This is a genomic window from Nostoc sp. UHCC 0870, from assembly GCF_022063185.1.
Lineage (GTDB): Bacteria > Cyanobacteriota > Cyanobacteriia > Cyanobacteriales > Nostocaceae > Trichormus.
Genome location: NZ_CP091913.1, coordinates 490,858 through 606,200 on the forward strand (window position 1 = coordinate 490,858; position 115,343 = coordinate 606,200).

The 115,343-nt window shown below is 41.3% G+C and carries 109 protein-coding genes and 2 pseudogenes (2 of these 111 only partly in view); 75 read left to right on the top strand and 36 right to left on the bottom strand.

Annotated elements, in window-relative coordinates; all coding sequences use genetic code 11:
- Positions 1–438, top strand: the 3' end of a protein-coding gene (locus tag L6494_RS02110) for a class I SAM-dependent methyltransferase (RefSeq protein ID WP_237991222.1). It extends 483 nt beyond the left edge of the window; 438 of the gene's 921 nt are visible here — the last part of the coding sequence; the start codon falls outside the window, past its left edge; its stop codon occupies positions 436–438.
- The gene (locus L6494_RS02115; protein WP_237991223.1) at positions 431–1,390 is read left to right on the top strand and encodes a PrsW family intramembrane metalloprotease; all 960 of its coding nucleotides are present in this window, start codon (positions 431–433) and stop codon (positions 1,388–1,390) included. Before L6494_RS02110 ends, L6494_RS02115 begins: the two co-directional genes overlap by 8 nt.
- 66 nt (positions 1,391–1,456) lie before the next feature.
- On the opposite strand, the gene aroF is transcribed toward L6494_RS02115, so the two are convergent.
- Positions 1,457–2,515 (bottom strand): 3-deoxy-7-phosphoheptulonate synthase, encoded by a 1,059-nt coding sequence (aroF, locus tag L6494_RS02120; RefSeq protein ID WP_237991224.1) that lies wholly within the window; start codon positions 2,513–2,515, stop codon positions 1,457–1,459.
- Between the two features lie 298 nt (positions 2,516–2,813).
- Between aroF and L6494_RS02125 the strand changes: the two genes are divergently transcribed.
- Together L6494_RS02125 and L6494_RS30820 are read left to right on the top strand one after the other, a co-directional pair.
- A complete protein-coding gene (locus L6494_RS02125) occupies positions 2,814–3,941 on the top strand; it encodes an acyltransferase family protein (protein WP_237991225.1) in 1,128 nt (375 codons plus the stop codon).
- 49 nt (positions 3,942–3,990) lie between these two features.
- The gene (locus L6494_RS30820) at positions 3,991–4,116 is read left to right on the top strand and encodes a hypothetical protein (protein ID WP_269139278.1); all 126 of its coding nucleotides are present in this window, start codon (positions 3,991–3,993) and stop codon (positions 4,114–4,116) included.
- Positions 4,117–4,492: 376 nt separating this feature from the next.
- On the opposite strand, the gene L6494_RS02130 is transcribed toward L6494_RS30820, so the two are convergent.
- The 4 genes from L6494_RS02130 to L6494_RS02145 all read right to left on the bottom strand — a co-directional run bounded on the left by L6494_RS02130 (position 4,493) and on the right by L6494_RS02145 (position 8,664).
- Positions 4,493–5,185: a manganese catalase family protein gene (locus tag L6494_RS02130; RefSeq protein ID WP_237991226.1), complete on the bottom strand. Its 693-nt coding sequence runs from the start codon at positions 5,183–5,185 to the stop codon at positions 4,493–4,495.
- Positions 5,186–5,459: 274 nt separating this feature from the next.
- The gene (locus L6494_RS02135; protein WP_237991227.1) at positions 5,460–5,732 is read right to left on the bottom strand and encodes a GlsB/YeaQ/YmgE family stress response membrane protein; all 273 of its coding nucleotides are present in this window, start codon (positions 5,730–5,732) and stop codon (positions 5,460–5,462) included.
- 269 nt (positions 5,733–6,001) lie between these two features.
- Complete coding sequence (gene hemN / locus L6494_RS02140; protein ID WP_237991228.1) at positions 6,002–7,384, bottom strand: oxygen-independent coproporphyrinogen III oxidase; 1,383 nt, start codon at positions 7,382–7,384, stop codon at positions 6,002–6,004.
- A 566-nt stretch (positions 7,385–7,950) separates the two neighbouring features.
- Positions 7,951–8,664, bottom strand: coding sequence for a biliverdin-producing heme oxygenase (locus tag L6494_RS02145; protein ID WP_237995756.1), 714 nt, complete (start codon positions 8,662–8,664; stop codon positions 7,951–7,953).
- A gap of 691 nt (positions 8,665–9,355) precedes the next feature.
- Between L6494_RS02145 and acsF the strand changes: the two genes are divergently transcribed.
- A complete protein-coding gene (gene acsF / locus L6494_RS02150) occupies positions 9,356–10,432 on the top strand; it encodes a magnesium-protoporphyrin IX monomethyl ester (oxidative) cyclase (RefSeq protein WP_237991229.1) in 1,077 nt (358 codons plus the stop codon).
- Between the two features lie 104 nt (positions 10,433–10,536).
- Here acsF and L6494_RS02155 read toward each other — a convergent pair whose 3' ends face one another.
- Both L6494_RS02155 and L6494_RS02160 read right to left on the bottom strand, forming a co-directional pair.
- The gene (locus L6494_RS02155) at positions 10,537–10,923 is read right to left on the bottom strand and encodes a response regulator (protein ID WP_237991230.1); all 387 of its coding nucleotides are present in this window, start codon (positions 10,921–10,923) and stop codon (positions 10,537–10,539) included.
- Positions 10,895–16,162 (bottom strand): response regulator, encoded by a 5,268-nt coding sequence (locus L6494_RS02160; protein ID WP_237991231.1) that lies wholly within the window; start codon positions 16,160–16,162, stop codon positions 10,895–10,897. Before L6494_RS02160 ends, L6494_RS02155 begins: the two co-directional genes overlap by 29 nt.
- Before the next feature lie 591 nt (positions 16,163–16,753).
- Here L6494_RS02160 and L6494_RS02165 point away from each other — a divergent pair.
- The 9 genes from L6494_RS02165 (at position 16,754) to L6494_RS02205 (ending at position 24,548) form a co-directional block, all read left to right on the top strand.
- On the top strand, positions 16,754–17,290 hold the full coding sequence (locus tag L6494_RS02165) for a universal stress protein (RefSeq protein WP_237991232.1): 537 nt from the start codon (positions 16,754–16,756) through the stop codon (positions 17,288–17,290).
- 104 nt (positions 17,291–17,394) lie between these two features.
- Entirely contained in the window at positions 17,395–17,907 is a 513-nt protein-coding gene (hoxE, locus tag L6494_RS02170) for a bidirectional hydrogenase complex protein HoxE (RefSeq protein WP_237991233.1), read from the top strand.
- A 116-nt stretch (positions 17,908–18,023) separates the two neighbouring features.
- Complete coding sequence (locus tag L6494_RS02175) at positions 18,024–19,646, top strand: NuoF family protein (protein WP_237991234.1); 1,623 nt, start codon at positions 18,024–18,026, stop codon at positions 19,644–19,646.
- Between the two features lie 89 nt (positions 19,647–19,735).
- Positions 19,736–20,452, top strand: coding sequence for a bidirectional hydrogenase complex protein HoxU (gene hoxU / locus L6494_RS02180; protein ID WP_237991235.1), 717 nt, complete (start codon positions 19,736–19,738; stop codon positions 20,450–20,452).
- Positions 20,440–20,607 carry a hypothetical protein gene (locus L6494_RS02185; protein ID WP_237991236.1) on the top strand — a complete coding sequence of 56 codons (168 nt, stop codon included), beginning with the start codon at positions 20,440–20,442 and terminating at the stop codon, positions 20,605–20,607. Before hoxU ends, L6494_RS02185 begins: the two co-directional genes overlap by 13 nt.
- A gap of 252 nt (positions 20,608–20,859) precedes the next feature.
- Complete coding sequence (locus tag L6494_RS02190; RefSeq protein ID WP_237991237.1) at positions 20,860–21,456, top strand: DUF3122 domain-containing protein; 597 nt, start codon at positions 20,860–20,862, stop codon at positions 21,454–21,456.
- Positions 21,457–21,566: 110 nt separating this feature from the next.
- On the top strand, positions 21,567–22,112 hold the full coding sequence (locus L6494_RS02195) for an oxidoreductase (RefSeq protein WP_237995758.1): 546 nt from the start codon (positions 21,567–21,569) through the stop codon (positions 22,110–22,112).
- A 121-nt stretch (positions 22,113–22,233) separates the two neighbouring features.
- Positions 22,234–22,848 (top strand): CP12 domain-containing protein, encoded by a 615-nt coding sequence (locus L6494_RS02200; RefSeq protein WP_237991238.1) that lies wholly within the window; start codon positions 22,234–22,236, stop codon positions 22,846–22,848.
- Positions 22,849–23,096: 248 nt separating this feature from the next.
- The gene (locus tag L6494_RS02205) at positions 23,097–24,548 is read left to right on the top strand and encodes a Ni/Fe hydrogenase subunit alpha (RefSeq protein WP_237991239.1); all 1,452 of its coding nucleotides are present in this window, start codon (positions 23,097–23,099) and stop codon (positions 24,546–24,548) included.
- A 206-nt stretch (positions 24,549–24,754) separates the two neighbouring features.
- Here L6494_RS02205 and L6494_RS02210 read toward each other — a convergent pair whose 3' ends face one another.
- The 3 genes from L6494_RS02210 to L6494_RS02215 form a co-directional block, all read right to left on the bottom strand.
- On the bottom strand, positions 24,755–25,669 hold the full coding sequence (locus L6494_RS02210) for a hypothetical protein (RefSeq protein WP_237991240.1): 915 nt from the start codon (positions 25,667–25,669) through the stop codon (positions 24,755–24,757).
- A gap of 243 nt (positions 25,670–25,912) precedes the next feature.
- The gene (locus L6494_RS31100; RefSeq protein ID WP_442947002.1) at positions 25,913–26,026 is read right to left on the bottom strand and encodes a PEP-CTERM sorting domain-containing protein; all 114 of its coding nucleotides are present in this window, start codon (positions 26,024–26,026) and stop codon (positions 25,913–25,915) included.
- Positions 26,027–26,316: 290 nt separating this feature from the next.
- Positions 26,317–27,588 carry a tetratricopeptide repeat protein gene (locus L6494_RS02215; protein ID WP_237991241.1) on the bottom strand — a complete coding sequence of 424 codons (1,272 nt, stop codon included), beginning with the start codon at positions 27,586–27,588 and terminating at the stop codon, positions 26,317–26,319.
- 95 nt (positions 27,589–27,683) lie between these two features.
- On the opposite strand from L6494_RS02215, the gene L6494_RS02220 reads away from it, so the two are divergent.
- A complete protein-coding gene (locus L6494_RS02220; protein ID WP_237991242.1) occupies positions 27,684–28,817 on the top strand; it encodes a DUF711 family protein in 1,134 nt (377 codons plus the stop codon).
- Positions 28,818–28,922: 105 nt separating this feature from the next.
- Here L6494_RS02220 and L6494_RS02225 read toward each other — a convergent pair whose 3' ends face one another.
- Complete coding sequence (locus L6494_RS02225; protein WP_237991243.1) at positions 28,923–29,591, bottom strand: 2OG-Fe dioxygenase family protein; 669 nt, start codon at positions 29,589–29,591, stop codon at positions 28,923–28,925.
- 256 nt (positions 29,592–29,847) lie between these two features.
- Between L6494_RS02225 and sfsA the strand changes: the two genes are divergently transcribed.
- Positions 29,848–30,573: a DNA/RNA nuclease SfsA gene (gene sfsA / locus L6494_RS02230; RefSeq protein ID WP_237991244.1), complete on the top strand. Its 726-nt coding sequence runs from the start codon at positions 29,848–29,850 to the stop codon at positions 30,571–30,573.
- A gap of 26 nt (positions 30,574–30,599) precedes the next feature.
- Positions 30,600–31,082, top strand: a complete 483-nt coding sequence (locus L6494_RS02235; protein ID WP_237991245.1) for a gluconokinase — start codon at positions 30,600–30,602, stop codon at positions 31,080–31,082.
- Between the two features lie 55 nt (positions 31,083–31,137).
- Here L6494_RS02235 and L6494_RS02240 read toward each other — a convergent pair whose 3' ends face one another.
- A complete protein-coding gene (locus L6494_RS02240) occupies positions 31,138–31,341 on the bottom strand; it encodes a chlorophyll a/b-binding protein (protein ID WP_237991246.1) in 204 nt (67 codons plus the stop codon).
- A 142-nt stretch (positions 31,342–31,483) separates the two neighbouring features.
- A complete protein-coding gene (locus tag L6494_RS02245) occupies positions 31,484–31,690 on the bottom strand; it encodes a chlorophyll a/b-binding protein (protein WP_237991247.1) in 207 nt (68 codons plus the stop codon).
- Positions 31,691–32,457: 767 nt separating this feature from the next.
- Here L6494_RS02245 and L6494_RS02250 point away from each other — a divergent pair.
- The 3 genes from L6494_RS02250 to L6494_RS02260 all read left to right on the top strand — a co-directional run bounded on the left by L6494_RS02250 (position 32,458) and on the right by L6494_RS02260 (position 36,412).
- Entirely contained in the window at positions 32,458–35,568 is a 3,111-nt protein-coding gene (locus L6494_RS02250) for an MFS transporter (RefSeq protein WP_237991248.1), read from the top strand.
- 83 nt (positions 35,569–35,651) lie between these two features.
- Positions 35,652–36,119, top strand: a complete 468-nt coding sequence (locus tag L6494_RS02255; protein WP_237991249.1) for a XisH family protein — start codon at positions 35,652–35,654, stop codon at positions 36,117–36,119.
- Positions 36,086–36,412 carry a XisI protein gene (locus L6494_RS02260; RefSeq protein WP_237991250.1) on the top strand — a complete coding sequence of 109 codons (327 nt, stop codon included), beginning with the start codon at positions 36,086–36,088 and terminating at the stop codon, positions 36,410–36,412. The genes L6494_RS02255 and L6494_RS02260 overlap by 34 nt, the downstream gene beginning before the upstream one ends.
- 30 nt (positions 36,413–36,442) lie before the next feature.
- Here L6494_RS02260 and L6494_RS02265 read toward each other — a convergent pair whose 3' ends face one another.
- Positions 36,443–39,016, bottom strand: a complete 2,574-nt coding sequence (locus tag L6494_RS02265; RefSeq protein ID WP_237991251.1) for a PAS domain-containing hybrid sensor histidine kinase/response regulator — start codon at positions 39,014–39,016, stop codon at positions 36,443–36,445.
- Between the two features lie 577 nt (positions 39,017–39,593).
- On the opposite strand from L6494_RS02265, the gene L6494_RS02270 reads away from it, so the two are divergent.
- The 4 genes from L6494_RS02270 (at position 39,594) to L6494_RS02285 (ending at position 43,523) form a co-directional block, all read left to right on the top strand.
- A complete protein-coding gene (locus L6494_RS02270; protein WP_237991252.1) occupies positions 39,594–39,806 on the top strand; it encodes a hypothetical protein in 213 nt (70 codons plus the stop codon).
- 373 nt (positions 39,807–40,179) lie between these two features.
- Entirely contained in the window at positions 40,180–40,812 is a 633-nt protein-coding gene (locus tag L6494_RS02275) for a ParA family protein (protein WP_237991253.1), read from the top strand.
- Positions 40,812–41,435, top strand: coding sequence for a hypothetical protein (locus L6494_RS02280; protein WP_237991254.1), 624 nt, complete (start codon positions 40,812–40,814; stop codon positions 41,433–41,435). The genes L6494_RS02275 and L6494_RS02280 overlap by 1 nt, the downstream gene beginning before the upstream one ends.
- Before the next feature lie 387 nt (positions 41,436–41,822).
- Positions 41,823–43,523: a hypothetical protein gene (locus L6494_RS02285; RefSeq protein WP_237991255.1), complete on the top strand. Its 1,701-nt coding sequence runs from the start codon at positions 41,823–41,825 to the stop codon at positions 43,521–43,523.
- Between the two features lie 351 nt (positions 43,524–43,874).
- Here L6494_RS02285 and L6494_RS02290 read toward each other — a convergent pair whose 3' ends face one another.
- The gene (locus L6494_RS02290; protein ID WP_237991256.1) at positions 43,875–44,777 is read right to left on the bottom strand and encodes an alpha/beta fold hydrolase; all 903 of its coding nucleotides are present in this window, start codon (positions 44,775–44,777) and stop codon (positions 43,875–43,877) included.
- Between the two features lie 195 nt (positions 44,778–44,972).
- Here L6494_RS02290 and L6494_RS02295 point away from each other — a divergent pair, with 195 nt between their 5' ends.
- The 6 genes from L6494_RS02295 to L6494_RS02320 all read left to right on the top strand — a co-directional run bounded on the left by L6494_RS02295 (position 44,973) and on the right by L6494_RS02320 (position 51,898).
- Positions 44,973–45,284, top strand: a complete 312-nt coding sequence (locus L6494_RS02295) for a carbon dioxide-concentrating mechanism protein CcmK (RefSeq protein WP_237991257.1) — start codon at positions 44,973–44,975, stop codon at positions 45,282–45,284.
- 91 nt (positions 45,285–45,375) lie between these two features.
- Entirely contained in the window at positions 45,376–45,726 is a 351-nt protein-coding gene (locus L6494_RS02300) for a carbon dioxide-concentrating mechanism protein CcmK (protein WP_190699202.1), read from the top strand.
- 592 nt (positions 45,727–46,318) lie between these two features.
- A complete protein-coding gene (locus L6494_RS02305; RefSeq protein ID WP_237991258.1) occupies positions 46,319–47,494 on the top strand; it encodes a HetZ-related protein 2 in 1,176 nt (391 codons plus the stop codon).
- A 193-nt stretch (positions 47,495–47,687) separates the two neighbouring features.
- Entirely contained in the window at positions 47,688–48,872 is a 1,185-nt protein-coding gene (locus L6494_RS02310) for a pilus assembly protein PilB (RefSeq protein WP_237991259.1), read from the top strand.
- A 210-nt stretch (positions 48,873–49,082) separates the two neighbouring features.
- On the top strand, positions 49,083–49,766 hold the full coding sequence (locus L6494_RS02315; RefSeq protein ID WP_237991260.1) for a Crp/Fnr family transcriptional regulator: 684 nt from the start codon (positions 49,083–49,085) through the stop codon (positions 49,764–49,766).
- Between the two features lie 347 nt (positions 49,767–50,113).
- Positions 50,114–51,898, top strand: coding sequence for a M61 family metallopeptidase (locus tag L6494_RS02320; RefSeq protein ID WP_237991261.1), 1,785 nt, complete (start codon positions 50,114–50,116; stop codon positions 51,896–51,898).
- 226 nt (positions 51,899–52,124) lie between these two features.
- On the opposite strand, the gene L6494_RS02325 is transcribed toward L6494_RS02320, so the two are convergent.
- Positions 52,125–52,910 (bottom strand): phosphate ABC transporter ATP-binding protein, encoded by a 786-nt coding sequence (locus L6494_RS02325; protein ID WP_237991262.1) that lies wholly within the window; start codon positions 52,908–52,910, stop codon positions 52,125–52,127.
- 1,407 nt (positions 52,911–54,317) lie between these two features.
- On the opposite strand from L6494_RS02325, the gene L6494_RS02330 reads away from it, so the two are divergent.
- The 6 genes from L6494_RS02330 (at position 54,318) to L6494_RS02355 (ending at position 60,758) form a co-directional block, all read left to right on the top strand.
- Complete coding sequence (locus tag L6494_RS02330; RefSeq protein ID WP_237991263.1) at positions 54,318–55,328, top strand: PstS family phosphate ABC transporter substrate-binding protein; 1,011 nt, start codon at positions 54,318–54,320, stop codon at positions 55,326–55,328.
- Between the two features lie 121 nt (positions 55,329–55,449).
- Entirely contained in the window at positions 55,450–56,364 is a 915-nt protein-coding gene (gene pstC, locus L6494_RS02335) for a phosphate ABC transporter permease subunit PstC (RefSeq protein ID WP_237991264.1), read from the top strand.
- A gap of 1 nt (position 56,365) precedes the next feature.
- On the top strand, positions 56,366–57,289 hold the full coding sequence (pstA, locus tag L6494_RS02340) for a phosphate ABC transporter permease PstA (protein WP_237991265.1): 924 nt from the start codon (positions 56,366–56,368) through the stop codon (positions 57,287–57,289).
- A complete protein-coding gene (gene pstB, locus L6494_RS02345; RefSeq protein WP_237991266.1) occupies positions 57,283–58,077 on the top strand; it encodes a phosphate ABC transporter ATP-binding protein PstB in 795 nt (264 codons plus the stop codon). The genes pstA (L6494_RS02340) and pstB overlap by 7 nt, the downstream gene beginning before the upstream one ends.
- Before the next feature lie 293 nt (positions 58,078–58,370).
- The gene (locus L6494_RS02350) at positions 58,371–59,879 is read left to right on the top strand and encodes a UbiD family decarboxylase (protein WP_237991267.1); all 1,509 of its coding nucleotides are present in this window, start codon (positions 58,371–58,373) and stop codon (positions 59,877–59,879) included.
- A gap of 93 nt (positions 59,880–59,972) precedes the next feature.
- Positions 59,973–60,758: a DUF4058 family protein gene (locus tag L6494_RS02355; protein ID WP_237991268.1), complete on the top strand. Its 786-nt coding sequence runs from the start codon at positions 59,973–59,975 to the stop codon at positions 60,756–60,758.
- Between the two features lie 167 nt (positions 60,759–60,925).
- On the opposite strand, the gene L6494_RS02360 is transcribed toward L6494_RS02355, so the two are convergent.
- Both L6494_RS02360 and L6494_RS02365 read right to left on the bottom strand, forming a co-directional pair.
- Positions 60,926–61,699, bottom strand: coding sequence for an SDR family oxidoreductase (locus L6494_RS02360; RefSeq protein ID WP_237991269.1), 774 nt, complete (start codon positions 61,697–61,699; stop codon positions 60,926–60,928).
- A 220-nt stretch (positions 61,700–61,919) separates the two neighbouring features.
- The gene (locus L6494_RS02365) at positions 61,920–62,750 is read right to left on the bottom strand and encodes a nuclear transport factor 2 family protein (RefSeq protein WP_237991270.1); all 831 of its coding nucleotides are present in this window, start codon (positions 62,748–62,750) and stop codon (positions 61,920–61,922) included.
- Positions 62,751–62,834: 84 nt separating this feature from the next.
- On the opposite strand from L6494_RS02365, the gene murG reads away from it, so the two are divergent.
- Positions 62,835–63,905: an undecaprenyldiphospho-muramoylpentapeptide beta-N-acetylglucosaminyltransferase gene (gene murG / locus L6494_RS02370; RefSeq protein ID WP_237991271.1), complete on the top strand. Its 1,071-nt coding sequence runs from the start codon at positions 62,835–62,837 to the stop codon at positions 63,903–63,905.
- 12 nt (positions 63,906–63,917) lie between these two features.
- Here murG and L6494_RS02375 read toward each other — a convergent pair whose 3' ends face one another.
- The 3 genes from L6494_RS02375 to L6494_RS02385 all read right to left on the bottom strand — a co-directional run bounded on the left by L6494_RS02375 (position 63,918) and on the right by L6494_RS02385 (position 68,072).
- The gene (locus L6494_RS02375; protein ID WP_237991272.1) at positions 63,918–64,742 is read right to left on the bottom strand and encodes a Uma2 family endonuclease; all 825 of its coding nucleotides are present in this window, start codon (positions 64,740–64,742) and stop codon (positions 63,918–63,920) included.
- A 191-nt stretch (positions 64,743–64,933) separates the two neighbouring features.
- A complete protein-coding gene (locus L6494_RS02380) occupies positions 64,934–66,301 on the bottom strand; it encodes an NAD(P)/FAD-dependent oxidoreductase (protein ID WP_237991273.1) in 1,368 nt (455 codons plus the stop codon).
- Positions 66,302–66,710: 409 nt separating this feature from the next.
- A complete protein-coding gene (locus L6494_RS02385; RefSeq protein ID WP_237991274.1) occupies positions 66,711–68,072 on the bottom strand; it encodes an NAD(P)/FAD-dependent oxidoreductase in 1,362 nt (453 codons plus the stop codon).
- A 445-nt stretch (positions 68,073–68,517) separates the two neighbouring features.
- Here L6494_RS02385 and L6494_RS02390 point away from each other — a divergent pair, with 445 nt between their 5' ends.
- The 11 genes from L6494_RS02390 to L6494_RS02440 all read left to right on the top strand — a co-directional run bounded on the left by L6494_RS02390 (position 68,518) and on the right by L6494_RS02440 (position 80,431).
- Positions 68,518–69,102 carry a TetR/AcrR family transcriptional regulator gene (locus L6494_RS02390; RefSeq protein WP_237991275.1) on the top strand — a complete coding sequence of 195 codons (585 nt, stop codon included), beginning with the start codon at positions 68,518–68,520 and terminating at the stop codon, positions 69,100–69,102.
- Positions 69,103–69,313: 211 nt separating this feature from the next.
- Entirely contained in the window at positions 69,314–70,606 is a 1,293-nt protein-coding gene (locus L6494_RS02395) for an ABC exporter membrane fusion protein (RefSeq protein ID WP_237991276.1), read from the top strand.
- Between the two features lie 111 nt (positions 70,607–70,717).
- A complete protein-coding gene (gene devC, locus L6494_RS02400) occupies positions 70,718–71,884 on the top strand; it encodes an ABC transporter permease DevC (RefSeq protein ID WP_237991277.1) in 1,167 nt (388 codons plus the stop codon).
- A 103-nt stretch (positions 71,885–71,987) separates the two neighbouring features.
- Entirely contained in the window at positions 71,988–72,731 is a 744-nt protein-coding gene (locus L6494_RS02405; protein WP_237991278.1) for a DevA family ABC transporter ATP-binding protein, read from the top strand.
- Between the two features lie 144 nt (positions 72,732–72,875).
- On the top strand, positions 72,876–73,745 hold the full coding sequence (locus L6494_RS02410) for a substrate-binding domain-containing protein (protein ID WP_237991279.1): 870 nt from the start codon (positions 72,876–72,878) through the stop codon (positions 73,743–73,745).
- A gap of 93 nt (positions 73,746–73,838) precedes the next feature.
- Positions 73,839–75,746, top strand: coding sequence for a sensor histidine kinase (locus L6494_RS02415; RefSeq protein ID WP_237991280.1), 1,908 nt, complete (start codon positions 73,839–73,841; stop codon positions 75,744–75,746).
- Positions 75,747–75,844: 98 nt separating this feature from the next.
- A complete protein-coding gene (locus L6494_RS02420; RefSeq protein WP_237991281.1) occupies positions 75,845–76,486 on the top strand; it encodes a MotA/TolQ/ExbB proton channel family protein in 642 nt (213 codons plus the stop codon).
- A 71-nt stretch (positions 76,487–76,557) separates the two neighbouring features.
- Positions 76,558–76,764, top strand: a complete 207-nt coding sequence (locus tag L6494_RS02425) for a glycogen debranching protein (RefSeq protein ID WP_237991282.1) — start codon at positions 76,558–76,560, stop codon at positions 76,762–76,764.
- Positions 76,765–77,122: 358 nt separating this feature from the next.
- Positions 77,123–77,689: a methylmalonic aciduria and homocystinuria type D protein gene (locus L6494_RS02430; RefSeq protein WP_237991283.1), complete on the top strand. Its 567-nt coding sequence runs from the start codon at positions 77,123–77,125 to the stop codon at positions 77,687–77,689.
- Between the two features lie 82 nt (positions 77,690–77,771).
- Positions 77,772–78,848: an RNA-guided endonuclease InsQ/TnpB family protein gene (locus tag L6494_RS02435; RefSeq protein ID WP_237991284.1), complete on the top strand. Its 1,077-nt coding sequence runs from the start codon at positions 77,772–77,774 to the stop codon at positions 78,846–78,848.
- Positions 78,849–79,399: 551 nt separating this feature from the next.
- Positions 79,400–80,431 (top strand): L-histidine N(alpha)-methyltransferase, encoded by a 1,032-nt coding sequence (locus tag L6494_RS02440; RefSeq protein ID WP_237991285.1) that lies wholly within the window; start codon positions 79,400–79,402, stop codon positions 80,429–80,431.
- A 15-nt stretch (positions 80,432–80,446) separates the two neighbouring features.
- Here the strand turns inward: L6494_RS02440 and L6494_RS02445 are convergent, their stop codons facing one another.
- Complete coding sequence (locus L6494_RS02445) at positions 80,447–81,511, bottom strand: potassium channel family protein (protein ID WP_330911063.1); 1,065 nt, start codon at positions 81,509–81,511, stop codon at positions 80,447–80,449.
- Positions 81,512–81,660: 149 nt separating this feature from the next.
- On the opposite strand from L6494_RS02445, the gene L6494_RS02450 reads away from it, so the two are divergent.
- On the top strand, positions 81,661–82,944 hold the full coding sequence (locus L6494_RS02450) for an aspartate aminotransferase family protein (RefSeq protein WP_237991286.1): 1,284 nt from the start codon (positions 81,661–81,663) through the stop codon (positions 82,942–82,944).
- Positions 82,945–83,006: 62 nt separating this feature from the next.
- Here the strand turns inward: L6494_RS02450 and L6494_RS02455 are convergent, their stop codons facing one another.
- Positions 83,007–83,699 (bottom strand): Uma2 family endonuclease, encoded by a 693-nt coding sequence (locus tag L6494_RS02455; RefSeq protein ID WP_237991287.1) that lies wholly within the window; start codon positions 83,697–83,699, stop codon positions 83,007–83,009.
- Positions 83,700–84,255: 556 nt separating this feature from the next.
- Complete coding sequence (gene tsaB, locus L6494_RS02460) at positions 84,256–84,909, bottom strand: tRNA (adenosine(37)-N6)-threonylcarbamoyltransferase complex dimerization subunit type 1 TsaB (protein ID WP_237995762.1); 654 nt, start codon at positions 84,907–84,909, stop codon at positions 84,256–84,258.
- A gap of 641 nt (positions 84,910–85,550) precedes the next feature.
- Between tsaB and L6494_RS02465 the strand changes: the two genes are divergently transcribed.
- From L6494_RS02465 to L6494_RS02475, 3 genes are all read left to right on the top strand, one after another.
- Positions 85,551–87,551 (top strand): ATP-binding response regulator, encoded by a 2,001-nt coding sequence (locus L6494_RS02465; protein ID WP_237991288.1) that lies wholly within the window; start codon positions 85,551–85,553, stop codon positions 87,549–87,551.
- Between the two features lie 71 nt (positions 87,552–87,622).
- A complete protein-coding gene (locus tag L6494_RS02470; RefSeq protein WP_237991289.1) occupies positions 87,623–87,919 on the top strand; it encodes a hypothetical protein in 297 nt (98 codons plus the stop codon).
- Positions 87,920–87,929: 10 nt separating this feature from the next.
- Complete coding sequence (locus tag L6494_RS02475) at positions 87,930–88,103, top strand: hypothetical protein (protein ID WP_237991290.1); 174 nt, start codon at positions 87,930–87,932, stop codon at positions 88,101–88,103.
- 122 nt (positions 88,104–88,225) lie between these two features.
- Here L6494_RS02475 and L6494_RS02480 read toward each other — a convergent pair whose 3' ends face one another.
- The gene (locus L6494_RS02480) at positions 88,226–88,759 is read right to left on the bottom strand and encodes a Uma2 family endonuclease (RefSeq protein ID WP_237991291.1); all 534 of its coding nucleotides are present in this window, start codon (positions 88,757–88,759) and stop codon (positions 88,226–88,228) included.
- A 38-nt stretch (positions 88,760–88,797) separates the two neighbouring features.
- Here L6494_RS02480 and L6494_RS02485 point away from each other — a divergent pair, with 38 nt between their 5' ends.
- Positions 88,798–88,956: a hypothetical protein gene (locus L6494_RS02485; RefSeq protein WP_237991292.1), complete on the top strand. Its 159-nt coding sequence runs from the start codon at positions 88,798–88,800 to the stop codon at positions 88,954–88,956.
- A gap of 5 nt (positions 88,957–88,961) precedes the next feature.
- Here the strand turns inward: L6494_RS02485 and L6494_RS02490 are convergent, their stop codons facing one another.
- Together L6494_RS02490 and L6494_RS02495 are read right to left on the bottom strand one after the other, a co-directional pair.
- Positions 88,962–89,369, bottom strand: a complete 408-nt coding sequence (locus L6494_RS02490; protein WP_237991293.1) for a type II toxin-antitoxin system VapC family toxin — start codon at positions 89,367–89,369, stop codon at positions 88,962–88,964.
- Entirely contained in the window at positions 89,366–89,596 is a 231-nt protein-coding gene (locus L6494_RS02495; RefSeq protein WP_237991294.1) for a hypothetical protein, read from the bottom strand. Before L6494_RS02495 ends, L6494_RS02490 begins: the two co-directional genes overlap by 4 nt.
- Before the next feature lie 41 nt (positions 89,597–89,637).
- On the opposite strand from L6494_RS02495, the gene L6494_RS30825 reads away from it, so the two are divergent.
- Positions 89,638–89,772: a hypothetical protein gene (locus L6494_RS30825; protein ID WP_269139279.1), complete on the top strand. Its 135-nt coding sequence runs from the start codon at positions 89,638–89,640 to the stop codon at positions 89,770–89,772.
- 373 nt (positions 89,773–90,145) lie between these two features.
- Here L6494_RS30825 and L6494_RS02500 read toward each other — a convergent pair whose 3' ends face one another.
- Together L6494_RS02500 and L6494_RS02505 are read right to left on the bottom strand one after the other, a co-directional pair.
- Positions 90,146–90,598, bottom strand: coding sequence for a hypothetical protein (locus L6494_RS02500; protein WP_237991295.1), 453 nt, complete (start codon positions 90,596–90,598; stop codon positions 90,146–90,148).
- Positions 90,599–90,710: 112 nt separating this feature from the next.
- The gene (locus L6494_RS02505; protein WP_237991296.1) at positions 90,711–91,631 is read right to left on the bottom strand and encodes a hypothetical protein; all 921 of its coding nucleotides are present in this window, start codon (positions 91,629–91,631) and stop codon (positions 90,711–90,713) included.
- Positions 91,632–92,111: 480 nt separating this feature from the next.
- Between L6494_RS02505 and L6494_RS02510 the strand changes: the two genes are divergently transcribed.
- On the top strand, positions 92,112–93,533 hold the full coding sequence (locus L6494_RS02510) for an NB-ARC domain-containing protein (RefSeq protein ID WP_237991297.1): 1,422 nt from the start codon (positions 92,112–92,114) through the stop codon (positions 93,531–93,533).
- Here the strand turns inward: L6494_RS02510 and L6494_RS30830 are convergent.
- Positions 93,526–93,660 (bottom strand): hypothetical protein, encoded by a 135-nt coding sequence (locus L6494_RS30830; RefSeq protein ID WP_269139280.1) that lies wholly within the window; start codon positions 93,658–93,660, stop codon positions 93,526–93,528. The genes L6494_RS02510 and L6494_RS30830 overlap by 8 nt on opposite strands.
- Positions 93,661–93,713: 53 nt before the next feature.
- Here L6494_RS30830 and L6494_RS02515 point away from each other — a divergent pair, with 53 nt between their 5' ends.
- The 3 genes from L6494_RS02515 (at position 93,714) to L6494_RS02525 (ending at position 96,518) form a co-directional block, all read left to right on the top strand.
- Positions 93,714–94,724 (top strand): S66 peptidase family protein, encoded by a 1,011-nt coding sequence (locus tag L6494_RS02515; RefSeq protein ID WP_442947003.1) that lies wholly within the window; start codon positions 93,714–93,716, stop codon positions 94,722–94,724.
- A gap of 188 nt (positions 94,725–94,912) precedes the next feature.
- Complete coding sequence (locus L6494_RS02520) at positions 94,913–95,851, top strand: M23 family metallopeptidase (protein ID WP_237991299.1); 939 nt, start codon at positions 94,913–94,915, stop codon at positions 95,849–95,851.
- A 124-nt stretch (positions 95,852–95,975) separates the two neighbouring features.
- Positions 95,976–96,518, top strand: a complete 543-nt coding sequence (locus L6494_RS02525; protein WP_237991300.1) for a late competence development ComFB family protein — start codon at positions 95,976–95,978, stop codon at positions 96,516–96,518.
- A 206-nt stretch (positions 96,519–96,724) separates the two neighbouring features.
- On the opposite strand, the gene L6494_RS02530 is transcribed toward L6494_RS02525, so the two are convergent.
- Positions 96,725–97,540, bottom strand: coding sequence for a L,D-transpeptidase (locus L6494_RS02530; RefSeq protein WP_237991301.1), 816 nt, complete (start codon positions 97,538–97,540; stop codon positions 96,725–96,727).
- A gap of 273 nt (positions 97,541–97,813) precedes the next feature.
- Between L6494_RS02530 and L6494_RS02535 the strand changes: the two genes are divergently transcribed.
- From L6494_RS02535 to L6494_RS02550, 4 genes are all read left to right on the top strand, one after another.
- Positions 97,814–97,966 carry a hypothetical protein gene (locus tag L6494_RS02535; RefSeq protein ID WP_237991302.1) on the top strand — a complete coding sequence of 51 codons (153 nt, stop codon included), beginning with the start codon at positions 97,814–97,816 and terminating at the stop codon, positions 97,964–97,966.
- 564 nt (positions 97,967–98,530) lie between these two features.
- Positions 98,531–99,187, top strand: coding sequence for a sigma-70 family RNA polymerase sigma factor (locus tag L6494_RS02540; RefSeq protein WP_237991303.1), 657 nt, complete (start codon positions 98,531–98,533; stop codon positions 99,185–99,187).
- Between the two features lie 158 nt (positions 99,188–99,345).
- Positions 99,346–99,951, top strand: a complete 606-nt coding sequence (locus L6494_RS02545; protein WP_237991304.1) for an anti-sigma factor family protein — start codon at positions 99,346–99,348, stop codon at positions 99,949–99,951.
- Between the two features lie 438 nt (positions 99,952–100,389).
- Positions 100,390–101,688 (top strand): IS4 family transposase, encoded by a 1,299-nt coding sequence (locus L6494_RS02550; protein WP_237995764.1) that lies wholly within the window; start codon positions 100,390–100,392, stop codon positions 101,686–101,688.
- Positions 101,689–101,736: 48 nt separating this feature from the next.
- Here L6494_RS02550 and L6494_RS02555 read toward each other — a convergent pair whose 3' ends face one another.
- The gene (locus L6494_RS02555) at positions 101,737–101,925 is read right to left on the bottom strand and encodes an anti-sigma factor (RefSeq protein ID WP_237991305.1); all 189 of its coding nucleotides are present in this window, start codon (positions 101,923–101,925) and stop codon (positions 101,737–101,739) included.
- 232 nt (positions 101,926–102,157) lie between these two features.
- Between L6494_RS02555 and L6494_RS02560 the strand changes: the two genes are divergently transcribed.
- The 4 genes and pseudogenes from L6494_RS02560 to iscB all read left to right on the top strand — a co-directional run bounded on the left by L6494_RS02560 (position 102,158) and on the right by iscB (position 105,493).
- Complete coding sequence (locus L6494_RS02560) at positions 102,158–102,451, top strand: hypothetical protein (RefSeq protein WP_237991306.1); 294 nt, start codon at positions 102,158–102,160, stop codon at positions 102,449–102,451.
- Between the two features lie 36 nt (positions 102,452–102,487).
- Positions 102,488–103,411 carry a transposase gene (locus L6494_RS02565; protein ID WP_237988802.1) on the top strand — a complete coding sequence of 308 codons (924 nt, stop codon included), beginning with the start codon at positions 102,488–102,490 and terminating at the stop codon, positions 103,409–103,411.
- Between the two features lie 153 nt (positions 103,412–103,564).
- Positions 103,565–103,909 (top strand): annotated as a pseudogene (locus tag L6494_RS02570) (cupin); the annotation flags it as partial.
- A gap of 275 nt (positions 103,910–104,184) precedes the next feature.
- A pseudogene (gene iscB / locus L6494_RS02575) lies at positions 104,185–105,493 on the top strand (RNA-guided endonuclease IscB).
- A 105-nt stretch (positions 105,494–105,598) separates the two neighbouring features.
- On the opposite strand, the gene L6494_RS02580 reads toward iscB, so the two are convergent.
- Positions 105,599–105,781 (bottom strand): hypothetical protein, encoded by a 183-nt coding sequence (locus tag L6494_RS02580; protein WP_237991307.1) that lies wholly within the window; start codon positions 105,779–105,781, stop codon positions 105,599–105,601.
- A 390-nt stretch (positions 105,782–106,171) separates the two neighbouring features.
- Here L6494_RS02580 and L6494_RS02585 point away from each other — a divergent pair, with 390 nt between their 5' ends.
- The 5 genes from L6494_RS02585 to L6494_RS02605 are packed head-to-tail and all read left to right on the top strand — an operon-like array spanning position 106,172 to position 109,794.
- Positions 106,172–106,480: an ArsR/SmtB family transcription factor gene (locus tag L6494_RS02585; RefSeq protein WP_237991308.1), complete on the top strand. Its 309-nt coding sequence runs from the start codon at positions 106,172–106,174 to the stop codon at positions 106,478–106,480.
- A gap of 1 nt (position 106,481) precedes the next feature.
- Positions 106,482–107,336, top strand: coding sequence for a phosphate ABC transporter substrate-binding protein (locus L6494_RS02590; RefSeq protein WP_237991309.1), 855 nt, complete (start codon positions 106,482–106,484; stop codon positions 107,334–107,336).
- The gene (gene pstC, locus L6494_RS02595) at positions 107,293–108,171 is read left to right on the top strand and encodes a phosphate ABC transporter permease subunit PstC (protein ID WP_237991310.1); all 879 of its coding nucleotides are present in this window, start codon (positions 107,293–107,295) and stop codon (positions 108,169–108,171) included. The genes L6494_RS02590 and pstC (L6494_RS02595) overlap by 44 nt, the downstream gene beginning before the upstream one ends.
- Complete coding sequence (gene pstA, locus L6494_RS02600; RefSeq protein ID WP_237991311.1) at positions 108,164–108,994, top strand: phosphate ABC transporter permease PstA; 831 nt, start codon at positions 108,164–108,166, stop codon at positions 108,992–108,994. Before pstC (L6494_RS02595) ends, pstA (L6494_RS02600) begins: the two co-directional genes overlap by 8 nt.
- Positions 108,991–109,794, top strand: a complete 804-nt coding sequence (locus L6494_RS02605; RefSeq protein ID WP_237991312.1) for a phosphate ABC transporter ATP-binding protein — start codon at positions 108,991–108,993, stop codon at positions 109,792–109,794. The genes pstA (L6494_RS02600) and L6494_RS02605 overlap by 4 nt, the downstream gene beginning before the upstream one ends.
- Positions 109,795–110,112: 318 nt before the next feature.
- Here L6494_RS02605 and L6494_RS02610 read toward each other — a convergent pair whose 3' ends face one another.
- From L6494_RS02610 to L6494_RS02620, 3 genes are all read right to left on the bottom strand, one after another.
- On the bottom strand, positions 110,113–110,895 hold the full coding sequence (locus tag L6494_RS02610; protein ID WP_237991313.1) for an anti-sigma factor: 783 nt from the start codon (positions 110,893–110,895) through the stop codon (positions 110,113–110,115).
- Positions 110,888–111,493 (bottom strand): sigma-70 family RNA polymerase sigma factor, encoded by a 606-nt coding sequence (locus tag L6494_RS02615; RefSeq protein ID WP_237991314.1) that lies wholly within the window; start codon positions 111,491–111,493, stop codon positions 110,888–110,890. The genes L6494_RS02610 and L6494_RS02615 overlap by 8 nt, the downstream gene beginning before the upstream one ends.
- A gap of 187 nt (positions 111,494–111,680) precedes the next feature.
- Positions 111,681–112,376, bottom strand: coding sequence for an SDR family NAD(P)-dependent oxidoreductase (locus L6494_RS02620; RefSeq protein ID WP_237991315.1), 696 nt, complete (start codon positions 112,374–112,376; stop codon positions 111,681–111,683).
- Positions 112,377–112,578: 202 nt separating this feature from the next.
- Between L6494_RS02620 and L6494_RS02625 the strand changes: the two genes are divergently transcribed.
- The 4 genes from L6494_RS02625 to trxB form a co-directional block, all read left to right on the top strand.
- A complete protein-coding gene (locus tag L6494_RS02625; protein ID WP_237991316.1) occupies positions 112,579–113,112 on the top strand; it encodes a TlpA family protein disulfide reductase in 534 nt (177 codons plus the stop codon).
- A 206-nt stretch (positions 113,113–113,318) separates the two neighbouring features.
- Complete coding sequence (locus L6494_RS02630) at positions 113,319–113,864, top strand: TlpA family protein disulfide reductase (RefSeq protein ID WP_237991317.1); 546 nt, start codon at positions 113,319–113,321, stop codon at positions 113,862–113,864.
- A 32-nt stretch (positions 113,865–113,896) separates the two neighbouring features.
- Positions 113,897–114,748 carry a cytochrome c biogenesis CcdA family protein gene (locus L6494_RS02635; protein ID WP_237991318.1) on the top strand — a complete coding sequence of 284 codons (852 nt, stop codon included), beginning with the start codon at positions 113,897–113,899 and terminating at the stop codon, positions 114,746–114,748.
- Between the two features lie 3 nt (positions 114,749–114,751).
- On the top strand, positions 114,752–115,343 hold the 5' portion of the coding sequence (gene trxB / locus L6494_RS02640; RefSeq protein WP_237991319.1) for a thioredoxin-disulfide reductase. It continues 395 nt past the right edge of the window; the window shows 592 of its 987 coding nt (coding positions 1–592); its start codon is at positions 114,752–114,754; the stop codon falls past the right edge of the window.

A 115,343-nucleotide genomic window follows, 5' to 3' on the forward strand; every position in this document is an offset into this window, starting at 1 on the left:
CAAGTCACAGGCTTAGATTTGTCTCCCTATTTTTTAGCAGTTGCCAATTATCGCTCTCAACAGCGTCAAGCTAATATTAAATGGGTTCACGCTACAGCCGAATCTACTGGTTTACCAGATGCTAGCTTTGATTTAGTCTCGATTTTTCTGATGTGTCATGAACTACCCCAGTCAGCAACCCGCAAGATTTTTGCTGAGGTGCGGCGTGTATTGCGTCCGGGTGGTCACATTGCCATTATGGATATGAATCCTCAATCGGAAGCTCACCAGAAAATGCCGCCTTACATTTTGACACTGCTCAAAAGTACAGAGCCGTATTTGGATCAATATTTTGCTTTGGATATTGAGCAAGCTTTAATAGAGGCTGGTTTTCAAACACCAAGCATCACCCAAAATAGCCCTCGTCATCGTACCGTTATTGCTCAGGTGAGTGGTTGATTTTGTTTTGCTGCTGTGGGCAGTTATACCACCACTGCTATTTTTGGGATATTACTATTATCGTGTCAGCATTGCCCCACCTTTTCAATTCCTATTGTGGTTATTTTTGGTGGGGGCAATATCGGGTTTCGTTGCTCTCGGTTTACAATTAGTTTTTGAAACTGTAGCTAATTGGGTTTTCAATTGGCAGCAAATCCAGCGTGGGATTTTTGGTGCTACTCTGAGACAACTGATAGCGATCGCACCGATTGAAGAAGGTTGCAAGTTAATTGCAGTTATTATCCCCATCTCCTATTTACAACGTCGGTATCAATTACGCTCTACCAGTGTTTTCTTATTTACTATTGCGGCTGCTTTAGGATTCACTGCCGAAGAAAATTGGATTTATTTATATCACGGCACAGCTAGCATTTTTGATCGTGTTATCGGTACACCAGTCCACGCGATGTTCTCTGCACCTTGGGGATATGCTCTGGGAATATATTTATCTGCTACTTATAAAGTAAATCGCTACAAAAATTTATTTTTTCTAGCATGGATTAATTCTCTAATCTTTCATGCTTTAGTTAATATCTGTTCTATTACTTGGCGTTATTCTCCACCCTTACAATTACTTGCTTATGGTTTATTTCCTTTGCTGTTGTGGATGTTTTGGCGCATGGAACAGCTACTACGCAGAGTCCAAAATCAACAACCAATTATTTTAATCTCTGGTCGTACACCCCAACATCGTTACTGGCAAAGAGGGTTATTATTATTTGCTGTTATGCTGGGTGGTAATGCAATTTTTGGGATATTTCTCTTAGTAAGAATTCTCAGCCCTTTACGTCCAGCAAAGCTTTTTTATCCTGATATTTTGCGGTTTACAGTCAGTAGATTTTTACTAAATTTGGTTTTTGGAATTTTGGCGGGGTTAATTTATTGGTATTTAAGATATACAGCAAGACATTAGACTGCATCAACAAGTATGCTCCGGCTACACCATACAAGCGATGTAGTCGGAGAGGAGCTAAAGCTTTTATGCTAAAGCGGCTGTGGGCTGTGGCCAACGTCCAACAGCTTTACCAATGACAGCTAATTCTTGCATGAGATGGTCAAAAGCTTCTGGTGTTAAGGATTGAGGCCCGTCTGATAAAGCTTTTTTGGGGTTGGGGTGAACCTCAATCATGAGAGAATCACAACCAGCTGCGATCGCTGCCATCGCCATAGATGGGACAAACTCAGCCCAACCTGTACCATGACTGGGGTCAATCATAATGGGCAGGTGAGTTAATTTCCGCAATACCGGCACTACAGATAAATCTAAGGTGTTGCGAGTATATTGGCGGTCAAAGGTACGAATACCCCGCTCACATAAAATTACATTGGGGTTGCCAGCTGCTAGCACATACTCAGCCGCCATTAACCAATCTTCAATAGTAGCAGCCATTCCCCGTTTTAATAGCACTGGTTTGGGTTGCGCTCCTACTTTCTTCAGCAGGGAAAAGTTCTGCATATTCCTTGCGCCTACCTGAATTACATCAGCAACTTCGGCGATGATATCTAGTTCCGCCGCATCCATGACTTCTGTAATAATGCCAAGTCCACTAACTTCCCTCGCCTTGGCTAATAATTCTAAAGCACTCTCCCCATGTCCTTGGAAGGCGTAAGGTGAAGTCCGGGGTTTGTATGCACCACCGCGTAAAAACTTCGCTCCGGCTGCTTTAACCCGTTGCGCCGTTTCGATAATCATTTCCTCATTTTCAACGGAACAGGGGCCAGCAACCACTACTAAGGGTTGGTGTTCACCAAACACAACTACGCCATCGGGGGTATTAACTACAACGTCCGAAGCTTCTCCGTGTCGGTATTGGCGGCTAGCTCGTTTATAGGGCAGTTCTACCCGTAATACTTGCTCAATCCAAGGGCTGACTTCTTGAATTTGTAGTGGGTCTAAGTCGGCAGTCTCACCTACTAAACCAATTACTACCTTGTGTTTACCGATAATTTTTTCTGGTGTCAAACCCCAATTACTTAGTTCTTCATTAATGCGGTTAATCTCCACTTCTGGAGAACCAACTTTCATGACTACAATCATAATAAATTCCTTGTTTAATTACGTTAAAGCTCAAGCAAGTAGGTGGTTCATCTCAGTTTCTATGTATTCAGTGTAGTATTGACCAAAAAAAAGAAGCATACAAGCCCCTAAATTTATTTATAGGATTTTAATTTTTAATTTTTAATTTTGACCCTTCACTTCGTTCGAGGGCAAGATTTTGAATTTTGAATTCCCCCACAGGGGGTTGACCTAGCCTCAACAATGTGATGTAAATCTTAATTGAACAGCAGCAGCAAGCGCGGTAGGTTAGATACTCATCAAGCATAAAATTTTCTCCATGCGTCTGACCTCTCTCGATGTTTTTCGTGGCATTACCATTGCGGGGATGATTCTCGTTAATATGGCTGGAGTTGTAGATAATGTCTACCCTCCCTTAACCCATGCTGATTGGCATGGTTGCACACCGACTGATTTAGTTTTTCCCTTCTTTCTGTTCATTGTCGGTGTGGCAATGACTTTTTCTTTAGCCAAATACACCCAAGATAACAAACCCACCTCGGCGGTTTACTGGCGGATATTTCGCCGTGCAGCGATACTGTTTATTTTGGGTTTGCTACTCAATGGCTTTTGGAATCAAGGCATTTGGACTTTTGACTTCAGCAGCATTCGCATTATGGGAGTGTTGCAGCGTATTAGTCTGACTTATTTGTTGGCTTCCTTAGTAGTCCTCAAATTACCGCGCCCAGGACAATGGATATTGGCTGGTGTATTACTAATTGGCTACTGGCTAGCAATGATGTACATTCCCGTACCTGATTATGGTGCTGCTGTCCTAACACGAGAAGGCAACTTTGGTGCTTATATTGACCGCCTGATTATCCCCAAAGCGCATCTTTATAAAGGCGATGGCTTCAACTTCATGGGCGATCCTGAAGGGCTTTTTAGTACGATTCCAGCTATTGTGAGTGTTTTGGCTGGTTACTTTACTGGTGATTGGATACGCAAACAACCAGTACAAACACGCACGAGTGTAGGATTAGCTTTATTTGGGATTGGTTGCTTAATCATTGGTTGGGCGTGGGGTTGGGTATTCCCCATCAATAAAAAACTGTGGACAAGTTCCTATGTTGTGTTGACTAGCGGTTGGGCATTATTGTTACTGGCTGGTTGTTATGAACTAATTGAAGTGAGGTTAATTCGACGCTGGAGTAAACCTTTGGAAATTATGGGCTTAAATGCGATCGCTCTTTTCGTCGCATCAGTTTTACTAATTAAAGTCTTAGTCAGAACCAAAATCGGCACAGGCGAAACCGCTATCAGCACATATAACTGGATCTATCAAAACATCTTTGCATCTTGGGCAGGGAATTTCAACGGTTCACTATTATTCGCCCTAGTCACCGTTTTTTTATGGTGGGCTGTCGCTGTGATTATGTATCGCCAAAACTGGTTTATCAAAGTTTGATGCTATTAGTTCGCCACAGGTATTGTACTGTCCTGATGGAACTTGGAAGATGTGGTATTACGGTCGGGATGCCTCCTTTGATCGGCAAATCAATTTACCGACTGGTCGCTGTGGTTTAGCAATGTCTGCTGATGGAACTAATTTTCGTCAGTGGCATCGCTGGGGTGAAGCTTAGAAAATTTCGCCTTGCGGTACTAAATGAAATCTAAAGATTTGAGCTTGAGTAATATTAAGACTATATGAAGAGTTAAATAAGATACTTGCTATTTTCCCAAACAAGTGATATGTTCTAGTTGTGTGTGAGGAGCAAGTTAAAATTAAAAAACGCTTGGGGTGGAAACACGGTAACACTCCCAAGCGTTTTTTATTGGAATCTGAAAATGGTATCGTTTGTGCAACTTGAAAAAGTGTCACACAATAGATTTACTTAATTACAAGTAGATAGTATCGTCTAGTTGTGTGTGAGGAGCAAGTTGAAATTAAAAAGCGTCTGGGGTGGAAACACGGTAACACTCCCAGACGCTTTTTGATTATTTGCAATTATTTGAGTTTTAAGAGCGTCTTTCCAATGGGTTAGCAACGTATTGGAATGTTGGTTCTGAATTCCAAGGGCCACGTTCATCGTGTCCATTACCATTAGTAGACAGATTGTAATACAGAGCCACAGTTTCATCAGGCTGAATATTACCAAATAATGGATCTGTCAACTTACCAAGTGAATCTAGAGCCTTCATGAACATCTGGGTATGAGAAACTTCTCTGGTGAGCAGATGTACTAAAGTTTCTTTTGTGCCTTGATCTGGACATAGCTTAATTAGCTCTTCGTAAGTTTGGCGTGCGCCAGCTTCAGCCGCAATATTAGCTCTCAAATCTCTTACGACGTCTCCACCTTCATTGAGGTAACTTGCAGTCCAAGCATTACCTTGACTATCTAAAAAGTGAGGACCCATTCCCCTGACAGCAAAGAGAGTGCTTTTATAAGCCTCTGTTTGATCTACATTTTTGGTATGAGCTTCGATGAGTTTACCAACCATCTCTAAATGCCCAAATTCCTCAATGGCAATGTCTTGCAGCATATCTCGAATTCCAGCATTCTCAACATGGAATGATTGTACCCAGTATTGCAAAGCTGCTGATAATTCTCCAGTTGCTCCTCCAAATTGCTCTAGAAGTAACTGAGCAAAGCGAGGATTAGCATCATTGATTTTTACTGAATGAATCGGCTCTTTTTTGTGGAAAAACATGAACTGCCTCTGCAAATATTTTCAACTGAGATTAAGACAATGTTTAAAAAGTCTGTTTCTTTGTCATGTTGAATGCAGCGTAGCGGAATGAAACATCTGGTGTATGTGCCGCAAAGCCTAGATTCTTCCTTGCGCTCCGCTCCAGTCAGAATGATATTTTTATACCCCTTCCGACTTTTCAAACGTCCTCTAAGACTGATCAAGCATTGAGATATTGAATGCTTGATTTCCCTAAATCTTATTTTTTAATTTCGCCTGTTTACCTTTGACTTATTTAGGCACTGCGACTTCTGCTAAGTAGTCCCCATATGTAGATAGCAATCATTGCTCCGACGATAGCTATTAAAAGACCAGGAATACTTAAACTAGTAGCAGTCAATTGTAAAGTTCCCGTGGAAAATAGACTATACAAACTACCACCTATGAAAGCACCTATGATACCTAAAATCATTGTGGAAAGGATTCCACCACCTTGAGATCCAGGATAAATTGCTTTAGCGATCGCACCAGCTAATAGTCCTAATATTACCCAAGCAATAATATTCATATAATGTCCTCAAAAATTTCATCTATACTCAGATTAGCAATCTGAATTAGTTAGCGTTTCCACCAGATGAAATAACTTTTGAAGTCAAAAGATAGATATAACAGAATTCATAATTCCCAATTAAAGATACAAATTATCTTAATTACTACCAGTAGACTACAGTCGGTAATTGGTCATAGGTAATAAGTGAGGGGAATTACCAGCTACCAATTACCAATACTTTCCATGAAGAATTCCAATTGAGCAACCTGATAGTTGCAGATTTGGTGTTAAATGGCGCGAGAAAAGTGTTTTTCTTGAGTTTGATTATGGATATCAAAAATTACAGCAATATTCCTCACCAATAACCTACCAATATCGGTAATTTGGATGTGGTCGTTTGATAAATTGACCAGTCCATCAGCTGCTAATGGCTCTAATAACTCTAGTTCATGGGCAAAATATTGATCAAAATTGATCTCATGTTTTTCTGCGATTTCTTGCTTATACAGTTGAAAATTTGACATGATGCACATAATTACATCGCGTCTCAAAATATCATCTTCAGTGAGTTTAATTCCTTTACTGATTGGTAAACTATCACTAGCAACTGCTTGATAATATTCTTTTAACTGCTTATGATTCTGCACATAAGCATCATGTAGCATACTGATTGATGTCGCACCAAAGCCAAACAGTTCTGTCCCCGCGTGGGTGGTGTAGCCTTGAAAGTTTCGCTGGAGGGTGCGGTTACGTTGTGCTGTTGCTAGTTCGTCGTTAGGTTTGGCAAAATGATCCATACCAATAAATAGATATTGGCTTTTTGTCAATTCCTCAATGGTCATTTGCAGGATTTCTAACTTTTCTTGGGGTTGCGGTAATGCTTCCACAGGAATATTCTTTTGTGCTGGCTTTAACCACGGTACATAAGCAAAGTTAAACACAACAATGCGATCGGGGTCTAATGCAACTGTCTTCTGCAACGTTTCTCGAAAGGTTTGTAAAGTTTGATAAGGTAAACCATAAATCAGGTCTACATTCACACTTTCAAATTTAGCCGCTTTAATCCAACTCATGACATCAAGTAACAACTCTTCAGGTTGGACACGGTTGACAGCTACCTGTACTCGGTCATTAAAATCTTGGATACCAAAACTAATGCGATTAAACCCAATTTCTCTAAGAAAGAAAATGTATTCTTTGTCAACATAACGGGGGTTAATCTCAATAGAGACTTCTGCTTGTGAATCTAGGTTGAAGTTGCGAGTAATATTTTTCCACAAGAATTCTACTTGATCGCAATCTAAGTAATTGGGTGTACCTCCACCCCAATGAATTTGTAGCACTTTTCTATCTTGGTCAATCAAGGATGCTGTATGCTTGATTTCTCTTGCTAAATTTTCTAGGTATGGTTTAGCAATATTCGTGTTATTAGAAATTACAGTATTGCAGCCACAAAAGTAACAAGCACTTTGACAAAAAGGAATATGGAAATACAAAGATAGCGGTGATTTTCTTTGATTTGAGGCGGCGATCGCAGCACGAAAATCTTTCTGTGTAAATCCTTCCGTTAACTGTGTAGCGGGTGGGTAACTAGTATATCTAGGTGCAGGGGTATCATACTTTTGAATCAATTCTAGATCAAATTTGACTCCAGATGAAAGAAAAACCATCAAATCCTCCAAGGTAATGCGACCATCCAAGAAGTCAAAATGTAAAAGTTAAAAAGCAAAAGATAGCAACCTAGATTTTATGATTTTTACCAAATTTAAATGTTACTTTTACTACAGCTATCTGTAATATTAAGATGCTGTAGTAATAAAGCTACATCTGAAATTAGGAAAAATCTTACTAGATCAATTTTGCTGATTTTGACTTTTTAGTTTCGCCTTGTTGTACGGTTGGTCTTATGGGTATATAGGGTCTGCAATTTGTTTTTTGATGTGCTACAAATCGCCAATACAAGGTCTATGCTCTAGCTGCTTTCTAGTTTAAATATTTATTGCTAGAGCATGATGTGTTGATTAAAGCAAATGTAGGAATTGGGGATCAACAGTTACCAGTTATAGCGGTTCTCGCTTTAGTGAGGTACAAGAACCCCACCCCCAACCCCCTCCTCCGAAGTTCTGTTCGGCGGAAACCGCCGCTCAGACTTCTCTCCGCCGCAAAGAGGGGGCTATGATATACCTCATGTGATTAGGAAGTCACTTGATAACTGTTCACTGTCCCCTTCCCTCCCTTACATTGCTGCTGCTTCGGTACTACCGGGGTTATTGGTGTGAGTCAAGCTATTAAATACTACTTGACCAATAGCTTTAATTAAGCTTCCCTCTAAGTCTTTGGCCATTTGCATATTGAATTGGAAAGCACTATTTGCTTCTACAACAATGCGATCGCCTGTGGCATCATCAATGGATAATGAATCCATCGCCTGACGATACGTGTTTTTAAATGCTTGCTTGTCGGGAATTTGCTCAAAATTATAGAATGATGTGCCTTCGTAGCCAGACAGTTTGAGCGTTGATTGAGCGATTTTTTGCAGCATCTGACCCCCGGAAAGGTCGCCCATGTAGCGAGTATAGGTATGACCAATCAATAACACAGGATCACGAGCAGAAAGTTCTCTGATGTGGTTAATATATGCCTGGGTGCTGCTTGAAGGTGTAATGAGACTTCGCCACTCACTACCATAGTAAAACACCATGTCTTTCTCTAAGGAGGCGCGGCGATTCAGTTCGGGGAAGTAAACCGCCGCAATTACGGGATTGTTGACATGGCTTGTAATTGCAGCTTCTAGTTCACTGTAGACAAAATATAAGTTACTTAAAAATTTAGCGAAATTCTGTCTATCTACAACCCCCTTCAAAAAACATTTCATGAAACCCACATTTTCTGCTGAGGTGTGAGCTTTTTGAGTCCCGGAACGCAGTTTGACGGCTAAATTGCTACTCATGATTGCTTCCTTCATACTTAAGTTTTCAGACAGACAGATTGATTCATTAGGGGTGTAGGGGTTTAAGGGTGTAAGGGTGTAGGGGTTGAAGGTAGGGTGTTGACTTTGTTGGTTTTTAGTAAATATGTACCATGTACTTTGTATTTCGTTAAAAGCCCAGTCATTACAAGGTTTCAGCCATAGTGGAGATGTGCAAAAAACTGCATGAACCACACCCCAAAAAAGCCACAGAGTCAACAGCCTAGGTTGAAGGTGTTGGACGAGGATTGAAAAAGAGCCAACACGGTTCATCTTCCCCCTACACCCCTACACCCCCACACCCCTACACCCCTACGAAGATTGTTATTCTGGGTTTAGAGAGGATTTGCATCGCTCTATCTAGCAACTACTACTGCTGATGCAAATCCAGGCTATTTTCATATCTCCCAAAATCATTTAACTATTAATAGCTGTATAACTATACAAGCATTAATATTTTTTTATATTTGTCTTAATTTCGCTATAAAAACTTGCTGAGTAAGAAATGGTTTATGGGCTAAGGCGTTTCACTGAAACAAGTTAAAAGTCATATCGTTTCTTTTGACTTTTTTATGCCAAATTCCCAGTCTCCAGTTCAATAATTTAACTGATGTATATAAATATCTTTTTATGTTTATATAACTATAAAACCATTAATATATAAAGGAGTCTCATGGTTAATACCCTTACAACCCCAGAGCCTCAAACGCTAAAGCCTGGAGTGAAAGCACCTGTTCAAGAAACTTTATTAACACCCCGGTTTTACACTACCGACTTTGAGGCGGTGGCAAATATGGATATTTCAGCTAATGAGACTGAAATTCAGTCGATTGTCGATGAACTGCGTGCTGACTACAACCGCCATCATTTTGTCCGTGATGAAGAGTTTAAGCAAAACTGGGATCATATTACTGGGGAAAAACGCCGCGCCTTTATTGACTTTTTGGAACGTTCTTGTACTTCCGAGTTTTCTGGGTTTTTGTTGTTTAAAGAGTTATCACGCCGCATTAAAGACCGGAATCCTCTATTGGCAGAGGCCTTTAATTATATGGCACGGGATGAGGCACGGCACGCGGGATTTTTGAATAAGTCGATGGCGGATTTGAATCTATCTTTAGACTTAAACTATTTAACCAAGAATCGCACATATACCTTTTTCCCGGCGGAGTGGGTGATTTACACCGTCTACCTATCGGAAAAAATTGGTTACTGGCGTTATATTTTGGTGCATCAGCATATGCAGGAGCATCCAGAGTACCAGTTTTATCCACTATTCCGTAAGTTTGAGAGTTGGTGTCAAGATGAGAATCGCCACGGGGATTTCTTTAAAGCCGTATTGCGATCGCAGCCCAAATTATGGAAAACTTGGAAGGCTCGTTTATGGGTGCGTTTCTTTTTATTAACTGTGTTTGCTACCCATACAATGACCGTATTTGAACGGGCTAGCTTTTATGAAGCTATCGGTATCCATCCCCGCAAATACAACAACCGAGTTATTCAAGAAACAAATAATACCTCCGCGCGAGCATTTCCTATCATCTTGAATACTAATCACCCGGAATTTTTCTGGCGATTAGAACAGTGTTCGGAAAATAATTTGAAACTATCGGCAATTAACAGCAGTGAATGGCCTAATTTTGTGAAATTCTTTCAACGGATTCCTCCCGCTATTGCTATCTTTTGGAATATGTTGAAGTTGTACTTAATTAAGCCAATTGATACTGAAGTTACACGCGGTACAGTTATGTAATTTTGCTCAGTAGTTTTCGCTTCAATATAAATTTGTAAATCTCTGCGTAAATTGCCAATTTTTATCAATACATCCGTCTGTAGACCCTACACTGTATAGGCTGATTATTTATCCAAATTCCAACCTAGTGCTGTAGCTACCTGACCGGCTAATTCTAGGGGATTGAAAGGTTTTGCGATCGCTGTTATCATTCCCAATTGAGAGTAGCGGCGACGGTCAGAGGCTTGTATTTTGGCGGTTAATAAAATTACGGGGATTGCCTTGGTGGCTGGATTGGCTTGCAGTTTCTCAAAGGTAGCGATTCCATCCATATCAGGCATCATCACATCTAAGAGAATAGCATCTGGTTGGAAAGTCTCAGCTTGGTTAATACCCTCTTGACCAGAACTGGCTGTCACCACCTCCCAACCTGCTACTGTTTCTAAGCAGACTTTGGCGACTTCTTGAATATACTGCTCGTTATCAACCACTAGAATTCGCTTGGTTTTCATGATGGCTGTCCTCTTTTTGTTTGTGAGTAATTCGTTGCAGTAGTTCTATGACTCGTTGTTCAAATTCTTGGGTGGTGACACGTCCTTTAGTTAAAAACTCTGTATCTCCTAGTTTAAGTCTTTTACGCTCTGATTCGTCCAAATCTTGGGCTGAATATACTACTAAGGGAATATTACACAGATGATTATGTTTTTGTAACCAATCGACTACTGTAAACCCATCAGTTTCTGGTAAAATCAAATCCAGGATTAACAAATCAGGGTTAACTTCTTGACTGAGGTGAATTGCTTCTTTCCCGGTTTTGGCATAGAAGGTTTCAATCCCATGACGTTCAAATACAGTAATCAGTAGTTCCACTAAATCAGGATCATCCTCAACAATCAGAATGCGAACTCGATGGGAGAATTTAGCAATGACTTGTCTGAGGGAGTGTAACAAATGGCTTTCTTGGACTGGTTTACTCACCCAATCGACAAAATCTGCATTTGATTGGCTATTGGTGTTTTGCTTGTAGACACTGCAAATCACAATGGGAATATCTTGAGTTTCAGTTTGTTCCTTTAATCGTGCCATTGTTTCCCAACCATTCATCCCTGGCATGAGTAAATCTAGTACAATAACATCGGGGTGTTGGCTAGTTGCTATGGCGATCGCTTCTTCTCCATTACCTACAGTTACCACTCGGTATCCCCCTTTTTCTAGGAGAGTTTGCAGTTCTAGGCGAATAACAGCATCATCATCACAAACTAAGACTAGAGGGGACTGGGGACTGGGGATTAGGGAATGGGGAGTAGATGAGTCTAATAATTCTACGTTTTGAGGAATTGGTAAAATTGGCAGTGTGAAGTAAAAAGTGCTACCATCCCCTACAACACTTTCTACCCAAATCCGTCCTCCATGCTGTTGGACGATACTCTGGGAAATAGCCAAGCCTAAACCTGTACCCTCATGGTTGCGTGAATCTGAGGAATCTACCTGTTGAAACCGCTCAAAGATACTATGGATTTTGTCAGAGGGAATACCGCGTCCGGTGTCTTTGACTGTCAGTAAGACTTCATCACCGTATTGTTTAGCTACTAACCAGACGGTGTTTTCCGGTGTAGAAAATTTTATGGCATTACTCAGCAGATTAGTGATAGTTTGCACAATCCGATCCGGATCTACCCATAATTCTACTGATGAGCTATCAATCGATAGTTTAACTCCGGCTTTATTCGCCAAGGGCTGCATAATACTTACAGATGACTCAATCAAGTCTGTTAGGTTGCAGGTTTCTCGTTCCATTTTCACCCTACCTGACTCAATTCTTTCGATGTCGAGGATGTCATTAATTAGACGGACTAGGCGTTCTGTGCTATCGGTGGCAATTTGTAGCAAGCGTTTACCTTGGTCTGAGTCTGCCTGTAACAAACCACTGGTGAGCATTCCTAATGAGCCGTGAATTGAGGTCAGGGGTGTACGCAGTTCATGGCTGACTACAGACACAAACTCATCTTTCATCCGCTCGATTTGTTTGCGTTCTGTAACATCACGTAAGATTACTGTATAGAATACCTCGCTATCCATGTGCAGCTTTGATATCGAAGCCTCTGCGGGAAATTCCGTCCCATCCTTGCGACAACCATATATTTCCCGCCGTTCCCCCATGCGTCGCGCCAAGCTGGGAGATTGTCCAAAGCCAGAAACGTGTTGACGATGTGCCTCAGCAAAACGCTGGGGTAAGAGGACATTCAGGTGCTGTCCGATAATTTCTTCGGCAGAGTAGCCAAAAATTTTCTCTGCACCCTGGTTAAAGATGGTAATCTTTTGGCTAGCGTCAATGGAAATAATGGCATCGTCAGCAATATCTAAAATGCGTGCCAATCTGATTTGGGAAATCCGCAGTGCTTCTTCTATGCGTTGGCGTTCGTCGAGTTGTGATTGTAGCTGGCGATTGACATTCACTAGTTCCACAGTACGTTCTGCTACTCTTAACTCTAGTTCGTTATTAGCGGCTTGTAGGGCAGCATCGATTTGCTTGCGATTACTGATATCTCTGACTGTACCCAGCATTCGTACAGCTTCCCCTACTTCGTTGTAGTAAAGTTTACCTGTTCCCTCAATCCAGTGAATGCTACCATCAGGCCAGACGACGCGGAATTCATGATTATAATCAGTTTTTTGGTGCTGGGCATCCTGAAATGCTTGCTCTAAACCAGGCCAATCTGCTGGCAAAACACAGTTTTTAAAGGTTTCATAAGAACCATTGAAGGTACTAGGTTTCATGCCAAATAACCGAGCATGACCATCAGACCAAGTAATTTGGTTGGTGGTGAGATTCCAGTCCCAAATCCCTAAGTTAACTGCTTCTATGGCTAAGGCTAGACTTTCTTCACTGTCTTTGAGGGCTGCTTCGGCTCGTTGGCGATCGCGCTGATTGCGTAATGCTAAAATGCCATAAGCTAAATCTGCTGTCAGTTCTTGTAAGAGTTTCACCTCATTCACATCGAAAGCATCTGCTTCAGCCGCATAAATATTTAATGCCCCAAAGGCTTGACCATTAGCTATTAACGGTAAAGCAATTGAAGAAGCATAACCCTGACTCATAGCTTGACAACGCCAAATCTCATACCGAGAATCAGCCAAAATATTTTGAATAATTGTAGTTTTGCCTGTACGGATGGCTGTTCCCGTGGGACTTTGACCGCGAATTGTGTCTGCCCAAGTTAAATGGAGAGATTGCAGATATCCATCTTCGTAGCCTGCTTGAGCAACTGGATAAATATCTTTTTGAGTGTTATGTTCAGCGTAGGCTACCCAAGCGAGGCGATAACCACCAACTTTGATGAAAATGTCGCAAACTTGATGCAGGAAATCGTCTTCATTGTTAGCACGAACTAATGCTTGATTGCAGCCACTCAAGGTTTGCAATGTGCGATTGACGCGCTGAACTTCTGCCTGGACTTGTTTGTAATTGGTAATATCCCGCGTAATTGCCAACTGTACCCAGCTACCATCTGCGGCGTTACGTAAAGGGACAGAGTGAGTTTCCATCCAGCGACGATGACCCCGACAAGTGATTATCTCAAATTCCAGACTACCTTTTTGACCTTGACAAACACTCTCATTGAGTTGACGAAATGCCTGTTGGTATTCGGGGATAATCAGATCATACACAGATTTACCCACCACGGCGGCGGCGTTATCTGCCTCTAATGTTGCCAAACACGCCGGGTTAATTTCCAACACCCTACCATCAGCCCCCACAATTGTGACGCACTCTGGTTCAGCATCAAATATGGCGCGTCCGTCGGTGAAGAAGGGATTGGGGGCAGGGGGCAGGGGGCTGGGGGCAGGGGGCAGGGGGCAGGGGGCAGGGGGCAGGGGTAGAAATTCTACCCTACCTCCTACTTCCTTTTGACTTACCCGCCTTAATAGTTTCACCCTTTCTAGGCGGTTAATAATGCGCGTTACTAATTCCGGCCCGACGATGGGTTTGCTGACAAAATCGTCAGCACCTACGCTATAGACTTGATTGACGATTTCGGCATCGCTGTGGACTGTGAGAAATAGTATCGGTAACTCACTCCACTGGGCATCGTTACGGACTACTTGACAGAGTTCTATCCCATTGGTATGTGGCATTTCCACATCCAGAATTAACAAGTCTGGAGTTTCGGCTTTTAATGTTTCCCAAAAACGGCGGGAATCATCTAGGGTAATGACTTTTAGCCCCCAAGGATGGAGGAGAGTTTGCAATAAGGCGAGAATTTTGGGGTCATCGTCTACAGCTAATACTTTGGCTGCGCCATTGGGAACTTGTTGTATGATTTTAGCGATCGCTTCTAAAACTTCGGTTGTAGCTTGAGGTTTTTGTAAAAAGGTATGTTCACCTTGACGCGCTAGTTGCAAGCGGTGCTGAAAATCTGTCTGTTCTGTAAAAACTACCACTGGTACAGGTGGTTTCCGTTGGGCGAGTTCGGCTAAAAAATGTAAGCTATCTTCTTGATGGGCAGTAACATTAGGGTCAAGCAGAACTACACTAGGATGCTCTTGGTACAGTATATTTCTAGCTCGCTCTAGACTGGTAGCAGTAGTGAATTGTAATTGCCCTCCAGCCGATGCTTGCGTTAACTGTTCAGCTAAAGCAGCATCACTATCAACTACCAACACTAAGGGAAGTGAACTAGTCGTAGATGTTGAAGAATCTCCGGCTGGTTTTTGCGCTGCAATTTCTTGGCGCAATAACTTCACCCACTTCTGCACTTTGCTAATTTCTGTTGGTGTCAAGGTTGTGTCTAATTTCAACACCTGCTCAATTTTGCGTGCTAACTTTGAGCCTTCCGGTAAACCAAACGTACCGAGAGAACCCGCTAATGTATGAGCTTCTTGTCTTGCTTGTAACCGCAATTCTGAGTTTAAAGCCTCTTGACTCAGTGCTGTTGCAGCTTGCTCTAGAACTCTAACTTGTTCATCCACCCGGCCATAAAATTTCTCCCAAATTGCCGCTATTCCTGTCAGCGTTGATTCAGACTGAGACTTACCATAAGATTTTTTCTTTTCCCCTGCTCCCCTGCTCCCCTGCTCCTGTGATGTGAGTCGATAACCAATTCCGTAAACCGTTTCAATTAAATCCCCAGACACTCCCGCATTTCTCAACTTCATTCGCAATCCTTTAATATGGGTGCGGACTGCTTCTTCACCGGGAGTATCTTCATAAGACCAGAGATGTTCTAGAATCATGCTACAGCTAAACACCCGGCGACGGTTTCGCAAAAATAACTCCAACAGAGCATATTCTTTGGGTGTTAGTGATAGCAAATTTTGTTTATAAGTGACTTCACAACTGCTAGGATCAAGCTGTAAATCGCCACATTCTAAGATTGGTTGTGATATTGTCCCACTGCGTCGTAATAGCGCACGTATCCGGGCTACTAATTCTTCTTGATCAAATGGTTTGACTACATAATCATCAGCACCCGCATCTAAGCCAATAGCTTTTTCGTGACCGCTATCACAACCTGTCAACAACAGAATTGGCATTTGTCTGCCACTAGAGCGAATTTGCCGACAAAGACTTATTCCATCTAGCTTGGGCAGCATTACATCTAAGAGAATTAAATCATAGTCATAAGTTTCAATTAAATCCCAACCAGCATTACCATCAGCAGCAACTTCCACCACATAGTTTTGATTTGTGAGAACGGCACTCAGTGCATAGGCATTTAATTCGTCATCCTCTACAATTAAAATTTTCATATTAAATTAAGATTTAATAAATAATTAACCTGAAATATTTTTCTAGCTGTGAAAAATTAAAGTATTAATATTGGCGATTCAAAAATATTTTAGATGATATATCTCCTGATAATTAATATTATTTAATAAATATCAACATTTATCAATCTTTAGAAATAGATGATGTGGGTATAGAAATATATCACTGGAGAGAAGTTTTTGTCAAAAAAAACGGCACTCACACTTAACTTAATTAAGGTTATGAAAATTGCGAGACTTCAGAACCCCGGTTTCTTGGTTCTCACGAATGAATAGAAACCACAAAACCCAGATGGATTAAAGAAATTTGGGATATTGTTCCTTACAAAACTCCGATACGAGTTATGGCTTTCTTCACAAGTTCCTCAAATTGTTGTCGTATAAACAATGATGAGAGGCAAAGGAGTGAGTGGTGAGTGGTGAGTCCTGAGTCCTGAGTCCTGAGTCCTGAATGCTGTGTGGGCATTAGGCATTAGTTACTTTCTTCCTTACCACCTGTCACCTATCACCTGTCACTAAAACTAACTACTAAAAGAACTCACTTTTAAAACTAAAAACCTCACAGAGGTGTATATGTTGAAAAACATTTTAGTCGCATTGGATCGCTCGGAAATGGGAGAACAGGTTTTTGAGCAAGCATTAGCTTTAGCAAAAGCCACCCAAGGTAACTTGCTGTTAGTACACATCTTGTCACCAGAAGAAGATGGAAGTCCTAACATCCCGATGGTGTCTAATTATGACTACTATCCAGGACTAAGCGGTCAAAGCTTTGAGGTATATCAAAAAGAATGGGATCGCTTTAAAGATGAAGGTGTGAGAATATTGCAATCCTACAGTGCTAAAGCCAACACAGCAGGAGTCACCACACAATTTCAACAAATCTTGGGTAGTCCTGGACGCACAATTTGTAAATTAGCCACAAATTGGGATGCTGATTTAATCGTCATGGGACACAGGGGTCTAGGCGGGTTGAAAGAATTCTTTCTGGGTAGTGTAAGTAACTATGTCCTGCACCATGCGCCTTGTTCAGTTCACATAGTCCATTGTCCATTGAAGGAACAAGCAACTATTCCAGAAGACTCGCAAAAACCCCAAGCAATATCAGCGTAGAGGGTGTAGGGGAGCAGAGCAAGCAGAGGAGACAAAAAATAGTTTTTTAACTTTTGACTTCTTCATTTGACTTTTGATTTTTGACTTTTTTTGCCTCATTCCCAATGAAAACTATATCACCACCAAATCAGACTCATCCTAGTGGAGATAAACGATTGAAGATGCTAGACGCAACTCTCAAGCGTCATCAGTATCAACAAGATGCACTGATTGAAATTCTCCATAAGGCTCAAGAACTCTTTGGCTACTTAGAAAATGATTTACTGCTGTATATCGCCCATAGCCTGAAGTTACCGCCTAGTCGAGTCTATGGGGTAGCAACGTTCTATCATTTGTTTACCTTAGCACCACACGGCACTCATAGCTGTGTCGTGTGTACAGGTACGGCTTGTTATGTCAAAGGCTCTCAAGCAATTTTGGCAAATATAGAACAATTAACTCACATCCACGCTGGGCAAACTACTGCTGATGGTCAATTATCACTACTCACAGCACGCTGTTTGGGTGCTTGTGGTATTGCGCCGGCGGTAGTGTTTGATGGGACAGTTTTAGGACATCAAACTCCCGAATCAGTGGCTGAACGTGTACAAGGGTGGCTGAAAATAGGTGACAGGTGACAGGTGACAGGTGACAGGGGACAGGGGACAGGGGACAGGGGACAGGGAATTGTTAACTTTGAATTTTGAATTGGTAGAGAGGTGAGGTGTCTTCTTTTGGAGAGTTGGGAGGAAACATGGAACTGACTGAATTATTAGGTATCTCTCGACAAGAACGTTCTCAAGCCAAACCAGTACAAATTCGTTGCTGTACGGCGGCTGGTTGTCTGTCGGCTAACTCCCAAGCTGTTAAACAACAATTAGAAGCATCTGTAAAAGCAGAAGGTTTGGAGACAGAAGTACAAGTTTCTGGCGTGGGTTGTATGCGCTTGTGTTGTCAGGGGCCTTTGGTGGAAGTTGAGAGAGTAGGAACTGGGAACGACGAGTCCAAATCTTTAACAGATAACCTTTATGAAAAAGTTACTCCTGAAGATGCACCTGCGATTATTGAGACGCTGAAAGGAAAAGAGTCACATCTGTCGGTAGTGGATTTAGAACAGCCTTTTTTTACACACCAGATGCCAATTGTTTTAGAGAATAGTGGCAAAATTGACCCAGAACGGATTCAATCTTACATTGCTACTGGCGGTTATCAGGCTCTCTATTATGTCCTGCGGGATATGACCTCAGTTGAGGTTGTGGATACTATTAGCCGCAGTGGTTTGCGGGGAAGGGGTGGTGCAGGTTATCCTACGGGTTTGAAATGGGCGACGGTGGCTAAGGCCAAAGGAGAGCGCAAATTTGTTATTTGTAACGCCGATGAGGGAGATCCTGGGGCGTTTATGGATAGGAGTGTACTAGAGAGCGATCCCCATCGAGTATTAGAGGGAATGGCGATCGCAGGTTATGCTGTTGGTGCAAGTCAAGGTTATATATATGTAAGGGCAGAATATCCCATCGCGATCAAACGCTTACAAACTGCCATTAATCAAGCTCAACGCCTCGGTATTTTAGGTAGTAAAATCTTTGACTCTCCCTTTGATTTTAAAATTGATATCCGCATCGGTGCAGGGGCTTATGTTTGCGGTGAAGAAACTGCTCTCATGGCTTCTATCGAAGGTAAGCGCGGTCTTCCTAGCCCACGTCCCCCCTATCCGGCTGAATCTGGTTTATGGGGACATCCTACTTTAATTAATAACGTCGAAACCTTTGCTAATATTGCACCTATTATCCGTAAAGGTGCTGATTGGTTTGCTAGTATCGGTACTGCTAAAAGCAAAGGTACAAAAGTATTTGCACTCGCTGGGAGAATTCGCAACACAGGTTTAATTGAAGTGCCAATGGGTACTTCCTTACGAGAAATAGTTGAACAAATGGGGGGTGGTATTCCCGATGGTGGTATGGCGAAAGCAGTACAAACAGGTGGCCCTTCTGGGGGATGTATTCCCGCCGCCGCTTTTGATACTCCTGTAGACTATGAATCCTTGACCAGTCTAGGTTCAATGATGGGTTCTGGTGGGATGATCGTCATGGATCAAACTACTAACATGGTAGATGTCGCCCGCTTCTTCATGGAATTTTGCATGGATGAATCCTGCGGTAAGTGCATTCCTTGCCGAGTTGGAACTGTCCAGTTACATAAATTATTAACCAAAATTAGCGAAGGTAAAGCATCACACTCTGATTTACAACTCCTAGAAGAACTATGCGACATGGTAAAACACACCAGCCTATGCGGTTTAGGCCAGTCTGCACCCAACCCCGTATTCAGCACCCTACGCTACTTCCAGGAGGAGTATTTGGAGTTGATTGGGGAGTAGGGAGTAGTGGAAGAGAAGAGACAAGGGAAAATTTTTCCAAATCTCTAGGATTTTTCTAATTTTGAATTTTGAATTCGGAGCGAAGTGACGTGTCTGTAAAAACCCTAACTATAGATGGACAATTAGTCAGCGCACGAGAGGAAGAAACGGTATTACAGGCGGCGCAAGAAGCGGGTGTTCATATTCCCACACTGTGCCATTTAGAGGGTGTGGGAGATGTGGGTGCTTGTCGGCTGTGTTTGGTGCAAATTGCTGGGATGAATAAGTTGCTTCCTGCTTGTGTAACGAAAGTTTCTGAAGGTATGGAAGTGATGACTAATAGCGATCGCCTACAAAGTTATCGTCGTACAATTATCGAAATGTTATTCGCCGAAGGTAATCACATCTGCTCGGTGTGTGTAGCTAACGGTAATTGTGAATTACAAGACCTAGCCATTGAGATGGGGATGGATCATGTGCGTTTAGCCTATCATTTCGCCGATCGCAAAGTTGATGTCTCTCACGATCGCTTCGGTCTTGATCATAACCGTTGTGTTCTTTGTACTCGTTGCATCCGTGTATGTGATGAGATAGAAGGCGCACATACCTGGGATATGGCAGGAAGGGGGACAAACTCCCACGTGATTACCGACTTGAGCCAACCTTGGGGAACTTCCCAAACTTGTACCTCCTGCGGTAAATGCGTAAATGCTTGTCCCACAGGTGCGCTATTCTACCAAGGCTCTAGCGTCGGCGAAATGAAACGCGATCGCGCCAAACTCGATTTTTTAGTTACCGCACGGGAAAAACAGCAATGGAATCTTTGAACTTTCTTGGCTTTGAAAAACCAGGATTCCGAACTGATATTGCTACGCCTGCTATAAGCAGACTACGCAATGTTTGTTCTGCCCTTCCAGGCTTTGACTGGCTCAAACAGTCCTACCCGCCTCGACCAATTACTTGGCTGTGCGGCTACTTTTAATTAAATCATGATGTTTTTTTGTTATGGGTTTTTCACCAACATCATGAGTGAGATTTTACCAGAAATCTAGTAAAACTAAAATGCTTGGATATTTCAGACGGATAGCTTTCATCCCCCGGCTAAAAGCCGGAGGTTCTCAGCATAGGTACGATAGGGAATGGGCAATGGGGACAAGGAAGACAAGAAGAAATTTCTACCTTTTTTCCCCCTCTCCTCATTCTTCATTCTCACCAATACTAGGAGGTGAATCTGATGTCGAAAATCAGCCGAAAAACGAACAAGCACAACCGGAACAAGAAAATTCAGTCGATTTCACCTATGTGTCTGTCACCGACTTCTTTCAAAAGTATTTTCTGGTGGCTGCTACTTTTGGGGATACTGACGATTTTTATGTTCCTGGGTTTAGGAAGCTTCTATACAGAAACAGTAATTGCAGCTGTCGATCAACAAGAAACAGCAACAGCAGAAATTCTCTATCGCTCACAAACAAAATTAGCTGATGAGTCAGGAAAAGTTTGGCAAGTTGTCCTGTTTAAACAAGTTTATCCCGGTCAAGCTCAAACTTTAAATCTGCGCCTAGTAGGGTTTCCTGGTTCTGCGGAACTAATTCATCCCCAACCCTTAAAAATCTCCACAGCCACAGGTAAAGTCTTAAATGCTGCCGATGTTTTCTTAGATGAAGCACCAGCCCCAACTATTGGCCAGTATGACTTTCAGGATATCTTGCCCCAACTACCACAAGAACCCCTAACCTTGAGCATACCTTTACCTGGCGATCGCTCCATCAACATCAACGTCCCCCAACGCGTCGTCCAAGAATGGCACAGAGTTATGAGTGCTGAGTCTTGAGTGCTGAGTGCTGAGTCTTGAGTGCTGAGTGCTGAGTGGGCATTAGTTACCGTCCCGTCCAGTCCCCAAATTACGAATTACGAATTACGAATTACGAATTACGAATTATTATGTCTCGCTTGAAATTAGCAACAGTATGGTTAGGCGGGTGTTCTGGCTGTCATATGTCGTTTCTGGATTTAGACGAATGGCTGATTGATTTAGCCGCCCAAGCAGATATAGTGTTTAGTCCCTTTGCAGATATTAAAGAATATCCAGAGGGTGTAGACGTGGTATTGGTAGAAGGTGCGATCGCTAATGAAGAACACTTAGAAACCATCCAGATAGTCAGGGAACGTTCTCAAGTATTAATTTCCTTTGGTGACTGTGCTGTAACTGGTAATGTCACAAGTTTACGTAATCCGTTGGGTAGTGCTGAACTAGTTCTAGAACGTTCTTACATCCAAACAGCTGATCTTTATCCTCAAATTCCCCACGAACCCGGTATTGTTCCCCAATTACTAGATCAAGTAACACCCGTACATACCGTAGTCCCCGTTGACATTTATTTACCCGGTTGTCCACCCTCAGCCACACGCATTCGCGCCGCCTTAGAACCACTATTGCGCGGAGAAATGCCACATTTAGCTGGACGCGAGTTTATTAAGTTTGGGTAATTGGCATATCAATTAAAAATTCAAAATTGAATAATTTCTACCTCCTTGCTCCTCTATTTCCACCTGTTATCACCTGTCACCTGTCACCTGTCACCTATCACCTTTCCAACCCAGGGTAATTATGTTAAAAGCAGCCGATGTAATGACAAAAGATGTGGCAACTATTCGCAGTTCCGCCACTGTAGCCGAAGCAGTAAAATTAATGCGTGCTAGAGACTGGCGAGCCTTAATTGTAGATCGTCGCCATGAACAAGATGCTTACGGCATTATTAGCGAGAGCGATATTGTGTATAAAGTCATTGCTTATGGTAAAGACCCTGGTAAAGTCAGAGTCTACGAAGTGATGACCAAACCTTGCATCGCCATTAATCCAGACCTTGGTTTAGAGTATGTAGCTCGACTATTCGCCGATTATCATTTACACAGAGCGCCCGTTATCCAAGGCGAGTTATTGGGTATCATTTCCCTGACTGACATTCTAGCTCACAGTAAGTTTCTCGAACTACCCCGAACAATTGTTCTAGAGCAACAGTTACAAGAAGAAATTCAACAAGCCCGCACTATTTGTAGTCAAAAAGGTATCCGTTCCGAAGAATGCGCCGCCGCGTGGGATGTTGTCGAGGAACTGCAATCAGAAATCGCCCACCAAAGAGCAGAAAAAATTGATAAAACCGCCTTTGAAGATTACTGTGACGAATACCCAGAAGCACTAGAAGCCAGACTTTATGATCTTTAAGTGCTGAGTAGTGAGTGCTGAGTAGTGAGTGCTGAGTGCTGAGTGCTGAGTGCTGAGTGTTGAGTGCTGAGTAGTGAGTGTTGAGTAGTGAGTGCTGAGTAGTGAGTGTTGAGTAGTGAGTGTTGAGTAGTGAGTGTTGAGTAGTGAGTGCTGAGTAGTGAGTGCTGAGTGATAAAAAATTATCTCTTGCACCTCTGCTCTCTTATACTCTCTGTCACCTATCACCTGTCCCCTGTCACCTATCACCTATGTCTAAAAGAATTGTCATCGACCCCGTTACCCGGATTGAAGGCCACGCGAAAATTAGTATTTTCTTAGACGATACCGGACAAGTTAGTAATGCGCGGTTTCATGTCACCGAATTTCGTGGCTTTGAAAAGTTTTGTGAAGGTCGCCCAATGTGGGAAATGCCTGGAATTACAGCCCGTGTCTGTGGTATTTGTCCAGTCAGTCACTTATTAGCTTCAGCAAAAGCAGGCGATCGCATTTTAGCAGTTACCATCCCCCCAGTTGCAGCTAAACTCCGTCGTCTGATGAATTGGGGGCAAATTATCCAATCCCATGCTCTGAGTTTCTTTCACCTCACCGCACCAGATTTATTACTGGGTATGGATAGTGACCCCGCAAAACGCAATGTGTTTGGCTTAATCGCCGCCGAACCAGAATTAGCTCGTGGTGGGATTCGTCTGCGTCAATTTGGACAAGAAATTATTGAATTATTGGGAGGGGCAAAAATTCACCCAGCTTGGGCTGTTCCTGGGGGTGTCAGAGAACCCCTAAAACCCGAAGCACGCACCCACATTCAGCAGCGCATCCCGGAAGCAAAAGCTACTACTTTCAATGCTTTGGAGAAATTCAAGGGATTACTGAAAGACTATCAAAAAGAAGTACAAACCTTTGGTAACTTCCCTAGCTTGTTTATGGGTTTAGTTACCTCTGACGGTTTATGGGAAACCTACGACGGACATATCCGATTTGTTGATAGTGGCGGTAATATTATTGCTGATAAACTTGACCCCACCCGCTATCAAGAATTTATTGGGGAAGCAGTCCAACCAGATTCCTATTTAAAATCACCTTATTATCGCCCCTTGGGTTATCCAGACGATAACGGTCATTGCCGTTTAGATAGTGGAATGTATCGGGTAGGGCCGCTAGCACGTTTAAATATTTGTAGTTCTATTGGTACGCCTCTAGCAGATAAAGAATTGCGGGAATTTCGCCAACACGCTCAAGGTACAGTCACATCCTCATTTTTCTATCACTATGCCCGCTTAATTGAAATTCTCGCCTGTATTGAATACATCGAAATTTTTCTTGATCACCCAGATATACTATCAAATCGATTGCGTGCAGAAGCTGGCGTGAATCAATTAGAAGGCGTTGGTGTGAGTGAAGCACCACGAGGTACATTATTTCATCATTATCAAGTAGATGAAAATGGCTTGTTGCAAAAAGTTAATTTAATTATTGCTACTGGTCAAAATAATCTGGCGATGAATCGTACAGTTGCTCAAATTGCCAGACATTTTATTCAAGGTACAGAAATTCCTGAAGGGATGCTCAACCGTGTCGAGGCAGGGATTCGGGCTTTTGACCCATGTTTAAGTTGTTCCACCCACGCCGCCGGACAAATGCCATTACAAATTCAATTAGTCGCCGCCGATGGTAGTGTTGTTGATCAACTTTCCCGCATCTAAAGCAGTGCCGAATGTGGGTTGGCACTGCTAAAAAAATACTAGATTAAAATCTTTTAACAGTGACCAGTGACCAGTGACCAGTGACCAGTTTCTTTTACACCCTGGGTTGAAGTCCCCCACCCATTGGTGGAGTGCGTTGGTGGCGGGTTTAAACCTACGCCGATACGCCTGGTAACTGATAACTGATAACTGATAACTGATTTAAGTCATCTATTACTGCTAGACTTAATCTGCAACAATTGTTTGTATGCCTCTATCCGGCTCTGATGACTGTAAGATACAGCTGTAAATTCATCCCGTTTGCGTGTAGTTGGCACTGAGATTTGAGCAACAACTGCAAATGGTGCTACACCGGGGTAATCATCCATCCGCACTACTAGTTGTGCATTACTTCCTAAATCAGAAATAGAATATCTGCTACCTCTGGTGGTGACACATTCTTCGTCAGTTTGACCTACTTTGATATTGCGTTCGTAGGTGTCTGGCTCAGTATCCACGATCGCACCTTTTTTATCCAATAGTACCAGATCCCACTCTGTAGCTAAGTTACCGTCGTTACGGACTTTGACACATACCTTAAGTTCATCATCACTCCAGCGATCATAAATGCGATTAGCCCTAACACTAACAACTTTCACGCTGTGAATAGCTTGATCGCCCAAGGCCTTTTCACCAAATTGACTCACCGCCCAATAAGCATAATCCGCCTGACGCTTACAAGGCCCAGTCATGCCAACCCCACCCCATAGCTTGGGATTTGTGACATAACCAAACAAATCCTGACTAACTTTTTGAGAGAGAGAGCGATCTTCACAAATCTTATAGAGGTTCTTCCGAAATTCCTCTTCACACTTTTCCTTAGTTTTACCTGATTGCCTCAACGTGGCATAACAAATATCATGCTGCTTACACGCAGGATCAAAGGTTTTGTTATAAGGAAATAGGAAAAACTTCGCCGCAGCCCGTGCTGCCTGACTGTTATTTGGGCCACAGTAGTCGCTGGCAGCCTGAGCCGATTTCATTGTAATCGCTTGCTGAGTGATTGACAAATTAGAAATATAGCTAAAGGTCAAAACGCCTAAAGCCAACGTAGCAATTTTAGTTACTTTTGAACGGAACATTTGATTTTGCTGAAATAGTAGAAGCAGGACGATTCCAGTTATACTCCAAATAATCAAGCAGACAAGATATAATTACGCAAACTTTTTCTAAAGTTAACTAACAGATACAAACTTGAAAACCAAACTACAATTGTTGATTTTTTGGCTTAATTTATTAACTTATAGCCCACACAAATGAAGAAACCCGGTTTGTATCGGCTCATTTCTTCAATTAGAACTACTAGTACAACGCATGGCTGGTTATTAGCGTGAATGACGACGGCGAGAAATGACCATTCCACCGACAGCTAAACCTAAGCCAAGTAGGGTAGCTGGTTCTGGAACAGCTTGAGGATCATCGATACTAATAAATGTAATTTACTTGTAAATAAGTTATTCGATATATCGTGTAAATTACTTAGACTTTACATAAAAACTATGATTGTATTATAAAAAGATAACTAGATTAGCCTTTGCCCACACTACTAAATTACTGATAAATTTCAACCCTATAAATAAATTTTAGGTTTCTACATTTTTCATTATTAGACCTATTGCAAAAGTCCGAAAATGAGATGTTTCGCTTCGCTCAACATGACAGCTTAAGTATTTATGCAAGAGGTCTATTACAAATTATGGTGGCGTAGCGGGGGGAGCATTGTTAGGAATTAAGAATTACGAATATCGCGTTCTAAATCATCAATTACTTTTTGCATATACCATTCTTCTGTCATCCCTGGATAATAATCTTTCTTCTGTTCAATTAATCTTTGTGCAAGTTCCCAATATCCTCCAACGAGGCGTAAAAGTCGCTGACGTAGGATGTTAAATTTTTGCTGTTTGGCTTCGGGAACAGATTTCTGAATTTGTTTGAGGCTATCTAAGACTTGTTGATGATTTTCCCAATCTTCTTGTTCACAAAAAATACTGATTGCTTTTTGATAGTCTTCTACAGCATTTTGCATTTCTTCTAAAAAAGTATAAGTAATGCCGCGATTGTAGTAAGCTTGGGCATCATTGGGGTTAATTTGCAAGGCGTGGGCGTAGTCAGCAATTGCACCGATATAATTACCCATTGCTCGATAGGTGTTACCTCTGGCAACATAAGCTAAGGCATCTTGGGGTTGTATTTGGATGGCTTGATTAAAATCCGCGATCGCACCTTGATGATCTCCCAATAAAGAACGAGCTTTACCTCGGTTACGATAGACGATCGCATCTTGAAAGTTTAATTGTAAGGCTTGGTTAAAATCGGCGATCGCTTCTCGATAATTCCCCATTTTGCACCGCACCACTCCCCGACAGCAATAAGCCTGTGCATCTTGAGAATCAGCCTGTAATATCCAATTTAAATCAGCAATGGCTTGGCGGGTGTCTCCCTTTTCGGCTTTGGCGAGTAGCTGAGTAAAATAGTCGTTAACGGATGGAATCGGCGCACTTTTAGTAATGACTGACTGTGTAACGGGTTTTTGCGCGGGTTGTAGCTGTTTAATTCGTTCTAAGCACAGACGACAATTTTCTGTATCTTTTTGTTGTAAATATAAATCTGCGGCTTTTTTAAAACTAGCGATCGCATCTTGAATATACCCCTGTTTGCGCCGCACTATCCCCCGTAAGTCATGGACAGCAGCATAATTTATATTCAAATGAATCGCCTTGTCTACATCTTCTAACGCCCCTGGTAAATTTTTCAGTGCTAATCTTGCTAAAGCACGACAGTGGTATGCTTCCACACTCTCAGGATTTATCTTGAGGGCTTCAGTATAATCTGAAACAGCCTGAAGAATTGCACCTGAGTCATAATATGCTAAACCCCGTTTTAAGTAAGCTTCGACATAATAAGGAGTTAATTGTATAACCCGGCTAAAGTCCTCAATTGCGCCAGCATAGTCTTTTTGTTTGGCTTTCTCTAGTCCCTGATCGTAAAAGTTGTTATTCATCACTGTTGTTTACCCAACTCAGCTAGTTCTTAGCCCTATATCTTAAGTATTCACCGTGATTTTCAATTATTCCTAATCCCTAAGAAAATTAAACTATGAAAATTAGAACTATCACTACAGGTATATCACTTGATTCTCCACAAGAAACAGCCAAGCTAAAAATAGCTGCTGATTTTAACCAACAAGCCCAGGTAATTTTTGCACAACAAGGTTACGAAGTCCAAACAACTAGAATTGCTACTAACCCCTGGGAAGAATATCTCTCAGGGTTATCTCAGACTGAAATTATCAGTGAAATAAAAAATTTAGAAGAATTTTGTCAAAATTTAGATATCAGCTTTTTTAATATTGGTTATGCTAGCACTCCTGAAACCATAGATATAATTCCTGAAATCAATAAAAATACATCAATAGTTTACTGTTCAAGTAAAATTGTTGTGAACTTTGAAAACGCCAAAGAATCAGCTAAAGTTATTAAACGCATCTCCCAAGAGAGTGAAAATGGTTATGGTAATTTTCGCTTCTGTGCTGGGGCTAACTGTCCACCTGGTATCCCCTTTTTCCCGACATCGTACCATGTAGGGGAAACATCTTTTGCGATTGGTTTAGAGTTGGCTGATTTGGTAATGCAGGCATTTTCGGAAGCTGATGATATTAAAGATGCTGAAAATAAGCTGCAAATAATTTTAGAGCAAGAAGTTAAACAAGTGGCGGCGATCGCAGAAAAAATATCTGCCCAATTCGCTATAAAATTTCATGGTATAGACACCTCTCTTGCACCATCTTTAGATAAAGAAAATAGTATCGCTTTCGCCTATGAAAAATTACTAGATGGCAAATTTGGCAATCCCGGAACTTTAGCAATTTCTGGAATGCTAACGCGGGTTTTAAAAAGTATACCAGTAAAAACCTGTGGCTATTCTGGCTTAATGCTACCAGTTTGTGAAGATATTGGTTTAGCAACTAGAGCGAATGAGAAAACTTATGATATTACAAATTTATTATTGTATTCATCCGTTTGTGGCTGTGGATTAGATACTGTACCCATTCCTGGGGATATTTCTATAGAACAAATTGCAGCCATATTAATTGATATGACGACTTTAGCGTTTAAACTCAACAAGCCACTATCCGCCAGATTATTTCCTATCCCCAATAAAAAAGCTGGGAAAATGACTGATTTCAATTCCCCCTATCTTGTGGATTGTCAAATATTTGCAGTTAATTGATATTGTTTATAAATTGTATAGCGTTTCCTAATCATATAAGGTATATTATAGCCCCCTCCTTGCTTGCGGGGAGGGGGTTGGGGGTGGGGTTCTTTGTTTCTTCCTTCAATCAGTCAATAAACTGGGGGAAGTTAATACAAACACATCCCTAATACCTTGAGCTTCAATCTGGGGTTTAATTGGCGTGGTAAAGTGGAAAAAATCATGGTCGTTGACTAATAATAATTCCCCTGGATGAAGAACTTTACTAAATATAGGCTTCTCTTTTTTAGCAGTATATAAATGTGTCTCTCCACCTTGAATATTGTCTCGATTCACAGAGAAAATCCCAATAAAATCAGTACCATCTTGATGGATACCTTCAGGTGCAGGATTGCCAAAACTATCAGGGGAACAAGTCGTTCTAATTTGATGCACTCCAATTTCTGCTTCTGGATGTAGTTTACAAGAATCACTAAATGCCAACACTAACTTTTGAAAACTATCAAGTTCTATCATGGTATCTTCTATGTCAGCGAACTCTCTTTTAATGTCGCCGACTAAGGGGTTGTATTCTTTACTTTGAAAAAGATAGCCATGAGGCAATTTATGTAATTTATCACCGACTACTGTAAACCGTGATAGTCTTCTTGAACGGTAGTTGCCTTTAATATAAGGATCTAAGGGTAAATTATTAAAGAATGGTTGAAAATCTTCTGTATTAATAGAATTTACTTTTCTCAAGGTAAATAGAAAAGCATATTCTAATTCCGTAATTTTCCCTACTTGTTGCATAGGATGTTTTTCCTTGCATTTTATTAATCTCCCGATTTTTTCTGGGAGGGTTATAACACCGAGTATATGCTACTTTTTATTAAATTGTGGTCAATCATCGTACCAAAGTTGTCATATCATGATATGCGCTGTTAGTAGTGAGGACTTTAGTCCTCAAAATATAAGGACTAAAGTCCTTACTACGAACCTGGAAATCTGGGAGAATGTTTTGTCACCACAATTTTGAATTTTGAATTTTGAATTGGAGCGAAGCGACTTGACTGATTGGCTTTACTGTTATCCGCCTCTGTATCCTGGTGTTTTGCTAAAACGCTACAAACGCTTTTTTGCTGATGTGCAGTTAGATACTGGGGAAGTAGTTACAGCACACTGTCCTAATACTGGCCCAATGACTGGAGTATCAACTATTGGGAGTGCGGTACAACTTTCTAAAAGCGATAATCCTAACCGCAAATTGGCTTACACTCTAGAACTAATTCAGGTACACGATAATCAGCCGACTTGGGTAGGTGTGAATACAGCTTTGCCAAATCGGATAGTGAAGTTAGCTTTAGGACAGTACCTGTTCCCGGAATTGGGTAACTATAGCCAAATTAAAGGCGAGGTAGTTTATGGACATGATAAAAAAAGCCGAGTAGATTTCTTGTTGACGGGGACTGACGCAGAACGCCCGATTTATTTAGAAGTGAAAAATACAACTTGGTGTGAAGGGACTTTAGCACTATTTCCTGATACCGAAACTACCAGGGGACAAAAGCATTTACGGGAACTGACTGCACTGCTTCCCCAAACCCGTGCAGTTATGCTGTACTTGATTAATCGGGGTGATTGTACAGACTTTGCCCCTGGTGATAGTGCTGATCCTCTGTATGGTAAGTTATTACGGGATGCGATCGCTCTGGGTTTAGAGGTCTTACCTTGCAGATTCGATATTTCCCCTGAAGGTATTCGTTATCTAGGTTTAGCTAAACTCAAAATTTAACCTCAGCGTTACTTTGCGTTTAAAAAATGATAGTTCTCATCATGGGTGTGGCTGGTTCTGGTAAAACTACCATCGGGAAACTGTTGGCGGAGTCTTTGGGATGGGAATTTCTAGACGCGGATGATTTTCACTCGCCAGCAAATATTGAGAAAATGCGGCTGGGTATTCCCCTGGATGATGCTGATAGAATACCTTGGTTGCAAGATATACGAAATGCGATCGCGCAATGGTTGCAAGAAAATAGAAATGTAGTTTTAGCCTGTTCCGCACTCAAAGCCAGCTATCGACAATTTTTAGTAGGGGATAGCAGTGACATTAAGGTAGTCTACCTCAAAGGAGCAGACAAAATTATCCAAAAACGGCTACAAGAACGCCAAAATCACTTCATGGGCGAAAAACTCCTCAACAGCCAGCTTCGTACCATTGAAGAGCCTGATAACGCTATACATATAGATATTTCACAACCCCCAGAAGAGATTGTGAATTTTCTCAAGACTATTTTTGGTTGATCTTGGGAGTTGGAAATTAGGAAGAAGTTATTACCCATTACCAACCCTTAGCAAATTAATATCGGATGAAGTGCAGCACATCACGCAATACACTATAACCTGCTAAATCCCACAGTAAATAAGCTAAAAAACCAATCATTGCTAAACGACCATTCCAGAGTTCGGCTTGGGGATTAAAGCCGAAGATAAAGGCGTTGCGGTCTATGCCATTGTAAGCATTAGCAACTGGTGGTAAATCTGTAGAAGGACGAGTTTCCATTGTTGTCTCCTAAATATTTCAGAACTGTTTTTCAAAGCTTTGTTTTAGTTGGGATTTACCCACTCACAACGAAAATAAAAGCTTTGCGATTGCTTGTTTACGGTCGCAATGACGAAAATACGTAATGATTGCGTAAGTCCGGTTAGTAACCAATGAGGTGCAATACATCCCGTAGGACGCTATAACCTGCTAAATCCCAAAGCAAGTAGGCGAGAAAGCCAATCATCGCCAAACGACCGTTCCAAATTTCCGCTTGGGGATTCCAACCAAATAAAAACGCATTGCGATCGCGTCCATTATATTCGGTAGCAATTGTTGGCATTTTACTCGTGGAAGAACGAGTTTCCATTTTTTTGCTCCTAACAATTTGTTACTTAACTTAACTTTAGCTATCTATCGGCGAATTGCTTTCTGTCGGTAGATACAATCTCTTAGCACTTCTTATGGACGATTAATGGAAACATTTTGATATTGTCAAATCCACCTTGAGGAGGTGACGATCATCTTATTTGTAAATAAATGTAAATTGGTATTAAAATCTCATGGAGCATCAGGCTCTTTCTCAAAATAAATAAGGCACTAACAATTATTAAAAAATAAATGTATTATTCTTTGTTTTATAAGGATTTTTTGCTCTCATTTTTGTAAATCTCTTTAGAATAATGCGGTTAAAAATATAAACTTCTATCTCCCGTCAGATATGATTTCAATCTTTGGGAAGATGATTTTAACTATTAAAATTCAGCATTCTATATATTAACAATAAAATTGTAGGGAATGCCATAAATACATACATCAAATACACTTGCTACTCACAAACTGACTAACTTAGTGCTGAGTCCTAATTCATTAGGGGTGTAAGGGTGTAAGGGTGTAAGGGTGTAGGGTTTGAAGGTGTTGGACGGGGATTGAAACCCCGCCCAACACCGTTGCCCCAAGGAGGAGGGCTTTTAACCCAAGGGTTAGGTTGGCTGCTCTTTCTTCCCCCTACACCCCTACACCCGCCCCAACGGGGCTTGGTCATGAGTGAGTGGAATTTTGCTTATTTATGCTTAAATCCACCTTTACCACTCAGCACCCAGCACTTAGCAATTATTATTAGCGCAAGGAAATACAATGTTTCACAGTACAGATATACTCGCACTCTACAAGCCTCTATTGTGGGTGGCACAAATCCCCGTTACTCCACCAGGGGTCTCACCAGCGCAATTATCACTGCTGACTGCTGGGCCGCGCTTTTTTGTGGCTTTATTGTCTGGAGTGATTTTAGCTTTTGCTTTCCAATTAGTATTAACCAATCTCTCCGTAGCCGCAGGGATTTCTTATTTGGGTCGTCCATCTGATTCAGGTACAGAAGTAGGCGGCAGTTTTGGCGGTACGATTCGCAAAATTGGCACGGCGGTGGGACTTTGGACATTAGTCTCTGTCACCATCGCCTTATTAATCGCCGCTTTTCTCGCAGTAAAGTTGAGCCTGTTGGTTTTAGATCCGGGATTGGGAGCAATTCTAGGTTTAGTGATTTGGGGCGCATACTTTTTATTATTGGTGTGGGTGAGTTCTACTACGGTAGGTTCGTTAATTGGTTCAGTAGTTCACACCGCCACCTCTGGTTTTCAGGCGATTATGGGAACGGCTACCGCCGCCCTTGGTGCAAAAGCTTTCAATCAGCAAGTTGTATCGACAGCAGAAGCCGCCGCTTCTGCGGTGCGTCGGGAATTAGGTAGTGCGATTGACCCGATCAGTATCCGAGAAAACATAGAAGATTATATTGAAAAGTTGCGTCCACCAGAATTAGACGTATCTCATATTCGCCGGGAATTTGAAAGTTTACTGCAAGACCCACAACTGAGAGAAATTTCTGGTAGTCCTGATTTGCGTCAGATTGACCGCCAAAAGTTCGTTGAGTTAGTCAGCAGCCGTACAGACCTGTCGAAGCGAGATGTCAAGCGCATCGCTGATAATCTATACAAGGTTTGGCAACAAGTTGTAGGTGAACAAAAACCTGTGCAGAACAACCTGGGTGAGTTGGTTAACTATCTCAAAACCATGCCACCAGGACAAACGAAAACCGATGAACTCAATGCCAAACTAGATCGGTTAATGGCAGAAATGCGTCCAGGGAAGGAAGCTGATCAAAAAACAGCCCCAGGGCCGATTCAGAGTACAGTCCAGCAAGCAATATCTGCTTTAACTGGCATTGCTTTGGGACGGGCAGATTTATCAGATTTAGATGTGGAAAAAATCTGGCACGCTTTGACTACAGCCAAAGCAAAAGCCACAACACAAGCTGATAAATTAGGATTGCCTACACCTTCCCAACCTTACAGCCCGATTCGCGCTGATGTAGAAAACTATCTACATAATACCTATGCTTGGCAATTGAGTGAGGAGAGAATTGCCCAAGAATTTCGTGATGTGATCTACGATCCAGCCGCCGATCCTAGTACAGTGCGACGGGAACTAGAACGACTTTCCCGCAAGGATTTTGTGAATATTCTCCAAGACCGGGGATTACTGACACAAACTCAAATTCAGCATATCGCCGATCGCCTGGAAGCGGTGCGTCAGGAAGTGCTAGTGATAGTCACTGCTGAAACTGAAAGGGAGATATCCCAAGACTTACAACGCCGTGTTAACAGTTATTTGTTGGTAACGGCTAAGGCTGATTTAACTCCAGAAGCAATTGAGCGAGATTTCAAGCCTTTAATAACAGACCACGAAGCAGATTATGAAACCCTATCACGGCGACTGGCTATAGTTGAGCGTCAACAGATGCAAGAAACGTTGCTAGAACGCAATGATATTCAATCCTACGAAGTTGATCGCATTTTAGATGAATTAGAAAGACAACGCGATCGCAGTTTGGTAGAGTCCAAAAACTTGGCAGAACAAGCCAAATATCAAGCTGAAACCCTCTGGCTAAATGTCGAAGCATATCTGCGTAACACCGACAAAGCCGAATTAAACCCCGATGCCATCCGGGCTGACCTCCAAACCTTGCTGGCAGACCCCCAAGCCGGAATGACGGCAATTGGGGCGCGGTTATCTCGTTTTGACCGTGATACCCTAGTACAATTACTGAGTCAACGGCAAGATATCAACGAAGACCAAGCTAATCAAATCATCCATACTGTTGAGGAATCTTGGCACAGTGTCCGCCATGCGCCGCAAGCTATAGCAGACAAAGCCAAAGAACAATATGATTCTGTAACGACAACAATTGCCGATTACTTACGCAGAACTGGCAAGGAAGAACTCAACCCAGAAGGGATTCAACGGGATTTAAATCGACTGTTTGAGAATCCTAGTGAGGGAGTTGTCGCCATCCGTCAGAGGTTATCGCACTTAGACAGAGATACCTTGGTAAAATTGCTCAGTCAACGCCAAGACTTGAGTGAAGCCCAAGTCAACGAAGTGATTGACTCTGTGCAAACTTCCATTCGTAACATTGTGCGTGCGCCCCGTCGCCTAGCTACCCGCACCCAACAAAGAGTGCAGAACTTCCAAGCTTATTTAGAGGCATATCTGCGGCATACTGGCAAGGAAGAATTGAACCCAGAAGGCATCAAGCGGGATGTGCAGTTACTACTGCATGATCCAGGCGTAGGGATGGAAAATTTGAGCGATCGCCTGTCACATTTTGACCGTGGTACAATTATTGCTCTGCTAAAAATTCGCGAAGATATCACCGATCAAGAAGCTGCCCGCATAGCAGATAATATCGTCTCAGTCCGCGATCAATTTGTTGAACAGGTGCAGGGAATGCAACGGCGCATTCAAGATGTGATTGATGGAATTTTTGAAAGGATTCGTCACTATCTCAACTCCTTAGAGCGTCCCGAACTCAATTACGATGGTGTTAAACACGATGTTCGCACATTATTAGAAGACCCCCAAGCAGGATTTGACGCATTACGCGATCGCCTCTCATCCTTCAACCGCGATACCCTCATAGCCATTATGAGTTCACGCGAAGATATTTCCGAAGCCGATGCTAACCGGATTGTTGACCAAGTTGAACGCGCACGTAATACAGTGTTACAACGTGCCGAACGCTTACAACATGAAGCTGAACGCCGTTTAGAAGAAGTCAAACATCAAGCCCAAAGACAGGCAGAAGAAACCCGCAAAGCCGCCGCTTCAGCCGCTTGGTGGTTATTCGCTACAGCGATAGTTTCCGCCATTTTCTCAGCTTTAGGTGGTGCGATCGCTGTTGTTTGGGTGTAGTTGAATAAATTTGTCTCCGCTTAATTTTCAGCCTCCTCAATATGGGAGGCTTTTTTATAGGAACTGTAAAAAATCAACAATTCATGCCGCAAAGAGATAATATCCACAGTATTGTTAAACAAGCTATCACCAAAGATGGCTGGGAAATTACCGACGATCCCTTTGTCATATCCTATGGTGAACGATTTTTATTTGTAGACTTGGGTGCAACGGAAAGCAATACTTCAAGGCAGTTAACAGCAAGATTCATTGGGGCTAAACGCCAAAATAGTAGAATTGCAATTGAGATTAAAGAATTTCGAGGTCGGTCTGCGATCGCTGATTTAGAACAAGCAATTGGTCAATACACTCTTTACCAACTCTTACTCAATCAAGTAGATCCTGAACGTGCAATATATCTGGCAATTACAGATATCACTTATGAAGAAATATTTAGTGAACCAATTGGTCAACTCGTAATTAGCGACTTACCCATGAAATTGCTTATCGTAGATACAGAGAAGGCAGAGGTCAAGCAATGGATACCAACACGGTTTATCGGAACATTGTAAAACAAGTCATTCAGAAATACGCTAATTTTCGTCCCTCTCACGGTGAAATTAGACTAGACACAGTATTTGATGACACCCAGAATCGTTATGCACTCATGCAGGTAGGCTGGGAAAGGGGACGACGAGTTAGAGGAAATTTGATTTATATCACTATTCAAGATGGGAAAGTTTGGGTGGAATATGATGGCATGGAAACTGGTATTACTCAAGATTTAATTAATAGAGGAATTCCAGAGGCGGATATAGTTTGGGCTTTTTTGCCTCAATCACAGGCTGTCACAACTGGATATTGAGACAAGGGAGACAAGAAAAAAACTTAGTGACTAATGACTAATCAAACTAGCGATCGCCTCAATCAAAGCATCTGGATCTACTGGTTTTGATACGTGCATTTGAAACCCAGCCTCCATTGCTTGCTGCTGATTGATTTCCCCAGCGTAAGCAGTAAGTGCGATCGCCGGAATATTTCCCCCTTGTTGTGGCGGCTGCTGTCTTAATTGCCGTATCAACATATAACCGTCTACCTCTGGCATTCCAATATCACTAATTAAAATATCTGGTAATGACTCAGACAGTATATCTAATGCCTCTTGTGCTGATGTGACGGCGGTAACTTCCACCCCATAATCTTCCAGAATAAAACTTACTAAGTCTCTGATGTCTGGTTCATCGTCTACTACTAAAACCCTTGTACCTGAAAGCATGGGGGATGGATGGTTAAGGGGTAAAGGTTGATCGTCTTCATAACTCATGGGTTCATGTTTGTGTATTAGTGGTAAATTGACTTTGAAGGTAGTTCCCATTCCTTCACCAAGGCTGAGAGCTGCAACAGTGCCACCATGTAATTCTACGACTTGACGCACGATCGCGAGTCCTAAACCCAAGCCCCCAAATTTTCTGGTAGTTGTACTGTCGGCTTGACGAAAGTAATCAAACACATAGGGCAAAAAATCTGGTGCAATGCCCTTACCTGTATCGCTGACTTGAATTTGTACGCGGTGATTAACTTCTGTGAGGTAAATATCTACTCTGCCTCCAGAAGGTGTAAACTTGACCGCATTAGAGAGTAAATTCCATACTACTTGTTGTAGTCGATTGGGATCACCCATCACTTGACTTAAATTAGGATCAAGGACAGTCTGAATTTGAATAGATTTGGCATCTGCTGCCAGTCTTACTGTTTCTACCGCCGCTTCTACTACCATGACTACGCTTACCGGACAGACATTTAATGTCAATTTGCCTTGCAGGATGCGGGAAACATCTAATAAATCTTCAATTAATTGAGTTTGTAGTTTAGCATTACGTTCAATGGTTTCTAAGGCTCGTTCTGTAGTAGCTTGATCAAACTTGCGAGAACGTAGCAATTTTGACCAACCTAAGATGGGATTGAGTGGGGTTCTCAGTTCATGGGAGAGAACCGCCAAAAATTCATCTTTAATGCGGTTAGCGACCTCTGCTTCTTGGCGTGCTAATCTTTCTTGAGATAGTAAGCGATCGCGTTCTTGTTCTATTTGCTTGCGTTCGTTAATATCTAAGACAAAAGCCACACCCATATTTTGCGAGTCGTTGAGTAAAGCGACCCCTAATACCACTGCTACCCGCTTACCGTTGCGGTGGATATACTCCTTTTCGTAAAGTTGGGAAACACCATTGGCTTTGACTTCAGCGATCGCGCGATCGTCCAAAGCTCTATACTCTGAAGGGGTAAGTTCTCGCCAATCGATTTTACCTAAAGCAGCAAACTCCTCACGAGTATAGCCAGCTAGCTTTAAGTAAGCATCATTAGCATCAGTAATGAAACCATCCACAGTCCAAAAAGCTACCCCAATCAAATTTGACTCAAACAACCGCCGAAACCTGGCTTCGCTATCACGTAAAGATTGTTCAGCGCGTTTGTGTTCTGTGATATTGCGAGAAACTGTAATCACACCCTCAATCTTTTGGTTGATATTACGTAATGGGGTGAGAATGTATTCATAGTATTGTGTCCCATTTACTGTCACATATTCACACTCATCTTTGATGGGTGTACCATTTTCCATGACAGTTTGATATTGATACTCGCATTTTTCGATTAAATCTTTTGGTAAATCGAGTTCTCGCACAGTCTTACCAACTATATCTTCTGGATGAAGACCCATCCCCGCAGCACCACCATCACTGACATACTGATATTGACCTGTGCTATTAAAGATAAAAATGTGATCTACTGAGGTAGCGAGAATAGCATCTAATATATTAGCCTGTTCTTGAACTTGGTTCGTCAGATGTTGGGTCTTTTCTTCTGTCTGTTTGCTTTCGCTAATATCCATACACGTCCCAATCATTCTTATCGGCTGTCCCTGCTGGTCAAAGAAAAATTTTCCCTTAGAAGCAATCCAATGTATTGTTTTATCTGGCCAAACTATGCGAAATTGATCACTGTAATGCGGTTCACTAGCTTGGGTTTGGGAAATTTTCTGTGTAACTTTTTGTCTATCTTCAGGATGCACACAGGATAAAAATGCTTCGTATGTACCAGCAAAACTACCTGGAACTAAACCAAATAAACGTGCATGATTTTCCGACCAGATGACTTTTTCCGTCAGGATTTGCCAATCCCAAAATCCCATATTAGCAGCATCTAAAGCCAACCTCAGCCGTTCTTCACTTTCCCCTAAAGCCGTCTCCACTTGCCGTTTATCGCTCATTTCTTGTTGTAATTGCTGGCAAGGAAGTTGACACTCAACTAATTGCACAGGCGGTTGAAACCCGGCTGCTTTCAGTTGTTGCTCAAGCAATGCTTGTCTGCGCTGATACTGTTTTTCTAATTGTTCTAACTCAGCAATCCGTCCTCGTAAAGATATTAATTCCTGAGTTGTTTCACTAGCTGGGTCAACATTTGGTATTGACATTGGGAAAATAATTTTAAATTTATAATGCGACATCAATTATGATGCACCGCATAAATCAGATTGAGTATGAATTTTTTAACTAAACAAATCAATCCGTCATTAGATATATAGAAATTTATCTCAAAAGTTGTATATGTATATATAATATCTATCTATGGTTAGAGATATTGAATATTAGTCTAAGTAATGTACGGCTGAATTTGCTTACCCTCGATTAAGATAAAACCTCTTATGGGAGCGATCGCAGTCAGACAATTTTGGATGTAAGATGATTACGTATAAACTTAACCCTGACTATTGCTTGAGATAGAGGGAATCTATTTTACTCTACAGATAAATTTATATTTAGACTAGTCCACAATTAAATGTCTTTGATCATTGCCTCCTCAAGCGTCTAATTTGGAGGTAATTTTTTTGTCAAGAGAGAATTTGAATTTTTGTGAAAAAAGCCCCCCGGTCGTTAGCCGAGGGATTCTGCAAGTCGGTATTGTTGCACAAAGACATTCGCGAATATCACCATACCAACCTCAAAAGTGCGATATGTGCCAAAATGCCAAATGAGTGCTGATTAGGCTAATTGACACAAGATGCTATTAATATTCTGAAATTAGCCTTGAGTACGGTAGGGCATACCGGAACTTGGATGGATGCTGAGCGAAGTCGAAGCATAGATCCGAACGCTACCCTTCGGGAACGCCAAGGGCGAACAGGAGATTCGACCTCTACTCATGCTGGAGAAATCTTGTATGAGCAAGTTGGGTCTATGAATGAAGAATCTCCGCCCTTATAGGGCGGAGAGTGTCAACAATGCGTTTTAATACACTTAGTACCTGTTGAAATTCTGCATCTCGTTCAATTGATAACGCATAAGAACGAGCATATTTTGGCTTTTCTTGCTGAACTAGCTTGTCTTGCAATTTCAGTGTATTGCGCGATTCACCAGTATTTACCAAGACTGTATTTAAATGTTATGTATGCAGTAAAACCCTCATTTTTTCGCGATCGCATAACCTTGTGATAACCCGAAGGCAAAAATGGATAAAGTCGAGCTTAGAGTGAAGGAGCAAAAATAAAAATAATTTTTTTGAATTTTGAATTTTGAATTTTGAATTTTGAATTGAAGAAAGCGGTATATTCATGTAAGGCAGGGTCGGGAGTCAGAAGTGCCAAAAATCATCGCTATTCTTAATGGTAAGGGAGGAGTCGGTAAAACGACTACCGCAGTTAATTTGGCTGCCCAGTTTGGGAAGAAGAAAAAAGTTATTCTTGTAGACACAGATATTCAAGGTTCTGCTAGCTGGTGGTTTGGGCGGAATGAGAAAGGTATGGGATTTGACCTATCTCAAGAAACAAATCCTCAACTGTTAAGTCAGTTGCAAGCAATCCAAGGTTACGATCTAGTAGTAGTGGATACGCCGCCCGCGCTGCACTCGGAAGCCTTGGCTACCGTAGTAGCGATCGCAGATTATCTAGTGTTACCTACACCTCCAGCCGCAATGGATTTAGCCGCCCTGATTGAAACAGTCAAGGCCGCTGTAATTCCTGCTGGTGTTCCCCATCGGGTATTACTCACAAAGGTTGATACACGGAGTATAAATGAAGCAATAGAAGCCCAACACACTCTCCAAAGGCTAGGGATTCCGGCTTGTAAGTCTTTTATTCGGATCTATAAAGCCCACGAACGGGCAGCATTGGAAGGTGTGGCAATTAATCAATGGCGAGGAAATAATGCTAGAGAGGCGGAATCAGACTACCGCCGCGTAGCTGAAGAATTACAGCGTGATTGGAGAAAATAATGGCTAGAAAACACAGTCTTTCTGATTTAATACAAGAAGAAGCACAAAAATTTACACCCTCAGAAGGTGAATCTGCGATCGAAGTGACTGCTCAAGCAGTTGTAGAAGATGCCGCAACCCCAGAAGAAATCACTCAACAAACACCGGAAGCATCGGCTACTAAGCGTAGCACTACCACCAAAGCTGATTTAGAAGTAACCATTAAAGAGTTACAAACCAGTTTAGCTGCATCTCAAAAAAGTTTAGCCGCCTCTCAAAAAAACGAAAAGGCTCTCCAGGCACAAATAGTTGACTTACAATCAGCTTTAGCTGAACAACAAGCTTCAGTAGAAAAGGTGACAAAAGAACTTTTCGAGACTAAAAAAACCGCGCTGCAACTAGCTGAAGCTAATTCCCAACTCATAGAAGAAAGTAAATCCTTACAAAAGGAACAGGAATCACTCATAGAAGCAAGCAAATCTTTAAAACAGGAACACGCAATACAAATTCAAAAACAACAAGAACAAAAAAGTTTTAAGCCCATCGTTAACTACAAAAAATCTCACCGCTCACCTGAACATATGCCAGTACAGCAAACAGATGCCCAGGAGGATTTTTCTGCCAATACTTGGTTGTATGACTAAGGGTTAGGGGACAGGGAGGAAGCAGGGGAGCAGGGAGCAGGGAGCAGGGAGCAGGGAGCAGGGGAATGATTCTACTCTGATGCCCAATTCTCAATGCTTAATGCTCAATACCCAATTCTCACTCAGTCCTCTAGACTAGAATTTAATAGGCTGATCTAATTTGAGTGCTAGAAGATGTGAGTTTCAGCATTGCCAGCAATGGATAGTTGATTTTAAGGTGTGTCGATGAAACAGAAAGCCTAAAAAGAGATTTTTAGAATCACCTCCCTCTTTGCTGTCCCCTGTCCCCTGTCACCTGTCCCCTGTATTTCTGAAGAATTTGCTTGTCTTATACAATTTCGGGATGCCATTCCATACATATACGCTTCTACATCCTGAGAATTGCTAATGAAATATTGGATACTGTCCATATTGTTGCCTGTAATGGTGATTTCTCATCCTATTGCTGTACAGGCGGCGGCTAGTATAGTTGTTGACGCTGGTGATAAATCTCTCCATATCACTGGTTGGTTGGGTGAAGAAAGTGCTTTAGTTGGCAATCTGCGCTTGACTGCTCAAGGCGAAAATATCGAGAAGGTTGTATTATTAGCTTCAGACTTACGGCGCAAAGAAGACGGTGAAATGATCAACCGTCAGCAAATAGCGATCGCGGGTGAACCTCAACTTTCAGTCGGGATTCCGCAGGATTTCCAATTGCGGGTAACTAATATTCGTCTCCCTGGAACTTATGAAGGGACAGTACAAGTATTTTTACTCAATCAATCCCAACAGCCAGTCCAAACTATTCCTCTCCAGGTGATTGCTAAAGTTAGACCAAATCTGATTCCTGTGGGGGGTACGGAACAAATTCAACTGCGTCTAGTTAACTGTGACGGGTTTCTGGGATTTTTCGATTGTCTGATTGCTAAAGGGTTACTCCCAGCCAGTGCATTTTTAAACGAATGGCAATTGCAATTTGATAACTCTACTCAAGCACCTGTAACCATCATTGATACTAAAGTAATCCTCAAAGGTGAGCAAACTGGATATCAATTAACCGAACACAGTTTGAGTTTACCCCAAGGGACAATTAGTTTACCGAGCGATCGCATTATTAGTTTACCTTTAGCTTTAAATCGCTCTGTCATCCCCCCAGACCGTTATACAGGTGCTATTTACCTGACTTTATCTGGGCAAACTCAACGATTAATCATCCCCATAGATTTAAAAATGCGGTCTGGGCCGATGTTGCCTCTGATGGTGTTAATCTTTGGTGTGATGTTGGGACGATTATTTAAATATATGCAAGAGTCTGGTGGTAATCTCACCAGAGCCATCACAACAGTTTATCGTCTGAAATCTCGCATCAGACAAGAACTGGAACACCCAGAAGACCAGAAAATATTAGAAAGGATGGTTAGCTGGGTAGAACAATTAATTAGATGGGAAAAAATAGATCAGGCTTTTGCAGAAATAACAGCAATTGAAGCTCGATTAGAAGCATTAAATAAACTCCGTAAAATAGAGGTGCAATTATTAGAAATTAATGGGGAAGTAAATTTATCTAAATTTGCTCAAGAATTGCAGAGAGATATTGCTAAAACTCGGATATTTCTAGCACAAAAAAATGATGCCGCCGCTAAAAAAGTGATGCAAGCAGTGATGAAAGGTATGGCTATCCTCAATCAAAAAATGGGTGTTAACAATAGCCTGATGCAAAATGAGCCTTTCTTCTCTCTGGAATTAGCCAACGCTGTCAATGATTCATTAATTCGGGCTGATGAAGTTTCTCCTCACGATTTACCAGACCAATCTAATTGGGAAATCCGCTTGCAGGATTTTTTAATATTACTCTCCGGTGTATCTGATGATGTTCGCATTGGTGCTACAGTTTGGTTGATTCGACCATTTTTATCGCTGACTTTACTAGTTGGGTTATCTTTGGTAGGTCTTGGTTCGCTTTATGTAGATAATGGTCTGACTTTCGGTTCTAAGCCTTTTTCTGATTATCTGGGATTAATTTTATGGGGCATTAGTGCTGATGTAGCTAGTCGCAATCTCAGTAGTTTACAAAGTCGTAATACGGATGATGCCTCTAATCTGAATTGATTTTTTATAAGTGTTCTTAATTAGACCTCTTGCAAAAGCCCGGAAATGAGATGTGTCATTCTGAGTGAAATGTAGAATCTTTGAGATGTTTCGCTTCGCTCAACAAGACAGATGAAGCATTTATGCAAGACGTCTATTGTTTTCTTTAGCTGATTCAATTAAAAAATAGGATCAAAAAATATGGGTAAAACTATCAATAAATATTCATAAATTAGAAGAACCCCACACGGCATTTACTGAGGCAAATTCTCCCCTCCCCGTGAACGGGGAGGGGCTGGGGGTGGGGTAAACGTTCATTGTACTCAACTGATAACTGCTATAACTAATTATCTGGACTTCATATAAATAGATTCACTCATGATCATCTGAACTGCCAAAACAAAGAATATGTTGAGCAGTAATTTTTGGCTGTTCTAAATGGGGAATATGACCACAATTAGCAATCCAAATTAATTGACTATGAGGAATGGCACGTTTAAATCTTTTAGCATCTTCAGTTCCTAAAATCTTGTCAGCATCACCCCACAAAATCAAAGTTGGTTGCTGAATTTCTGCCAATTTCTTAAATCGAAAAGCACTATAACCGCCACTTTTTGTAAACTTAATTAAAGCTGACGACCAATTAGCCATTTCTAGATGTAATGCACCGCAGCATAGAGCATCAACTGAGGCTAAAGCAGAATCTTTATAAGCAGCACGAGAAACGCGATCGCGTACTTTCAAACTCCGCAAAAAATCCGTAGCCAAGGCATCCAAGGGCGGAAACATCAATTTACTTAACGGTGAACCCCCCTTCAACCCAGCACTGTCAATTAACACTAATTTTTTGACGACTTCTGGATAAGTCAGAGTAAAATCAATCGCCGCCGCACCTCCCATTGATGCACCAACTAAAATTACCGGTTGGTTAATCAGGGTTTTCCAAAAATAATATAGGTGGGTTTTAATGGCAATGGGGTTAAATTGTATCCCTGAGAGTCTGTCTGTAAATCCAAACCCCAATAAATCCACTGCCCAAGTTTCATTTTCTTGGGCTAGCAATGGTAAAAGCCGCCGAAATTCTAAAATAGAACTATCGAAGCCATGAATTAAGAGTATTGGTGTACCACCGCTACCTTGACGTACATAAGTTGTGTTTATAGGTAGATTAATTAAGGGAGTAGCGATCGCGTGAGTTTGAATACTTTGAGCAAACGCGATCGAGCTAGCTTCTGTAAGTTGCTCAACGGTGATAGGTAAGAAGCTGGGAAACACTTTTTGTAACTTAAGTCTTTATTCTCTCCCAAATTCTACCATCTTTAATGTTGGCGCAGTTACCAGGAGAGATATTTTTTGATTTGGAAATCCCTAATTTTTAAATTCTGCAACAGAGAAAAATATCTCCTTTGTCAAAAAAGGGACAAAGACTCGTAAAATTAATATTACTTATTACCGATGGGAGCTAATGCCATGCCAATGGCTGTTGGCGTAATTGAAACTTTGGGTTTTCCGGCTGTGCTAGCGGCAGCAGATGCAATGGTGAAATCTGCCGCCGTGACGCTGGTGTATTATGGTCAAGCGGAAAGCGCACGCTTGTTAGTTGCTGTTAGGGGTCATGTTTCTGAAGTCCAAACAGCAGTTGCAGCTGGGATTGAAGCTGGTGAACAAGCTTATGGTGGTGAAGTCATCACCCATTACATCATTCCCAATCCCCCAGAAAATGTGGAAACTATTTTACCAATCCACTTCACCCCAGAATCCGAGCCTTTCCAAATGTTCTAAGCAATTTAGTCATTAAAATTTGTAGCGAAACTTCGTACAATTCACTGATACACCCACGACCTCATACTTTTATTCATACAGGAGATTACTAATGTCACTACAGGCAGTTGGAGCGTTAGAAACTAAGGGTTTTCCTGCTGTATTAGCCGCAGCAGACGCAATGGTCAAAGCTGGCCGAGTTACCCTAGTTGGGTATATCAGAGTAGGTAGTGCGCGTTTTACAGTCAATATTCGGGGAGACGTTTCTGAAGTTAAAACTGCTATGGCGGCTGGGGTGGAAGCTGTAGAAAAGGTTCATGGGGGAACTCTAGAATCTTGGGTAATTATTCCCCGTCCCCATGAAAACGTTGAAGCCGTGCTACCAATTGGCTACACCGAAGCAGTTCAACAATATCGGGACTCTGTAGAAAACCCCATCGTCCGGGCATCTAACAGACGTTAGAGCCAATTTACAGGATGGGGTAAGAGAATATAGAGGAGCAGGGGAGCAGGGGAGCAGAGGAGCAGAGGAGAATGAAGATTGCCCAATGCCCAATGCCCAATGCTCAATGCCCCGCACAGTAATTTAAAACCTGAGTCGAATATTTTATTGTTTTTATTAGTTAAAATGAGCCGGACACTCTAAATAACAAGAGATATTACAAAATTTTCTAATTTTCAAAATAAAAGTCGTCAGATGAAACTTGCACAGAGCAAACAGCGTCTCTATGGAGGTAAATCCCATTAAATACCCCAAATAATTGTAAAATGGCATTTTTTTACCCCTTTTTCCCAAAGGCGCATCTTCTGCTTTTTTATGTCTCTTCACAGAAAGTATACAAAACTTTAACTTGGACTAAATACAGGGAAATGCTTGATATACCGTAATTTCCGGTACTTAGCAACTAGAGATAGAGATAGTTCTGAGTAAATTCCTGCATAAAGTTAGTGGATTTAGACGTAATAACAATGGAATGGCTGAAAAGTCTTCATCTTGATGAAGACTCACAAGCAAGTGCTAGCTAATCATTTGAGTGGGATGAAAGGGGGTTGTGATGCAAACTTTAAAACAGGGTTTCGAGGAGCGCAATCTCGCTATGGCAACGGAAGCAGAAAAACTAGCACAATCTTGGCACAAGCGGCTAGCTGCGGAGTGTCCAGAACAAAGTGTAGCGGCTAGAGAAAGTATTGTTCTCTGGCTGTTAGGTCGTGATTTAGAACGGTTTGATCTGCTCAACCCCAAGGAACTTGGCATTGCTAAACAAGCAATGGAATATCGCTGGAAGATTTTAATTCAACGCTACTTAGGCATAGGACGAGAACGCGCCTATCGCAACCTGAACACACGCTTAGGGAGTGTGGCGACATTACGGAATAAAATTCAAACCTGGATTTCCCTGAGTCGCGATCGCCAGCGTAATGTAATGGATGTCTTGCAAGAAGTGCTACAAGAACTGCTGCAAAACGATAATTATATGCAGCAGCAAATGGCGTACATTGCCGAAATTACCCTAGATAAACGCCTTAAAGATACTTTATTATTTGCCACAACAGAAGAGTATTGTTTACGCCCAGTACGTAATCAACCATTGTTGGTGTATCGGTTTGTCAACTATCTACGCCGTTCTCAACGTGGTGGCTTAACTCAAGTCCCTGGTAGCGACTTAGTGCGGCTAGTTTCGGAAGAAGTGTTAACCGATGACAGCGATAATCGAGTTAACTTGGTAGATAATCAGGCGATCGCAGAATATCAAGAAGCACAACAATTAGAAGAACAACAGTCATTGCGGCAAACAGTCCAACAAGAATTTGCCAATTATTTACATGAAAACTTAGGTCAAGAAGCAGTAGAGTGGCTCAAACTCTACCTCCAAGGCAAATCCCAAGATGAAATCGCTAAGAGACTGAACAAGCCCATCAAAGAAATCTACCGACTGCGTGAGAAAATTAGCTATCACGCCGTGCGTGTCTTTGCCCTCAAAGATAAACCAGAACTCGTCAATAATTGGCTGTCAATTTCCTTACAAGAAAATAATTTAGGTTTAACCCCCAACCAATGGCAGCAACTTGACGAAAAGTTAACTCCCATAGGCAAGCAAATCTTAGCTTTACGGAAAGCTGGTAACTCAGTAGAAGCCGTCGCGGAACAATTACAACTCAAGCCCCATCAAGTTATGGGTGAATGGACAAAAGTCTATCTCGCAGCGCAAGCTATCAGAACTCAAGAGTAATGAGTAATGAGTGCTGTTAGCGGTAGCGCGGCGTTTCGCTGGTGCTGAGAAAATTATCCCTTGTCTCCCTTCCCCTCCCTCTGCCCAAATTAGTAGTTAATTTTACTTTAGACAAATTAATAAGTATATTTATTGACTCCTAACTAGTTAAGAGCAACATAGAATATGAAAGAAATACCAAGCCAGCAAACCTATGTGGTCTCCAGAGGGTAAACCAGCTGATAGCGGAGCAAGTAGACAGGAAATGCTACATACAACTCCCAGCATTTGGGAGCAAGAACCAGAACGTGAACAAATATTTAAACTGATTGATACCTTATTATCCTTTGAAGCTTGTCTATACCACCAAATACTGCCCTTAAGGTTAGAAAACAAGCAACTATTGCTAGGAATGGTTCATCCACTGGATAACGGGGCGTTAGATTATGTGAATCGGATTCTATCCTATGTCAATTACACAATGATGACCCAGGAAATTGCGATCGCAACCCACCGTACCATCCTCTCAGTCTATCTCACCTATAAAAATACATCTCCCCCAGACAACCAACCGATAGAAGAACTAGAAACCAAAACTAATTTAGAACAGCATCCCCAGGACAACACTGCGGAAATTGATATTACATCACCATCCTCAGAAAACAAATATTCAGCCACCACTCATCAACCTCCTGAACAACAAATAAATAGTTCTGCTCAAACTCCTAATGTTGTTCCTTCTGTTAAAAATCAGCCAGAAGAAAATGTGGGTTTCGACGATGTGACTGTTTTGCAGTTGCACCCTCCAGAAGTCTTCACCTCTATAGAAGCACTGACAAGTTTACCTCCTAAGAAATTACTAGAAGAATTACTAGCGCGAGTCTTAAGCGGAGGGATTGGCCGCCTGTATTTAGAAAGACAACCCTATCAAGGGAGAATCATATGGAGTGATAACGGTGTCTTGCAATCTGTGTTAGAAGATATACCCTTATCTATTTTTCAAGGGGTACTGAATGAATTGAAGCGTTTTGGTTCACTTCCTGTCACCAGACACGCAGAACCAAGACAAATAGAAAAAGAATGCTTGTATCAACAAACCCGTGTATTATTACGCATTCGAGTCATGCCGGGAAGCTATGGGGAAGAGGCTACATTACAAGTGCTACGGGGAGCAGCTTTAAAATTCTATCAACAGCAACAGTTAGTTCATCTGAGCCGAGATGTCATTGGCATTTCTCAACAACTCAGCCATAAATTACACGAGTTAAACCAAAGACTGTTGCTCAATCCAGTCCTCAAACCAGAAGACTCAGAAGCCATTGTAGCTTTAAACCAGTTAATAGAAAATTTAGACAACCAAATCAAAATACTGGCAGCTAATAATCAGTTGCCAATATAAAGTTAATCAATAGTCTGTCAGTAAAACCTCTGATTGCGATTTTCTACACAATTGTTATGTTGTAATGACAATCCAGACCATCTTTTTTAGGATCTCTGGTTACAATTATTACAAACTTTCTGTCTTTATCTATAGCCAGATTGTGGTTTTAAAACTTAAAAATAGCTAGCTTTATTTTCCATTCCCCAATTTATTTTTAGTAGATATTTCATGCAGACCGAGGTTTTTAGTGAAATTTTTCCTTTGTTGAGTACAGCCAACCCACAAACCCTAGAGTGGCTGCTCAATGTTGCCATTGAACACGAATACCCAGTCGGAAGAGCCGTCTTAATGGAAGATGCTTGGGGTAACGCAGTTTACTTTGTCGTTTCTGGCTGGGTGAAAGTCAGGCGCACCTGTGGAGAAGATTCTGTAGCTTTAGCCATTTTGGGTAAGGGCGATTTTTTTGGAGAAATGGCGATTTTAGATGAATCCCCCCGGTCAACAGATGTAATTGCCCTTTCTACCGTAAAATTGCTCAGTATTTCCAGAGAACGCTTTATTCAAATACTGTTTAAAGATCCCCAGTTACACCATCGGATGTTGCAGTTAATGGTGCGGCGATTGCGACAAATCAACCAACGGTTACAAATTAGGTCTTCACCACCTGCGGTTAAACTTGCTCATACCTTAGTCAGTTTAGGCGAAAGCTATGGACAGGAATCAGAAACTGGTAAGGAAATTTTGAATATTCCTTTTAAGGATTTAGCAGAAGTGACAGAAATTAGTGTAGAAGAAACGACTAAAATTATGGAAAAACTACACGAAAAAGGTTGGATAGAAATTAACCATGCGAACAATATTGTTTATCTCATCAACTTCAAACAATTGGTGAATTTAGCCGGTAAAGTCTAATAATCACTAGTTCTACGCATTAATTCATCAAGTAAATATAAAATTTTTATTAATTATTAATGCAAATAACCCACAAAGAATTTAATGTTTACTTTATAAAGAACCTCTGAGGAAGCAGTGTTTTGTTAAGCTAAGTCAGGTGGGCGAGTCCTTAGTTCCGACATGGCAAGCATTAGTGAGCTTAATCTGGGTTAATTTTCGCCAGGTTGCCTCTATTGTAGTAAATGGCGTTGCTGCATACTTCAGTGCTGAGTCTAACGTTGTTAACTATTGACTATTGACCATGAACTATTAACTATTAACTATGGACTGACTTTTGACTCAGAACTTATCACTCTTAACTACAGATGACTGAAGCAACAGCACCTCGTATCGATATTGACGTCCAGGAAACCGTGCCGACGATTTATTATCAGGTGGCAATGCCACAACCAGAAACGCATCTATTTGAGGTTAGTTTACAAATTGTAAACCATACATCATCAATTCTTGACTTAAAAATGCCGGTATGGACACCAGGATCATACTTGGTGCGGGAGTACGCCAAAAATTTACAAGATTTTGCGGCTTTTGCAGGAGATAAGCCTTTAAGTTGGCGTAAGATTAGCAAAAATCACTGGCAAATCCATACAAACAACGTATCCCAAATAACAGTAAAATACCGTATTTTTGCCAATGAGCTATCGGTAAGAACCAATCATTTAGATGCTACCCACGGTTATTTCAATGGTGCAGCCCTGTTTTTAAGACTGCTGGGATGCGATCATCTACCCATCCGTATTACTGTCATACCACCGTATCCCCAATGGGAGGTAACTACTGCCTTACCAACAATGGGTGAGCAGTCTCATACTTTCTATGCTGCCGATTTTGATACTTTGGTGGATAGTCCGTTTGAGGTGGGTGAGCATCAGGTGTATCACTTTGATGTGTTAGGAAAACCTCATGAATTAGCAATTTGGGGACAGGGAAATTTCCAGGTACAGCCACTAATTAGCGATATTGAAAAAATTGTCCAAGTCGAAGCCCAGATGTTTGGTGGTTTGCCATATGATCGCTATATCTTTTTGGTGCATTTATTTGCCCAAGCCTATGGAGGTTTAGAGCATAAAAACTGTTGCTCTTTGATTTATCAACGGTTTGGATTTCGTACTCAGGATAAATATGAACGCTTTATCCAATTACTAGCACACGAGTTCTTTCACTTATGGAACGTTAAGCGCATTCGCCCCAAAGCCCTAGAGGTGTTTAATTACGACGAAGAAAGCTATACACCGTCTTTGTGGTTCTGTGAGGGGACAACTAGTTATTATGACTTGTTAATTCCTTTAAGGGCAGGAATTTATGATGCTAAATCCTATCTAAATTATTGGAATAAGGAGATTACTAGATTTTTGACGACACCAGGGCGGAAAGTACAATCCCTGGCTGAGTCTAGTTTTGATGCTTGGATTAAACTCTATCGCCCAGATGCTAATAGTGGCAATTCTCAAATTTCCTACTATTTAAAGGGAGAAATGGTGTCTTTGTTGCTAGATTTGCTAATTAGAGCGCGGCATCGCAATCAGCGTTCTCTGGATGATGTGATGCGGCAAATGTGGCATGAATTTGGGCAACCAGAAATTGGCTATACACCAGAACAGTTGCAGGCAATTATTGAATCTGTAGCCGGAGTGAATTTAACCGAGTTCTTTGAGTCCTACATCGATGGTACGGAAGAATTACCGTTTAATCAGTACCTAGAGCCTTTCGGGTTACGTTTGGTGATAGAGAAGGAGGAAGAGCCTTATCTGGGAATCAAGGTACATACTGACAACGGTAGGGAAATGATTAAATTTGTGGAGGCTGGTTCTCCTGCCCAACTAGCAGGAATTGATGCAGGTGATGAGTTGCTAGCAATTGCAGGTATCAAGGTGACATCTCATCAATTGAGCGATCGCCTCAAAGATTATCAGCCAAGTGATACCATTGAGGTAACAATTTTCCATCAAGATGAACTGCGGACTTTATCTGTAACTCTGGGACAACCACGTTCTACGAAGTATCAGGTAATAGCAGTAAATGACCCCAACACCATACAGCAAGAAAATTTTGCTGGTTGGTTAGGTATGCCGTTATCTACAATTGGTTGATCAAGATTTTGATTTAGTCAGTTTCTTACTCAGGGGCTGACTGAATCAAAAGAATTGTATTCCTGGCTTTTACGCCATTTGAAATGGTATATTTCTTTACGCCGCGTTGTACTAGTATTTTGCATAGTGATGGGGATTAATTTATTGTTTTGTATAGTTTGGCAGGCAAATTTTAATTTAACTACATTTATTGTACGCAAATAACTAAATATATTCACTTAACTATCTAACTAATACGAGTTATGACGTAATCACGAGTACGGGAATTAACAGGGTTCGTAAAAATTTTTTTAGTGATACCAAATTCAACCAAATGTCCAATCCGATATTCATTCAGGTGAAAGAAGGCTGTAAAATCAGATATCCGGGTGACTTGTGATAAATTGTGGCTAACAACAACGATTGTTAGTTCAGAGCGTAAACGTAAACTTTGGATCAAGCTCTCCACCTTCATACTAGCAATGGGATCAAGGCCAAAACAAGGCTCATCCATTAAAATAATTTTCGGCTTTACAGCTAAAGCACGGGCAATACAAAGTCTTTGTTGTTGACCACCAGAAAGGTCTAAAGCAGATTTATGTAGTTTATGTTTTAACTCATCCCATAAATCAGCGTCTTTGAGTGCTGATTCGACAATTCCATCTATCTCTAATTTGGGTCGCCATCCGACTATTTTGATCCCATAGGCTACATTATCATAAACACTCATGGGAAATAGATTTGGTTTGGAAAATACTATACTCACTTGTCGGCGTAATCGATTTAAATTGATTCGACGCTCATAAATGTTTTGATTAAAAAATTCTACTCTACCTTCAACTCGTACCTCTGTTTCTAATTCGTTCATCCGATTGAGACATTTCAAAAAGGTAGATTTTCCACAACCACTAGGGCCAATAATTGCAGTGACTTTACTCTGGTAAATATCCATCGACACACTTTCTATTATTTTTTTGGTGTCATAATAAAAACTGAAATTTTTGACTTTGATAGCTGGAATTAGTTTATTCATGCTGGTAAACCCTGTGCAATAGATATTGACTCAACAAATCAGAAAAAATCAGTGACGCTGTTTCACTATTTGTGTAGCCAATCTAGAATCGTTGTGGCTCTTGATAGAGGAGACTAGTACCGCTACGCGGAAGTCAAAACTCATAGACGCGAAAGCAGCTACTCTTACGAGTTCTCCGCAGGAGTACCCGCAGGGTAAGTCAAAAGAATTGTATTCTGGACTTTTGCTCCATTTGAAATGGTATGTTCATTTACGCCATGCTGTACTAGCATTTATATTTGCTAAATATCAGTGTTTTGCGTATGGATATTTGCCCCCTCAATACTTTCTGCAATCAAAGCCGTGTAGGATTATTTCATCATGTTAAAATCAAGCAATTAACAGTTTGTATTCATTTTCTGCTCACTCATGAGTGTAATTCAAAATAACATTTCATACATTATTCTCATTCACTACGTGAGTTATTTCAATCTTTTCTATAGGTTTCAAGAAATACAGGGGATAGGTGACAGGTGACAGGTGATAGGTGACAGGTGACAGGTGACAGGTATTGCCGTAGATAACGGAGAGATTGGGTGTTCCACGTCCCGCAGGGAAGCTCAGTTGAGCCGCCTCAGCCGAATGGTGACAGCGACGAAAGAATGAGAGTGTTTCTTGTAGATTTTGCTAGTATGTAACTACGCTATTTAGAGGCTCATTAAATACATATATTTCATTGATTACTGGAGATATAGCAAAGGAAAATTACTGTATACTCTTGTATTTTTTGTTCGAGAAGGTTGGAAATTTTCTTCGGTATTAATTCTACAAACAAAATATATAATGATATATTAAAAAATTTTGGTGAATTTTCATACCTATTGATTGAGAAATTCATGGGAAATTTACAATATTGAATATTTTCAAGAAGAGTGCAAAATTTAGTATAACTAAGTTATTAAGAGATAATTGTCCTTTTGGTAATTATAATGATAATAAATTCTTGTAAATTATGATTTTAAAGTCTATTTAGATAAAACTGGTGTAACTGGAAACAAATAATTAAATTTTCATAAATATAAATAAAACATGATTTTTTCTCGGTGAATGCCGAAATCAATGGAAATAGATTACACGCAAGATGCTGATAGCAGACAAACAACAGAGGTTGCCAAAATTTTCAAGACAAGGACTTAGCTATAAGTAGCTATTTAAAATCAATCTCATTGCTCCCAATGCTAGGCATAGCAGAAAACATAGCCAAAATTTAATCTTTAATTAACCATAGATTAATTGTTTTATTACCTAAACCTGTCATTTTTTTTACAGTAAACAAATAATTTACTACGTTCTCAAAATAAGAGAACAAATGCTGCTTTTGGAGTGAATAAACAGAAAATTCACTGCCAATAAAATAGGAGTGTACTTGTGAAAAAAATGAATCTTAAGCCTCACAGTTTGACTGCATTAGGTGTAATTTCAGTGGCTGCCACCTTAGGCGTATCAATCAACGCCGTACATTCCCAAGGTGTCAGCACAATTAAAATAGACGGTTCTAGTACCGTATTTCCAATTACAGAAGCAGTAGCTGAAGAATTCCAAAAATCGCAAAGAGGTAGAGTTCGGGTTACAGTTGGTGTTTCTGGTACTGGTGGTGGGTTCAAAAAGTTCTGTCGTGGTGAGACAGATATCTCTGGTGCTTCTCGTCCCATTCTGCAAAAAGAAATTAATGATTGTAAAGCAGCAGGTATTCGTTATGTGGAACTACCAGTAGCTTTTGATGCCTTGACTGTTGTAGTTCATCCTCAAAATACATGGGCAAAAAACCTGACAGTGGCTGAACTCAAGAAAATATGGGAACCAGGCGCGCAAGGCAAGGTGAATAATTGGAGTCAGATTCGTCAAGGATTCCCCAACGCACCCTTAAAATTATTTGGACCTGGTACGAATTCTGGAACATTCGACTACTTTACCGAAGCTGTTGTCGGCAAGTCTAAATCCAGTCGGGGTGATTTCACTGCCAGCGAAGACGACAACGCACTTGTACAGGGTGTTGCCCGCGATAAGAACGCCCTTGGCTACTTTGGCTTTGCGTACTATCAAGAAAACAAGAATAAATTAAAAGCCGTACCTATTAATGGTGTAACGCCTTCAGAAACAACCGTAAAAAATGGTACTTACAACCCCTTATCTCGTCCTGTATTTATCTATGTCAGTTCCAAGGCTATGGATAAGCCAGAAGTGAAGCAGTTTGTGCAATATTACCTCAGCAATGGTGCTAGGTTCTCCAAAGAAGTAGGGTATGTTGCTTTACCAGCGTCAGCATATACCACTGCTCAGAGCCACTTCAACAAGAAGAGATTTGGTACAGTCTTTGGTGGTAAAGAACAGGTGGGACTGAAGATTGACGAGTTAATGCGCCGTCAAGCTAGAGAGTAAGCTGAGTTCTCAATTGAGAATTTGAGTACAATTCAGCACTTGACAAAGGGAGGTTTTGTACCTCTCTTTGTCTGTATAGAAAACACTTTACACAGTTTTGAGGAGCGATCGCATCTCCAGCATGAATATTGCCAAAAAAAACCGTTTATCTCCCAAGGTAGTCAGGGATTTGCGGGAACGGGTAATTGAGTTTATTTTGTTTCTGGCAGCACTTTCTTCTGTAGCAACTACGGCAGCCATCATTGGCATCTTGTTTTACGAATCCATACTATTTTTCCAGAAAGTATCCCTATGGGAATTCCTCACAGACACCCAATGGACACCTTTATTTGATAATAAGCATTATGGAATTTGGCCTCTAGTTTCCGGTACTTTAGTCACCACAGTAGTTGCTTTAGCAGTAGCCATCCCATTGGGGACAATTATTGCCATCTACTTAAGTGAATTTGCACCTCCTATAGTCCGAGAGGTAGTAAAACCAGCTTTAGAATTACTGGCGGGTATTCCCACCGTAGTTTATGGTTACTTTGCCCTATTGTTTGTCACACCTTTATTGCAAACATTCCTACCCGATTTACCTGGGTTTAATATGTTGAGTGCCGGCTTAGTCATCGGGGTGATGATTATTCCTTACGTTAGTTCTCTAAGTGAAGATGCCATGCGTGCAGTTCCTACACATCTGCGTGAAGGTTCTTATGCAACAGGGGCAACTCGTTTACAGACAGCATTACGAGTTGTTTTACCAGCGTCTACTTCTGGTGTGATTGCCGCTTATATCTTAGGTATTTCTCGCGCGGCTGGTGAAACAATGGTTGTTGCTATTGCCGCAGGTGGACAGCCTAACTTGACATTGAACCCGATGGAACCCGCCGCCACAATGACCGCCTACATAGTATCAGTGAGTCTTGGTGATTTGCCTCATGGCACTTTGGAATATGAGACTATATTTGCTGTAGGACTGTCTTTAGTTTTAATGACTTTGGTTTTCAACATTATTGGTTATTTTCTTACCAAGCGATACCGAGAAATTTATTGATATGACAACTTTAAATATTCGGCAAATTCGCACTATTATCAATCGCAACAAGCAATATGAGTATATCTTCAATATTCTGGGCTTGTTATCCATGTTGGTTGGTATTGTCACCCTATTGGCACTGATATTTGACTTATTTGGGGATGGTTTACCGAGACTTTCTTGGCAATTTATCACTTCATTTCCCAGTCGCAAAGCAGAAGAAGCCGGTATCCTGTCAGCTTGGGTGGGAACGCTATTAGTCATGTTAGTGACGGCAACAGTAGCGATTCCTGTGGGCATAGCATCGGGAATATACTTAGAAGAGTATGCCCGAAAAAACTGGCTATCCGATTTAATTGAAATTAATGTCACCAACCTAGCTGGAGTGCCTTCCATTATTTATGGACTTTTGGCATTAGGGGTATTTGTTTATGGTTTAAACCTAGGTCAAAGCGTCATCACGGCTGGATTAACTTTAGCGTTGCTGGTTTTGCCAGTGGTGATTGTTGCCACTCGTGAAGCTTTACGTGCTATTCCCAACAGCATCCGCGAAGCTGCCTATGCGATGGGAGCAACTAAATGGCAAATGATTTGGGATCATATTCTACCCTATTCAACTGGCACAATTTTGACGGGGATAATTGTGGCATTGGCTAGAGCCATCGGCGAAACTGCACCTCTAGTTACTATTGGTGCGCTGACATTTATTGCCTTCTTACCAGACCCACCCATTACTGGTCAGTTTCCCTACATTTCCTTTGCTTGGTTACTTGCTCCCTTTACGGTTCTACCCATCCAAATGTTTGATTGGGTTTCTCGACCTCAAGCTGAGTTTCAGATAAATGCAGCAGCCGCAGGTATTGTGCTAATTGCCCTGTGCTTGACGATGAATGCTGTCGCAGTTTATCTCCGCTATCGTTTACGCAAAAAAATCAAATGGTAGAAACAACATCTCGAATTTTGGACAGGCCTATTAAAGCTGCGGTCAATTACCTCAATTTTTACTACGGGGGAAAAGTTCATGCCCTCAAAGACATTCATATGCCAGTCGGTGAGAAGCAGGTAACGGCACTGATTGGCCCTTCTGGATGCGGCAAAACTACCCTTTTACGCTGTTTCAATCGGATGCACGACCTCTACCCTGGAAATCGCTATCAGGGGGAAATATCTTTAGAGCCAGATGGAATTAACCTGCTGAGTAATAAAGTTGACCCAATTGAGGTCAGGATGCGGATTAGTATGGTGTTTCAACGACCTAATCCATTTCCTAAATCAATTTATGAGAATGTGGCTTATGGTTTGCGGGTGCGGGGTGAGTCTAGAAGGGCAGTGATTGATGAGAAGGTCGAGAAAGCCTTACGTAGTGCTGCTTTGTGGGATGAAGTCAAAGATAGGTTGCAGGATTTAGCTTTTAATCTTTCTGGGGGTCAACAGCAGAGGTTGTGCATTGCTCGTGCTTTGGCGACTGAACCGGAAATTATTCTGTTTGATGAACCTACATCTGCACTAGACCCAATTGCTACAGCCAGTATTGAAGAGTTAATTGCACAATTGAAAGAAACAGTAACTATTTTGATTGTGACTCATAGTATGCAGCAGGCGGCGCGTGTTTCTGACTATACGGCGTTTATGTATTTAGGTGAATTAGTGGAGTTTGATAAGACGGAAACTATTTTTAGCAATCCATCGCATCAAAAAACCGCAGATTATGTAAATGGGCGTTTTGGTTGATGAACAAATAAACCTAGCAGGAGATACATGATAAAATCACCTGCTAGAGTTGTACGGTATATTCTCGCCATGTTTGATCGGGGTAGTGCCTATTTATAGGAAATAATGCCTATCCGCCACTAAGAATAAGTCAATTAACTTTGTTAAGGGTTAAGGTCAGTCACCTAAATGGTTAATTTGTAGTTAAAGAGAGATTGGGGACAAAATAAGAAATCAAAACTCAGCACTGTAGGTAATCGCTAATAATATAAGAAGACACTTTACATTTCTTAAATATTAGCTTAACTAGAACTATGGCCAGAGATTTACGGGGATTTATTAAAATTCTAGAAGAGAAAGGGCAATTACGGCGGATTTCTGCTTTAGTTGACCCAGATTTAGAAATTGCAGAGATTTCCAACCGGATGCTGCAAAAAGGTGGACCTGGCTTGTTATTTGAAAACGTCAAGGGTTCATCCTTCCCGGTGGCGGTGAATTTGATGGGAACTGTGGAAAGGATATGCTGGGCAATGAATATGCAGCATCCCCAAGAGTTGGAAACTCTGGGTAAAAAGCTGAGTATGCTGCAACAACCAAAGCCGCCGAAAAAGATTTCGCAGGCGATAGATTTTGGGAAAGTGCTGTTTGATGTGGTGAAAGCCAAACCAGGTAGAGATTTTTTCCCGGCTTGTCAGCAGGTGGTAATTCAAGGAGATGATTTAGATTTAAACAAGTTACCTTTAATACGTCCCTACCCTGGTGATGCTGGCAAGATTATTACCCTGGGATTAGTGATTACTAGGGATTGTGAGACAGGTACGCCAAATGTGGGTGTGTATCGCTTGCAACTGCAATCTAAAAATACGATGACAGTTCACTGGTTATCAGTGCGGGGTGGGGCGAGACATTTACGCAAAGCTGCCGAAAATGGTAAAAAATTAGAAATAGCGATCGCACTTGGTGTAGATCCTTTAATTATTATGGCAGCCGCTACACCCATTCCTGTAGACTTATCAGAATGGTTGTTTGCGGGACTGTATGGCGGTTCGGGTGTGCAGTTGGCGAAGTGTAAAACCGTAGATTTGGAAGTTCCCGCCGATTCGGAGTTTGTCTTAGAAGGGACAATTACACCAGGGGAAATTTTACCAGACGGCCCCTTTGGCGACCACATGGGTTATTACGGCGGCGTGGAAGATTCACCATTGATTCGCTTTCAGTGTATGACACACCGCAAAGACCCAGTTTATTTAACTACATTTAGCGGTCGTCCCCCCAAAGAAGAAGCAATGATGGCGATCGCACTCAATCGGATCTATACTCCTATATTGCGCCAACAAGTCTCAGAAATCGTTGATTTTTTCCTCCCAATGGAAGCTTTGAGTTACAAAGCCGCGATTATTTCCATTGATAAAGCATACCCCGGACAAGCACGGCGGGCAGCTTTGGCGTTTTGGAGTGCATTACCCCAATTTACTTACACCAAGTTTGTGATAGTCGTCGATAAAGACATTAACATCCGTGACCCCCGTCAAGTAGTATGGGCAATTAGTTCTAAAGTTGACCCCACACGAGATGTCTTTATTTTACCAAATACCCCCTTTGACACCTTAGATTTTGCCAGTGAAAAAATTGGCTTAGGCGGACGCATGGGTATTGATGCAACTACCAAAATTCCCCCAGAAACAGACCATGAATGGGGCGCACCTTTAGAATCTGACTCAGATATAGCGGCGATGGTAGAAAGACGATGGGCGGAGTATGGTTTGGGAGATTTGCAACTAGGAGAAGTTGACCCGAATTTGTTTGGTTACGATATGAAGTAAGACTCCAGAATTCAAAATGCAAAATTAGGTCTACTTCATTTTGCATTTTGAATTGACAGGGAGTTAATACAGAATTACCGATGAGGTATTGTTATGTCTTCTCCATTTCCGGGAATGAATCCTTATTTAGAAAACCCTGGTGTATGGCCAGGAGTACATCATTTATTAATTAGTGAAATTGCCAGATTTTTATCTCCTCAGCTACGTCCTAAATATCGGGTTGCTGTTGAAGTACGTATGTATGAAGCAAGTGGAGACAATGCACTACTTGTAGGCATTCCTGATGTGATAGTACAACGGTCTGGGAATGTAACCAATCGACAAATTACTAATGTGGCTGTTGCAACTCCTACAGCACAACCTTTGAGGGTGAAAATTCCGACACCTGAAATTATTAAAGAAGGTTATTTAGAGATACGAGAAGCAGGTACAGATGCGGTAGTAACTACTATTGAAATTCTCTCTCCCACAAATAAGCGTAATGGTAAAGGAAGACAGGTATATGAAGAAAAACGGCAACAAGTTTTAGGAAGTAAAACCCATTTAGTAGAGATTGATTTATTACGCAAAGGCGAACCAATGCCATTTTTTGATCATAATATTGAGAGTCAATATCGAATTTTAGTTTGTAGAGGTGATCGCCGTCCCTATGCTGATTTATATGCCTTTAATTTACGAGATACAATTCCCTCTTTCCCCTTACCTTTGCGAACTGATGATAGCGAACCAACCATAGATTTACAGTCATTATTAAACAGTGTATATGATATTTCTGGCTATGATTTAGTCTTAGATTATAGTCAAGAATCAATACCCCCATTATCTGAAGCAGACGCAGCTTGGGTTGACGCAGTTTTGCGGGAACAGGAATTACGTTAAACTCGCTCCTTTTGGGCGGAAAAATCCAAGTTTTCTCTTGGCGCAGCCTCTGTCTACGACACGCTCCGCGTTGGCGTAGCCTCTCGGAGAGAACGTAGAGAAGGTAGGTAGAAACCCCATCCCTCATCCCTCCCTGCGGGACGCTGCGCGAATGTGGGTGGCTGTATTTAATTCATGCGCCGATTAACTAGGGTAGCACTAGCTTGATCTACGGGCATGAGTATGACTTCATTAATATTGACATGGGGCGATCGCGTCGTACAAAATAAAACCACATCAGCCACATCATCCGGTGTTAGCGGCGTAACTCCCTGATAAACTTTTTTGGCGCGTTCAGTATCACCGTGAAACCGCACATCACTAAATTCTGTTTCCACCATACCGGGGTCAACGGAAGTTACACGAATGGGAGTACCTAAGAGGTCTTGTTTTAAACCTTCAGAAATCGCCTTCACAGCCGCTTTTGTAGAACAGTAGACATTCCCGCCAGGATAAGTTTGATGTCCTGCAATTGAACCGATATTCACCACATGACCACGGCCACGATTTACCATCCCTGGAACAACATAACGGGTGAGGTACAGCAAACCCTTGATATTGGTATCAATCATTTCTTCCCAGTCTTGATAGTCGCCTTCATGCAGCTTATCTAAACCGCGACTCAAGCCAGCATTATTAATCAGAATATCTATATCTGACCAATCTGGGGGGAGGCTAGACATAGCAGATTCTACAGCAGAGCGATCACGCACATCTAGCTGTATTAAATGAACCTGTGCAGACGTTACATTTAACGTTTCTACAAGTTGCTGTAACTTATCTAACCGCCGCGCCGCTAAAATTAGTTTTGCACCCGCATCAGCAAAAACTTTGGCGCAAGCAGCACCGATACCGCTACTTGCACCAGTAATTAAGACAATCTGATTTTTGAGAAAAACCATTTTAATTCGTAATTCGTAATTCGTAATTCGTAATTCGTAATGGGGACTGGGGATTGGGGACTGGGGACTGGGGACTGGGGACTGGGGACTGGGGACTAGGATTAGTATTTGTTACTTATTACTTTTTACTTATTACTCAGCACTCAGCACTCCCTACTCCCTACTCCCTACTCCCTACTCCCTACTCCTTACTCAGCACTCAGCACTCCCTACTCAGCACTTACTTTCTGACAACTTGCAGACGCTGAGTAACTATTGTCATTCCACCACCGCGAAGAATCACAGCAGAAATCCAGCGATTACCGGGGGTAGATGGGGCTCGTCCGATTTTGAATAGACCACCAGAATTGAGTGGCTTTAAATCTACACTGGTGGGGTTGAGATACTTCGAGGCTTGAATTGGTTCTTCTAATGCTGTTCCCAAGAGTAAATCATCACCCAAGGGTTCTTGAACGATCGCATCAAAATTGTACTGCTGTCCGACTTTAACTTGTTGTGGTAATTTCACATCTATTTGGGGTGGCTTGCTACCAGAAGTTAGTAAGGTACGTTCTGATAAAACATCTTGACGCACAATTTTACCGCCTGTGATGCGTTGACGAGATTTAATGGTGGTATTCAGTGCCAAATTATTGCTGTTTGCTGAGGGTAAACTGGTGATGTTAGTTACAGTTTCCGCAATGATGCTGTTACCTTCAGACTTCCAAGATTGTAGTTGTGTGCTGTAGCGCAAATTTGGGTGGCGTTTCCAGAATGTCACCAACGCTTTCTCCATTGTTTGACGGTTTAATCCGTCTCCGTGGGTGAAAATAGGACTGTAGTATTGCAAAACTCCTTTGACATCGCCTTTACTAGCGGCTGCATCAATTTGCGTTAACAGATTTTTGACTGTGGCGGGTGCATTTTGGACGTTATTACTTTGGGCGATTTCCACAGCTTGGGCGGGTTGCCAATTATTAACGAAACCAAGCGAGAATACAGACAAAATCAACGCAATGCCTGTGGAAAGATTGCTTTGGCGTTTGAGTAACAATAAAATAGTGTTGGTCATGGGTAAGACTTTACTGATTGGAGTACAGAAGGTCAGGAAATTGTTTTATCTTAGTGAAGCTAGGAGCTAAACGGTAGAGTTTGAATGACAAACACACCCATAAAATTACTAATAGCTGCCAGTGGGACTGGTGGACACTTGTTTCCGGCGATCGCATTGGCAGAAAAACTACCAGAATATGAGATTGAATGGCTAGGTGTCCCCAATCGGTTAGAAACCCAGCTTGTCCCTCAACAGTATCATTTGCATACTATTGCAGTTGAAGGGTTTCAGCAAGGGTTGAGCATTGCTTCTTTACTAACATTGGGTAAACTCATTAGCGCAGTTTTCCAGGTGCGGCGACTCTTGAAGCAAGGTAATTTTCAAGGAGTGTTTACCACCGGGGGTTATATTGCGGGGCCAGCAGTAATTGCGGCGCGTTCTTTGGGTTTACCTGTAGTTTTTCACGAATCAAACGCTTTACCCGGTAAGGTAACTCGTTTCTTTGGCCCTTGGTGTACTGTCGTCGCCTTGGGATTTGACGTGGCGAGTAAGTATTTACCCCGTGCTAACAATGTCTGTGTGGGTACTCCCGTCCGTTCTCAATTCCTAGATGCAGGTAGTCTAAAACTAGATTTAGCTATTCCTGAAAATGTTCCCTTAATTGTGGTTTTTGGTGGTAGTCAAGGCGCAGTGGCGGTAAATAAGTTGGTGCGCGAGTCCGCGTCAGCTTGGTTTGATGCTGGTGCTTATGTAGTGCATTTAACAGGCAGTCTCGATCCTGATGCGGGGAGTCTCACTCATCCCCAGTATATAGAATTACCTTTTTATGATGATATGGCGGCATTGTTGCAACGCGCTAATTTAGCCATTAGTCGTTCTGGTGCAGGTAGCTTAACAGAATTAGCTGTGTGTGGTGTCCCAGCAATTTTAATTCCCTATCCCTTTGCAGCCGAAGACCATCAATCTTACAACGCCGAGGTCTTTACTCAACCGGGTGCAGCTTTAAGTTTTAAACAATCGGAGTTAACAGCAGAGTTATTACAAACTCAAGTTTTAAATTTATTGCGATCGCCAGATGAGTTAACTAAAATGGCGGAGAATGCAAAAGCGATCGCAGTTCCTGATAGTGCTGACAAGTTAGCTTCTTTAGTGCGGGAAGTGGTGGAAAGTTAATTAATTTCCCATTCAACCAGCATCTGGATCAATACCTAATTCCCGTAATTTAGCGACCATTGCGGCTTGACGCTGACGTTCAATTTCCAATTGGGCGATCGCATCATCAGCACGTTGACGTTCCTGTTCTGCACGTTGATGTTCCTGTTCTGCACGTTGACGTTCCTGTTCTGCACGCTGACGTTCTTCTTCTGCTTGTTCGGAACTCCACAGCAACAGGTTATCCTTTGCATCCCACCATCGCAACCAATTTATATTTAACCCTAAGCGATTTCCCTGCCAAATTCCCAAAAATAAATCCAACTCAGGAATCCAAAAGCGTCCTGATTCTGATGGTGTTTGTAAAGTATACTGACCATTTTCCAGACGGTGAACTTCTAAAGTGACTTCATAAGGATTAAAAATCACATAGACGGGAACTTGTAAAATTTTTTCATAAAAGTAGAGTTTCCCGTAAGGAAAGGTGGGACGAATGGAATATTCTGTGTTGTCGCTGTCCGAAAGAAATTCCATCACCACAGCCACTGGTTCGCCTTCAATATTAGGTGTGTAGCTACGACGAATTACCCCTGTACCCACAGGTAAGACACGCGGTACATATAACCAATCTGGTGCTTTAACAACTGTTTTTTGGTTAATATTGGCGACAAGACCAAAATTAGATGCAATTAGCATTTCTGGTTGAATGCGATTAGCTGCATCTAAAGCATCTGTTAACGCAGCTGCAAGAGAAGGCTGTTGAATATTTTCCACTGGATCGTCGGGAAGAATAAAGTCGTCTGGGAGTTTTTCCCAAGTCACTGTGGGGGTTTGACGCTGGGGTGCTGCTAAAACCATGATGATAATAAAATTATCGCTGGTGTTTTTATAAAGCTAATTGTCAATATTTTACGTTAGTTTTGAAGGCTCGTAGTAAGGACTTTAGTCCTTACTACAAAAAAAGCTTATATCAGGGTGTTCCGTACACACAGATACAAGTAAGGGCGTACATTTGTACACCCCTACAAACGAAATGATGATCGAAAAAACTAGACCTTGACAGGTTGTCTATTGTTTGTTGATGTGTAATGACTTTTATCATTACTATTATCCACTTTGGCAAATGCTAATGATTCTTCACCGATAATCAATCTTGCGCCACGTTTGCGGGTGATGTAGTTCCACCCCCACTGAATCATTACTAATAGTTTTTGGTCAAACTCAATCAAGAAGTAGATGTGAATGAATAGCCAGAATAACCATGCAGAGAAGCCTTCCATATTGATAAAGCCTAAGTCTACAACGGCTTCATTTTGTCCAATCATGGCTAGATTACCGTGATTAGTATAGTTAAAGGCTGGCAAAGTTTGACCTCGCAGGCGTTTTCTCACCAATTGAGCAACGTATTCGCCTTCTTGTTTGGCGACTGGTGCAACTCCTGGGAGGGGTTGACCATTTTGATGAGAGAAGTTGGCTAAATCTCCCACAACAAAAATATTCTTGTGTCCTTTAATACTTAAGTCAGGTTCTACGATCACTCGTCCGGCGCGATCGCATTCCACCCCAGTTCGTTCTGCTAAAACTTTCCCCATTGTGGAAGCTTGCACACCTGCTGCCCATAATACAGTCTTGGCGGCAATTTCTTTGAATTCATCGCCTTGTTTGAGGGTAACGATGTCGTTGTCAATATTTGTCACTCTGGTGTTAGTTTGGATAATCACACCTAACTTTTCCAGAGATGCGGCGGCTGATTGCGATAAATCTGCGGTAAAAGCTGGGAGGATGCGATCGCCCCCTTGTAATAGTAAAATTCTGGTTTCTGAGGTGTCGATGTCGCGGAAATCTTCTTTGAGAGTTTTATATGCCAATTCTGCGATCGCACCTGATAATTCTACACCTGTTGGTCCACCGCCCACAATCACGAAAGTCAACAAAGCACGGCGTTTTTCAGGGTCAGTTTCTTTTTCTGCGGCTTCAAATGCTGAAAATATCCGGTGACGTATTTCTATCGCATCTTCAAGAGTTTTCAAGCCAGGAGCAAATTCTTTCCAGTTATCTTTACCAAAATAGGAATGCTTTGCACCTGTGGCTACAATTAATGTATCATATGGTACTACTTGATCATCCAGAATAACTTGTTGTGCTTCTGGATCAATATCATTTACTTCTCCCAGCAACACTTTTGTATTCTTGCTTTTGCTGAGTAAAGATCGTAGTGGTGAGGAAATATCAGCAGGTGATAGCGTACCTGTAGCAACTTGATATAAAAGCGGCTGAAATAAATGAAAGTTACGTTTATCGATGAGAGTAATCTTTACATTCGCTGTTTTCAGTGCTTTTGCTGCATACAGTCCACCAAAGCCACCACCAACGATTACAACCTGATGCGGTGGATTCTTCTTACGTGCGGCTACCATAAGAAATATTTCCTTGTGTTAAGCAATTTGTAACTATTCTTAATAAATAAGTAACAAAATCATGAGATTTGTTGCAGCTTATGTTGAACACTTGGAAAAATAATGAAATTAATCAAAGTTACCAAGCTCTGTTGGAGCGGGTATAGGGGTATAGGGGTATAGGGGTATAGGGGTATAAGGGTATAGGGGTATAAGGGTATAGGGGTATAAGGGTATAGGGGTATAGGGGTATAGGGGTATAGGGGTGTGGGGGGAAGAAAGAGCAGCCAAGCTAACCCTTGGGTTAAAAGCCATGCTCTTTGGGGTAACGGTGTTGGGTTGTTTTTCAATCCCCGTCCAACACCTTCAACCCTTCAACCCTTACACCCTTACACCCTTACACCCTTACACCCCTAATGAAGCAAAAATCCTAGACATTAACTGGTAGCCTCTTTTCTGTAGGCTGGTAATTACTGCTATGGTTAACAGTTTTTACTTCTAGAGAAGTTTCTTGACCTGTAATCAATCTTGCGCCACGATTACGAGTGAGATAATTCCATCCCCACTGAATCATTACTACTAACTTATTGTCAAACTCGATTAAGAAGTAGATGTGAATTACTAGCCAGAATAACCATGCAAAGAAGCCTTTCAACTTCATAAAGCCTAAGTCTACAACGGCTGCATTTTGTCCAATCATGGCTAAACTACCGTGATCAGTATAGTTAAATGCTGGCAGAGTTTGACCTTGTAAACGTTTTTGCACCAATGCGGCGACGTATTCACCTTCTTGTTTGGCGACTGGCGCAACACCTGGAAGGGGTTTACTGTTTTGGTGAGAGAAGTTAGCTAAGTCTCCCACGACGAAAATATTGTTGTGTCCCTTAATACTTAAGTCTGGTTCTACAATAACTCGTCCGGCGCGATCGCATTCTACATCTGTGCGTTCTGCTAAGACTTTCCCCATTGCGGAGGCTTTCACACCCGCAGCCCATAATACAGTCTTGGAGGCAATTTCTTTAACTTCATCGCCTTGTTTAATGGTAACAATATCATTTTCAATATTCGTTACCATCGTTTTTGTGTTGACAACCACACCCAACTGTTGCAAAGATGCTTCTGCTTCCTGTGATAATTCTGGCGCAAAGGGTGGGAGAACTCGATCTAATCCTTCTAGGAGAATAACTTGCGCTTCTGTGGTGTCGATGTTGCGGAAATCTTGTTTGAGGGTTTGGTATGCCAACTCAGCGATCGCACCTGCTAATTCTACCCCGGTAGGGCCTCCACCCACAATCACAAAAGTCAACCAAGCCTGGCGTTTTGCTGGATCTTTTTCTTTTTCTGCGGCTTCAAAGGCTGTAAAAATTCGCCGACGCATTTCAATTGCATCTTCTACAGTCTTCAAACCTGGCGCAAATTCTTCCCAGTTATCTTTACCGAAATATGAATGCTTCGCGCCTGTAGCCACAATTAAGGTATCGTAGGGTATTTTCTCATCACCCAACATTACTTGTTGTGCTTCTGGGTCAATATCATTAACTTCTCCTAGCAACACTTTTGTATTCTTGCTCTTGCTCAAGACTGCACGCAAGGGTGAGGAAATATCTGCTGGTGATAGCGTCCCGGTGGCGACTTGGTACAGTAGTGGCTGAAATAGGTGAAAGTTCCGTTTGTCAATCAGGGTAACTTCTACCTTAGCTGTCTTCAGTGCTTTTGCCGCATAAAGTCCACCAAAACCACCTCCAACAATCACTACTTGATGAGGTGGTTTGTTGTCAAGTGCATCTACCATAAGAAAAATTTCCTTGTGTTACGAACGCTGTAACTATTCTTAACAAATTTGTATCAAAATTGTCACAATATTTTCTGTTCACTCTGCACATATAAAAAAGTTATTAAAGTGATTAAAGCTACATTTTTTAGTTATGAAACTTACACAATTTGTCTATCTATATTCCGGTAGTATCTATCTGCATGGTTTTGAGGCGTTATGCAGTTGTAATGCAAAATTATAGTAAAGCCATCACATCACCCAGACAAAGTATCTATATTGACATTGATATCAGTACAGCTTACATTGAGAAATGTAAATATTTAAGTTTACAAAATTTCAAATTGCCTCTTAATAAAAAGCTGGCATAACCTTTACCTTGATTCATTTTACTTATCAGTTCTTGACGAAAACCAAAAACTAAGGTTTACTAAAAATAACGAGCGTTCGATATAAAAAAGACATTATGCCTAAAGTTGTGGATCATGAGCAATACCGCAAAGAACTGCTCGGTAAGTGTTTTGATTTATTTGCTACAAAAAGCTATGGTTCGATCACCATGAGAGAAATTGCTCAAGGTTTAAACGTTTCTACAGGGACGCTGTATCACTACTTTCCTAGTAAACAGACTTTGTTTGAGCAATTAGTAGAAGAAATTAGCCAACAAGATGTGAGTGCAGCCTTAGCTGAAATGAGGGGTTCAAAAACCCTGGAAGAGACGATGACAGCCTTGGGAAAATATTTAGTAAAAAACGAAGATTACTTGATTAAATGGACATATATTTGGGTGGATTTTTGTCAGCACCAAGACATTAATGAATTAAGAAATAATAATGTATTCAAACGTGCTAATAGAAATTATCAACAGGCAGTATGTGAGGTATTAGGTGTACAAGATACAGCCCTTGCTTCCTTTGTATTGAGCTTAGTAAATGGCTTAATTTTAGAAAAGCTTTGGTGTAATGAAACGATTGATTTTGTTGAGCAATGTACATTGCTAGGCAAAATGATCACGGCTTATTTAGGACACAAGGTAACAGTTTTTCAATAAGGTTCTCTGTGTCTCTGTGGTAAGAAATTTTAAACCACAGAGGCACGGAGACACAGAGAGAAGAAGGAATGAGTTTTTATCGTAAATTCAAGGGTTTAAGACCCCTAGGTCTACACGTAGTATCAGTTGAGTTGGGGTTTAAATCCCTAACTCCAACTGTCTTTAATTTTGAATTTTGAATTTTTAATTTTGAATTGTTAATGAGGGGAATATGAGTCATAAATTATTATTTAAACCAGCGAATCAAGGTTTAATTGTCTTATTAATTGTGGCTACGGCTGTAACTACGGGAATTATTTTTTATGTAGTTTCTCAGTTTGGTCAAATTGGTAAAACTGCGGCATCGGATAGCACTGTACAAGCTGAAGCGATCGCAGCTAGAATTACGGCTCTAGGGAGATTAGAACCAGAAACCAAAGTCATTAAGTTATCTGCACCCTTGGTTTTAGATGGCGATCGCGTGAATCAAATCCTTGTAGAAGAAGGTGATACCGTCCAATCTGGGCAAGTAGTAGCAATTTTAGACTCTCACTCCCGCTTAAAAACGGCTGTACTCCAAGCTGAAAAACAAGTGAGAGTAGCGCAAGCCAAACTCAATCAAGTCAAAGCTGGAGCAAAAAGAGGGGATGTTTTAGCACAGCAAGTCAGTGTAGAACGCTTGCAAGCCCAATCGCAAGGAGACATCACAGAACAACGAGAAGCGATCGCCCGGATTGAGGCACAATGGCAAGGAGACAGAATCGCCCAAGCTGCCACAATTAGAAAGTGGGAAGCAGAACTGAATAATGCCGAAGCAGAATATCGACGTTATCAACAGCTATATTCAGAAGGGGCAATTTCTAATTCAGTCTTTGATAGTAAAGGTTTGAGTGTAGAAACAGCCAAACAGCAACTAGGCGAAGCCAAAGCAGTGCTGAACCGGATTAACACAACCGCCAGCAAACAACTATCCGAAGCCAAATTTGCCCTCAACCGCATTAACACCACCAGTAGAAAGCAAGTTAGCGAAGCCAAAGCCACACTTACCAGTATTGCCGAAGTGCGTCCTGTGGACGTGCAAGCAGCACAAGCAGAAGTTGAGGATGCGATCGCCTCACTCAAACGCGCTCAAACAGACCTAGAAGCAGCTTATATTAGAGCGTCAATGACTGGTCAAATTCTCAATATTCATACACGAGTCGGTGAAAAAATTAGCGATAACGGCATTGCAGACTTAGCCCAAACCGCACAAATGATGGCGGTAGCAGAAGTTTATCAAACCGACATCGGCAAAGTCAAACTAGGACAAACCGCCAAAATTACCGGTCAAGCCTTTACTGGAGAACTGCGCGGCGAAGTTGCTCATATTGGCTTGCAAGTCAACCGCCAAAACGTCTTTAGCAACCAACCAGGAGAAAACCTCGACAGCCGAGTTGTAGAAGTCAAAATTCGCCTGACTCCTGAAGACAGCAAAAAAGTTGCAGGTTTAACTAACTTGCAAGTACAAACAGCTATTGAGTTGTAGAGGTGACAGGTGACAGGTGACAGGTGACAGGTGACAGGTGACAGGCGATAGGCGAGAGTTTACGAGTCTGAATTACGAATTACGAATTACGAATTACGAATTAATAATAGTATGTTATCTAAAATGTTTCGTAAAACACCGCTAGCATGGCGGCAATTGATGAAAGAAAAAACTCGCGTTGCAGTAGCAGTTGCGGGTATTACCTTTGCTGATATGCTGATGTTTATTCAGTTCGGATTTGAAAGTGCGTTGTTTGATGCTGCTATTCAACCCCATCGGAATTTACAAGCTGATTTAGTGTTAATTAATCCGCAATTTCAAACCTTATTTTCCGTCAAAAGTTTTTCCAGAGAACGACTCTATCAAACATTGGGTTATGAAGGTGTGCAGTCAGTCAGTGGATTATATATTGGAACTGGACAATGGCGGAATCCTGAAACACGACAGGATCGGGCTATTTTAGTTTGGGGTATTGATCCGGCTACATCTGCGTTTAAGTTTCCTGAAGTCCAAAAAAATCAGGATTTAATCAAACCGTTAAATCAAGTCTTATTTGATCAAGCCGGTCGTCCAGAATATGGCGCGGTTGGTGAGAATTTTCAGAAAAATAGCCAATTTCAAACAGAATTAAATAATATATCTATCGATGTTAAAGGCGTATTTAGTAACGGTGCTTCCTTTGCGGCTGATGGTAATGTCATTACCAGTGATTCTACATTTTTAAGACTATTTCCAGAACGGAAACCAGACCGAATTGAAGTTGGGTTAATTACTTTAAAATCTGGTGCAGATGCGGAAAAAGTGCGATCGCAGCTAGCCGCAGGTTTACCCAATGATGTCATAGTCTTAACACCAAAAGGCTTTGCTCAAACTGAAAAGGAATATTGGGCAAATGGTACAGGTATTGGTTTTATTTTCGGCTTGGGTGTAGGTGTAGGGTTTATTGTCGGTATTGTGATTGTGTACCAAATTCTTTACTCTGATGTCTCTGAACATTTACCAGAATACGCCACCCTCAAAGCAATGGGTTACAGCGATCGCTATTTACTCCTCACCCTACTACAAGAAGCATTATTATTAGCCTGCCTGGGATATCTTCCCGCCTACATTCTCTCTATTGGGCTATATCAAGTCACCTTCGCTGCTACCATGTTACCCATCGCCATGAAATTAGATCGGGCAATCACCGTCTTTATTCTTACCATTATCATGTGTAGCCTTTCCGGCGCGATCGCCATGCGAAAACTACGTTCCGCCGACCCCGCCGACGTATTCTAACAGTCCAAAAACTCTGTGTCTCCGTGCCTCTGTGGTTTTATTCTTACCACAGAGACACAAAGACACAGAGGAAATAATTAATCTAACCCTTTTTTATCACCCTATGCTGCAAGAATTTACACCAGAAATCAGCGATTCCTCTGCTTCTGAACCCGTGATTTCTGTAGAGAAACTTAATCACTACTTTGGGTCAGGTGGACTACGGAAACAAGTATTATTTGACATTAATTTAGAGATTAAAGCTGGGGAAATCGTGATTATGACTGGTCCTTCAGGTTCAGGTAAAACTACCCTCTTAACTCTCATGGGTGGCTTGCGTTCTGCTCAAGAAGGGAGCATGAAAATTTTAGGAAAGGAAATCTGCGGTGCGAATAAACAACAATTAACTAGATTACGTCGCCAGATTGGTTATATTTTCCAAGCGCATAACTTGATGACATTTTTAACAGCCAAAGAAAATGTGCGAATGTCTTTGGAATTGCATGATCAGTATTTAAATCAGGATATCAACACCAAAGCGATCGCCATGCTAGAACACGTTGGCTTGGGAGATCATGTAAATTACTACCCCGAAAATCTTTCTGGGGGACAAAAACAACGAGTTGCGATCGCTCGTGCTTTAGTTAGTCATCCTAAAATTGTTTTAGCAGACGAACCTACAGCCGCACTCGATAAAAAATCTGGGCGAGATGTTGTAGAACTAATGCAGAAACTAGCCAAAGAGCAAGATTGTACAATTTTGCTTGTCACCCACGATAACCGCATCTTAGATATTGCTGACCGAATTATATATATGGAAGATGGTCAACTCAAAAGTAACGATTTGGATATTACCGCCAAGATGTAGTAAAGTTATTGCCCTCCGATATAAAAAATCTGTGTTCTTTTAGCTGGTAATTGATCCAGGGGTTACTTTTAGTCAGCGTTGGGGAATATTATACAGTAAAGGATGATACCGAATACTGTTTTTTATCTATTTGCTGACTCATTCATGAACAAGATTACTAACTTCATCGTTATTGTTAGCGTCCTATTTGGTTTATCTAGTTGTAATACTGTCGTATCACTTAATTCCAAAGATACTAGTAAATTTAATCCGCGGCCTGATTCTCAATCTCAAAAAATTATCAAAATAGGTGGTTCTAGTTCAACTAAATTCGTATTAGAACTGCTGGCAAAAGCATATCAAGCCAAAGATCAAACAATCAAGATTGAGTTTATCTCTAATAGCCAATCTGAAGGAGCGATCGCATCTCTCAAGAATGACATTATTGATATTGCTGGTAGTAGCCACAAACTGAACCCAAAAGAAGATAACGGTCAAATTCAATATCGTGAAATAGCACAAGATTTATTAGTTGTTGCCACCCACAGCAGCGTTAAGGGTGTTAGTAACCTATCAACCCAGCAATTAAAAGCAATTTACAGAGGTGAAATCACCAACTGGCAAAAGTTAGGGGGGTCTAATGGCAAGATTATTCTATTGGATAGACCAGAAGACGAATCAGCGAAAAAGCTATTAAGAAAATATTATTTGGGAGAAGAAAAGACTACAAGTAAAGCTGTGATCTTGAATAAAGAGGGAGAATTAATCGCAACCTTACAGAGTACGCCTAATTCAATCGGTGCTTTTTCTCTAGCTTATTCTTTGGTCAATAAATTACCAGTCAATTACCTCAGTCTCAATGGTGTTGCTCCTAAAGCAGAGAAACTAACTACTAGTCAATACAAAATGGTGCGTCATATAGGCATTGTCTGGGATAAAACACCTTCAAAATATACTCAGGACTTTATTGATTTTATCTTCAGCCAGGAAGGTAACAAAATACTAGAAAAAAATGGCTTTGTCCCTGCCAAATAAATTTAATCATATACCATGCAGATATTTTTTAGGCGGCTGAATCTTAGTCAAAAAATTGTGATACCGCTTCTTGCTGTGTCTCTGAGTGTATTTATGCTTGGCTTAGTCACACTAGGATATTGGTTTACAGATAGTCTAGAGCAGACTTTCCGTCAAAACATCAAAGATTTTGCCGAACGAGTTGATCAAGATTTACGGTTTGAACAAGAAATTTTAGAAACTCAAATTGATCTGATGACTGATCGGGATATGCTCTATCAAGCAATTGAACAGCGTGACCAAGGTTTACTGTTGCAAAAATTACTCCCACTTCAGTCTGTATTGAAATTAGATTGGATCAAGGTAGTAGATTTACAGGGTAATGTCTTGATAGATTTACGCAGTAAATCACTACATCAAGTTGAACTACTAGACAAAGTAATTAGCAGTAGTGCTAGCAGTGGCGCGCGCTTAATGGATTTAGTAGATGTGGAAGGTGGTCAACAGGTTCTGCAAGTAGTAAGCAATAGTATTAAATCATCAGCAGGACTCTTGGGAGGAATGATTATTGGGAAAAAAGTAGATGATACCCTACTAAAAAAAATTGCTGCTGGTTCTTCCAAACATCTGATAGTCCAGAGACACAATCAGTTAGTTGCAGCAACTTTCCGAGAAGCAAAACAAGGAACTTGGGAAATTCCTCCTCCTGATTTACCTGTGACACAAATCACGTTTCAAAATCAGAAATATTTAGCCAAAAGTATCTTGTTTAAAGGAGCGAGTCAGTCTTTAACAACTACAGTTTTATATCCCATTTCACCCCTAGAAGTGGCTAAATGGAAACTATGGCGGCGTTTGGGGGTGTTATATGTGTTCGGAAGTAGCGTTGTAGCGGTCATAGGATTTTTGATTGGACGGGCAATTTCTCGTCCCCTGCAAGCTTTAACTCAGGTTGCACAACGAGTCACTCAAGACTCTAACTTTGACCTGCAAGCCTCCGTCACTACTAAAGATGAGGTTGGCATTTTAGCCATGTCCTTGAATAAGTTGATTCAAGAAGTTAAGCGACTACTAGCAGAACAATACGAATCACACCAAAAATTAGAAGCTTATAACCAAACCCTAGTACAACAAGTAGACGAACGAACACAGGCACTGAGCCAAAAAAATATCGCCCTCAAACGTACTTTACAAAAACTCAAGCTTACCCAGTCACAACTGATTCAGCAGGAAAAAATGTCATCCTTGGGACAGTTAGTTGCAGGTATTGCCCACGAAATCAATAACCCAGTCAATTTTATCTACGGCAACCTCAAGTACACAGATGATTACACTCAGCAGCTACTTTGGTTACTGGAACTCTATCAAAAGCATTACCCCCATCCAGAACCAGAAATTCAACAGGCTCACAAGGAAGCTGAGATTGAATATTTAACCGAAGATTTGCCTAAAATATTGTCTTCTATGAAAATGGGAGCTAATCGCATTCGTGAAATTGTCCTCAGCTTGCGAATCTTCTCTCGTTTAGATGAAGCGGAATTTAAAACGGCTGATGTACATGAAGGCATTGACAGCACCTTGTTAATTTTACAACATCGGCTCAAAACACAAAGTAAACGTCCTCAAATCCAAGTAGTCAAAGAGTATGGTGAACTACCACTAATTCAATGCTTTGCAGGACAATTGAACCAAGTATTTATGAATATTCTCGCCAATGCCATAGATGCCTTAGAAGAGGCTTTCTATAATGGGCTTTGTCCTAAGCCTTTAATTCACATTACTTCTACCCAGGAGGATAAAAACGCTGTCATTAAAATTGCTGATAACGGCACAGGAATTTCACAAGAAGTCCAAGCACGCCTATTTGAACCATTTTTCACAACTAAAGCTGTTGGTCAGGGGACTGGTATGGGTTTATCAATTAGCTATCAGATCATGACTGAAAAACATGGTGGTTCTTTACAGTGTATTTCATTCCCAGGACAGGGAACAGAGTTTATTATTACTCTTCCTATTCGTTAATACTGCTACTGCATAAAGCCTATAAGATGGGCTGTCTTTTTGATTTTCTCCAGTAATCTGCTAACCTGAGTTTGCATTGATGAAGTGAGTGACAGTAGATGGCAATTATTAATAATTTATTTACAGCCGGTGGCGTGGTCATGTGGCCTCTGCTGGGATTTTCACTGTTAGCAGTAGCCTTGATTATCGAACGAATTCGCTTTTGGGTAAAAATCACTGGTAAACAAAACCGTATAGTCCAAGAAGTCCTCAAGCTTTACCGTTTAGATAATGTCGTTAGTGCTTTAGATAAGTTACAGCAAAATACAGATTTACCCATCGCCCGGATTTTTTTAGCGGCTTTAGAGTTAGAGGACGCAACCCCAGAGGATTTTCGACTGGCTTTAGAAAGTGAAGCGCAAGCTGAGATACCAATACTGAAACGCTTCCAAAATATTTTTGAGACAATCATCGGTTTAGCACCGCTTTTAGGTCTGCTGGGTACGGTTTTAGGATTAATTACTTCCTTTGCGTCTCTAGATATCGGTGATGTAGGCGGGACAAAAACCGCAGATGTTACAGCAGGTATTAGTGAAGCGTTGGTGTCTACAGCATCAGGATTAGTTGTAGCGATATTTACACTGTTGTTTGCTAATACGTTCCGGGGACTTTATCAGCGTCACATAGCCTGGATTCAAGAATACGGTGGACAGCTAGAATTACTTTACCGCCGTCGTTATGAACGAAAAGATAAGTTTTGACTAGAAATAATTCAGTTTTTTACCCTTAATTAGTATATTAAAAAAATAAATTGTTTTTCGGAGAATAGTCTATGACCATCTGGGTAAATGAGCAAATTGATCCCTCTGGTATGATTCACGCGTGTATCGCCTGTTGTGATGAATCTCAGGCTAAAGATTGCCATGAGTCATTTGAGGGGAATTTAACTGATATACAAAAGGCATCAGGTTGGTTAGCACGTTTGCGGACGGTTGATTCTTGGGATGAAGTCCCAGTTAATGCTTTAAAACTAGATTAGCGTCGTCAAACGATTTGGGATTTTAGATTGGGGATTTTGGATTGATCCCACAGACAAATCTGTAAGATGTTGATCAATCAAGGTTTTTCTAGCGTTTTTTGATTTGGCTTGATTTACTAGTACAGTACGGCGTAAATAACCCAAGCATTCCAAATCAACGAAACACTTACGCGTAGCGGTACTAGGCAGATCAGTTGAGGTTAATAAAAAATAAACACTAGATTAAGATTTTACAATTTATTCGCCATAGTTTTATAGGAAAATAAACTTTCCTGATCTTGTGGTGATTTTTTGTAATTATTAAGAGTTATCATCAATTTTAAAGAATCAATTACAAATTTGCAGAAACCGAATCAATGTGGTGAACTATTCTAAAGTTTACGCTGCAACACCAAGCAGTCCCATTAGTTTGGTTGGCAAAACGGGACAAGCTGTTCAAATTTCGATTCATGCTCCCAGTCAGTATATCTGTGCCAACCGCGATCGGATATTACCAGATTGGCAAAAACAACCTCTATTTTGGGTCGTGATTGTTTTACAGCGATCGCGATATCCCTTAGTGAAGATTACCCCACAAACAGAAACAGAAAAAGAACATTTGCGAGCCAACTTTATGAGATTTGGCTGTGACTTAGCCTTTAATCTGCAAGATCGCGGTTATTTAGCTGACCTCATCGACCCCCGTACTGGCTACCCCCTATTTTCTCGTCCTGGGGAAATACCTCACAATGACACAGCCGTTGTTAAGGCTTTACTTAACTACCCTGTATTGAAAAATAAATGCCGTTTGTTAGTTCATCCCACTTGGGGGACATCTGTTTATCCCAGTATATTTATCTCAACCGCACCGCCAATCATTTTGGAATTGGTAATCAAAAGTGTAGCACTCATGCACGGGTGGCAAGAAGTTAAAGAGGAGCAATAACTTAGTTGACAAATAAATAGACAAACCTCTACAAGATATGACAAGCTTAGACAAGAAAGCAATACAGTGTTGAGGTCGAGCAATGCTTTTATCCATCAAAACAAAGCTAAAACTAAGTCAAAACCAAAAAATCATCATGAGTAAACACGCTGGTATTGCGAGGTTTACTTATAATTGGGGTTTAGCTACTTGGAACAACCTTTATAAAGATGGATTAAAGCCTAACAAATATCTCCTAAAAAAGTTCTTTAACAACCACGTCAAATCAGAGTTTACCTGGATTAAAGAAAAGGGAATTTGTCAGAAAATAACTCAATATGCCTTTGATAATCTTGGTGATTCTTTCTCTAGATTCTTTAGTAGAAAAGGTGGATATCCTAACTTTAAAAAGAAAGGGCATCATGATTCTTTTACTATTGATGCTAGCGGTAAACCTATTCCCGTTGGCGGTAAATCAATAAAGCTACCTACAATCGGATGGGTAAGAACTTACGAATGTTTGCCGCACACTACCTGTAAATCAATCACAATATCACGCACTGCTGATAGTTGGTTTATTGCCTTCGCTTACGAGCAGAAACATGAACCAACCGTTAAGCAACACGATGTTGTTGGCGTTGATTTAGGTGTCAAGGAACTGGCAACACTCTCTACAGGTGTTGTTTTTCCTAATCCCAAGCATTACAAAACTAATCTAGAAAAACTGAGAAGATTATCTAGAAGGTTTGCCAGAAAAAGCAAAGGGTCTAACAACAGACATAAAGCTAAAATTCAACTCGCTAAACATCATTCTAGGGTAGCTAATCTCCGAAAAAATACTCTTCACAAAATCACTACTTTCTTATGCAAAAACCACGCAAAAATAGTAGTAGAAGATTTAAATGTTTCGGGGATGTTATCTAACCATAAATTGTCCCAAGTCATTGCTGATTGCGGTTTCCATGAGTTCAAAAGGCAGTTGGAATATAAAGCTAAAAAGTTTGGTTGTGAAATAATTATTGCAGATCGTTGGTATCCATCGAGTAAAACCTGTTCAAATTGTGGACATATTCAAGATATGCCCCTTAAAGAAAGAACCTATAACTGTGGTAGTTGTGGTCATTCAATGGACAGGGATTTCAACGCCGCAATAAATTTATCGAGGTTGGCTAAACCTTGAAAGCTTACTGAGGGATAACTGCTCCCATGCTCCCAGTGAAGTAAGAAATAAATGTCTAGACTTGTCTAGGATTTATATAGCAGGTAAGCAATCCAAAATGAACAGCAGAAAAAATCAATCGTTTGAGTAGACCTCTTGCAAAAGTCCGAAAATGAGATGTGTCATTCTCAATGAAATGTATAGTCTTTGAGATGTTTCGCTTCGCTCAACATGACAGCTTCAGCATTTATCCCGCATTTCTCACAAACAGTAGGGGCGGGTTCACAGATATGCTCAAATCATTCACGAATATTTCGCTTAACCCGCCCCTACGGACTCTGGACTGAGGTTGCAATAATTGGTGAGAAATGCGGGTTATGTAAAAGGTCTAGTGAGTAGGTAGGAGAAGAAATCTGCTCATCATCTTGGATGTAAAATTGAGGAATTTAATTTTGTAATATTCCCATACTAGGAAACAACCCAATTTCATCAAAAGATAATTTGGGATATTATCGCAGGTCATAAATCTGTATACTGATTGTTATGTAATTTTCTAGTATAGAATCAGAATAATGGCTAAAAATTCTTCAGATATTTCCACTGCTATCAGTTTTACAGCCAAGCCAATTTTTGAATTCTACTCTCTTTTTTCAGAAGCAGAAATTTTAGAAATAATTTATGCTTTAGAAGTCAGACAAGAGATTCCCTTAAAATATTCTTACAAAGGTAGAGGTGCAAAAATTTGGGATGATTTTTATCTCAAATATATTATTCCCAAATGGTATCGAACGTCAAATGTAGAAATTGACTTGTTAAAGGATAATTTTGCATATATTAATTCTAATTCCCGAAGTTCTGAGAAAATAAATGTTATAGATGTAGGTTCAGGAAATTCATATCCTGTTAAAAATTTTATTTCTAGATTGAATAAATTAAATAGAATTAATAAATATGTTGCCTTAGATGTGAGTGATGAATTATTAAAAGTCTCTAGAAAAAATTTTCAGAAATGGTTTCCCTTAATTGAGTTTGTCAGTCAAGCAATTGATATAGAAAATAATTGTATTTCCCCAGATTTGATGAATGATAAAACTGAAATTTACACTACAGCCAATGTAATTTTACACTTAGGCGTGACAATTGGCAATCATCAAAACAGAATAAAAGTCTTCAAGAATTTCAAAGCTAGTATGGGTAAAAATGATTTCTTGGTATTTACTAACGAAATTGGTTCTAACTCAACATGGGATGAAAAAGCCAGAGGTGGTTGTGGTTATCATGCCAGAGAAATATATGAATGGATTAAAAATAATCTAGGGATTAGAGATGAAGATTGTGAACTTATAAGAAAGTATGATTTGGCAATAGATAGTGTCGTTGCTAATATGAAATTTTGTCATAATTATACTATTAATTTTAATTATCAAGGAATAGATAAAAATGTTACCTTCTCTAAAGGTGAAGAAATTACTATTTGGCGACATCATAAGCATGAAATACCTGAACTTTTGCAAGAAATAGAACAGGCAGGACTACAACTATCCCACTATACTACTAACAAATACTCATCACATATTATGGCGATTTGTCAGGTTGCCAAGTAATTCACCTGCAAGTTTTCAACTACTTTTAGGTTTACGCATATGCTGGGAATTAATAGGGCCGAGAACTTGATTCAGGTCGCGTAATTGTTCAGCCGTACCCATACAAATTAGCGTATCTCCCGATATTAAAATTGTGTCGCCGGTTGGACCACCAATAAGATTACCATCGAGACGGCGGATAGCTAACACCAACGCGCCAGTTTGCGATCGCAGTTTGGCTTTTTGCAAGCTTTGACCGACGAAGGGACAAAAGGCTGGGTCAAGTAAAAATTCTTCCATATAAAGTTGGCGGTCTGCACCCGTGAGAATCCCATCCACAAAGTCTAAAACCTGTGGTCTGAGAGCCGCAGCCGCCATCCGCTTTCCACCAGTAATATAGGGTGAAATTACTGCATCCGCACCCCCACGCTGTAGCTTTTGCAACGCTTCTTCTGTACTAGCTCGTGCGATCGCCCGGATTCCCGGATTCAAAGTCTTAGCAGATAAAACAGTATATAAATTTTCCGCATCAGAAGGGAGAGCCGCAACTAAACAAATGGCTCGCTCAATCCCCACTTTCAGTAATGTATCATCCAAGGTAGCATCCCCTTGAAATGCAATGTGTCCTTCATTTTGCGCCCTATCGATAGATTCCTGTTCTGAATCAATCACCACAAATGGGACACCTTCAGAACGAAATTCCTTGGCGATTTGCCGACCTGTCCGACTAAATCCACAGATGATGTAATGTTGTGATAGAGATTCCATTAACCGCCTCTGTTGTCCTAGTCGAATGCCTTGTTGAAAGTAGCCTTGAATTACTGCTTCTGTAAATCTATTGACAATGTAACCAATATTGACCACACCTAACAAAATCAAGGCAATAGTAAACAACCGTCCTCGGCTACCCAAGGGATTTGTTTCACCATATCCCACAGTCGCTAAAGTGATAACAGTCATGTAAGCCGCATCTGCCCATGACCAGCCCTCTACGAACTTGTACCATAAAGTGCCAATCAAAAAAACACCGCCGAGAGCGATCGCCCCGGCCATTAATTCTTTTTGAATTCGTTGGTACTTTTGCTCAAGAGTTGAATACAAAGTTATATTTCACCACTACCCATGCTTTGAGGATATATAATGTTAGACCCAAGTGAAAGATGAGATGCCGTAAATCCAAAGCAATTTTGTAGATTTTCTAGGAAACTAGTAAGTAAGTATACGATCTAAAATTCTTAGGAGGAGAGGTAGTGAGCCTACAAACTCTACTTGAGCAAGGCGCAAACCCCCCAGAGTCAGGTTCTGTTGCATCTAACCCCTTTAGTACAGATAGCTTTGACTCAGCTGTCATGTCTACCTATTCCCGGTTTCCCATTGCCCTAGAACGGGGTGCTGGATGCCGTGTTTGGGATACCCAAGGCAAGGAATATCTAGATTTTGTCGCTGGAATTGCTACTTGCACTCTAGGACACGCCCACCCAGCAATGGTAGAAGCGGTGACACGCCAAATCCAAAAGCTGCACCATGTTTCTAATTTGTACTACATCCCCGAACAAGGGGAATTAGCCGAATGGATTATTCAACATTCCTGCGCCGATCGCGTATTTTTCTGCAACTCTGGCGCGGAAGCCAACGAAGCCGCAATTAAGCTGGCGCGTAAATATGCCCATACAGTTCTAGACATTGAAAACCCTATTATCATTACAGCCAACGCCAGTTTCCACGGGCGGACTTTGGCAACCATTACCGCCACGGGGCAAGCAAAGTATCAAAAATACTTTGATCCCCTAGTACCTGGATTTCATTACGTCCCCTATAACGATATCAGTGCAGTGGAAACTGCCGTGACTGAGTTGGATGAGGGTGATTATCGCGTTGCAGCCGTTCTCATCGAACCATTGCAAGGGGAAGGTGGTGTACGTCCGGGAGATGTAGAATACTTCCAAAAACTGCGGCGACTCTGCGATGAAATTGGCATTTTGTTGATGTTCGACGAAGTGCAAGTTGGTATGGGACGCAGTGGTAAACTCTGGGGTTATGAACATCTCGGTGTTGAACCAGATATTTTCACCAGTGCCAAAGGTTTGGGTGGTGGTATCCCCATTGGGGCGATGATGAGTAAGAAATTCTGCGATGTGTTCCAACCAGGGGAACACGCCAGCACCTTTGGGGGTAATCCCTTTGCGTGTGGGGTGGCGTTAAGTGTTTGCCAAACTTTGGAGAAAGAAAATATTTTGCAGAACGTGCAAGATAGAGGCGAACAGTTACGGGCTGGATTAAGTGCGATCGCCGCTAAATATCCCCATCATATAACTGAGGTGCGGGGTTGGGGTTTAATTAACGGTATGGAATTATCAGCAGACATCCCGCTAACTGCGCCGGAAGTCGTCAAAGCTGCCATCAATGAAGGTTTATTACTTGTACCAGCTGGGCCAAAAGTGGTACGGTTTGTACCGCCGTTAATTGTCACAGAGGCAGAAGTAAATACTGCCTTGCAAATTTTAGAGAAAGCGATCGCAACTGTAACGGCGTAAATCCATATCCTTCCTCATGTAGAGACGCGATCCATCGCGTCTTTAAACACCATTTATGATGCCTACTTACTGGAGAAATTTTCTACAAAACTTTGATGTTCTGTACTTGTCAAACCTTGCTGCAAAACTTCTAAGACTTTAGCTAAATTTCCGCTTAATAATGCTGATATATCTAAATATAAACCTGGAAAGACTTGAGAGCAAATCAGACCATCAGCATTGGGTGCAAGCTGGATATATTCTCCTTCCTGTAACTTGAACCAATCAAATTCACCGTCATAAACTCGCCACACTAAATATTCTTGCACCTGATTGCGGCGGTATACTTTTAACTTGTCATGTAAATCCAGAGAAACACTGCTAGCGGCAACTTCCACAATTAACTCTGGCGCACCTTCAATATAATCATCATCGCTAATACGTGCTTGTCCTCCATTAGTAATGAGCAAACAAGCATCGGGTTGAGGTTCATTATCTGCATCTAAGCGCACCGTTGCATTATCACCCAACTCTACCCCATCTGTAGCCGATTCATATAGGCCCAACCAAGTCATGATATAAGCATGAGGTTTGCCATGACTTCTGAAACGTAACGGAGATGCCATATAAACAATTCCTTCAATCAGTTCCGCTTTTTTAACTTCAGGCATAGCATCATAACGACGCTCAAATTCTACACGGGTGAGTTTATCACCGTTTTCCAAAGGCGGAAGAGTTGAGAGAGGAGTGATAACTGCGCTAGGACGTGTCATCATAGTTTGATCCACAGCAATTTAACTATTAATATCATTGTCAAGTGAAGTACCCACAGACTCCGCTTGCGCTACGTCTGGGGCTTCGCGTCTCATTCGCCGTTGCCTCCTTGTACAAGTACAGATTGGTCTTACACAGCGTCTCTCGGTTTACACCGTTTATCTCCTCAAGGGATAACCCGCGCAGCCATCCCACTTCCTGGGACAGTTTGATTACTTTTCGTCCTACTCGCCTTGGATTTACGACAATGGTCAACCAGCTAGGTTTTCAGATTCCCCGATCTACCGATTTATCTGCGGCAAGGTTCGTACACCTACTTTGAAGTTAGCCTCTCTGTTCAATACGGTCGGGTGGGTCAACAACCATGAGTATTTTCCCACATTCTCGTTGTGTAATCAAGACCCGCCCTTGCTTTCATCCCCCAGTTACGAAGACTCCACTGGGGGACTTCCCACAAGGATTGTTAAAAAATAAACAGGACACCGGCAACAGACAACAAAAATATTTATCTTTCACCTGTCACCTGTCACCTGTCCCCAGTCCCCTATCCCCTATCCCCTAAACTACCGGATGCTGCCCATAATAAGGTAAAGCCTCCGACCAATGAGGACGCTTACCCAATTGCCAATCAAAATAAGCTAGTTCTAAAATACTAGTTACAGTTGCGGCTAATCCAGATTTGGCAACAATTAACTGATAGTCAGTTTTCCAGTTAGCCAGGGTTTCTTGCCATGCTTCTGGGGTAAAAACAGTGTCAGCCAATAAAGTGATTAAGCCAGAATTATCGGGAGAAGGTTGATAAATCGCACCAAAAACCTGTCCTCGTTGCGCTGGCATTTCCACTGCGATCGCTGTAGCCTCCTGATTTTTGCTAGCATAAGACCAAGCAACTGCCGCTAAGGTAGAAATTCCCAACACAGGAATATCTAATTGTTGTCCTAAAGTCCGAGCCAAAACAACACCAATACGCGTTCCTGTAAAACCTCCAGGGCCTTGAGCAACTGCCAGAAACCCTAAGTCTGTCCAAGTTTTTGGTTTTATAAATTCGATTAAATATTGATGTACGTAACTCGATAAGTCCCGTCCTAATTCCCAAACCTGAGAACGAGTGTCCCCAGCAAAATTACTAATTGCTAAACCCAGTTCGGGAGTAGTGGTATGCAATGATAAAGCGTATTTTGTGGGTGTGAGGTATTCTAGTTGTATAGTCAAAGTCAATTAAAATATTGATGTTCTAAAAATAATATAGGAATCCTCTGTGATTTTTGAAAAAATTTAGGATACCTCCTATCACTTTTTATTGTTTCCCTGTTTTCTTGCGGATAATAATAGTCGGATACAATTCCATTCATTGGTGGGTTGGGTTCTTGCACCTCACTCAACCAAGAAACGCTACAAGTAGGGTGCGTTCGAGGTAGCACCTCATTTCTGGTAGCATTGCGGATCAAAGAAAAGCGATCGCCATGACTATCTACTTAAGGCACTGGATACAAGCAAAAAAAAATTGTGTAATTAATTCTGTCTCAGTAGTTAAATTATCTTTGAGAAACATTACAATTTCACTTAAATTTGCAATAGATTTATCAAGATTAAAGAAAGTTTAAACAAAAACCAAAAGATAGTCATCCACAACCTCAAATCTAAAACTTGCAATTGGCTACTCCACCGATTCAATAGACCTCTTACATAAATACTTAAGCTGTCATGTTGAGCGAAACATCTCATTTTCGGACTTTTGCAAGAGGTCTAATGATTCACAGTTTTGCTAAATTTTGCAATGCAAGGCCAGCAAATTGTAGATTTTCTAACCATTTTTAAACATTTTTTAAAAAAATCAAAAAAACACAAATTACATGAATATTGATTCACTTGAACAAGGTGTCATCCTTGTCGTCGATGACACTCCCATAAATTTAGAAATGCTTTTTGATTTTTTAGCTAATACTGGATATAAAGTATTAGTTGCCGAGGATGGTGAAAGTGCTTTGGCTACAGCCGAATACGCCCCTCCTGACTTGATTCTCTTAGACATTATCATGCCAGGAATAGACGGTTTTGAAACTTGTCATCGTTTGAAAAGTAATGAATTAACAAAAGACATTCCTGTCATTTTCATGACTGCTCTTTCGGAAACAGTAGATAAAGTCAAAGCTTTAAGTCTTGGTGCAGTAGACTATATCACTAAACCACTACAACACGAAGAAGTTTTAGCCCGCCTCCAACTCCACCTCAGACTAAGAAACCTGACAAAAACACTGCAAGCACAAAATCAACGTTTAGAAGTGGAGATTGAGGAGCGCACACAAGCAGAAAATAAATTAAGAGAACAAGCAGCTTTACTGGATATTACAACAGATGCAGTGCTTGTTAGAGACTTTAATGAGCATATATGTTTCTGGAATAAAGGCGCAGAAAATTTATATGGCTGGCAAGCACAAGAAGTCATTGGTAAAAATGTTCATCAGTTACTGTATTTACCGGAAACTCTTCCCCAACTACAAAATGTCTTGAATAATTTGGCTGAGTGTGATTTTTGGTATGGTGAATTGCATCAAGTCACCCGACAAGGTAAAAAAATTATTGTTGCTAGTCGCTGGAATGTGATGCGCGACAAAAATGGTCAACCGCAATCAATTCTCACAGTGAATACAGACATTACAGAGAAAAAACAACTCGAAAGTCAATTTTTACGCGCTCAACGACTAGAAAGTATTGGTACGCTAGCTGGTGGTATTGCCCACGACCTCAATAATGTATTGACTCCCATTTTAACAGCCGCGCAACTACTACAAATAAAACTCCCCAACGTTGACGATCGCTCTCAACGGATGTTTAAAACTATAGAATCTAACGCTAAACGTGGCGCAGCTTTGGTCAAGCAAGTGTTGCAGTTTACCCGTGGCGTTGAAGGTAAGCGCACAATTGTACAAGTTAACTACCTGTTCTCAGAAATCAAGCAAATTGTCCAAGAAACCTTTCCCAAATCTATTGAATTTTCTACGAATATTCAACCAGAACTTTGGACGGTAATTGGAGATACTACCAATTTGCATCAGGTACTGATGAATCTAGTAGTTAATGCTCGTGATGCTATGCCAGAAGGTGGTAGTTTAAGTCTCTGTGCCGAAAATTTATTGATTGATGAACATTATGCCCGGATGAATCTTGGTGCTAGTGTCGGACATTACATTGTAATTTCCATTACAGATACAGGTATCGGTATAGAACCAGGAATATTAGATAGAATCTTTGAGCCTTTTTTCACGACTAAAGACGTTGGCAAAGGTACGGGGCTAGGTCTGTCAACAGTACAGGGCATCATCAAAAGCCATAATGGTTTTGTAAAAGTGTACAGCGAAGTCGGAAAAGGCACAAAATTCCAGGTATTTTTACCAGCAGTCGAGGCAGCAGCAAACTCATCTTTAGAAGACCTGGAACTACTCAAAGGGAATGGCGAATTAGTTTTAGTTGTAGATGACGAAGCCAAAATTCTGGAGACTACCAAAATGTCCTTAGAGGCTTATAACTATAGCGTATTGACAGCTGAGGACGGCATGGAAGCGATCGCACTTTATGCCCAACACCAAGATAAAATTAGCTTGGTATTAATGGATATGATGATGCCTGCTATGGATGGTAGTGCCACTATTCGCGCTTTACAAAAAATTAATTCCCTGGTCAATATCGTTGGTGTCAGTGGTTTGGTAAGTAGTCATCAACTGACAAAAAGTGTGCGAGTGAAAAAGTTTCTTGCTAAACCCTACACACAAAAGGAATTGTTAGAAACTTTACACAATATACTCTCCCAGACATCGAAAACCCCGCAAAGGAATCTATTAGAGAAAAGAGCATAGTACCACTACGCGGAAGTCAAAAGTCAAAATGAATACAGCGTTAAAACAATTCGCAATTGTTTGTCAAAGTTATGAGAGCTAAAATTGACAATCAAGTGCTTTTTTTGCACCATGAAGACTTACCAGAGTTTAAAAAAGGCGGTTCTGTAGTTAGAAACTCTTATTTTTGGGCATTGCGTTCAATTGCTGGTCGTTCTACCCGTTATCGTGATTGGGAATATGAGCCAGAAGTATGGCTAGCACTGACGCGAATGCTGTTATCATTTGCAGAATCTGGATACCTAGGTTATAGAGAAACTATCTTAGAATTTCCCCTATCCCAAGGAGAAATTCCTGATGTATTGCGAGACGTTTCGACTTGGGAATAGCACCACAATAATGGGCGATTGCCTGCGGCACGCTGCGCGATCGCACTTTAACAGAGACAATCAGTCAGGCGATCGATCGCATCTTGCTCACGGCAAGGTTTTTAATTTGGCGATCGCCTACAGCACAGTGCGCGATCGCTATTTACCTCAATCTTTCCTTGAAGCAAGTGGAGTAGAGGCTTAAAAACCTTAATTTTTCGTTGAGCTTTCCAGATATTTAAGCCCCTCTCCGCGTCGGAGAGGGGTTGGGGAGAGGTCATCGAAGTCACGTTAAAATTAGAACAGACATAGGCAAGCGTAACGTTATTATTGCCGGCGAGTCATTGCCATTACAGTATTAACTGTGAGTTCCGGTAGATTGCCCAACACTGGCAAAACTTCTCCTCCTGAACAAACCATCGGTAAGTTATCCCCTTGCCAGACCCAAATTTGTTGACTGGCTGGGTCAATTAACCAGGCGAGTTGTGTGCCGTTGGTTAAGCAATGGAGAATCTTCTTCTGTAAGTCTAGGGTGCTTTGGTCGGGCGATCGAATTTCAATCAACCAGTCTGGTGCGCCATTGAATGGCCCGTCTTGATCGGGAAGACGTGCGATCGCAATGATGGAAATATCCGGTACAGGTGAATAGGGAGGCACCAAACAGCGTAGCTCTTGCACAGCCTCAAACTCGTCGGTATGTTGATTGATGTAATTAACTAGATTGCGTTGTAGGCGCGAGTAAAAGAGGGTCGGCATTGGCTTTTGGATTACACACCCATTAATCAACTCCCATGCCGGAGAAGATTCAATGTTGGGTTGAGATAGAAACTGGGCGAGTGGGGTAGTGATAAGTGGATTCATAAAATTTTTCCCACAACTTCGCTACTCTTGTTTGTCCTGTGTTGAAGCTTACAGTTTTCTATACTACCTCAGTTAAGTGTAATCAAAACTTGAGATGCGATCGCACTTTAAGAGAGACAGTCTGTCACAAGAAGAAATGCGATCGCAATTTTGCTGTTGTGGGGGCGATCGCAGTTGCCAATGTGCCAGTTGCTTAGGAAGACTATAGCTGTTGTAGAATCTGGCTTACAGACGATATCGGGATCAACGTACTTGCAAAGTCAGCATCACGAGTGACAATTGCGTCCAAACCTTGAGTAAGAGCGCATCCCACCTGAACAGCATCTTCAAAATCTGTCATTGCAAGAGTTAGAGCAACTTCTAAAACAGGCCGATCAACTGAGCAGATTTCCATAACAGCTAGTATGCTTGATACAGCTTGTCTTGCACGTTGAATATCCTGGGTTTGTCTTCTAGCAATGTAGAAGATGTCAGTTAAGGTTGTAGCAGTCACATAACCAACCACTTGACCAGAACCGATCGCATCAAATAATGCCTCTGCATCTTGCAAAAATGGCTCTCGTTCTAGCAAGAAATCTAACACAATATTTGTATCAACTAACACCCTCACTTGAGATACTTCTCCAATCGTCGTGCTTGCAACATTTCCTCAACTTGAGCATCTGTGGGTGAAGGTTGATCTGTTTTCAGCAAACCCCGCATTTGCTCAATTAAGGCTTTGCGATTGGGTTGAGAACTAAGCGTGTTTTGTAGAGAGTCAATAATTGCGCTAACGAGTGCAAGGCGATCGCTCACCGATAGTTTGAAAGCTTGCTCTTTAAGTTCTTGGAGAGACATCAGGCTACTTTACATTCTTGGGTTATGCGCGGAAATCTTTATTGAATTATATCTTACTGACTGTGGTTGATTTTTCCCAAAAGCAAGCGATCGCACCATTTTCAAAATATGAAAATAGAGAGGCGATCGCACTTGAAGAAAAAACAGAAGAAATGCGATCGCCTCTTGTTCACTAGCAGGTAAGGTTTTTAATTTGGCGATCACCTACAGCACGCTGCGCGATCGCACGTTCAAGTAACTCAGTCATCAATACCGCTCTCTGACAGGGAAAACGATATTTTATCCATTATCGCCTTACTTCAGTTCAAGAAAGCGATCGCTCTCGATAACTGATGAAAAAAGCTATCGCCTTTCAGCATACCTGAAAAAATAGCGATCTCCTCTTTGCTTCGCTCGCCATCTTGTCGAGCGAAGCAAAGAGGAGAGAAATATTGATATCACCCGTCATTTTCGACTTGGTGCATTATACGAAATTAGAAATTAGTTCAAGCGTTATCTTCAACCTCTTAAAATTAAAACCAAAAGAAAGTAGGTTGGGCTGCACTTTGTTTAACCCAACACAGGCATATAAAAGATACTTGCATAAGTGGCTCGCCGTTCTAAAAATCCTAGCCAGCCGCGTTGTATTATTTGTTGCTTAACTAACTCGTAGCTCCTATTGGGAATAACTAGTATCATGAGTGCTTTTTTCTCGATTGTGATAGTTCCAAGCTTCTGAACATCCAGCGCAACAGAATCCAAGAATCTAGGTATATCCCCTTCTCGAAAAACACCAAAGGCTTTAAGTTCAACCCAAAGTTCAGGATTGCCTTGCACAACCAAATCACAATACCCTCCGTCGGCATAAGGTACTTCTCTCTCTACTGTCATCCTCCTTGCAAGGCTCAGACGTACCCAAAGCTCACATTGGAGCCACCCTTCCCATCCTCCCTTGCTTAAACAAATAGCGTCCACAATATGAAGGTTTAAAATTTCTTCAATTAAGACCTCTAGTAATTCCATACCTCATTTCCTAATTAATATTGACTGAATACAAAAAAAAGAATTGAAGAAATTCGGCGATCCAAGAAGACTATGAATCACATTTCTTAAATTCTGAATTACGTTTTCATTCCTACTTGGAAATCATAGTAGGACTAGTCAATTTTTTAACATCGTCAAAAGAATTTTGAGTGAATTCTTCAATCAATTTTTTGATATCTTCAATGTCGCCGCGCACTAGTGTACTGTTGATAGTCAAGATGGTATCAAAGTAGTTCATTTTGAAATCGAAGCTAGAGACTGTTTGCTTCGCAATCACAGCTTGCCAAGATGAATATTCTATTTTAAGATAAAACAGCCTAATTTTCCCAACTAAAATTTTCTCTGGAACTCCCTCAATTTCTAATGGCTCAATGTAGTTAGTCAATATTAGGTGATCGAGGGTCTGAGTCTCTGATTCAAACTTGAGTTGGAGATTTTTCAGAGTTTCTGTAACTTGAATTAATATTCCATCCAGCTTTTTGATACTATCCTTCTGGAAGTTAAAGGAGTCAAACAATGTGGTTAAGAAATCCAGGTGAAAATCCGCTTGCGTGACATTCTTGCTGAAGGAGTACCCCGTAGTTTCACTGGGGATAGCATATTTACCGAGCCTACGCGTAAATGTGTCATTGAGTTTAACCGTCTGTGCCGTAATGAAAGCACTAGCTTCTTTTGGGTTTGTGATGTCGAACTGTTGCGGATGCTCTTTGTAGACTTCTTGCATCGCAACGACATTTGCCAAGGAACTTAATGTAAGCATGTCGGTATATATCTCTAGCGCATTCTGCGTTGGTTTGCCAAGTTCATCGGCAGCAAGCCCAGTTGTGTCTACAACAGCTAATGATGTCGAGCCTGGAGCTTTCTTTGCGGACTGAACCATCGAGAATAAATCATCAGATTCGTTATCTGATTTTAATAATGCAGTAGTACCTGGTCGAAATTGAGTAAGATGTGAAGCCCTGTAAGTGCTAATCATTTCGTCCAAGAGGACAACTTCTTTGAATGATGTCATGTTCGTCTCCGTTACGCTTGATGTATTTTGAGGAGTTGTTAATAATGATGATTTTTAGTCTCCACCTTTACCCTCTCCTCATCAACCGAAGTTGATGAACTTAAGAACTAAATTAATAACTTATGTTCCGAATTCCCTAAATCAGACACAAGCAGCGTGACTTTCTATGAATCCAGCCACCGATATTCGAAGAAGAGCGATCGCACTCATTAAGCCGTATCTCCACAGTAGCGATCGCACCAATCAAGCCAACACAGTTGTGTCAAACAGACCTAGACATCAGGGATTTGCGATCGCCTACTGAATCACTGTACGTAAAATTACTTAATATCTATACAACCATAAAGCAAGTAACATAAAATTGGCTGCATAAATCTGCTTGATCCAGTGTAATCACTGAACGTGATCATGGTCTTAAATGGTGTTTTGTATCGGTGTAAATAGCAGCCAAACATACATCTCTCATCTGTGAGGTTTCCCATGAAATCCCAACAAAGAAGCCGGAGACGTGGTGTCATCTTAACCACCCAAGGATTACAAAAACTCCAAAATGCAAAATCTCAATCAGAACAAAATGAAAATTTCGATAAGCGTTATACCGGCGAAGATTTAGGCTTTCGCATGGGGTTAGATCCAGATACAGTAGCGAAGGTATTTGCTTGCGAACTAGGAGTAGATAAGCAAACCTTAAAGTATTGTTTCGCTGCATTTAACCTGCAACTTGAATCCCAAGACTATCAATTTGCCAACTCTGATAAAAATCTAGAAAAAACTAACACACAAATCCAAAATTCGTCAGATTGGGGAGAAGCACCAGATGTCTCCCTGTTTTGCGGACGTAGTGAAGAACTAGCCACCCTAAAGCAATGGATTTTAAATGAATGTCCTACAAATAAAGCATTACCCTGCCGTTTGATTACTTTATTGGGTATGGGTGGTATCGGCAAAACTTGGTTATCTGTCAAACTCACACAACAGCTTCAGGATCAGTTTGAGTTTGTGATTTGGCGATCGCTCTTACCTCGTCCTCCCCTCAAAGATTTATTATCTGACCTCATTACTTTCCTATCCAATGGACAAGACACAAATTTACCCGATAACTTGCACAGTAGAGTTTCACGATTGATTGATTATTTACAACGCCACCGTTGTCTTTTGGTATTAGATGGGGCGGAGGCTGTATTACAAGATTGTGCAACTTACAAGTCTCCTTGCAGGAGTTGCTTCTGGTTTCCAAAAACAGGAAATCAAGAGTATCGGGAATTTTTTCAGCGTCTGGGAGAAGTAGCTCATCACAGCTGTGTCATCCTCACAAGTTGTAATAAACCCAAGGAAATTACATCTTGGGAAGGTGAAACTTTCCCCGTGAGAGCCTTTCATCTCTATGGCTTACAAATGCCAGATATTCAGGAACTTCTCAACGCCAAAGGTAATTTTGAGGGTTCTCCAGAAGATTGGGACAAATTGGTAGAGTGTTATGCAGGCCATCCTCTGGCTTTAAATCTTGTTTCTAACACTATTCAAAACTTATTTGCTGGTAATATTGGTGAATTTTTGCAGCAACAAACCCCGATTTTTGGAGAATTATCCCACTTGTTAGAACAGCAATGGCAATGCTTATCAGATACACATAAACAAGTTCTTAAATCCTTGGCATTTCATTGTCAACCAATTTCATTTACCGAATTGCGATCGCAACTTGCATCTTCCATCTCACCTCAAACTTTATTAGCAGCACTAGAGTCTTTGCAAGCGCGATCGCTGATTGAAACCAATGGAGCTAGGTTATCGCTACATCCTTTAGTCATGGAATATTTGAATTCCCAACTCATCCCAGAACACAATATCCAAATCCAGTCAAGTATCTTGCTTGAACAACAGCAACTACAATTTGTCATTTAAATAGAGGGAAATATGGGTGTAGGGGTGTAGGGTTGTAGGGGTGTAGGGGTGTAGGGGAAGGAATATTAATGACTAATGTAGGGGCGGGTTTAACCAAAATATCTGTTTGACAACGTGAATATCTCACAGAACCCGCCCCTACTGACTAATGACTAATAGACTTAATGACTAATGACTAAGATGAAACGCCGCCAATTTCTGCAAACGTGTGGTTTAGCTACCTTAGCTAGCCAAATTCCCCAAATCGCCCATGCTCAACTATCTCCCCACACGATCATTAAACCGCCACGCCTGAAAGTCGGTGATACAGTGGGATTAGTTGCCCCGGCTGGGATATTCGAGCCTAAGTATATTGGAATATTACAGGAACATCTCAAACAATTAGGCTTAAAAACTAAGCAAGGCAAACATATCTTAGATCGTTATGGCTATTTAGCTGGGAAAGATAGCGATCGCGCCCAAGATTTAAATGATATGTTTGCTGATAATTCAGTTACAGCTATTATTCCTATCCGTGGCGGTTGGGGTTGTAGCCGCATTTTACCTTTACTTAACTACCCCTTGATTCGCTCCCATCCGAAAATTCTCATGGGATACAGCGATATCACTGCTTTATTGTTAGCAATTAATGCCCGTAGTGGGATTATGACTGTTCATGGGCCAGTCGCCACATCAACCTGGACTCCCTTTATGTTAGATTACCTCAAACCTATCCTCTTTGATGGCCAAACAGTCACCCTGCAAAATACCAACTCTCCTGAAGGGCAAGTACAAACCATCGCACCAGGAAAAGCTAGGGGTAAACTTGTCGGTGGTAACTTATCAGTCCTATCAGCAATGGTGGGTTCACCTTATCTACCTTCCTGGTATAAAAGTATTCTATTTGTAGAAGATATTAACGAAGATGTTTATCGCGTAGACCGAATGTTAACACAGTTAAAAAATGCTGGCATACTTAACCAAATTTCTGGCTTTATTTTTGGCAACTGTAATAACTGCAACCAGGGAGATGAACCCTCACTGACATTAATACAAGTGTTGCAAGACCATATCCTCCCTTTAGGAATCCCCGCTTGGTATGGAGCGATGATTGGTCATATTCGAGATAAATTTATCTTGCCCATTGGGCTGTCTGTAGAAATCGATGCCACACTGGGGACAATAAAATTATTAGAGGCGGCGGTTACTTGAAGGATCATTTGTCAAGTTAATATAAGCACCGGTTGCAATTCCAGCTATTGCGGTTAGTATAGTTTAGATCCTAGGAAATTACTTAAAATATATTTTTTGATCAAAAAATATTTGCTTCAGTTAGGAAACACTGGCAATCATCAGTTAGTCTGTTTTTCAGCAGAAGTAAATTATGGTTATTTAGTTCTATGACTATTGCAAATCGGTTTCAAAATTCCCAACAACACTCACTGAGTGACAGCATCACAGGAAACAAACCAAATAATCATCACGCTATCAACTTACTTATTGGCTTGTGTGCTGCTTTGCCTGTGAGTTTGGCTTTACCTGTAGCAGCTTTGCAAGTACAGGTGACTCCCGTGAAACCTCGCTTGGGAGATACGATATCTGTGTTGATCACCCCAGATAATCCAGATAGTGCCACCACCCCAGAAGTCTTAGTAGGAGAAAAAACTTATCCAGCTTATCAAATTGCACCCAATAAATACCGCACCTTTATTCCCACAACTCCCCTAGAAAAGCCTGGTGCTAGAACTGTCAAAATAGTTGGTGATAACAAGGTAAGAAATTTGGCTGTCTGGGTAAGTAATCGTAAGTTCCCCTTACAGCGTATTACTTTACCACCCGGAAAAGCTGGTGTTAGGGCTACCGAATACGAACTAAATCGAGCAGCCGCTTTAAAAGCGTTACAAACACCGCAAAAGTTTTGGAACGGGCCATTTCTCGCACCAAATAAAGGGCGACTCAGTACAGTTTATGGTGTACGTCGCTACTATAATGGTAAATTTGCAAATGATTACTACCATCGCGGCCTTGATTATGCTGGTGCGGCTGGTTCGCCTGTAACTGCCCCCGCAGCAGGTAAGGTTGCTTTAGTAGGCACGGTGTCTCAAGGATTTCGGGTGCATGGCAACATAGTTGGGGTTGACCACGGACAAGGAGTGGTCAGTATTTTTATGCACCTCAGCCGCATCAATGTCAAAGAAGGTGATATCGTCAAGGCTGGACAATTAATTGGTGCAGTTGGTTCTACAGGGGCTTCTACCGGACCCCATTTGCATTGGGGTTTGTATGTTAATGGGCAATCTATTGACCCAACATCTTGGCTAACTCAGACTAAACAATAGTAGAAGTGCAACTAATTACTTCTGCTGTTAATTTTGGTATATTTTTTGTCGATAATATAGGCAGAATAAGTTTGTTCAGTACCGTCCTTACCTTGCTTGGGTGGATTAAATTAAGATGAGCCTTATGAGTATTGAAAAAATTGTAGAACAAGCTCTCCAGGATGGTTATCTCACACCAGCAATGGAAGCAGAAGTTGGACGCATCTGTGATAACGCTTCGGAACTTTCAATCGAAGAGTATATGGCGTTAGATAAATTGATGGGGGCATTATTAACTGGTGAGGTAGTGGCAGTACCTCGCAAACAATTTATTAACGTCATGGAAGAATTGGTATTGAGTGAAGCGATCGCCCGCGTGGCAGAAATTGAAGCCACCAGCGAAAGTGCCATAGATGTGGGTGATATCGCCGCTTATGCCCTCAACCGTCTCCCACCCTTATACGCCACCACCGAAGAAGGTGCTAACTACCAGCGTCAACGCGCTAAAACTGAACTGCAAGAATTAATTTCTCAGCAAGTTCATGAGGCTATCAACCGTAACCTTGACCAACCTAACGATAATCGCACACCAGTTTTAGCTAAAACTACTGGTAACGAGGTATTGCGCCAAGTTAGTAGCTTACTACAAGTCTATGCACCTAGCTTTGAGCAAAAATCTTCAAAGTAAGTCAATAGTCAACCCCTTCGGGGAATTCAAAATTCAAAATTATTAATTCAAAATTAAAGACAATCAGTGGTGGGTACAAGCCCCCACTGATTGTAGACCACTGAATTTTATTCAGTGGGGGCTTGAACGAGCGAATTAATTAATTCAAAATTATTATTATTCTTCATTTTGAATTTTGAATTTTGAATTTTGAATTTAAAAAATGGTCAATCACGGACTACAACCTTAGTACCTAGACCTACCTGTTCGTAAAGCAAGCGGACATCAGAGTTACGCATCCTGAGACAACCATGAGAAATGGCTGTCCCTAGAAGATGAACATCTGGTGTACCGTGGAAGCCAATTTCATTGCGACCATCTGACCAAAACCCAATCCATCGTTCTCCCAAAGGACTATCAGAACCAGACGGGAAAACTTTGCCAGTGATGGGGTGTCGCCAGATGGGATCGTGTTGCTTATCGTTCACTTCAAACGTACCTGTAGGCGTTTCCCAACCCTTTTTCCCTACAGCAATTGGGTAACTGGCGATGACTAAATCTCCCTTATAAACATAAGTGCGGCGATCGCTTAAATCAACTACCACTTGCTTATTGATCTTGCCCCGTTGATTAGAAGACTTGTTCTGAGTGAAAATCTGAGAAAATATAGACCTCGGTTGCTCAGAAGAATTAGTATTTTGTTTGAGTTCTGGGGTTAATAATTGTGATTTTTTGGGTGTGTTAGTCGTTAAAGCTACATTTTGATTAACAGTATCTGAACTATTATAAGACTCCATAGCCGAGGACTTTGGTTGGGAAGCCCTCTGGTTGGTTTTATCCGGAGGTGTAGAAGCCCCGAACGCGGTTTTGCCTAAGCCTCCTGTATAAACATCTCCAGGACGGCTGACTGTGGTGGAGGCTGGCTTTTTAAACTGCCCTTGCGTTGTAGTAATGCGCCAATGGATAGCTACCGATAAGATAGCTGTACCAAAACTGATAAACATTACCATACGCGCTAGAGATTCATTTTTTACCATTGCCATCACTTCTTGTTTATCCCTGACATACTCAGCTTAAATAGTTGAAGTCCTTGATTATTCAATCATTAAGAATTTGTAAATTCTTATCTGTTAGCTCACGACTCTACTGATAACCTTGGGCAAACTAAGGAAATCAGGAAATTCCAACTAACAAACTTGTAAAGAAGCAGTTTGTTGCACTGGTGTTGCCAAAATATAGTGCTAAATTTGGAAATTATCTTGATTACTCTCCAAGAGTCGGAATAAATCATTAATGGTGTGGGTGGGAGAAAGACTATGTTTGAAAAACTATTATTAGCAGTCACAATTACATTTTCCCTCAATTTCTTTTTTCAAGTCCGCGTACCTCTTTACACGAATTCTGGTACTAGTGACCAACAACCTACAGAAACATCAGCAACAATTTTAGTAACAAGACCGGAAAAATAGTATTCTTTAAGGTCACATATTCATAAAATGAGTAATACTAAAGTTACACTGAGTCTGCAAATATCAAATCGGTAAAGTATTTACCCTGAATAATAGTCTAACATCATGGCAAAGACTAAACCTTTGCCATAGTATATCTGTCTCGATCACACTGTTCTTATAATCAAAAATAGATGCTCATAAGTGAAATTTCTGTCTGCCAGATGACTGAGTTTTTTAAATTTGATTGTCAATTATCCAGTTACCTAATTTGAATAATCGATGTTTGAGCAGATTGGATAAGTTTTAGTTATATATTTTTGACACATACGATACAGCGTTTGTCAAGATTGGATAGTCAGATGCTCTGATCTGCACAGACATTTGTCAGATTGCGGTAACTGACAAGATGCACCATAATAGTCCAGGCAATTGCTAACTGGGAAAAATGAGATTTTGCGTAACCAGAAATCCAGCCAAAATTCTATAACTCAGTGTTCCAGTCTCAAATCCGTCCCTTATTCAGGAACAAGCTACCAATTACCAAGTCTAATAGATAGGGATGATTTACAACCAGTACGATCTATGAGTCAATCGATTACTGTATCCTGGTCAACGGGTGATGCGGGGTATTCAGAAGCATCGGTGCAAGTTGACAAACTCTCTAACCACGATTTAATTTTGCGCTGTCAAGTCGGACTGCGCCCAGATCGTGCTGCGTTTGCAGAACTGTTGCGCCGTTATCAAACCCAAGTTGATAGGGTTTTATACCACCTAGCTCCAGATTGGGCAGACAGAGCTGACTTGGCTCAAGAAGTTTGGATTCGAGTGTATCGGAATATTAGCCGATTGCAAGAACCATCTAAGTTTAGGGGCTGGTTAAGCCGCATTGCGACCAATTTGTTTTATGACGAATTGCGGAAGCGGAAACGGGTTATGAGTCCCTTGTCCTTAGATGCTCCCCGTTCAGTAGATGACGGTGAAATGGATTGGGAAATTGCGGGAGATACTCCAGGGCCAGAGGAAGAACTGACAACGAGAGAATTTTACGAGCAATTGCGTGAGGCGATCGCGGATTTACCCGAAGTATTCCGTACTACAATTGTGCTGAGAGAAATCGAAGGGATGGCATATGAAGAAATTGCCGAAATCACTGGAGTTTCTCTAGGAACGGTGAAGTCGAGAATAGCCAGAGCGAGAACTCGATTGCAAACTCAATTGCAAAACTATCTTGATGCCTAATTTACAGTATCTTCACTCTGCTCTATGGCAGAATTTAAGCATTGATTAAGAATTGTGAGGAATGTGGCTCGTGCTTCTGCCATCAGGAGAAAAATTTAATTATCCTCTTAGGTTTGCCCACTCCTTTTACCCGTGGATGAATTGGTAATAATGTTAGTATGACTACTGATTCTCAGTTTAATGATCGTTGTCGGTGGCAAATTCCAAGAGATTTACCAAATGAGATGGCAAAGCATACCAATGAAGCAACGGGTGCTATGGATATGGTGAAGCGCGATCGCTTTGAATTATTGAGTGCGTATCTAGATGGTGAGGTGACAGCAGCAGAACGTCGGCAAGTAGAAGATTGGTTAGCCAATGATGCCTCAGTTCAACGCCTGTACACCCGACTACTGAAGCTAAGGCAAGCCATGCGGACAATGCCAGTGCCAACTGCCCAAACCACCCCAGAAACGGCAGCCAACCAAGTATTTGAGCGGATTAACCGTCGTTCTAGAATCAAGTGGGCATTTGGTGGTGCGGCGATCGCTGCTTGTATGATTGGTGCATTATCTAGCTGGCTGCCAAATCGAGAATCTGGCATACTGCAACTAGCACAACAACAAGTACAGCCTATCCAGGCTGCCCCTAAGTCAGAACCATTGCCAATGATCGCCTTGAACAACCCAGTTATGGAAATTCCCAAGGCGGCAACATCTTCTCCAGAAAAGTTGATCAATCAACCACCATCGGGACTACGAGAAGTTATCCCAAACATCAACTAATTTCCACGTTTGTAGTCAGCACTTAAGTGCTGATTTTGAGGACTAAAGTCCCCACTACAAACACTTAGTTCCAGCTATCCTGGAGTGTCAAACTAACCACTCCACCAACCATTAAGTAGCAGAGTAAATATCCGTGGACTAGTTCTTTTCCTATAGTCATAGCTGGGTAGCCCATCGGCAAAGCAAACAGTTGCCCCAGGATAGTGCATCTTTGGGTATCTACTACCAACCCAGCACAATATTTTTGATGATTTTTATTTTTTGCTACCGACGATCATTGGTGACAAGTTAAGGAAAAGGGAAAATTGTCAAGGGTGGTATTTGTAGTGGTCAAAAGCATGGGAAACTCAGTCTAGACAAGTAATTGAGCGATTGAGTCCAGTCATGACCACCAGCAAAAAAACCAATAGAGACCACGCCAAAAAGAAACACAGACCAATGGTGGAAGACGAAGTAATTGCAGAGCAACTGGAAAAATTATTGACCCCAGCGATTACAAATCAAGAAAATTACTACCGAAAACTAGGACTCAGAGAACGGATACTGAATTTACCATTGATGATGGCTGCGGTACTAACCTTGTTATGGCGAGACATAGCCGGAGTCAGAGAACTGACAAGAATGTTAGCTAGAGACGGTTTTCTGTGGTGTAATCCTACAAAAGTTAGTCAACAAGCTGTATCACAGAGATTTTTGACATTTCCATCAGAATTATTTGAAAAAGTATTTAAAGATTTACTGCCTAGTTTAAGAACAGCTTGGCATAGTAGAAATAAACGACCGTTGCCAGAAAGTATTCAGTTTACATTATCAAAATTCGAGAAAATTTGGATAGTAGACGGGTCAACACTGGAGGCATTGTTTAGAAAATTACAAAGCTTAGAGTCGGCTCAAAGAGGGCAATTAGCAGGAAAAATGAGTACAGTCATTGATTTAATGACCAGATTACCTGTAGAAATTTGGTTTGAAGAAAATCCCAAGGCATCTGACACTAAATCGGAAGAAAATATCCTAAATTTAGTTACAACAAGAACTTTACTCTTATTAGATAGAGGTTTTTATCACTTTAAGTTTTGGCATCAGTTAATCGAGAAAAAAGTTGACTTTATTACGAGAATAAAAAAAGGAGCAGCAATCAAGATAGAACAGGTATTTACAGATAGCTATGGACTCAGGGACAGAAAGATACGTCTGGGTTCTGGCACAAATAAGACCCCATTTATTACCTTACGGTTAATTGAAGTGCGTTCTGGAAAAACATGGCATTCTTATTTAACAAGCGTTCTAGATCCTAATGTTTTACCCCCTTATGTTGTAGCCGATTTATATCGACGACGTTGGCGCATTGAAGATGCTTTTAATACTGTCAAAAGACTCTTAGGGCTAAGTTATTTATGGACGGGTTCAATTAATGGGATTAAGTTGCAGATTTGGGCAACTTGGTTATTTTATGCGGTTTTAGTAGATTTAGGTGATGCTGTAGCTGACGAACTTTCTCTGCCTTTTGATGAGATTTCATTAGAAATGATTTATCGTGGTCTTTATCATTTTACGATGGCTCATCAAAAAGGTAAGGCAACAGACCCTGTTAAGTATTTTGCTGACCCTCAAAATCGAGATTTAGGGATTATCAAACAGAAGCGAAAACCAAACATTAAGTTAATTGTCGCTCCTTTCCCTGATCTTCAACGAGGGTCTGACCAGTTTTTCTTCAACAATTCTCTCAAAGCCTCTTGACAAAAGATTTACAGCCTTAACTTGTCACCAATGACCGACGATCGCTTTTCACAATGAAATACTACCCGTCATCACAGTTTCTCCAGTTGGTTGGGGAATTTTTTTCAACGGCTCAACGGTGATCAAAGCCTGAGAAGAAACTGTCATATCATCATCTAAAGGCATTTGCATAAACACTTTTCCTTCAGAGTCAGGGTTAAATTCTCCACAATATACTTTTTTATTAGATAACACCATTATTTAAAGCCTAAATCTTGACATATTATCAAAAATATGCTAATTTAATCTGTTGAAAATACATTCTTGCCAGTCTTGAACTTAATATTGATACGAACCTAACGCCAAAAAGGATTTACCTAACTCAAAATTTTGTTACCCAAACAATTAAACCGGGTAGCACTATGAGAGCAAAGGAGCTTTTAAGCGTGGTAAAAGCAGATACATAGCAATTATTGAGTTCTGAAAAGATATGGTAAGTCAAGATTGGTTAGTGACAGAAGAAGGCAAGTGTGAAGCTTGGGAAGAATTGGCAGATGACCTAGAATTATCTACAGGAAAATATCGGCTCTATCGGTTTTTAACGGATCTAGAAGATATTCTGCATAAATTTCAGAGCGATCGCGATCGCCTCCAAGCAATTTGTCCCCTAGTACGGCGATTATTGACCAGTTCAGAATGGTTGCAAGGTGAATATCTTGAACCCGACTCACAAACAGGTTGGTCGGTACTTACTAGACATCTCCAAAATAGTATTATTCTGTGATAAAAGAACATTAAAGCGTTATTTTGACACAGAAGCATGAGCAATATACTGAATTACATTGAAGAGAATCCTAAACAAACCCAAAGGTTAATAGGTCTGGAATATGAACAGTTACAACAATTAATCATAAATGGGGAAAGATTATATCATGAAAAAAAAGCTTTACTGGAATCTAAGAAAGTGAGAATTATTGCTGGTGGAGGAGGTCGGAAACCAAAATTATCTATTTCTGAACAAATCATTTTAACTTTAGTGTATCTCCGACATCTGACAACCTTTCAACTTCTAGGTATTCAGTTTGAAGTAAGTGAGTCTACAGCCAACGATACGTTTAACTATTGGTTGCCTAACTTGCGAGAATTACTGCCATCAAGTTTGCTTGAACAAGTAAAAAAAAACGCTTCTGACTATGAAGTAGTAAAAGAAATGCTCACAGAATATGAATTAATAGTAGATAGCTATGAACAAGTCAGAGAAAGACCTAGAGACAATGATGAACAAAAGAAATATTTTTCAGGTAAGAAGAGTAATCATACATTTAAAACTCAAATGATTATTTTACCTGATGCTAGTGATATCGTTGATGTTGTGGCAGGTGAACCTGGTCCAAAAAGCGATATAACTTTGTTCCGAGAATATCGTTCAGAGTTTGATGCCAAACAAAGATTTAAAGGAGATAAGGCATATCTTGGAGAAGATTTAATTACAACTCCAATTAAGAAACCAAGAAATCAAGAACTAACAACTGAACAGAAAGAACAGAACAAAATATTTTCATCTAAACGAATCTTTGTTGAACATCGAATACGGTCAGTCAAAATCTTTCGAGTTGTCCAAGAGAGATTTAGGTTAAATACCCGCAAATATAAGCAAGTAATTTTGACGATTTGTGGGCTAGTAAGGTTACGGATTCGAGGGCTAATATTACCATTAGAAATATCAGCTATATCATCAGGTTAAAATTATCGCATATAACTAGATATTTTTGCCTAATTATCAACAGCAAATATCTCAAAGTCTTATTTCATCGTACAGAATAGCTAATTTAAGATGATTGCATTTAGTGGCTACAGCCTAGCCAAACAAAGGCTTTGACTGTTTTCGGAGATGTCTACTCTATATGATGAGCCAGATTTTCCCTTGACGGTGCAGACAGTCGCATGGTTGCCAGGAAGAGTATCACCAATTCATAATCATGCTACCTGGGGAGTTGTCGCACTGATTAGTGGAGAAGAAAAAAATACACTGTGGAGACGAACTGATAATAACGGTGGTATTGAAAAAGTTGGCGAAATTATTTTAACTCCAGGAGATATTATTAGTTTGATGCCAGATGCAATCCATCATGTTGAAGCACTTGGTGAAGAACCGACAATTAGCTTCAATGTGTATGGCGAAACAAACTATGAACAGCGATTTGAATTTGATCCAGTTTCTGGTGCTGCAAAGAACTTTTGATGTACTTTCAGGAGTATCAACGTTTTCTAGAATGACTTATATAGTCAGAAACCCCAGCCCTAAAGGGCGGGGCTTGAAAAAGCCCATCTGACCAGCCTAAGTCTTAACTGACTACGTTAGTGGCAAGAGTTTAAGACCTACCAGAGGATGCGTAGCTAGTCCCCTGCACTAGAACCAAATTGTTAAACATCTGTACAAGGGTTAAGGAAGTGCAATTTGGATAGTACCGACCACTAACATTGGCGAAGCTAAAATTACCCGAAAGGAGGCACTTTATGTGCAAAGTTTTTGTAATTGATACTAACCGCATACCACTAAAACCAATACATTCAGCACAAGCAAGACAATTATTAAGAAGCAAAAAAGCAGCCATTTATCGCCGCTTTCCATTCACGATTATTCTTAAAGAATCTTGTCCAGATTCTCCAGTAGCACTACTGCGATTAAAGCTAGACCCTGGTGCTAAAACCACAGGTATAGCATTAGTTAACGATGCAACTGGCGTTCGCGGAGCGTCTCCCTTCGGAGAAGTTGTTTTTGCTGCTGAATTAAAGCATAGAGGTTTTGCTATTAGAGACGCTTTGATTTCCAGAAGGCAATTAAGACGTGGCAAAAGAAATCGAAAAAACCCGTTACAGAAAGCCAAGATTTCTGAATAGAACGAGACCAGAAGGATGGTTAGCACCAAGCCTGATGAGTCGGGTTCACAATGTTGAAACATGGGTAAACAGATTGCGTAAATTTGCACCAATTACAGCGATTAGTACCGAATTAGTCAAGTTTGATATGCAATTAATGCGTAATCCTGAAATCGAAGGTAAGGAATATCAGCAAGGGACATTAGCTGGATATGAAACCAGAGAATATCTACTTGAAAAGTGGAATCGGCAATGCGCCTATTGTGGTGTCAAAGATGTGCCTTTACAGATTGAACACATTCACCCACGTTCTAAAGGTGGGTCTAATTCAATCACAAACCTTACATTAAGTTGCGAAAAATGCAACATCAAAAAAGGGATTAAGGATATTAAGGATTTCCTCAAAAAAGACCCTACTAAGTTACAGAAAATCTTGGCACAAGCTAAGAAACCGTTGGCTGATGCAGCAGCAGTTAATGCTACTAGATACAAGCTTTTGGAGGTTTTAAAATCAACAGGGTTGCCCGTTGAATGTGGCTCTGGGGGTTTAACAAAGTTCAACAGAACTAGGCAGCAATTAATCAAGACTCATTGGATTGATGCTGCTTGTGTTGGCAAATCAACACCAACATTAAATATCAAAGGTATCAAACCATTGTTGATTACATCTAATGGTCACGGTAATCGCCAAATGTGCGGGACTGATAAATTCGGTTTTCCGAGTCGTCACCGCACAAATAAACAAATCCATTTTGGTTTTCAAACTGGAGACATTATTAAAGCGGTTGTTACCAGTGGCAAAAAAGTTGGCGAATATGTTGGACGTGTTTTGTGTCGTGCCACAGGTAGTTTTGATATCGCTTCCAAGACCGGAAGAATTTCAGGAATTAGCCATAAATATTGTTCAGCGATTCATAAAAAGGATGGATATAGTTATGCTTTTTGAAGCAATAGACATCTCCGAAAAAGAATCTCAAACCCTTATGCTGTCTAGAGTAAAACCTCATTTCTGGAGATGTCTATTCTTGACGGCGAATAAATTCGCCTGCGCCTAACCCCCATACATGAATGCAGGGGCTTCCACGGCGCGAGGACTTTGGTGAGAGAAATCCGTTGACAAGTAGTATTTTTTGCTTCTATCTTTGACGAAAACAGGGAAGACTTCTCCTTCAGCCGCTTCTCTTCGGAACAATACTTCAAAATTAGGCGTTGCATAAATGTGGGATGAAATCATAAAATTTGACTTTTACATCTCCTACCTTTTGCGCCTTTGCGACTTTGCGTGAGACAAAATCATCCCATTAATCAGCAACGCCCAAAATTAGTTTTGGAAAATTCTGATGTCTGCGGTGGGCTACGCTAACGCGGTCAGCCGCAGAAACATCTACAGACTTTCCGCAAAATTCACGCGTTGAAGACTTAGCGAATCCATTTTAGTTTTAGCTTCGTATCAACATTATGAATTGACAAAATTGTGTACTTAGTTAAAATTTATTCCCCTAATTACTAAGCGATCGCTCTGCGCCATATCCACAACTTCTAGCATTTTGAAGAAGGAAAGAACTATGATATAGACTTGAAAAATTTTTCATATCAATAGCCATTCAAACCATACCAAGGATGAATGATGAACTCTAAAAATGTATCGTCTCCAGACTTTTGCGCCCGTCAACTCAAAGTTTTAGCAGATACAACACGTCTATCTGTTCTGAAAATTCTCATGGAAAGTCCTAAGCACGTAGGGGAACTGAATTCTGTTTTAAAGCTAGAGCAGAGTTTATTGTCCCACCATTTAAAAATATTGCGGGAGGCAGGTTTTGTGGAGGCGACACGAGATGGTAAGGCGGTACTTTACCATTTTGTACCGACGATTCGACAAGTCAATACTGGTAAGGCAATTGATTTAGGCTGTTGTCGCCTCTGTTTTGAATAGAATGAAACGACTCAAAACCATAGCATTTATTACTGTCGCTTTCACAATTGGCTTAGGGTTACAAGCTTGTACCCAACCATCCCCAACACCAACTCAACCAACCAATAAATTACAAGGAAAGTTAGTTTTAACAGGCTCTAGTACAGTTGCACCATTAGCAGCAGAAATTGGTAAGCGATTTGAATCAGCGCATCCTGATGTGCGAGTAGATGTGCAAACAGGCGGTTCATCTCGCGGAATTGCCGATGCACGTACAGGCGTTGCTAATATTGGGATGGCATCTCGTAGCCTCAAAGATGAAGAAAAAGATTTACAAGCTTTTTCTATTGCCCGTGACGGAATTGGCATAATTCTACACAAAGATAATCCAGTCAAATCCCTCTCAAATCAACAAGCTGTTGATATTTATACGGGTAAGATTAACAACTGGCAACAAGTTAACGGTAGCAATGCACCGATTACAGTTGTGAATAAAGCTGAGGGACGTTCTACCCTGGAATTATTTCTTGGCTACTTCCAACTCAAAAATAGCGATATTAAAGCATCGGTGGTGATCGGGGACAATCAGCAAGGAATTAAGACAGTAGCAGGTAATCCTAACGCCATTGGTTATGTATCAATTGGTACGGCTGAATTTAGCATCAATAACGGCGTGACCATTAAATTATTGCCCCTGAATGGAATTACCGCCACTACAGAGAATGTCCAGAATGGGACGTTTCCCCTGTCCCGTCCTCTAAATTTGGTGACTAAAACCCAGCCTCAAGGCTTAGATCAAGCATTTATCGAGTTTGCACAATCACCACAAGTTCATGACATTGTTAAAAAACAAGATTTTGTCCCCATATCAAAGTGATATGGTTCTCCTGTGGATATTACGGGGATTATCTCTAATTACAGGTATTATTGTTATCTTAATCACCACATTCTTATTACTCGAAGCGTTGCCCATACTGCGACAAGAAGGATGGTGGCGTTTTGTCAGCGATCGCTCTTGGCATCCGGTGCAAGGACTCTATAATTTGCTGCCCATGCTGTGGGGTAGTCTGTTGGTGACATTCGGTTCTGTAGTTTTGGCTGCACCTTTGGGCATTGGTTCGGCAATCTTTTGTCAGTATTATGCACCTCCTGTAGTTGGGGGATTATATCGGCAGTTAATTAATTTACTGGCTGGTATTCCTTCTGTAGTTTACGGGTTCTGGGGTTTAGTTGTTCTTGTACCACTGATTGGCAAACTGCATCCACCAGGAACAAGTTTGTTAGCGGGAATCGCCATTTTGACATTAATGATTCTGCCCACCATCGCTTTAACAGCAGAAGCCAGTTTTTCTGAAGTCCCCAACGAGTATTTACAAGGTGCAGCCGCCTTGGGAATTTCTCGCTGGGCAACAATTAGAAGCGTTGTTTTACCTGCGGCGAAATCTGGTTTATTTACTGGTTTGATTTTAGGAACGGGACGGGCGATTGGGGAAACAATGGCAGTGTTGATGGTTTGTGGCAATGTAGTCCAAACACCCACAAGCATATTTGACCCCGTTCGCACACTGACAGCCAATATCGCTTTAGAGATGGCTTACGCTACAGGAAATCACCGTTCAGCATTGTTTGTAAGTGGTTTGTTATTAATGGGAGCGATCGCCATTTTAGTTGTCGTTGCCGAAGGTGTGAGTAGGAAAAACATCTATGGCTAAAAAATTACCTACCCTGATCATGTGGGCGATCGCTTTATTTGTCACTGCTGTTTTCTGCTGGATTTTAGGCGATATCCTCTGGCACGGTGTCGGGCAGCTATCTTGGGAATTCCTCACAACTGCACCGCGAAATGCTGGCCGTGAGGGGGGAATTGCCCCAATTCTGATTTCTACTTGTCTGATTTTGGGGGTTTGTATGGCGGTTTCTCTCCCCCTTGGCGTTGGTACTGCCATACTGTTAGCCGAGTTTACCACCACTGAAAGTCTGTTTGGGCGTTTAGTCCGGCGCAGTTTAGATGTATTGGCAGGAGTACCATCGATTGTTTTTGGCTTGTTTGGCAACGCCTTTTTCGCAATTAAGTTGGGATTGGGCTTTTCAATTTTGTCTGGTGGGTTGACTTTAGCTTGTATGGTGTTGCCGATTCTCATACGTTCTACAGAAGCAGGACTGCAAGCTGTTCCCAGTGAGTATCGCTTAGGGGCAGCAGCTTTGGGATTATCACGCACCACTACATTAGGGAAACTGCTCTTACCAGCAGCGACACCGGGGTTAGTTGTCGGTTTAGTGCTGGGAATTGGGAGAGCTATCGCCGAAACAGCCGCACTGATTTTTACCAGTGGCTATGTAGATCGGATGCCAGAGTCATTACTAGATTCCGGGCGATCGTTATCGGTGCATATTTTTGATTTATCAATGAATGTGGCTGGCGGAGATGCTAACGCCTACGCCTCTGCTTTAGTGCTGTTGATTTTATTGTTGCTGGTGAATGGTATAGCAACATGGACAGCTAAGTTTTGGTTAGCAGGAAGAATTACACCATGAAGCAATCTCAACTCAGACAAAATTCTCGGTTATCTCTGCCCTCAATGCAAACCGAACGACTGAGTTTATACTATGGGAAAAAAGCTGCTTTTACAGATGTCACCATGCCCATTCACGCCGGGAAGATTACTGCATTGGTGGGGCCTTCTGGTTGTGGTAAAACCAGTTTTTTGAGTTGTCTCAATCGCTTGACTGATTTAATCCCTCATACCAAAGTAACGGGAAGCATTCGCTTAGATGCTTTAGAAATTCTTAATGAACGAATAGATTTAATTACCCTCCGTCGGCGTGTGGGTACAATCTTCCAAAAACCCAATCCTTTCCCCTTCTCCATTTGGAAGAATCTGGCATTTCCCCTACAAGAACACGGAATCAAAAACCGTGAAAAACTCGACTGGCTGATTGAAACCACGCTGCAAGATGTTGGACTGTGGAACGAAGTTAAAGATAGACTAAATACTCCTGCCTTATCTCTGTCTGGCGGACAAAAGCAGCGATTATGTATTGCCCGTGCTTTGGTTTTGCAACCAGAAGTTTTATTATTTGATGAACCCTGTAGCGCGCTCGATCCGATTTCTAGTGGCGTAGTTGAGGATTTAATTGCCAGTCTGCGGGGACGTTACACAGTGGTAATTGTCACCCACAACCTCGCTCAAGCTAGACGCATTGGTGATTACGCTGCTTTGTTTTGGGTACAAGCAGAAGTAGGAAGATTAATTGAGTATGGTACAGTCGAGCAGATTTTTACCGCACCACAGCATGATTTGACTGCTGCTTATGTAAATGGTATTCGGGGATAGTAAATCTTTTTTGGTTTCAGCTTCGTATCAACTTAAGAAGTTTTAAGTAAATGCTAAAACTCACAAAAAATGTAATATTTATAACTGAAATTCAAGTATTTCAATTTTTGTTTGAGATAAAACTGCTGCCAAATTAGCTGCGTTCAATCCAGAAGAAATACTGATTACAGATTCAACTTGGCATTATAACGGTGGTGGCTGTTGTTAGTTATTCTTCTTTAATCCAGTTCTTAATGAGGTGAATAATATTAAAAAAGTGCTTACCAGCACTCAACCAAGTCAAAAGTTAGAAGTGATTTTTGTAGATGGCGGTTTTGTTTAAATCTGGGAACTTTGCATGACTACAGTTCCAGTAGGACGAGAGACATTGGGGTTGGTCTCCAGTGTGACAATTAACCCAGAAAATTGTGGGTGAGAAAATTCTTGGTACATTTGAGGAGTGAATGGTAATTCAAGGGAAGCATTTCCCCAAGAATAGGGCTTGACTTCACCACAGGGTAACTTCTCATTTTTCACTATTGTCCATAAGAAGTAGACATGACCAGGAGGTGGAGCGGGAAGATTTTGGAACACCATTACCGCCTTTTGTTGTTCAGGATTGATTACTATACTTCCTGAACTGTTATTGGTAGAGCTGACTGATTCAAAGGTAAACAATCGTGTTTGGGAATTCTGGAGTAGGTTTTTAACAGCTTGGGCTTGGGCAAAATCCTGGTGTAAACGCTGGTTTTCTGCTGTGACAATACTTAGATTTTGTCGTAGCCGATAGTAATCAACCCCCAAAAGTACCACAAATAGTGCAGCAACACTACCAGCAATTCTTCTCCATCGTAGTGGCATTTGCTTAACTACAGTAGCCTGTGTAGTTGAGTTTTCAGCTTGTTGGAGAATTTTGGGGAGTAAATGGGCTGGTGCTTCTACCTCAGTAAAGCCATCTAGCACTTGTCGCAGAACTTCCTGCAAATCATCAACTTCGGCAATCAGTTCTGGATGTTCATCAAGTAATAGCCGAAATTCTTGGGCTTCTTCAGGGGTGAGATCATCGACGACAAACCCCGCAGCTAAGTTTTTGATATGTTCGGGATCAAAAGATTTATTCATAGATTGACAAATCAGAATCTAGTAAGATGCGCTTGAGTTTTAGTAATCCTTGGCGGGTGCAGGTTTTGACTGTGCCTAGAGGGATATCAATTTTTTGAGCAATTTCTGACTGACTTAATCCTTGGTTATATGCTAGTTCGATTACTTGGCGTTGTTTTTCGGGTAGTTGGGCTAAAGCGTCGTGAATGCGCCCCGATCGCTCGGCAAAACTTGCCTGTTCAACAGGTGTTGGCTCTGGTGCGGCTTCATTTGTCATTGTGTGTCCCCACTTTTCCACAAGTTTGAGTTGTCTAGTGCGAGCGCGTAGCTTATCAATCGCCCGCGATCGCGTGACTGTCACCAAATAGCGCACAAAAAAGCGACAATCAGGATTACTAGATGCTTTGCGCCACAGTGTGAGAAAAATTTCCTGGGTTAAATCTTCAGCTTCTTGGGAGTCAGCCAAAATTTTCAGAGCTAATCCATAAACTAAGCGACCATGACGATTAAATAAAACACTTAATGCCGCCGAATCGCCATTTTTGAGTGCCACAAATAAAGCTTCATCCGTAGCAGATGAAAGGTTTATGGAATTTGACTGGGAAAGTTTATGCTCCATACTGTGTCAAAAACAGGTTTAAATATTTACCGGAGCAAGTTATCGTTCTGCTTTGTGCCATCACCTCTCTCCCAGATTAAAACCAGCAACTCTTTTCTTTGGACAATGCTATCTATTTTTATGACGACTGGCAAAGCAAATTGGATTTGGATGTTTGATGTAGATGTCTGAGAAAAATATTGAACAACTAAGCTCCTTCGCCAAGCATTGCAGGCACATCAATTTCCTTAATACAAGTTGCCCGTGACAATGAGAGAATACAATCAATAATACACAGAAGATCGCATAAAGGAATTGCCTCACCACCTAATAGATTATTCGCTGCAAGATCAGCTAGGACTTCGGGCGTACCTACATTGCCTGGATTAATCACCGTCACACCGATTTGTTGCGATCGCAATTCTTCCCGCAATGAATGAACTACACCCCGTAAACCAAACTTAGAGGCACTATTAGCAACTTCTCGCCCTGAGAAATTATCCCGACCTGACAGTGAACCCATAAAGATGATTTTGGGGTTATCTGATCGCCGCAGAGCAGGTAACAAGGCTTTAACCAATCGAATTGGAGCGACTAGGTTCACCCCAATTACTTTAGTAATGTCTGCATCGGAGCAATCTTCAAAGCTATACTGGCTGGTAAACGCATGAGTTTCCCAAGTTCCTCCCATGTATAATAGCGCATCTAAACGATCACATCCGATTGCTTTTGCCACTGTTTCTACACCTACTAAATCAGACAAGTCTGCCTGAATCCATGTACCAATCAGTGTCGCAGTTCGAGAAACTGTTAGCAAGCGATCGCACTTGGATGCTAGATGTTCAGCAACCGCAAGCCCGATACCACGGCTCGCGCCAGCCACAAGAATCGTTTTGAATGACATATATGTTCTCCTGTTTATACCAACTCAAATAGTCACTACAAACTTTCAATATTTAAAGAGTCATTTTAAATCCAATCTTGATCATCAGTCGTCTTAGTAAACAGATGCGTCACAATTGACCACTCCAGTACCCATCTCAGGTCAGCATTGTGGCAGCATATTGCAAATTAAACAGTTTTAGCTTAAGAATAGGAAGAATTTTATGCACAAACGCGCGAACTTCTTGCTCAAAATTTGTTTGAGCAGCCTGGTTTTTACTGCATCAATATTAGCAACAACCGCAGCCAGTATTTCTGCAACTGAAGTGCAATCATCAATTACTAAGTCTGCACATAAAAATGCCTGTGCAGGTAAAAATCCCTGTGCAGCTAAAGCTAATTCTGTAGGCGGGCCGTTAGCTAAAGAACTTCAAGGAAAACCAGTTGTAGTAGATGTATTTGCGACTTGGTGCGCTGGCTGTAAGAATATTGCTCCTACTCTGTCGCAATTGAAACAGCAATATTCTGGTAAGGTTAATTTCGTGGTTTTGGATGTCACTGATAGAGCCAAGCTCAAACAGACCGAAGCAATGGCGCAAAGATTAGGTTTGGGTAAATTCCTAGCAGCTAATAAGAGTAAAACCAGTACAGTTGCGATCGTTGATCCTGCTACTGGTGACATTTTAGCCCTGTACCAAAATAATTCTAATAAGGCTGACTACACCAAGATCCTCGAAACTGCTTTGGCGAAAAAGTAGTTAGATTTTGGCTTTGTCTCTATCTTGAGGGGCAAAGCTAGCTTTTTTATAGTTGCATTAAATCCAATTTTGATGCCTCAGTCGTCTTATAAACAGATGCACCACAATTTACAGTTCCCATTCCTAATATTAGGGAAACCATCGGAAAACACACGCCCAGGCAGATTGTGAATGCACACACCATTAAACCGTGAGGAGAACAACCAATGTACAAATATAACAAATTTTTTCTTAGTCTACTGTGTTTGAGTGGACTGGTTTTGACGGTATCATGCAGCCCACCGAAATCAGATAATATTGCTCAAAATCAAGCTTCATCAACTGCAAAGGTTGCTCAAACAGATCCTTGTGCTGGTAAAAACCCCTGTGCAGCTAAAGATGCTGCTAAATTAACCTCTGTAGGAAACCCTCTAGCTCAAGAACTTCAAGGTAAACCTGTATTGGTAGATGTGTTTGCTACTTGGTGTGCTGGCTGCAAGAATATTGCTCCTACCCTGTCCCAATTGAAACAGGAATATTCTGGTAAGGTCAACTTTGTGGTTTTGGATGTAACAGATAAAGCCAAACTCCAAGAGACACAAGCGCAAGCAGAAAAATTGGGCTTGGGGAAATTTCTGGAAGCTAATAAGAGTCAAACAAGTACCGTAGCGATCGTTGATCCGGCTACTGGCAACATTTTAACAATCTTCAAAAATAATCCTAACAAGGCTGACTACACCAAAATACTCGACTCTGCTTTGGCGAATATTTAGTCTGCATCTCTTCATAGCTTAAGGCTAATTGCATGAAACCAATATCTCAGTTGTCAACTGAGCAACCCCCTTCCCGCCATTCTAAAATCTCGAAGAAATGGCTAGTTTACGGTGGCTTGGGATTGCTCTCTCTCGTTATAGTTCTCACTTTGGGGCCTGTAATCAGTCACCCCATTGAACGGGTGATTTCCATTGTGGAAAACCGTTATCAACAGTGGTTTAATCAACAGGACACGGCAAATCCCTCTGTGTTGTTACCTTTGGCGTTTGTTGGTGGGTTACTTGCTAGTGTATCTCCCTGTATTTTGGCACTTTTACCAGTCAACCTCAGTTACATCGGCACACTGAAAATTAAATCCCGTTGGGATGCTTTTACTAAGGCGGGTTTGTTTGTCTTGGGAGCAGTAACAATTTTAAGTCTGTTTGGTTTAGTCTCATCCTTTGCTGGCGCAGTGATGGTGGAGTATCGAGGCTATATCAATATAGTTGTCGGACTGATTATGGCTGTAATGGGTTTGTGGTTGATGGGGGTGGTAAAAATACCCCTACCGCAGATGAATGTGAATCTCCCCCAGGCTGGCCCTTATGGAGTGGGTTTGACTTTTGCTCTGGTGAGTTCCCCTTGTGCTAGTCCGGTGCTGTTTGCGGTGCTGGCGGCTGCTGCGGCTACAGGTTCGCAAGTTTTGGGGACGCTGACGATGGTTAGCTATGCTCTGGGTTATACTCTTCTGATTTTCCTGGCGAGTTTGTTTACGGGAATGGCGAAACAAAGCAACAAGTTGTTGAAACATTCCGAGGGAATTATCCGCTTTGGTAGCGTCGCGCTAATTATGACTGGGGCTTACTACCTGTTTACCGGCACTCAATGGTTTGTGGGAGGTTAAATCATGGTCGAGAATCTGGTAATTATTGGTTCTGGCCCGGCTGGCTATACCGCCGCCATCTATGCAGGACGCGCTCAACTGAAACCTGTGGTATTTGAAGGGTTTAGTGCTGGAGGAATCCCTGGTGGTCAATTGATGACCACTACTGAGGTAGAGAATTTTCCTGGTTTTGCTGAAGGAGTTCAGGGGCCAAAGTTAATGCAGCAGATGCGCCAGCAGGCATTACGCTGGGGTGCTAGGTTGATTACTGATGATGTAATTGCTGTGGATTTTACCCAATACCCATTCCTGATAGCTTCTGCTGATCTGTTAGAAGTTAAGGCTCGTGCTGTGATTATCTCTACAGGAGCAACTGCTAAAAGATTACATTTGCCGGGTGAGGAGAAATTCTGGAATAACGGAATTTCTGCCTGTGCAATCTGCGATGGGGCAAATCCTTTGTTTGCGAATGCAGACATTGCTGTGGTTGGTGGCGGAGATTCGGCTGTAGAAGAAGCACTTTATCTAACCAAGTATGCCAGTAAGGTTCATTTATTGGTAAGGAGCGATCGCCTGCGGGCTTCTAAGACGATGCAGGAGCGTATATTTAATCACA

Bases quoted from the DNA above. Each gene is read 5' to 3' on its own strand.
- L6494_RS02435 (WP_237991284.1), top strand. From the start codon at position 77,772: ATGCTTTTATCCATCAAAACAAAGCTAAAACTAAGTCAAAACCAAAAA.
- L6494_RS02300 (WP_190699202.1), top strand. From the start codon at position 45,376: ATGTCACTACAGGCAGTTGGAGCGTTAGAAACTAAGGGTTTTCCTGCT.
- L6494_RS02295 (WP_237991257.1), top strand. From the start codon at position 44,973: ATGCCAATGGCTGTTGGCGTAATTGAAACTTTGGGTTTTCCGGCTGTG.
- L6494_RS02520 (WP_237991299.1), top strand. From the start codon at position 94,913: ATGACTATTGCAAATCGGTTTCAAAATTCCCAACAACACTCACTGAGT.
- L6494_RS02135 (WP_237991227.1), bottom strand. From the start codon at position 5,732: ATGAATATTATTGCTTGGGTAATATTAGGACTATTAGCTGGTGCGATC.
- L6494_RS02320 (WP_237991261.1), top strand. From the start codon at position 50,114: ATGACTGAAGCAACAGCACCTCGTATCGATATTGACGTCCAGGAAACC.
- L6494_RS02610 (WP_237991313.1), bottom strand. From the start codon at position 110,895: ATGAATAAATCTTTTGATCCCGAACATATCAAAAACTTAGCTGCGGGG.
- L6494_RS02605 (WP_237991312.1), top strand. From the start codon at position 108,991: ATGAAGCAATCTCAACTCAGACAAAATTCTCGGTTATCTCTGCCCTCA.
- L6494_RS02545 (WP_237991304.1), top strand. From the start codon at position 99,346: ATGACTACTGATTCTCAGTTTAATGATCGTTGTCGGTGGCAAATTCCA.
- L6494_RS02455 (WP_237991287.1), bottom strand. From the start codon at position 83,699: ATGATGACACGTCCTAGCGCAGTTATCACTCCTCTCTCAACTCTTCCG.
- L6494_RS02390 (WP_237991275.1), top strand. From the start codon at position 68,518: ATGCCTAAAGTTGTGGATCATGAGCAATACCGCAAAGAACTGCTCGGT.
- L6494_RS02285 (WP_237991255.1), top strand. From the start codon at position 41,823: ATGAAATATTGGATACTGTCCATATTGTTGCCTGTAATGGTGATTTCT.
- L6494_RS02590 (WP_237991309.1), top strand. From the start codon at position 106,482: ATGAAACGACTCAAAACCATAGCATTTATTACTGTCGCTTTCACAATT.
- L6494_RS02260 (WP_237991250.1), top strand. From the start codon at position 36,086: ATGGATACCAACACGGTTTATCGGAACATTGTAAAACAAGTCATTCAG.
- L6494_RS02240 (WP_237991246.1), bottom strand. From the start codon at position 31,341: ATGGAAACTCGTCCTTCTACAGATTTACCACCAGTTGCTAATGCTTAC.
- L6494_RS02415 (WP_237991280.1), top strand. From the start codon at position 73,839: ATGCTTGGCTTAGTCACACTAGGATATTGGTTTACAGATAGTCTAGAG.
- L6494_RS02375 (WP_237991272.1), bottom strand. From the start codon at position 64,742: ATGGTTTTAGCAGCACCCCAGCGTCAAACCCCCACAGTGACTTGGGAA.
- L6494_RS02365 (WP_237991270.1), bottom strand. From the start codon at position 62,750: ATGACCAACACTATTTTATTGTTACTCAAACGCCAAAGCAATCTTTCC.
- L6494_RS02635 (WP_237991318.1), top strand. From the start codon at position 113,897: ATGAAACCAATATCTCAGTTGTCAACTGAGCAACCCCCTTCCCGCCAT.
- L6494_RS02255 (WP_237991249.1), top strand. From the start codon at position 35,652: ATGCCGCAAAGAGATAATATCCACAGTATTGTTAAACAAGCTATCACC.
- L6494_RS02580 (WP_237991307.1), bottom strand. From the start codon at position 105,781: ATGATTTCATCCCACATTTATGCAACGCCTAATTTTGAAGTATTGTTC.
- L6494_RS02510 (WP_237991297.1), top strand. From the start codon at position 92,112: ATGAAATCCCAACAAAGAAGCCGGAGACGTGGTGTCATCTTAACCACC.
- pstC (WP_237991310.1), top strand. From the start codon at position 107,293: ATGACATTGTTAAAAAACAAGATTTTGTCCCCATATCAAAGTGATATG.
- L6494_RS02540 (WP_237991303.1), top strand. From the start codon at position 98,531: ATGAGTCAATCGATTACTGTATCCTGGTCAACGGGTGATGCGGGGTAT.
- hoxE (WP_237991233.1), top strand. From the start codon at position 17,395: ATGAAAACTATATCACCACCAAATCAGACTCATCCTAGTGGAGATAAA.
- L6494_RS02380 (WP_237991273.1), bottom strand. From the start codon at position 66,301: ATGGTAGCCGCACGTAAGAAGAATCCACCGCATCAGGTTGTAATCGTT.
- L6494_RS02265 (WP_237991251.1), bottom strand. From the start codon at position 39,016: ATGTCAATACCAAATGTTGACCCAGCTAGTGAAACAACTCAGGAATTA.
- hemN (WP_237991228.1), bottom strand. From the start codon at position 7,384: ATGGTTTTTCTTTCATCTGGAGTCAAATTTGATCTAGAATTGATTCAA.
- L6494_RS02245 (WP_237991247.1), bottom strand. From the start codon at position 31,690: ATGGAAACTCGTTCTTCCACGAGTAAAATGCCAACAATTGCTACCGAA.
- L6494_RS30820 (WP_269139278.1), top strand. From the start codon at position 3,991: ATGTGGTATTACGGTCGGGATGCCTCCTTTGATCGGCAAATCAATTTA.
- L6494_RS02480 (WP_237991291.1), bottom strand. From the start codon at position 88,759: ATGAATCCACTTATCACTACCCCACTCGCCCAGTTTCTATCTCAACCC.
- L6494_RS02530 (WP_237991301.1), bottom strand. From the start codon at position 97,540: ATGGCAATGGTAAAAAATGAATCTCTAGCGCGTATGGTAATGTTTATC.
- L6494_RS02525 (WP_237991300.1), top strand. From the start codon at position 95,976: ATGAGTATTGAAAAAATTGTAGAACAAGCTCTCCAGGATGGTTATCTC.
- L6494_RS02190 (WP_237991237.1), top strand. From the start codon at position 20,860: ATGTCGAAAATCAGCCGAAAAACGAACAAGCACAACCGGAACAAGAAA.
- L6494_RS02625 (WP_237991316.1), top strand. From the start codon at position 112,579: ATGCACAAACGCGCGAACTTCTTGCTCAAAATTTGTTTGAGCAGCCTG.
- L6494_RS02185 (WP_237991236.1), top strand. From the start codon at position 20,440: ATGGAATCTTTGAACTTTCTTGGCTTTGAAAAACCAGGATTCCGAACT.
- L6494_RS02195 (WP_237995758.1), top strand. From the start codon at position 21,567: ATGTCTCGCTTGAAATTAGCAACAGTATGGTTAGGCGGGTGTTCTGGC.
- L6494_RS02350 (WP_237991267.1), top strand. From the start codon at position 58,371: ATGGCCAGAGATTTACGGGGATTTATTAAAATTCTAGAAGAGAAAGGG.
- L6494_RS02420 (WP_237991281.1), top strand. From the start codon at position 75,845: ATGGCAATTATTAATAATTTATTTACAGCCGGTGGCGTGGTCATGTGG.
- L6494_RS02360 (WP_237991269.1), bottom strand. From the start codon at position 61,699: ATGGTTTTTCTCAAAAATCAGATTGTCTTAATTACTGGTGCAAGTAGC.
- pstB (WP_237991266.1), top strand. From the start codon at position 57,283: ATGGTAGAAACAACATCTCGAATTTTGGACAGGCCTATTAAAGCTGCG.
- L6494_RS02470 (WP_237991289.1), top strand. From the start codon at position 87,623: ATGAGAGCTAAAATTGACAATCAAGTGCTTTTTTTGCACCATGAAGAC.
- L6494_RS02155 (WP_237991230.1), bottom strand. From the start codon at position 10,923: ATGAAAACCAAGCGAATTCTAGTGGTTGATAACGAGCAGTATATTCAA.
- L6494_RS02620 (WP_237991315.1), bottom strand. From the start codon at position 112,376: ATGTCATTCAAAACGATTCTTGTGGCTGGCGCGAGCCGTGGTATCGGG.
- L6494_RS02475 (WP_237991290.1), top strand. From the start codon at position 87,930: ATGGGCGATTGCCTGCGGCACGCTGCGCGATCGCACTTTAACAGAGAC.
- L6494_RS02175 (WP_237991234.1), top strand. From the start codon at position 18,024: ATGGAACTGACTGAATTATTAGGTATCTCTCGACAAGAACGTTCTCAA.
- devC (WP_237991277.1), top strand. From the start codon at position 70,718: ATGTTATCTAAAATGTTTCGTAAAACACCGCTAGCATGGCGGCAATTG.
- L6494_RS02425 (WP_237991282.1), top strand. From the start codon at position 76,558: ATGACCATCTGGGTAAATGAGCAAATTGATCCCTCTGGTATGATTCAC.
- L6494_RS02210 (WP_237991240.1), bottom strand. From the start codon at position 25,669: ATGTTCCGTTCAAAAGTAACTAAAATTGCTACGTTGGCTTTAGGCGTT.
- L6494_RS02440 (WP_237991285.1), top strand. From the start codon at position 79,400: ATGGCTAAAAATTCTTCAGATATTTCCACTGCTATCAGTTTTACAGCC.
- L6494_RS02585 (WP_237991308.1), top strand. From the start codon at position 106,172: ATGATGAACTCTAAAAATGTATCGTCTCCAGACTTTTGCGCCCGTCAA.
- L6494_RS02280 (WP_237991254.1), top strand. From the start codon at position 40,812: ATGGCTAGAAAACACAGTCTTTCTGATTTAATACAAGAAGAAGCACAA.
- L6494_RS02125 (WP_237991225.1), top strand. From the start codon at position 2,814: ATGCGTCTGACCTCTCTCGATGTTTTTCGTGGCATTACCATTGCGGGG.
- L6494_RS02500 (WP_237991295.1), bottom strand. From the start codon at position 90,598: ATGGAATTACTAGAGGTCTTAATTGAAGAAATTTTAAACCTTCATATT.
- L6494_RS02165 (WP_237991232.1), top strand. From the start codon at position 16,754: ATGTTGAAAAACATTTTAGTCGCATTGGATCGCTCGGAAATGGGAGAA.
- L6494_RS02220 (WP_237991242.1), top strand. From the start codon at position 27,684: ATGAAAATTAGAACTATCACTACAGGTATATCACTTGATTCTCCACAA.
- L6494_RS02235 (WP_237991245.1), top strand. From the start codon at position 30,600: ATGATAGTTCTCATCATGGGTGTGGCTGGTTCTGGTAAAACTACCATC.
- L6494_RS02130 (WP_237991226.1), bottom strand. From the start codon at position 5,185: ATGTTTTTCCACAAAAAAGAGCCGATTCATTCAGTAAAAATCAATGAT.
- L6494_RS02205 (WP_237991239.1), top strand. From the start codon at position 23,097: ATGTCTAAAAGAATTGTCATCGACCCCGTTACCCGGATTGAAGGCCAC.
- aroF (WP_237991224.1), bottom strand. From the start codon at position 2,515: ATGATTGTAGTCATGAAAGTTGGTTCTCCAGAAGTGGAGATTAACCGC.
- L6494_RS02215 (WP_237991241.1), bottom strand. From the start codon at position 27,588: ATGAATAACAACTTTTACGATCAGGGACTAGAGAAAGCCAAACAAAAA.
- pstA (WP_237991311.1), top strand. From the start codon at position 108,164: ATGGCTAAAAAATTACCTACCCTGATCATGTGGGCGATCGCTTTATTT.
- L6494_RS02465 (WP_237991288.1), top strand. From the start codon at position 85,551: ATGAATATTGATTCACTTGAACAAGGTGTCATCCTTGTCGTCGATGAC.
- L6494_RS02315 (WP_237991260.1), top strand. From the start codon at position 49,083: ATGCAGACCGAGGTTTTTAGTGAAATTTTTCCTTTGTTGAGTACAGCC.
- acsF (WP_237991229.1), top strand. From the start codon at position 9,356: ATGGTTAATACCCTTACAACCCCAGAGCCTCAAACGCTAAAGCCTGGA.
- L6494_RS02200 (WP_237991238.1), top strand. From the start codon at position 22,234: ATGTTAAAAGCAGCCGATGTAATGACAAAAGATGTGGCAACTATTCGC.
- L6494_RS02160 (WP_237991231.1), bottom strand. From the start codon at position 16,162: ATGAAAATTTTAATTGTAGAGGATGACGAATTAAATGCCTATGCACTG.
- L6494_RS02535 (WP_237991302.1), top strand. From the start codon at position 97,814: ATGTTTGAAAAACTATTATTAGCAGTCACAATTACATTTTCCCTCAAT.
- L6494_RS02250 (WP_237991248.1), top strand. From the start codon at position 32,458: ATGTTTCACAGTACAGATATACTCGCACTCTACAAGCCTCTATTGTGG.
- L6494_RS02560 (WP_237991306.1), top strand. From the start codon at position 102,158: ATGGTAAGTCAAGATTGGTTAGTGACAGAAGAAGGCAAGTGTGAAGCT.
- L6494_RS02395 (WP_237991276.1), top strand. From the start codon at position 69,314: ATGAGTCATAAATTATTATTTAAACCAGCGAATCAAGGTTTAATTGTC.
- L6494_RS02305 (WP_237991258.1), top strand. From the start codon at position 46,319: ATGCAAACTTTAAAACAGGGTTTCGAGGAGCGCAATCTCGCTATGGCA.
- L6494_RS02615 (WP_237991314.1), bottom strand. From the start codon at position 111,493: ATGGAGCATAAACTTTCCCAGTCAAATTCCATAAACCTTTCATCTGCT.
- L6494_RS02555 (WP_237991305.1), bottom strand. From the start codon at position 101,925: ATGGTGTTATCTAATAAAAAAGTATATTGTGGAGAATTTAACCCTGAC.
- L6494_RS02325 (WP_237991262.1), bottom strand. From the start codon at position 52,910: ATGAATAAACTAATTCCAGCTATCAAAGTCAAAAATTTCAGTTTTTAT.
- L6494_RS02410 (WP_237991279.1), top strand. From the start codon at position 72,876: ATGAACAAGATTACTAACTTCATCGTTATTGTTAGCGTCCTATTTGGT.
- L6494_RS02145 (WP_237995756.1), bottom strand. From the start codon at position 8,664: ATGAGTAGCAATTTAGCCGTCAAACTGCGTTCCGGGACTCAAAAAGCT.
- L6494_RS02565 (WP_237988802.1), top strand. From the start codon at position 102,488: ATGAGCAATATACTGAATTACATTGAAGAGAATCCTAAACAAACCCAA.
- L6494_RS02495 (WP_237991294.1), bottom strand. From the start codon at position 89,596: ATGTCTCTCCAAGAACTTAAAGAGCAAGCTTTCAAACTATCGGTGAGC.
- L6494_RS02505 (WP_237991296.1), bottom strand. From the start codon at position 91,631: ATGACATCATTCAAAGAAGTTGTCCTCTTGGACGAAATGATTAGCACT.
- pstC (WP_237991264.1), top strand. From the start codon at position 55,450: ATGAATATTGCCAAAAAAAACCGTTTATCTCCCAAGGTAGTCAGGGAT.
- L6494_RS02405 (WP_237991278.1), top strand. From the start codon at position 71,988: ATGCTGCAAGAATTTACACCAGAAATCAGCGATTCCTCTGCTTCTGAA.
- murG (WP_237991271.1), top strand. From the start codon at position 62,835: ATGACAAACACACCCATAAAATTACTAATAGCTGCCAGTGGGACTGGT.
- L6494_RS02355 (WP_237991268.1), top strand. From the start codon at position 59,973: ATGTCTTCTCCATTTCCGGGAATGAATCCTTATTTAGAAAACCCTGGT.
- L6494_RS02550 (WP_237995764.1), top strand. From the start codon at position 100,390: ATGGTGGAAGACGAAGTAATTGCAGAGCAACTGGAAAAATTATTGACC.
- L6494_RS02630 (WP_237991317.1), top strand. From the start codon at position 113,319: ATGTACAAATATAACAAATTTTTTCTTAGTCTACTGTGTTTGAGTGGA.
- L6494_RS02310 (WP_237991259.1), top strand. From the start codon at position 47,688: ATGTGGTCTCCAGAGGGTAAACCAGCTGATAGCGGAGCAAGTAGACAG.
- L6494_RS02515 (WP_442947003.1), top strand. From the start codon at position 93,714: ATGAAACGCCGCCAATTTCTGCAAACGTGTGGTTTAGCTACCTTAGCT.
- L6494_RS02225 (WP_237991243.1), bottom strand. From the start codon at position 29,591: ATGCAACAAGTAGGGAAAATTACGGAATTAGAATATGCTTTTCTATTT.
- pstA (WP_237991265.1), top strand. From the start codon at position 56,366: ATGACAACTTTAAATATTCGGCAAATTCGCACTATTATCAATCGCAAC.
- L6494_RS02385 (WP_237991274.1), bottom strand. From the start codon at position 68,072: ATGGTAGATGCACTTGACAACAAACCACCTCATCAAGTAGTGATTGTT.